Source organism: Pseudomonadota bacterium (genome assembly GCA_013285465.1).
Lineage (GTDB): Bacteria > Pseudomonadota > Alphaproteobacteria > Micavibrionales > CSBR16-224 > CSBR16-224.
Map to the genome: position 1 here is coordinate 1748317 of CP053449.1, position 114377 is coordinate 1862693.

General features: G+C 52.3%; 120 protein-coding genes and 1 tRNA gene (2 of these 121 only partly in view). 50 read left to right on the plus strand and 71 right to left on the minus strand.

The genetic code is table 11. From position 1 onward, the window contains the following. On the plus strand, positions 1-545 hold the 3' portion of the coding sequence (gene serB, locus HND56_08450; GenBank protein QKK05713.1) for a phosphoserine phosphatase SerB. Its footprint begins 328 nt before the window's first position; only the last 545 of its 873 coding nucleotides appear in the window; its start codon lies beyond the left edge, outside the window; the stop codon is at positions 543-545. Position 546: 1 nt separating this feature from the next. Here serB and HND56_08455 read toward each other — a convergent pair whose 3' ends face one another. From HND56_08455 to HND56_08480, 6 genes are all read right to left on the minus strand, one after another. Next, positions 547-942, minus strand: a complete 396-nt coding sequence (locus HND56_08455; GenBank protein QKK05714.1) for a response regulator — start codon at positions 940-942, stop codon at positions 547-549. A gap of 194 nt (positions 943-1136) precedes the next feature. Beyond that, the gene (locus HND56_08460) at positions 1137-1799 is read right to left on the minus strand and encodes a hypothetical protein (protein QKK05715.1); all 663 of its coding nucleotides are present in this window, start codon (positions 1797-1799) and stop codon (positions 1137-1139) included. Between the two features lie 64 nt (positions 1800-1863). After that, positions 1864-3225, minus strand: coding sequence for a histidine--tRNA ligase (locus tag HND56_08465; protein ID QKK05716.1), 1362 nt, complete (start codon positions 3223-3225; stop codon positions 1864-1866). Between the two features lie 14 nt (positions 3226-3239). Next, entirely contained in the window at positions 3240-4988 is a 1749-nt protein-coding gene (locus HND56_08470) for a cobaltochelatase subunit CobT (protein QKK05717.1), read from the minus strand. Further along, complete coding sequence (locus HND56_08475; protein ID QKK05718.1) at positions 4972-5958, minus strand: AAA domain-containing protein; 987 nt, start codon at positions 5956-5958, stop codon at positions 4972-4974. The genes HND56_08470 and HND56_08475 overlap by 17 nt, the downstream gene beginning before the upstream one ends. Continuing rightward, positions 5955-6575, minus strand: a complete 621-nt coding sequence (locus tag HND56_08480) for a J domain-containing protein (protein ID QKK05719.1) — start codon at positions 6573-6575, stop codon at positions 5955-5957. The genes HND56_08475 and HND56_08480 overlap by 4 nt, the downstream gene beginning before the upstream one ends. 47 nt (positions 6576-6622) lie before the next feature. Here HND56_08480 and HND56_08485 point away from each other — a divergent pair, with 47 nt between their 5' ends. After that, complete coding sequence (locus tag HND56_08485; GenBank protein QKK05720.1) at positions 6623-6907, plus strand: BolA family transcriptional regulator; 285 nt, start codon at positions 6623-6625, stop codon at positions 6905-6907. 127 nt (positions 6908-7034) lie between these two features. Further along, positions 7035-7391 (plus strand): ribbon-helix-helix domain-containing protein, encoded by a 357-nt coding sequence (locus tag HND56_08490; protein ID QKK05721.1) that lies wholly within the window; start codon positions 7035-7037, stop codon positions 7389-7391. Between the two features lie 3 nt (positions 7392-7394). Here HND56_08490 and HND56_08495 read toward each other — a convergent pair whose 3' ends face one another. Beyond that, positions 7395-8288: a uracil-DNA glycosylase gene (locus HND56_08495; GenBank protein QKK05722.1), complete on the minus strand. Its 894-nt coding sequence runs from the start codon at positions 8286-8288 to the stop codon at positions 7395-7397. A 433-nt stretch (positions 8289-8721) separates the two neighbouring features. After that, positions 8722-9495 (minus strand): hydroxyacylglutathione hydrolase, encoded by a 774-nt coding sequence (gene gloB, locus HND56_08500; protein ID QKK05723.1) that lies wholly within the window; start codon positions 9493-9495, stop codon positions 8722-8724. Between the two features lie 26 nt (positions 9496-9521). On the opposite strand from gloB, the gene bcp reads away from it, so the two are divergent. After that, on the plus strand, positions 9522-9998 hold the full coding sequence (gene bcp, locus HND56_08505) for a thioredoxin-dependent thiol peroxidase (GenBank protein QKK05724.1): 477 nt from the start codon (positions 9522-9524) through the stop codon (positions 9996-9998). A gap of 5 nt (positions 9999-10003) precedes the next feature. Here the strand turns inward: bcp and HND56_08510 are convergent, their stop codons facing one another. Next, a complete protein-coding gene (locus HND56_08510; protein ID QKK05725.1) occupies positions 10004-10768 on the minus strand; it encodes a hypothetical protein in 765 nt (254 codons plus the stop codon). A 221-nt stretch (positions 10769-10989) separates the two neighbouring features. Here HND56_08510 and rplU point away from each other — a divergent pair, with 221 nt between their 5' ends. The 3 genes from rplU (at position 10990) to obgE (ending at position 12738) form a co-directional block, all read left to right on the plus strand. Then, positions 10990-11304, plus strand: coding sequence for a 50S ribosomal protein L21 (gene rplU / locus HND56_08515; protein QKK05726.1), 315 nt, complete (start codon positions 10990-10992; stop codon positions 11302-11304). Between the two features lie 33 nt (positions 11305-11337). Next, positions 11338-11598 (plus strand): 50S ribosomal protein L27, encoded by a 261-nt coding sequence (gene rpmA / locus HND56_08520; GenBank protein QKK05727.1) that lies wholly within the window; start codon positions 11338-11340, stop codon positions 11596-11598. A 75-nt stretch (positions 11599-11673) separates the two neighbouring features. Beyond that, a complete protein-coding gene (gene obgE / locus HND56_08525) occupies positions 11674-12738 on the plus strand; it encodes a GTPase ObgE (protein ID QKK05728.1) in 1065 nt (354 codons plus the stop codon). 7 nt (positions 12739-12745) lie between these two features. Here obgE and recQ read toward each other — a convergent pair whose 3' ends face one another. Together recQ and mnmC are read right to left on the minus strand one after the other, a co-directional pair. Further along, positions 12746-14575, minus strand: a complete 1830-nt coding sequence (gene recQ / locus HND56_08530; GenBank protein ID QKK05729.1) for a DNA helicase RecQ — start codon at positions 14573-14575, stop codon at positions 12746-12748. Between the two features lie 89 nt (positions 14576-14664). Continuing rightward, the gene (gene mnmC / locus HND56_08535; GenBank protein QKK05730.1) at positions 14665-16617 is read right to left on the minus strand and encodes a bifunctional tRNA (5-methylaminomethyl-2-thiouridine)(34)-methyltransferase MnmD/FAD-dependent 5-carboxymethylaminomethyl-2-thiouridine(34) oxidoreductase MnmC; all 1953 of its coding nucleotides are present in this window, start codon (positions 16615-16617) and stop codon (positions 14665-14667) included. A 76-nt stretch (positions 16618-16693) separates the two neighbouring features. On the opposite strand from mnmC, the gene HND56_08540 reads away from it, so the two are divergent. Both HND56_08540 and HND56_08545 read left to right on the plus strand, forming a co-directional pair. After that, positions 16694-17179, plus strand: coding sequence for a low molecular weight phosphotyrosine protein phosphatase (locus tag HND56_08540; GenBank protein QKK05731.1), 486 nt, complete (start codon positions 16694-16696; stop codon positions 17177-17179). 8 nt (positions 17180-17187) lie between these two features. After that, entirely contained in the window at positions 17188-18057 is an 870-nt protein-coding gene (locus HND56_08545; GenBank protein ID QKK05732.1) for a phosphotransferase, read from the plus strand. Positions 18058-18064: 7 nt separating this feature from the next. Here the strand turns inward: HND56_08545 and HND56_08550 are convergent, their stop codons facing one another. The 13 genes from HND56_08550 to HND56_08610 form a co-directional block, all read right to left on the minus strand. Then, the gene (locus HND56_08550) at positions 18065-19225 is read right to left on the minus strand and encodes a D-alanyl-D-alanine carboxypeptidase (protein QKK05733.1); all 1161 of its coding nucleotides are present in this window, start codon (positions 19223-19225) and stop codon (positions 18065-18067) included. 34 nt (positions 19226-19259) lie between these two features. Then, positions 19260-20417: a septal ring lytic transglycosylase RlpA family protein gene (locus HND56_08555; protein QKK05734.1), complete on the minus strand. Its 1158-nt coding sequence runs from the start codon at positions 20415-20417 to the stop codon at positions 19260-19262. A gap of 25 nt (positions 20418-20442) precedes the next feature. Beyond that, positions 20443-21417, minus strand: coding sequence for a lytic murein transglycosylase (locus HND56_08560; GenBank protein ID QKK05735.1), 975 nt, complete (start codon positions 21415-21417; stop codon positions 20443-20445). 10 nt (positions 21418-21427) lie between these two features. Next, complete coding sequence (gene tolB, locus HND56_08565) at positions 21428-22765, minus strand: Tol-Pal system protein TolB (GenBank protein QKK05736.1); 1338 nt, start codon at positions 22763-22765, stop codon at positions 21428-21430. 36 nt (positions 22766-22801) lie between these two features. Further along, a complete protein-coding gene (locus HND56_08570; protein ID QKK05737.1) occupies positions 22802-23662 on the minus strand; it encodes an energy transducer TonB in 861 nt (286 codons plus the stop codon). Between the two features lie 93 nt (positions 23663-23755). Further along, on the minus strand, positions 23756-24130 hold the full coding sequence (locus HND56_08575; GenBank protein QKK06603.1) for a protein TolR: 375 nt from the start codon (positions 24128-24130) through the stop codon (positions 23756-23758). Between the two features lie 126 nt (positions 24131-24256). Beyond that, positions 24257-25060, minus strand: coding sequence for a hypothetical protein (locus HND56_08580; protein ID QKK05738.1), 804 nt, complete (start codon positions 25058-25060; stop codon positions 24257-24259). A gap of 71 nt (positions 25061-25131) precedes the next feature. Further along, the gene (rodA, locus tag HND56_08585; GenBank protein ID QKK06604.1) at positions 25132-26190 is read right to left on the minus strand and encodes a rod shape-determining protein RodA; all 1059 of its coding nucleotides are present in this window, start codon (positions 26188-26190) and stop codon (positions 25132-25134) included. 71 nt (positions 26191-26261) lie between these two features. Beyond that, positions 26262-28085 (minus strand): penicillin-binding protein 2, encoded by a 1824-nt coding sequence (gene mrdA / locus HND56_08590; GenBank protein QKK05739.1) that lies wholly within the window; start codon positions 28083-28085, stop codon positions 26262-26264. Between the two features lie 42 nt (positions 28086-28127). Beyond that, a complete protein-coding gene (locus HND56_08595) occupies positions 28128-28712 on the minus strand; it encodes a hypothetical protein (GenBank protein QKK05740.1) in 585 nt (194 codons plus the stop codon). 18 nt (positions 28713-28730) lie between these two features. After that, positions 28731-29612: a rod shape-determining protein MreC gene (gene mreC, locus HND56_08600; GenBank protein ID QKK05741.1), complete on the minus strand. Its 882-nt coding sequence runs from the start codon at positions 29610-29612 to the stop codon at positions 28731-28733. A 180-nt stretch (positions 29613-29792) separates the two neighbouring features. Beyond that, positions 29793-30833, minus strand: a complete 1041-nt coding sequence (locus HND56_08605; protein QKK05742.1) for a rod shape-determining protein — start codon at positions 30831-30833, stop codon at positions 29793-29795. A 45-nt stretch (positions 30834-30878) separates the two neighbouring features. Then, positions 30879-31016, minus strand: coding sequence for a 50S ribosomal protein L36 (locus HND56_08610; protein ID QKK05743.1), 138 nt, complete (start codon positions 31014-31016; stop codon positions 30879-30881). 209 nt (positions 31017-31225) lie between these two features. Here HND56_08610 and HND56_08615 point away from each other — a divergent pair, with 209 nt between their 5' ends. Continuing rightward, positions 31226-32311: a hypothetical protein gene (locus tag HND56_08615; protein ID QKK05744.1), complete on the plus strand. Its 1086-nt coding sequence runs from the start codon at positions 31226-31228 to the stop codon at positions 32309-32311. 128 nt (positions 32312-32439) lie between these two features. Continuing rightward, a complete protein-coding gene (locus tag HND56_08620; GenBank protein ID QKK05745.1) occupies positions 32440-33048 on the plus strand; it encodes a hypothetical protein in 609 nt (202 codons plus the stop codon). Positions 33049-33052: 4 nt separating this feature from the next. Here HND56_08620 and cysQ read toward each other — a convergent pair whose 3' ends face one another. From cysQ to HND56_08635, 3 genes are all read right to left on the minus strand, one after another. Next, positions 33053-33859 (minus strand): 3'(2'),5'-bisphosphate nucleotidase CysQ, encoded by an 807-nt coding sequence (gene cysQ / locus HND56_08625; GenBank protein ID QKK06605.1) that lies wholly within the window; start codon positions 33857-33859, stop codon positions 33053-33055. A 69-nt stretch (positions 33860-33928) separates the two neighbouring features. Further along, positions 33929-34915 (minus strand): hypothetical protein, encoded by a 987-nt coding sequence (locus tag HND56_08630; protein ID QKK05746.1) that lies wholly within the window; start codon positions 34913-34915, stop codon positions 33929-33931. 7 nt (positions 34916-34922) lie between these two features. Then, on the minus strand, positions 34923-35435 hold the full coding sequence (locus HND56_08635) for a hypothetical protein (GenBank protein ID QKK05747.1): 513 nt from the start codon (positions 35433-35435) through the stop codon (positions 34923-34925). A gap of 45 nt (positions 35436-35480) precedes the next feature. Between HND56_08635 and dusA the strand changes: the two genes are divergently transcribed. From dusA to HND56_08660, 5 genes are all read left to right on the plus strand, one after another. Next, positions 35481-36530, plus strand: a complete 1050-nt coding sequence (gene dusA / locus HND56_08640) for a tRNA dihydrouridine(20/20a) synthase DusA (protein QKK05748.1) — start codon at positions 35481-35483, stop codon at positions 36528-36530. 129 nt (positions 36531-36659) lie between these two features. Continuing rightward, entirely contained in the window at positions 36660-37244 is a 585-nt protein-coding gene (locus HND56_08645; protein QKK05749.1) for a hypothetical protein, read from the plus strand. Positions 37245-37248: 4 nt separating this feature from the next. Beyond that, on the plus strand, positions 37249-37776 hold the full coding sequence (locus tag HND56_08650; protein ID QKK05750.1) for a hypothetical protein: 528 nt from the start codon (positions 37249-37251) through the stop codon (positions 37774-37776). A gap of 89 nt (positions 37777-37865) precedes the next feature. Then, positions 37866-38018: a hypothetical protein gene (locus HND56_08655; GenBank protein QKK05751.1), complete on the plus strand. Its 153-nt coding sequence runs from the start codon at positions 37866-37868 to the stop codon at positions 38016-38018. Between the two features lie 248 nt (positions 38019-38266). Beyond that, positions 38267-38419 carry a hypothetical protein gene (locus HND56_08660; GenBank protein ID QKK05752.1) on the plus strand — a complete coding sequence of 51 codons (153 nt, stop codon included), beginning with the start codon at positions 38267-38269 and terminating at the stop codon, positions 38417-38419. 63 nt (positions 38420-38482) lie between these two features. Here HND56_08660 and HND56_08665 read toward each other — a convergent pair whose 3' ends face one another. Further along, entirely contained in the window at positions 38483-38683 is a 201-nt protein-coding gene (locus HND56_08665; protein ID QKK05753.1) for a DUF1192 domain-containing protein, read from the minus strand. Positions 38684-38774: 91 nt separating this feature from the next. On the opposite strand from HND56_08665, the gene HND56_08670 reads away from it, so the two are divergent. The 8 genes from HND56_08670 to HND56_08705 all read left to right on the plus strand — a co-directional run bounded on the left by HND56_08670 (position 38775) and on the right by HND56_08705 (position 45341). After that, positions 38775-39746: an NAD(P)H-quinone oxidoreductase gene (locus tag HND56_08670; GenBank protein QKK06606.1), complete on the plus strand. Its 972-nt coding sequence runs from the start codon at positions 38775-38777 to the stop codon at positions 39744-39746. Between the two features lie 131 nt (positions 39747-39877). After that, complete coding sequence (locus HND56_08675; protein QKK05754.1) at positions 39878-40522, plus strand: GGDEF domain-containing protein; 645 nt, start codon at positions 39878-39880, stop codon at positions 40520-40522. 212 nt (positions 40523-40734) lie between these two features. Next, positions 40735-41475, plus strand: coding sequence for a hypothetical protein (locus HND56_08680; protein QKK05755.1), 741 nt, complete (start codon positions 40735-40737; stop codon positions 41473-41475). A gap of 33 nt (positions 41476-41508) precedes the next feature. Next, a complete protein-coding gene (locus tag HND56_08685) occupies positions 41509-42264 on the plus strand; it encodes a hypothetical protein (protein QKK05756.1) in 756 nt (251 codons plus the stop codon). Positions 42265-42291: 27 nt separating this feature from the next. Further along, complete coding sequence (locus HND56_08690; protein QKK05757.1) at positions 42292-43047, plus strand: hypothetical protein; 756 nt, start codon at positions 42292-42294, stop codon at positions 43045-43047. Between the two features lie 18 nt (positions 43048-43065). Beyond that, positions 43066-43776 carry a hypothetical protein gene (locus tag HND56_08695; GenBank protein ID QKK05758.1) on the plus strand — a complete coding sequence of 237 codons (711 nt, stop codon included), beginning with the start codon at positions 43066-43068 and terminating at the stop codon, positions 43774-43776. 11 nt (positions 43777-43787) lie between these two features. Next, the gene (locus HND56_08700) at positions 43788-44525 is read left to right on the plus strand and encodes a hypothetical protein (protein QKK05759.1); all 738 of its coding nucleotides are present in this window, start codon (positions 43788-43790) and stop codon (positions 44523-44525) included. A 21-nt stretch (positions 44526-44546) separates the two neighbouring features. Then, complete coding sequence (locus tag HND56_08705) at positions 44547-45341, plus strand: hypothetical protein (protein ID QKK05760.1); 795 nt, start codon at positions 44547-44549, stop codon at positions 45339-45341. A 6-nt stretch (positions 45342-45347) separates the two neighbouring features. Here HND56_08705 and HND56_08710 read toward each other — a convergent pair whose 3' ends face one another. The 4 genes from HND56_08710 to HND56_08725 all read right to left on the minus strand — a co-directional run bounded on the left by HND56_08710 (position 45348) and on the right by HND56_08725 (position 48757). Beyond that, positions 45348-45557, minus strand: a complete 210-nt coding sequence (locus HND56_08710) for a hypothetical protein (GenBank protein ID QKK05761.1) — start codon at positions 45555-45557, stop codon at positions 45348-45350. After that, positions 45557-47368, minus strand: coding sequence for an aspartate--tRNA ligase (gene aspS / locus HND56_08715; GenBank protein QKK05762.1), 1812 nt, complete (start codon positions 47366-47368; stop codon positions 45557-45559). Before aspS ends, HND56_08710 begins: the two co-directional genes overlap by 1 nt. A 61-nt stretch (positions 47369-47429) precedes the next feature. Continuing rightward, complete coding sequence (locus HND56_08720) at positions 47430-48101, minus strand: uracil-DNA glycosylase (GenBank protein QKK05763.1); 672 nt, start codon at positions 48099-48101, stop codon at positions 47430-47432. A gap of 56 nt (positions 48102-48157) precedes the next feature. Then, the gene (locus HND56_08725) at positions 48158-48757 is read right to left on the minus strand and encodes an NYN domain-containing protein (GenBank protein ID QKK05764.1); all 600 of its coding nucleotides are present in this window, start codon (positions 48755-48757) and stop codon (positions 48158-48160) included. Positions 48758-49225: 468 nt separating this feature from the next. On the opposite strand from HND56_08725, the gene HND56_08730 reads away from it, so the two are divergent. The 5 genes from HND56_08730 to lepB all read left to right on the plus strand — a co-directional run bounded on the left by HND56_08730 (position 49226) and on the right by lepB (position 54079). Continuing rightward, on the plus strand, positions 49226-49639 hold the full coding sequence (locus HND56_08730; protein QKK05765.1) for a DNA-directed RNA polymerase subunit omega: 414 nt from the start codon (positions 49226-49228) through the stop codon (positions 49637-49639). A gap of 112 nt (positions 49640-49751) precedes the next feature. Next, a complete protein-coding gene (locus HND56_08735) occupies positions 49752-51923 on the plus strand; it encodes a bifunctional (p)ppGpp synthetase/guanosine-3',5'-bis(diphosphate) 3'-pyrophosphohydrolase (GenBank protein QKK05766.1) in 2172 nt (723 codons plus the stop codon). A gap of 35 nt (positions 51924-51958) precedes the next feature. Next, positions 51959-52594: a DUF2062 domain-containing protein gene (locus HND56_08740; protein ID QKK05767.1), complete on the plus strand. Its 636-nt coding sequence runs from the start codon at positions 51959-51961 to the stop codon at positions 52592-52594. Next, the gene (locus tag HND56_08745) at positions 52591-53004 is read left to right on the plus strand and encodes a holo-ACP synthase (protein ID QKK05768.1); all 414 of its coding nucleotides are present in this window, start codon (positions 52591-52593) and stop codon (positions 53002-53004) included. Before HND56_08740 ends, HND56_08745 begins: the two co-directional genes overlap by 4 nt. Before the next feature lie 34 nt (positions 53005-53038). Beyond that, a complete protein-coding gene (gene lepB / locus HND56_08750) occupies positions 53039-54079 on the plus strand; it encodes a signal peptidase I (GenBank protein ID QKK05769.1) in 1041 nt (346 codons plus the stop codon). Between the two features lie 11 nt (positions 54080-54090). Here the strand turns inward: lepB and HND56_08755 are convergent, their stop codons facing one another. After that, positions 54091-54690: a RecX family transcriptional regulator gene (locus tag HND56_08755; protein ID QKK05770.1), complete on the minus strand. Its 600-nt coding sequence runs from the start codon at positions 54688-54690 to the stop codon at positions 54091-54093. 105 nt (positions 54691-54795) lie between these two features. Here HND56_08755 and HND56_08760 point away from each other — a divergent pair, with 105 nt between their 5' ends. Further along, positions 54796-55770, plus strand: coding sequence for a molecular chaperone (locus tag HND56_08760; protein QKK05771.1), 975 nt, complete (start codon positions 54796-54798; stop codon positions 55768-55770). 3 nt (positions 55771-55773) lie between these two features. Here HND56_08760 and HND56_08765 read toward each other — a convergent pair whose 3' ends face one another. The 3 genes from HND56_08765 to HND56_08775 all read right to left on the minus strand — a co-directional run bounded on the left by HND56_08765 (position 55774) and on the right by HND56_08775 (position 60085). Then, positions 55774-56280, minus strand: a complete 507-nt coding sequence (locus HND56_08765) for a helix-turn-helix transcriptional regulator (GenBank protein ID QKK05772.1) — start codon at positions 56278-56280, stop codon at positions 55774-55776. A 114-nt stretch (positions 56281-56394) separates the two neighbouring features. After that, the gene (lnt, locus tag HND56_08770; GenBank protein ID QKK05773.1) at positions 56395-57978 is read right to left on the minus strand and encodes an apolipoprotein N-acyltransferase; all 1584 of its coding nucleotides are present in this window, start codon (positions 57976-57978) and stop codon (positions 56395-56397) included. Continuing rightward, complete coding sequence (locus HND56_08775) at positions 57938-60085, minus strand: DUF4131 domain-containing protein (protein QKK05774.1); 2148 nt, start codon at positions 60083-60085, stop codon at positions 57938-57940. Before HND56_08775 ends, lnt begins: the two co-directional genes overlap by 41 nt. A 92-nt stretch (positions 60086-60177) precedes the next feature. Between HND56_08775 and HND56_08780 the strand changes: the two genes are divergently transcribed. Then, the gene (locus tag HND56_08780) at positions 60178-61602 is read left to right on the plus strand and encodes a glutamate--tRNA ligase (GenBank protein ID QKK05775.1); all 1425 of its coding nucleotides are present in this window, start codon (positions 60178-60180) and stop codon (positions 61600-61602) included. Between the two features lie 15 nt (positions 61603-61617). Here HND56_08780 and HND56_08785 read toward each other — a convergent pair whose 3' ends face one another. From HND56_08785 to rbfA, 7 genes are all read right to left on the minus strand, one after another. Then, positions 61618-63315, minus strand: coding sequence for an AAA family ATPase (locus HND56_08785; GenBank protein QKK05776.1), 1698 nt, complete (start codon positions 63313-63315; stop codon positions 61618-61620). 106 nt (positions 63316-63421) lie between these two features. Next, complete coding sequence (locus HND56_08790) at positions 63422-64984, minus strand: hypothetical protein (GenBank protein ID QKK05777.1); 1563 nt, start codon at positions 64982-64984, stop codon at positions 63422-63424. 134 nt (positions 64985-65118) lie between these two features. Beyond that, positions 65119-65388, minus strand: a complete 270-nt coding sequence (gene rpsO, locus HND56_08795) for a 30S ribosomal protein S15 (protein QKK05778.1) — start codon at positions 65386-65388, stop codon at positions 65119-65121. 45 nt (positions 65389-65433) lie between these two features. Beyond that, complete coding sequence (gene truB / locus HND56_08800; GenBank protein QKK05779.1) at positions 65434-66372, minus strand: tRNA pseudouridine(55) synthase TruB; 939 nt, start codon at positions 66370-66372, stop codon at positions 65434-65436. Positions 66373-66383: 11 nt separating this feature from the next. Next, the gene (locus HND56_08805) at positions 66384-67421 is read right to left on the minus strand and encodes a hypothetical protein (GenBank protein ID QKK05780.1); all 1038 of its coding nucleotides are present in this window, start codon (positions 67419-67421) and stop codon (positions 66384-66386) included. A 13-nt stretch (positions 67422-67434) separates the two neighbouring features. Continuing rightward, positions 67435-68367, minus strand: a complete 933-nt coding sequence (locus HND56_08810; protein ID QKK05781.1) for a hypothetical protein — start codon at positions 68365-68367, stop codon at positions 67435-67437. A gap of 82 nt (positions 68368-68449) precedes the next feature. Continuing rightward, entirely contained in the window at positions 68450-68833 is a 384-nt protein-coding gene (rbfA, locus tag HND56_08815) for a 30S ribosome-binding factor RbfA (protein ID QKK05782.1), read from the minus strand. Between the two features lie 280 nt (positions 68834-69113). Here rbfA and HND56_08820 point away from each other — a divergent pair, with 280 nt between their 5' ends. Together HND56_08820 and HND56_08825 are read left to right on the plus strand one after the other, a co-directional pair. Next, positions 69114-69950, plus strand: coding sequence for a hypothetical protein (locus HND56_08820; GenBank protein QKK05783.1), 837 nt, complete (start codon positions 69114-69116; stop codon positions 69948-69950). 139 nt (positions 69951-70089) lie between these two features. Then, a complete protein-coding gene (locus HND56_08825; protein QKK05784.1) occupies positions 70090-70842 on the plus strand; it encodes a hypothetical protein in 753 nt (250 codons plus the stop codon). A 17-nt stretch (positions 70843-70859) separates the two neighbouring features. Here HND56_08825 and odhB read toward each other — a convergent pair whose 3' ends face one another. From odhB to HND56_08850, 5 genes are all read right to left on the minus strand, one after another. Continuing rightward, positions 70860-72065, minus strand: a complete 1206-nt coding sequence (odhB, locus tag HND56_08830; protein QKK05785.1) for a 2-oxoglutarate dehydrogenase complex dihydrolipoyllysine-residue succinyltransferase — start codon at positions 72063-72065, stop codon at positions 70860-70862. Between the two features lie 32 nt (positions 72066-72097). Then, positions 72098-75028 carry a 2-oxoglutarate dehydrogenase E1 component gene (locus HND56_08835; GenBank protein ID QKK05786.1) on the minus strand — a complete coding sequence of 977 codons (2931 nt, stop codon included), beginning with the start codon at positions 75026-75028 and terminating at the stop codon, positions 72098-72100. A 131-nt stretch (positions 75029-75159) separates the two neighbouring features. Then, entirely contained in the window at positions 75160-75879 is a 720-nt protein-coding gene (locus tag HND56_08840) for a response regulator (protein QKK06607.1), read from the minus strand. A 112-nt stretch (positions 75880-75991) separates the two neighbouring features. Continuing rightward, a complete protein-coding gene (locus tag HND56_08845; protein QKK05787.1) occupies positions 75992-76777 on the minus strand; it encodes an alkaline phytoceramidase in 786 nt (261 codons plus the stop codon). Positions 76778-76791: 14 nt separating this feature from the next. Then, positions 76792-78696, minus strand: a complete 1905-nt coding sequence (locus HND56_08850) for an autotransporter outer membrane beta-barrel domain-containing protein (GenBank protein QKK05788.1) — start codon at positions 78694-78696, stop codon at positions 76792-76794. 230 nt (positions 78697-78926) lie between these two features. Between HND56_08850 and HND56_08855 the strand changes: the two genes are divergently transcribed. Continuing rightward, on the plus strand, positions 78927-79826 hold the full coding sequence (locus HND56_08855; protein ID QKK05789.1) for a branched-chain amino acid aminotransferase: 900 nt from the start codon (positions 78927-78929) through the stop codon (positions 79824-79826). On the opposite strand, the gene HND56_08860 is transcribed toward HND56_08855, so the two are convergent. The 4 genes from HND56_08860 to HND56_08875 all read right to left on the minus strand — a co-directional run bounded on the left by HND56_08860 (position 79827) and on the right by HND56_08875 (position 85373). Further along, complete coding sequence (locus HND56_08860) at positions 79827-80795, minus strand: AAA family ATPase (GenBank protein QKK05790.1); 969 nt, start codon at positions 80793-80795, stop codon at positions 79827-79829. 79 nt (positions 80796-80874) lie between these two features. After that, on the minus strand, positions 80875-82956 hold the full coding sequence (locus HND56_08865; GenBank protein QKK05791.1) for a hypothetical protein: 2082 nt from the start codon (positions 82954-82956) through the stop codon (positions 80875-80877). Between the two features lie 120 nt (positions 82957-83076). After that, positions 83077-84465 (minus strand): methylenetetrahydrofolate--tRNA-(uracil(54)-C(5))-methyltransferase (FADH(2)-oxidizing) TrmFO, encoded by a 1389-nt coding sequence (gene trmFO, locus HND56_08870; GenBank protein QKK05792.1) that lies wholly within the window; start codon positions 84463-84465, stop codon positions 83077-83079. 65 nt (positions 84466-84530) lie between these two features. Beyond that, positions 84531-85373 carry a hypothetical protein gene (locus HND56_08875; protein ID QKK05793.1) on the minus strand — a complete coding sequence of 281 codons (843 nt, stop codon included), beginning with the start codon at positions 85371-85373 and terminating at the stop codon, positions 84531-84533. Between the two features lie 111 nt (positions 85374-85484). Between HND56_08875 and HND56_08880 the strand changes: the two genes are divergently transcribed. From HND56_08880 to HND56_08900, 5 genes are all read left to right on the plus strand, one after another. Next, the gene (locus HND56_08880) at positions 85485-86288 is read left to right on the plus strand and encodes a 23S rRNA (adenine(2030)-N(6))-methyltransferase RlmJ (protein ID QKK05794.1); all 804 of its coding nucleotides are present in this window, start codon (positions 85485-85487) and stop codon (positions 86286-86288) included. A 97-nt stretch (positions 86289-86385) separates the two neighbouring features. Then, a complete protein-coding gene (locus HND56_08885) occupies positions 86386-86925 on the plus strand; it encodes a peroxiredoxin (protein QKK05795.1) in 540 nt (179 codons plus the stop codon). Positions 86926-87052: 127 nt separating this feature from the next. Then, positions 87053-88597, plus strand: coding sequence for a YifB family Mg chelatase-like AAA ATPase (locus HND56_08890; protein ID QKK05796.1), 1545 nt, complete (start codon positions 87053-87055; stop codon positions 88595-88597). 169 nt (positions 88598-88766) lie between these two features. Then, on the plus strand, positions 88767-90851 hold the full coding sequence (locus HND56_08895; GenBank protein QKK05797.1) for a hypothetical protein: 2085 nt from the start codon (positions 88767-88769) through the stop codon (positions 90849-90851). Between the two features lie 25 nt (positions 90852-90876). Continuing rightward, positions 90877-91359 carry a hypothetical protein gene (locus HND56_08900; GenBank protein ID QKK05798.1) on the plus strand — a complete coding sequence of 161 codons (483 nt, stop codon included), beginning with the start codon at positions 90877-90879 and terminating at the stop codon, positions 91357-91359. A gap of 28 nt (positions 91360-91387) precedes the next feature. Here HND56_08900 and lptB read toward each other — a convergent pair whose 3' ends face one another. From lptB to HND56_08920, 4 genes are all read right to left on the minus strand, one after another. Next, complete coding sequence (lptB, locus tag HND56_08905) at positions 91388-92179, minus strand: LPS export ABC transporter ATP-binding protein (protein QKK05799.1); 792 nt, start codon at positions 92177-92179, stop codon at positions 91388-91390. Positions 92180-92252: 73 nt separating this feature from the next. Next, a complete protein-coding gene (locus HND56_08910) occupies positions 92253-93116 on the minus strand; it encodes a hypothetical protein (GenBank protein ID QKK05800.1) in 864 nt (287 codons plus the stop codon). A gap of 3 nt (positions 93117-93119) precedes the next feature. Then, entirely contained in the window at positions 93120-93917 is a 798-nt protein-coding gene (gene lptC, locus HND56_08915; protein QKK05801.1) for an LPS export ABC transporter periplasmic protein LptC, read from the minus strand. Beyond that, a complete protein-coding gene (locus tag HND56_08920) occupies positions 93914-94900 on the minus strand; it encodes a KpsF/GutQ family sugar-phosphate isomerase (protein ID QKK06608.1) in 987 nt (328 codons plus the stop codon). The genes lptC and HND56_08920 overlap by 4 nt, the downstream gene beginning before the upstream one ends. Positions 94901-95112: 212 nt before the next feature. Here HND56_08920 and HND56_08925 point away from each other — a divergent pair, with 212 nt between their 5' ends. Genes HND56_08925 through HND56_08935 form a run of 3 tightly spaced genes read left to right on the plus strand, consistent with a single transcriptional unit; the run spans position 95113 to position 97543 of the window. Beyond that, positions 95113-95880: a hypothetical protein gene (locus tag HND56_08925; protein QKK05802.1), complete on the plus strand. Its 768-nt coding sequence runs from the start codon at positions 95113-95115 to the stop codon at positions 95878-95880. A 57-nt stretch (positions 95881-95937) separates the two neighbouring features. Then, the gene (locus tag HND56_08930; GenBank protein ID QKK05803.1) at positions 95938-96846 is read left to right on the plus strand and encodes a hypothetical protein; all 909 of its coding nucleotides are present in this window, start codon (positions 95938-95940) and stop codon (positions 96844-96846) included. Continuing rightward, positions 96821-97543 carry a dephospho-CoA kinase gene (locus HND56_08935; GenBank protein ID QKK05804.1) on the plus strand — a complete coding sequence of 241 codons (723 nt, stop codon included), beginning with the start codon at positions 96821-96823 and terminating at the stop codon, positions 97541-97543. The genes HND56_08930 and HND56_08935 overlap by 26 nt, the downstream gene beginning before the upstream one ends. Here the strand turns inward: HND56_08935 and pgeF are convergent. Genes pgeF through rfaD form a run of 4 tightly spaced genes read right to left on the minus strand, consistent with a single transcriptional unit; the run spans position 97467 to position 101151 of the window. After that, positions 97467-98228, minus strand: coding sequence for a peptidoglycan editing factor PgeF (gene pgeF, locus HND56_08940; GenBank protein QKK05805.1), 762 nt, complete (start codon positions 98226-98228; stop codon positions 97467-97469). The genes HND56_08935 and pgeF overlap by 77 nt on opposite strands. Next, entirely contained in the window at positions 98225-99310 is a 1086-nt protein-coding gene (locus tag HND56_08945; GenBank protein QKK05806.1) for a class I SAM-dependent methyltransferase, read from the minus strand. Before HND56_08945 ends, pgeF begins: the two co-directional genes overlap by 4 nt. Continuing rightward, positions 99291-100127 carry a prolipoprotein diacylglyceryl transferase gene (locus tag HND56_08950; GenBank protein QKK05807.1) on the minus strand — a complete coding sequence of 279 codons (837 nt, stop codon included), beginning with the start codon at positions 100125-100127 and terminating at the stop codon, positions 99291-99293. The genes HND56_08945 and HND56_08950 overlap by 20 nt, the downstream gene beginning before the upstream one ends. Before the next feature lie 19 nt (positions 100128-100146). After that, positions 100147-101151, minus strand: a complete 1005-nt coding sequence (rfaD, locus tag HND56_08955) for an ADP-glyceromanno-heptose 6-epimerase (GenBank protein QKK05808.1) — start codon at positions 101149-101151, stop codon at positions 100147-100149. A gap of 154 nt (positions 101152-101305) precedes the next feature. Between rfaD and HND56_08960 the strand changes: the two genes are divergently transcribed. The 3 genes from HND56_08960 to HND56_08970 are packed head-to-tail and all read left to right on the plus strand — an operon-like array spanning position 101306 to position 103323. After that, on the plus strand, positions 101306-101821 hold the full coding sequence (locus HND56_08960) for a hypothetical protein (GenBank protein QKK05809.1): 516 nt from the start codon (positions 101306-101308) through the stop codon (positions 101819-101821). A gap of 25 nt (positions 101822-101846) precedes the next feature. Further along, complete coding sequence (locus HND56_08965) at positions 101847-102641, plus strand: pyrroline-5-carboxylate reductase (GenBank protein QKK05810.1); 795 nt, start codon at positions 101847-101849, stop codon at positions 102639-102641. A 19-nt stretch (positions 102642-102660) separates the two neighbouring features. Then, entirely contained in the window at positions 102661-103323 is a 663-nt protein-coding gene (locus HND56_08970) for a hypothetical protein (protein ID QKK05811.1), read from the plus strand. 203 nt (positions 103324-103526) lie between these two features. On the opposite strand, the gene HND56_08975 is transcribed toward HND56_08970, so the two are convergent. From HND56_08975 to HND56_08985, 3 genes are all read right to left on the minus strand, one after another. Beyond that, positions 103527-104294, minus strand: a complete 768-nt coding sequence (locus tag HND56_08975) for a hypothetical protein (protein QKK05812.1) — start codon at positions 104292-104294, stop codon at positions 103527-103529. A gap of 5 nt (positions 104295-104299) precedes the next feature. Continuing rightward, positions 104300-105082, minus strand: coding sequence for a hypothetical protein (locus tag HND56_08980; GenBank protein QKK05813.1), 783 nt, complete (start codon positions 105080-105082; stop codon positions 104300-104302). 105 nt (positions 105083-105187) lie between these two features. After that, entirely contained in the window at positions 105188-105703 is a 516-nt protein-coding gene (locus HND56_08985; protein QKK05814.1) for a hypothetical protein, read from the minus strand. Between the two features lie 102 nt (positions 105704-105805). Here HND56_08985 and HND56_08990 point away from each other — a divergent pair, with 102 nt between their 5' ends. Continuing rightward, entirely contained in the window at positions 105806-106009 is a 204-nt protein-coding gene (locus HND56_08990) for a hypothetical protein (protein QKK05815.1), read from the plus strand. 61 nt (positions 106010-106070) lie between these two features. Further along, complete coding sequence (locus HND56_08995) at positions 106071-106535, plus strand: hypothetical protein (GenBank protein QKK05816.1); 465 nt, start codon at positions 106071-106073, stop codon at positions 106533-106535. A gap of 6 nt (positions 106536-106541) precedes the next feature. Here HND56_08995 and HND56_09000 read toward each other — a convergent pair whose 3' ends face one another. The 8 genes from HND56_09000 to HND56_09035 form a co-directional block, all read right to left on the minus strand. Then, positions 106542-106778, minus strand: coding sequence for a hypothetical protein (locus HND56_09000; GenBank protein ID QKK05817.1), 237 nt, complete (start codon positions 106776-106778; stop codon positions 106542-106544). Between the two features lie 12 nt (positions 106779-106790). After that, positions 106791-107543: a hypothetical protein gene (locus tag HND56_09005; GenBank protein QKK05818.1), complete on the minus strand. Its 753-nt coding sequence runs from the start codon at positions 107541-107543 to the stop codon at positions 106791-106793. Positions 107544-107581: 38 nt separating this feature from the next. Further along, positions 107582-107655 (minus strand) — tRNA-Gly (locus HND56_09010). 64 nt (positions 107656-107719) lie between these two features. Beyond that, complete coding sequence (gene metC, locus HND56_09015; protein QKK05819.1) at positions 107720-108892, minus strand: cystathionine beta-lyase; 1173 nt, start codon at positions 108890-108892, stop codon at positions 107720-107722. Further along, entirely contained in the window at positions 108889-109716 is an 828-nt protein-coding gene (locus HND56_09020) for a sulfurtransferase (GenBank protein QKK05820.1), read from the minus strand. Before HND56_09020 ends, metC begins: the two co-directional genes overlap by 4 nt. A gap of 16 nt (positions 109717-109732) precedes the next feature. Then, complete coding sequence (locus HND56_09025; protein QKK05821.1) at positions 109733-110374, minus strand: NUDIX hydrolase; 642 nt, start codon at positions 110372-110374, stop codon at positions 109733-109735. Next, positions 110371-111204, minus strand: coding sequence for a phosphatidylcholine/phosphatidylserine synthase (locus tag HND56_09030; GenBank protein ID QKK05822.1), 834 nt, complete (start codon positions 111202-111204; stop codon positions 110371-110373). The genes HND56_09025 and HND56_09030 overlap by 4 nt, the downstream gene beginning before the upstream one ends. Position 111205: 1 nt before the next feature. Further along, a complete protein-coding gene (locus HND56_09035) occupies positions 111206-111964 on the minus strand; it encodes a phosphatidylserine decarboxylase (protein QKK06609.1) in 759 nt (252 codons plus the stop codon). Positions 111965-112117: 153 nt separating this feature from the next. Between HND56_09035 and HND56_09040 the strand changes: the two genes are divergently transcribed. From HND56_09040 to HND56_09050, 3 genes are all read left to right on the plus strand, one after another. After that, a complete protein-coding gene (locus tag HND56_09040) occupies positions 112118-112693 on the plus strand; it encodes a TIGR00730 family Rossman fold protein (GenBank protein QKK05823.1) in 576 nt (191 codons plus the stop codon). 86 nt (positions 112694-112779) lie between these two features. Then, a complete protein-coding gene (locus tag HND56_09045; GenBank protein ID QKK05824.1) occupies positions 112780-113799 on the plus strand; it encodes a GGDEF domain-containing protein in 1020 nt (339 codons plus the stop codon). Between the two features lie 125 nt (positions 113800-113924). Beyond that, positions 113925-114377: the 5' portion of a hypothetical protein gene (locus HND56_09050; GenBank protein QKK05825.1), read on the plus strand. Its footprint extends 672 nt past the window's final position; 453 of the gene's 1125 nt are visible here — the first part of the coding sequence; the start codon lies at positions 113925-113927; its stop codon lies off the right edge, out of view.

A 114377-nucleotide genomic window follows, 5' to 3' on the forward strand; every position in this document is an offset into this window, starting at 1 on the left:
CCGAACGCGCCATGCGCGGTGAAATCGATTTTGCCGCATCACTGACCGAACGGGTCGCTCTGCTGAAAGGGCTGCCTGCCGCCAAGCTTGATGAAACATTTGCTGCGCTGACAGACACGCCCGGTGCGGAAAAACTGGTCAAAACCATGCGAAAAAACGGTGCCAGATGCGTTTTGATTTCCGGCGGCTTTACCGTTTTTGCTGATAAAGTCGCCGCACGTCTCGGCTGTCATGCCGCACACAGTAATATTCTTGATATTGCCGATGGCGCTCTGACCGGGCAAGTGCTGCCGCCGATACTTGATAGCCTCCGCAAACGAAGTATTCTGGAAGATGAGCGCAACAGACTGAAAATCGGCAACAGCGATGTGCTGGCCGTCGGTGACGGCGCAAATGATATTCCGATGCTGGAAGCCGCCGGAATGGGAGTCGCCTTCCGCGCAAAACCGAAGGTAGAAGCGATCACACCATACCGCATAAGGTATGGCGACTTATCCTCCCTGCTTTATCTGCAAGGCTATACGGAAGCGGATATCGTGGCGTGAATTACGCCCTGAGCTTTTGCTCCATAATCTTCATAATATGCTTTTTCAAAAAGATCGGCATAACCGGCTTCAGCAAATAAGCATCAATCTGCAATTCAATTGCCTTTTTGACGAAATTTTCATCCGCATGGCTGGTCAGGAAAATTATCGGCACACTGCGCAGAGGCGTTTCAAGACGGCGCACCTGCTTTAAAAATTCAAAGCCGTTCACAGGGCGCATATTGATATCGCAGATGACAACATCAGGTTTTTCCCGTGTTAAAAACCGCAGCCCTTCAAAACCGTCATCAGCCGAAAAAACTTTTTGAAAACCAAAGCTTAGAAGATGCTTTTCAACCATAAACCGCACAAACTCGTTATCATCAATAACAAGTGCACGCATCAATGAAAAATCCATTCCCCCGTTAAGAAACATATCTTTACGCCCTTCCCACAATATACTCTTCTATTATTATTCATTAAAAATATCATATATTGCTTACGGAAAGCTTAAGCTTACATAAAAGATGTTTAAAATTTTATCTATTATACAAATGACAAAACCGCGCAGAACGGCACGGAGACAAGAGTCATAAAGAAGCGGAGATGGTTTTATTCCGTCAGCATAAAGGAAGACAGCAGGACATTCACCCCTTCCTGAAAGGCCTTATTCTCGGCGGAATAACGCACAAACAGTATCAAGGCATTGTTTTTATAGGTAAAAACATCCCGCGCATAAGCTGTAACACCGTTATAGCCGTGCTGGGTTTCTTCAACCAGGGCACGCAGTTTCATCCAGCGGATGCCGTTATCCTGTTCGACAAAATCGACATTGGCCTGAGAAAAGGCGGATTTCAACCGCTCGGAATCATTCTGCTCAATCGCATTTTTCAACAACACGAGCATCTCGTTCGGCGAAAACTCATCTCCCGCTATTTCCGGATCAAACACCATGCAATAAGCGTCAACCGTCACAGAATCGCCGGTTGTGAAATCTGATTCGCTGTAAATAATCTTTAAGGCACGGATATTGTCATGCCGTTCTTTCAACGGTGCCCCGACAAGAAATCTGGCAAAGATATTTTCTTCGCCCGGCCAGATCGGCAAAATTGACGGCGCGCCGGGGAAGACCATAGAAAAACTGCAGGCATTGTGTTCCAGGCGATACTCCCCCGCCACGGCCTTTGCCGGCATCAAGCCGACAGCCAAAAGAAACACAAACATAAAAAGCCCTGCAATACGCATCATCATCGTTTTTTCCAATATCTTTATCATTACTTTTAGCGTTTCCGGATTTTCTTCCTATCCCAAATCTATCATAAGAAACATAAAGAATAGTTTACACGTTTTTTTGTAAACGTAAAATTTTACCATCCTGCGGCTGCCATGTTGCAGGATTCGCGCTTTCCTGTGTGTGTTCCTGCATGTCTTTGACCTCATGTTCTTTTCCATCCGCAAAAGGCGGAAACCAGACATAGGGAATACCTTTCTTTTCAGCATAGGCCAGTTGCTTTTTCAACTTGGTCGGAGAATGATACAGCTCCGCCTTAAAACCGCGCTTGCGTAAAACAGCCGCTGTCTCATGCGCCAGATCATAAGAATCCTTATCCGGCTGAATAACCAGTATCTCTGTCGGTGAACAGCGTTGCGGCGATAATGCACCGCGATCCATCATCCGTGCAAACAGACGCGTCAGACCGATAGAAATACCGATGCCGGGCATATTTCTGTTGATAAAATTACCGGTCAGATCATCATAACGCCCGCCTGAACCGACAGAGCCGAAACCGGGATCATCCACCAGCACAGCCTCCAGAATGGTTCCGGTATAATAATCAAGCCCGCGCACAATCGACAAATCACCGATCACATCACCTTCCGGCAAATGGTCCAGCGCACCCAGAACAAAGGCCAGCTCCTCCAGCCCTTCCTGCATCACTTCATTTTCGATCCCCAGCGCCGTCACAGCCTCGGAGACGGCGTAACCGTCACCACGGATAGATGCCAGCGCCAGTGCCTTTTCAGCCGTTTGCGCCGTCAGACCGACATCATCAGCCAGCTGTCCGCAAACCGCCTCTGCCCCGATTTTTTCCAGCTTGTCCAGAATACGCGTAACATCCTGAATATGATCCGCGGTAATGCCGATACCTTGTAGATAACCTGTCAGAATTTTACGGTTGCTGATACGGATCTGGATTTTTTCCGGCAGATCAAGCCTGCTATAGACCGCATGCATCACCTCCGGCACTTCCGCATCGAAATGCAGTGGAAGATTATCGATATTAATGACATCAATATCGCATTGGTAGAATTCGCGGAAGCGGCCTTTTTGCGGACGCTCGCCGCGCCAGACGCGCTGCATCTGATAGCGTTTAAACGGAAAAGTCAGATCATTGAAATATTGCGCCGCATAGCGGGCAAAGGGTACCGTCAGGTCAAAATGCAGCGCCAGACGGGCATCGCTGTCATCATCATCATCCGCCTGCAACCGCGACAAAGTGTAAATTTCCTTATCCGCCGCGCCTTTTGCCATCAAGGCGTCCAGTTCCTCCACCGACGGCGTTTCAATATTGGCATAGCCGTAGCTTTCAAAAACCTCGCGGATCACATCCATCCATTGCTGTTCAATGGCGCGGAATTCCGGCAACCATTCCGGATAGCCGCTAATCGGTTTCGGTTTGTATTTTCCTTGTTTTGACATTTTTCTCCGCTTTTTCAGGCCAGCATTTCGATCATTTTATCAACCAGCGTTTCCGCGAGGTCATTCACATCGGTGATTTTGACAGCCTTCTGATAATAACGCGTCACATCATGGCCGATACCGATTGACAGCAATTCTATGTTCTTTTTGTTTTCAAGCCAATGAATAACTTTATGAAGATGTTCTTCCAGAAACTGGCCGTGATTGCAGGACAGCGTCGCATCATCAATCGGCGCACCGTCCGAAATGACAATCAGGATCTTGCGTTCCTCCGGCATTGTCCGTAAACGGTCATAGGCCCAAAGCAATGCTTCGCCGTCAATATTTTCCTTTAATAAGCCGTCCTGCAGCATCAGGCTGAGCGCGATACGGGCGCGCCGCCACGGCGTATCCGCCGCCTTATATATAATGTGCAGTAAATCATTCAGCCGCCCCGGTGCCGGCGGGCTGCCTGCCAGCTTCCATTTTTTCTGCGATTCGCCGCCCTTCCAGTGTTTGGTGGTAAAACCGAGGATTTCGGTACGAATGCCGCAACGCTCCAGTGTCCGTGCCAGAATTTCGGTACTGATTGCCGCCGTCATAATCGGACGTCCGCGCATGGAACCGGAATTATCAATCAACAAACTCACGACCGTATCGCGAAACGGCGCATCATGGCTTTGCTTATAACAGAGCGGATTTTCCGGGTTTGTGACGATTTCGCCCAGACGTTTATGATCCAGTAAACCGGTGTCATAACTGAACTGATATGCGTATTTTTGCCGTGCCAGAATGTAGCGCTGCAGCTTCGCGGCAAAACGGCCAATCATTTTCTGGGTGGAGGCCATCATTTCATCAAGATATTTGCGCAGTTCCACCAATTCTTCCTGCGTTGCAAGCTTACCGGCCTGCTCGACCGTATCGAATTCCGTCGTATAGATATTATAGCTGTAATCCGCCATCTCCAGCGCAAACTGGCGGGCATATTGCGGCAACTCCGCCATCTGTTGCTCCTGCGTCGGCTGGCTGCGTCCGCGCACCATCTCCTCCAGCAGCGCATTGGTCATCTGGCGCATATTCTGCGGATCGCTCTGCGCAGATTCCGCTTCGCCCAGCGCCGCCGTCGCCATCATTTTCTGCATGCTGTCTTCCTGCCCCGCCGCGCCGCCGCTCTCGTCCTGATCGCCGTCATCGGCAGATTCTTCATCCGTCAATGCGCCGTCCGCATCCGCACTATCCGAAGGCGGCAAAACATCACGCTCCGTTTCAAAACCAAGGTCTTTCAAAAGAGCAAGCCCCATCCGCGCATAGGCGGCCTGATCGGACAGCACGTCTTTCATCAGTTCCGCATGTTTTTCAATGCGCGCCGTATCAGCTGCGGGAAAGTCTTTGGAAAATTTGCGCCCTGTCAAAGACTGCCACAGGGAAAAATAGACGCTTTGCGCCGCTGACGGCGCTGCGCTGATTTCCTGTTCGATCGCATGCTGCATATTCACCGCCGCACCGCGCATCCGTGCCGCACCCAAAGCTTCGCAACGCGCATATTCCAGCAATGTCGCCGCCATCGCGGTTTCCGCATCGCGCGGAGACAGTTTTTTATGAAGTGACGGGTTGTGATAGCGGCGGCGGAATGCCTCGCGGTCAGCCGCACCACGCAGATCACCGCCGGTATTTTCGATTTCTTCAAGACCCGTCAGATCAATATCATCGTCCTCGGCAAGGGCGCGCATCGCAGCGGCAACGGCCGCTTCAAAAGCTTCTCTTTCCTCAGGCGTCGCGGTCATAGATAAGTTCCACTCCGAAACAACGCTGATAATATTCGGCCAGAACACGGTGTTCCATCGGGTCGGTACGGTTCATAAAGGTAATGCGGAACGCATGTGCCAGATCATCAAAAATCAGGTAATTTTCTGCCCAGTGCAGCACGGTACGCGGCGACATCACCACCGACAGATCACCGGCCTTAAAGCCCTGACGCGTCAGATGCGCCATCCGTACCATCAAGGTCGCGGTTTCGCGTTTGTCCTTGTCTTTGGCGAATTCCGGCAGCTTTGCCAGCAGAATCGCAATTTCCTGTTCTTCCGGCAGATAATTCAGCGCTGTCACAATATGCCAGCGATCCATCTGCCCCTGATTGATCGTCTGTGTGCCGTGATACAGCCCCGTCGTATCGCCCAGACCCACCGTATTGGCGGTCGCAAAAATACGGAAGGCCGGATGCGGCGTAATCACGCGGTTCTGCTCCAGCAGCGTCATGCGCCCATCCGCCTCCAGCAGACGCTGGATCACAAACATCACATCGGGACGCCCCGCATCATATTCATCAAAAACCAGCGCGACCGGATTTTGCAGCGCCCAGGGCAGCAATCCTTCCTGAAATTCCGTCACCTGCTTGCCGTCTTTCAGAACAATGGCATCACGCCCGACCAGTTCGGTCCGGCTGATATGGCTGTCCAGATTAATGCGGATGCACGGCCAGTTCAGCCTTGCCGCGACCTGCTCGATATGGGTTGATTTTCCTGTACCGTGATAGCCCTGAATCATCACACGGCGGTTATGCGTGAATCCTGCCAGCAGCGCCAATGTCGTGTTACGGTCAAAGACATAGCTGTCATCGATTTTCGGCACATAGGCATCATTCGCCGGAGACGAAAAAGCCGGCACCTGCATATTGCTTTCAATACCGAAAATCTGCTGAACCGATACGGTCGTATCCGGTGTTTCCAGTACAAACTGGTCCGCTTTAATTGTCATTCGTCTTCCCTCTCCAGTTCCTGGTATTTCTGATAGGCAATTTTTAAAACCGAATAGGCCATATTGAGTTTTTTCATCATCTCTTCGGCCTCCGGGTCGCTGCCGCCGCGTAAATCCGGATGATATTTTTTGACCAGACGTTTATATTCTGATTGAATCTCCGGCCATGTCAATGGCGGCGACAGCCCAAGAGCGGCCATCGCTTCGCTTTCCGGTGTCAGGAGTGTTTCACTATCCTGTGTTTGGCGTTTTTGCTCATGATAATTGATGCGCTCACCAAAGAAGTTCATATCCTCATAAATGCGGCGCTGCAGGCGTTCAAAATCCACGGGATGCGGCGCCATATCCCATGTCGGACGATCCCACAGATAAGTATTATACATCTGCCGTTCAATCTCTGCACGCGTCATGCCCTCAAAGAAATTCCAGTTTCTGTTGTAATTCGTGACATGTTCAAGGCAAAAGTGATAATATTCCTTCAAATCACGGGATTTTGGGGCACGGTATTCGCCGGGATTGGTGCAACCCGGCACATCGCAAGGACCCGGCTGCGGAGTGTATTTTTCCTTTTCCTTCGCCAGCAAGTCCAGAAAGTATTTTGACGGCCTAAACCCCATATCTGCCGCTTTCCAAAAGCAATTATTTTTAAAGGGTGAAGTGTAACATGGAACAGATGACAGACAAAATAAAACACAAAATCGAAGCCGCTTTTTCTCCGGATCTTTTGGAGATTCGCAACGACAGTGACAAACACCGCGGCCATGCCGGAGATGACGGCAGCGGCGAAAGTCACTTTCACCTTACAATTGTTTCCGGAATTTTTAAGGATAAATCGCGCATCGACCGACAGCGCATGGTCCATACATTATTGAAAACAGAGATAAAATCCGGAATCCACGCCCTTGCCCTTGTTCTGCGCACTCCCGAGGAACATAACCGCTCAATTTAAATATTTTTGAAAGAATATTGCGTCTTTTTTCCTGCTCTTGCGTTTTGCGAAAGAACACTCTAAAGTTGCGACCAGAGGAAATGCTCTGAATATGCTTTGTTTTTGAAACTTGATCAGAAAGACCGCAATGAGCAAGAATAACGGTAGCGGTAACACAACAAAAAAATGCGTCCCCAATTCCATGCTTCCGGAAGCCCTTTCGGCTGTGCAGGGAATCCGTATGGATGCACCTTCCTGTCGCAATATCCGCATTCACGGACGGCGCACCAGCATACGTCTGGACGACCATATGTGGGATGCACTCAACGAGATTGCAAATCTGGAAAAATGCACCGTACATGACATCTGCGCAAATGTGCATGATAAAAAAGAGGCTTCTTTCGGTTTCACCGCGGCTTTACGCGTTTTCCTGCTACATTATTACCGTACGATTACGCTCAAATGCGCGACCTGCCGCCTCCATATCCACAAAAAAGAAGGCTGATTTTCAGCCTTGCCGCTCCGCAAGACGTTTTTTAACCGCCAGCAAATCCTGCCAGGCCAGTTTTTTCTGCATCGGTGAGCGCAGCAGAAAGGCAGGATGAAAGATTGCCATTGCAGGAACAGCTTTCTCAAGCCCTTCACTTTTATAATCCGTCCAGCGTCCGCGCAGCCGCGTAATGCCCTGACTGGTTTCCAGCAGGGCCTTTGCTGCGACACCGCCGACAAACAGCAGAATATCGGGGTTTACAAGCTCGATATGCCGCCGCGTAAAAGGCAGGCAAACAGCGATTTCCGAGGCTGAAGGTGCGCGGTTCCCCGGCGGCCGCCAATTGACGATATTTGTGATATAGACCGTTTCACGGTCAAGCCCGATTGCTGCGAGCATCTTATCCAGCAATTTTCCGCTGACACCGACGAAAGGTTTTCCCAAGCGATCCTCATCCGCGCCGGGCGCTTCACCGACCAGCATAATTTTTGCCTGCGGATTGCCATCCGCAAAAACCGTATTGGTTGCCGTGCGTTTTAATGCGCAGCCTTCGAAACCGTTCAGCGCATCTTCCAGCTCTTTCAAACTATTTGCTTCACCGGCCAGTCTGCGGGCGTCAAGACTGGCTTCCGCCGTGCCGAGCGGTTGTGCCGCAGGCTCTGCTGCTACAGCGGGTGCTGCATCATAACCGGATATGGGAGACGGAGCGGTGTCTTGCACCGGTGCCGGACTCTGCAAGTCCTGCGGCGGCATTTCCGCCTCCTGCTCCCCTTGCAGAAATTTGGCGGCGGCCGGAAAATCTGCGCTGCGAAAATCGGACGGCATCTCCGCCACGGGATCAGTCACCCCGATCTCCTGATACCAGCGCAAAGCGGCAATCGCGTCTGTTTTTGTAAGCTGCTCTTGTGTCATCTGTCTTTTATAGCCGTATTTCCGCCGAAAAAACAGGCAAAAAAAAGCGGGGCGGTTCTGTTGCTAGGTCCGCCCCGAACCCCACCTACCTCAAGTCAATGAAGCAGGGATTAAAATGCTTGGTAGCTTAAGCTGCGATACGCAGATCAGCAACCTGACTGTTGTTGTCGTTTGCATTTATAAGTTTTTGACCGATAACGGCGGTACACCACCGGGTGAAAGCTAAAACCGTCTTTACTGCGCGCGTCGATCCTATTTCGGCCCCATCACAACGGTACATGCCTCATCTGCTAATGTATCGTTATGGTGGAGCCGCCGGGTACTGCCCCCGGGTCCGCAAGCGCCTATTCCACAGCGCGTTTATCACCATAGTCAGACAAGCTGACAATTCCATTATATCACAAATTCGGGAATTTCATCAAGAAAAGCGCGGTTATCCGCGAAAATTGTCTTTTCGTTTGCGAACCTCGGCAAAAACCTCTGCAGGATCCGCCTTTTCCATACCAACCGCTTTTTTCACTGCGGGATGGTCACAACGCAGAAACGGGTTGATCGATTTTTCAATCGCCAGCACGGAGGGGACCGTCGGTTCGTTCTTGCTGCGCATTTTTTCAATTTTTTTACGATAGCTTTTCAACAACGGATTGGATTTCTCGATCGTTTCGGCAAAAGCTGCGTTATCCAGCGTATATTCATGCGCACAATAAACATGTGTTTCATCCGGCAGATTGCGGATTTTTTTCAAAGAGTCCCACATCTGCTCAGGCGTGCCTTCAAACATCCGTCCGCAGCCCAGCGAAAACAGACTGTCGCCGCAGAATAGCGCATTCTGTTTCTCAAACCAGTAAATGACATGCCCCGTCGTATGTCCCGGCACTTCGATCACCTTCGCCCTGCACATGCCAAGACGTACGGCACTGCCATCCTTGACCGGAACATCAATATCGGGAATACGCGCGGTTTCGCTGGCAGGCGCGACAATTTCGCAATCGGGATAGCGTTGCAACAGCTTTTCATTACCGCCGGTATGGTCTTCATGGTGATGGGTGTTGAAAATACAATCGAGCTTTTTTCCCTTTGCCATCAGATAGGCAATGACCGGATCAGCGGAGGCAGGGTCGACCACCCCCGTCATCCCTGTTTCTTCGCAGGTGACGATGTATATATAATTGTCAGACAGGACTGGTAGCTGTATAATTTCCATCATAACCGCCATTTATAAAGGAGAATATGATGAGTGTCGACATAAATGATAACGCCCCGTCTTTTGATGCCTTGACCGATGGCGGCGGCAAATTGTCGCTCAAGGATTTGAAAGGGCAGGCTTTCGTACTGTATTTTTATCCGAAAGACAACACGCCCGGCTGCACCAAAGAATCTTGCGCTTTCCGTGACAATCTGCCCGCCTTTGAAAAAACCGGCTTGCGCATTATCGGCGTGTCCAAAGACAGTGTTGCCAAGCATGACAAGTTTAAAAGCAAATATGACCTGCCCTTCACCCTTCTCAGCGATGAAGACGGTAAAATCTGCGAATCTTACGGCACATGGGTCGAAAAATCCCTCTATGGCCGTAAATATATGGGGATCCAGCGCGCAACTTTTCTGATCGACGGCACCGGAAAAATCCGTCATATCTGGCGCAATGTCAAAGTAAAAGGCCATGTTGAAGAGGTACTGGCGACCGCGCAGGAGATGGAACTGGCCGCATAAAAGCCTTAAAATTTCGGCCGGTAAAACGGATGCATATAATCATGCGGGTCGCGCTGCTGTTCTGCAGGGCGATTGTCCGGCATCCATCCCGCATGCATCGACGTATCTGCAGGTGAAAATCCCAGTGCGATCTGATGAATATAGTTCAATGTCTGCGGCGCGGGCCGCCAGGAAATCAAGCCGACATAGCTTTGCACATTGGCGCTGAGCGCTGCGTAATCCTCCGCTTCCTTGATTTTGCGGCCGCTCATATTAAATTCATCACCACGCCCTTGGAAACGGTCAAGAAAAAATCCGATATCCGTGACGTTATATCCGTCATCCACGCCGATAATCGCCGCACGTTTTTGCTTTGTCGCCCATTCTTCACCCAGATTACCCTTTCGCGTAGGGTCGTGGCGAATATGCACTTTATTTAAAACAGGGTTGATCTCTTTCAGCGCTTCCCACAAACGGTCAATCCGTTCCGCATATTGCGGCAAGGTTACCATGCCCCGCTTTTTCCCCTCATCCAGCAATACCATGTAATTCTGCATTTCGCCGAATACCAGATCACCCGGGCAGTGGTACTGCCCTGTTATTTCAGGCATACCGAAACGCTCCGCCATATTCCGCACCGGAGAATCGGCCGCATAAAGATAATAGAAACCGCCTTGCAGCGACTGCAGGGAAACGGCAGGACAAGTTTTGCCGCGGCGCTGCGCCGGACGCGCCTCCCGCAGGAAAACATCCAGAAACGCCCGCACTTCTTGCACGATATCGGATCTCAAATTTTTACACCCTTATATTTTGACCAAATATAGTATTATGTTAATTTATACCATAAAAAACCGCCGGAATGCAAGTTTGTCCTTATTCTGCTGTTTTTCCGCAATTTCCTGCTTGACATTATGTTGCGTAAAGGTATATTGTCCACCTGTTTTAGGGATTCCGGGGCAGAATTAATCTGCGCCCGCGCATTTATAATGAAGAAGAAAGAAACGGTAACACCATGTTTGCAGTTTTGAAAACCGGCGGTAAGCAATACCGCGTACAAAAAGACGATGTCATCCGCGTTGAGCGCCTTGATGTAAACGAAGGCGACAAAATTAAACTGGATGAAATTCTGATGGTCGGTGAAGCCGGCAGCGCCAAAATCGGTACGCCGGTTGTAAAAGGTGCGTCTGTAACGGCTGAAGTTGTCGCACAAGCACGCGGCCCGAAAATCGTTGTCTTCAAAAAGAAACGTCGCCAGAACTACCGTCGCAAAAAAGGCCACAGACAAGATCTGACCCTTCTGCGCATCACAGAGATCAAAGCGGCTTAAAGTATTTAAAGAGTCTTCAAGGAGTAAAGAACCATGGCACATAAAAAGGCAGGCAGTAGCTCGAAAAACGGTCGCGATTCGGCAGGTCGTCGCCTTGGCGTAAAAAAATTCGGTGGCGAATTCGTCATTCCGGGTAACATCATCATTCGTCAGCGCGGTACGAAATATCATGCAGATAAAAATGTCGGTATGGGTAAAGACCACACGCTGTTCGCCCTTGTCGAAGGCCGCGTTCAATTTATCAAACGCGCCGGCAACAAAACTTTTGTCACGGTTCAGCCCGAGGCAGCATAAAGATTTGCGCAGAAATGTGCGAAAACAAGGGGAACGCTGCGTTCCCCTTTTTTACATGAGAACGGCAGTAGAAAAATGAAATTTCTCGATCAGGCAAAAATCTATCTGAAAAGCGGTGACGGCGGCGCAGGCTGCATGAGTTTCCGTCGCGAGAAATATATTGAATTCGGCGGCCCCGATGGCGGCAACGGCGGCAAGGGCGGCGATATCATTTTTGAGGCCGTCGACAATACCAATACATTGATTGATTTCCGTTACCAACAGCATTTCCGCGCCGAAACAGGTCATCACGGCGAAGGATCGAACCGCACGGGCGCGAAAGGCAAGGACTGCATTATCCGTGTACCGGTCGGCACCGTCATTCTGTCGGAAGATAAGGAACATGTTCTGGTCGATATGACCACCCCGGGGCAGCGCGTCTATCTTTTACGCGGCGGTGACGGCGGCTTCGGCAACGCCCATTATAAATCCTCAACCAATCAGGCACCGCGCAAATTCACACCCGGCTGGCCCGGACAAGAACTTGCCGTCTGGCTGCGCCTGAAACTGATTGCCGATGCCGGTCTGCTCGGCCTGCCGAATGCCGGAAAATCAACATTTTTGGCGACATGCTCCCGCGCAAAACCGAAAATTGCCGATTACCCCTTTACGACACTCACCCCCAATCTGGGCGTTGTCGGCGTGGATAACCGTGAATTCGTACTGGCCGATATTCCCGGCCTGATCAAAGGCGCACATGAAGGGCTCGGAATCGGTGACCGTTTCCTTGGCCATGTCGAACGTACCCGTGTGCTGCTGCATCTGATTGACTGCACAATGGACGATCCCGCCGAAGCCTATCAGACCATTCGTACGGAGCTGGAGCTCTATGGCGGCGGGCTGGCGCAAAAACCGGAAGTCATCGCCCTGTCAAAAGCCGATGCCCTCGGCCCCGAACTGGCGGAGGAACAACGCCGCGAAACGGAAGAAAAAATCGGACAGCCCGTCATGCTGATCTCTGCCGTCAGCGGCGATGGCGTCACGGAAGTACTCCGCGCCCTGATGCGCCACATTGACGGCACGATTGCCGCCGAAGAAGCTGAAAATGCGGAATTCCCCTCTGCGGAAGAAAGTGTCCCCTACGATCCGCTAAACGGCTGATATTCCTTCACACCGCCTGACGGATAACGCGCAGGAAAGCCTGTCCGTATTTCTCCAGCTTGCTTGCGCCGACGCCATGAACCATCGCCATATGTTCCATTGTATCGGGTTTGAGCAGCACCATATCCTGCAATGTTTTGTCATGAAAAATCACATAAGGCGGCACACCCTGCGTGCGGGCGAGCTCAGTACGCACGGCCTTCAAGGCGTTGAAAAGGACGATATCGGCCTCGTCCGTAAAGATTTGCGCCGCGGCGGTTTTGCGGAGGGCTTTGGCTTTTCTGCGCTTGTCGGCTTTACGCAGGCGTAGCTCCTTTTTCTCTTTTAAAAAATCCAGCCCTGTCTGTGTCAGCTGCAACCCGCCATATTGCGCATCGACTTTCAACAGGTTCAGCGCGATCAATTGGCGGAACACCGCCTGCCATTCGCTCACCGACAAATCACTGCCGATGCCATAGGTACTGATTTGATCATGGCCAAAGCGCAATATGCGCTCATCCTCTTTCCCCCGCAGAACATCCGTCACATAAGCCACACCGAAACGTTGATCGGTACGATAGACGGCAGAAAGCGCCTTTTGCGCAACGAGCGTTCCGTCAAACGTTTCCGGCGGATTAAGGCAGGTATCACAATTACCGCATGGGTCGCAGCTGTCCCCGAAATAATCAAGTATGACCTGACGGCGGCAACCCGCCGCCTCGCACAGCCCCAGCAATGCATTCAGTTTTTGATGTTCGATGCGTTTTTGCGCGTCGGAAGCACCTGATGTTTCAACAAAATTTCTCTGCATTGCGGCATCCTGCGCCCCATAGATCATCAGTGCGTTCGATGGCAACCCGTCCCGCCCGGCACGGCCTGTTTCCTGATAATAGGCCTCAATGTTTTTGGGGATGGTCATATGCGCGACAAAGCGTACATCGGGCTTATCGATCCCCATACCAAAGGCAATGGTGGCGACCATAATGATCTGCTCTTCTTGTAAAAATCTTTCCAGATTTTTTTCGCGTTCCTCCGCCGCCATGCCCGCATGATAAGGTAGAGCGATAAATCCTTCGTCGCACAGCCATGCAGCGGTTTCTTCCGTCAGCTTGCGTGACAGGCAATAAACAATACCGCTGTCATTGCTGTGATTTTCCTTGATAAAACGCAGCATTTGCGCGCGGGCATTATTTTTCTCGATAATGCTGTAGTGAATATTCGGCCTGTCAAAACCTGCGATAAAGCTGCGCCCCTCTTCCAGCTTCAGGCATTCAACAATGTCGCGACGGGTCGGTGCGTCAGCCGTGGCGGTCAAGGCGATCCGCGGTACTTGCGGATATTTCTCCGCCAGCACGGAGAGCTGTTTGTAATGCGGACGAAAATCATGCCCCCATTGTGACACGCAATGCGCCTCGTCAATCGCGAAGAGGGCAATAGGAAATTCCGCCAGCAGAGCCATAAAATCATCCATCAGCAGCCGTTCGGGCGCAACATAGACCAGATCAAGCTCCCCGCGCAAAATGGCGTTTTTGGTTTCAGAGATATTGCCCAGACTGATGGCGGAATTGATTGCCGCGGCACGAATTCCCAGTTGCTGCAAAGCATCGACCTGATTTTGCATGAGCGCGATCAATGGGGAAATAATAACCCCCACCCCCTGCCGCAGCAGAGAAGGAATTTGATAGCACAGGGACTTACCGCCGCCTGTCGGCATCAGGACAAAACCATGCCCGCCGCTTGTCACATGGTCGATCACCTCTGCCTGAGCGCCCCGAAAATGATCAAAACCGTAGGTCTTTTGCAAAATTTCCAACGCAGAATCGGAAGCAACGGTGTTATGAAGAAGTCTGTCCGGCATTTGGCTCATTCTTTTTTATTGGTCAGTCACCTAAAGACTACACTTTTGCACAGGAATAAAGAAACAAAAGATAAACTGTATCCTTTTCTTCAGCTCTGATTGCGTTTCAGCGCCCGCAATATAAAGCGCCCGGGATGGATGGCCGCAGCGACTTTCTCGGATACCGGCAGCGGATCGCCGCAGATTTGCGCGGCAATCATTTCCCCCGCCAGCGGCGCGGATGTCATACCATGTGACCCGAACGCGCCGCATAGATACAGCCCGTCATGCACTTCAGCCTTATCAAGATCAATCTGCTTTTCCGTCAGCTGCCCATAGGACAGCCCCGCATAATCTTCCAGCCATTGCGCCGCAACGGGGCATTTCCCGACGACCGGCAGATGGTCAGGAACGGATGTCCTTATCCCCGCACGCCCCTGTAAATCTTCCGGCGTCACCCCGTCAAAAAAAGCGGCGGGTAAAAAGCCACCCAACATCGTCAGGTTTTTCCGGTGTCCTTTTTCCGTGACGGGATGCGTTTCCGCCTTCGCCCGCAATTTTTCAAATGTCGCCCCCGTATAATGCACCCCCTCCACAGCCGGCGGGAAATAGCCATCCTGTGTGATAACGGCTTTCAATTTGCGAGAGGCCGCATTTTCCGGCAAATAGGAAATCTGTCCGCCGACATAGCGCAACGGCAGGAAATCCGTTTCGGAAAAACCTGTCAATGACGGCCCTGTTGCCAATACAAGATGTTCCGCCTCTGCCAGAATCTCACCCGCCGCATCCAGAACATGCCAAACCCCGTCCTGCCGCATAATTTTCTCCGCCGCTGCGCCGCTGCGCAATGTGACCTGCGCAGGAAAAGCCTCCAGCAATGATGTGCAGAATTCTCTTGGTGCGACCAGCCCCGCATCAGGATAGTAAAGGCCGCCGCTGGCAAGCGGAATACCGGCAATTTCGGTTGCCTGTTTGCGATCAACCGGGCGCAGCATCTCTTCCGGCAGTGCCGTGCTTTTCACCATGCCGGTATAACGTTTGGCCGCCGCCGCATCACCGCCGTCCAGCATTAGTACAGAACTGTTACGCCAAAGCTTTTCATTCTCAAGCCGCGCTAAAATCCGCGTGGTATGGCAGAAAGCATGGGTATAAAAATCTCCTGCCGCAGAGACCGCCGCCGTCAGGCGCGGATAGACAACGCCGACAGGATTGCCCGAGGCCGCATTGCCTGCCTCCCCCGCCTTTTCCAGCACTGTCACAGGCATCCCGCGTGCGGCCAGCGCATAGGCGCAGGATGCCCCCGCAATACCTGCCCCGATGACAATGGCGCTGCCGGTTGTTTGCGTTTTGGGTATATCCCGTTGATATGTGCCGGTCAGCATATCGCGTTTTTTGCCATAGCCGCGCGTTTTTTCCACATGGAATCCGGCCGCTTGCAGCCCGCGTTTTACCGTTCCTGCCGCCGTAAAAGTCGAAACGGTGCTGCCCTGCACCGACAGCCGCGCCATATGCCGGAATAGCTCCTCACGCCACATCGCCGGATTCTTGGCCGGCGCGAAACCGTCCAGATACCATGCATCAATCTGTGTTTTGATCTGCGGCAGCATCTCCGTAATATCCCCGAGACACAGCTGCAACTGTGCAGAACCGAAATCCAGACGATGGAAACCTTTGACCGCCGCAGGATACTGCGTCAGAAGTTCCTGTGATACTGCAGCATAATCCGGCCAGTAAGCATGTATTTCCTTCATATCCGTTTTCTGCACCGGATGTTTTTCAAAAGAGAGATAATAAAGCCGTGCCCCTTTTGAGGCTGTACGCCGCCATAAATCAAGAGTTAATAAAAAATTCAGCCCGCTACCGAAACCGCATTCGGCAATGCGGAACACATCCCCTGCCCGTAAACCCTTAAATCTTTCTTCCAGATTATTGTGCTGCAGGAAAACATAGGATGATTCCGCCACCCCGTCTTCGGGTTGGAAATACACATCATCAAAGGCCGGGCTGTAAAGCCGTCCGTCAGCCGCGTATGATAATATTGCAGGTTCTATTTTTACGTTCATAAATGAGATATTAATCTATAGGCATAAGAAAAACGAGACGCTATAATAACAACAACTGTAAAAAAACAGGCCATCCATGTATAAAGTTCTTTTTGTTTGCACTGGAAATATCTGCCGTTCTCCCACTGCGGAGGGCGTGTTCCGTGAGCTTGCCAGACGGGCAGGCATCACGGAAAAGCTGCAGATTGACTCCGCCGGAACCCATGGTTACCACGAAGGGGAACCGCCTGACAGCCGCTCCATCATCACGGCCAAACAAAACGGCATTGACCTTTCCGGACAAACCGCGCGGCGTCTGCGCCTTGACGACTTCACGGAGTTTGATCTGATTTTAGCCATGTCACAAAGCCATTATGATTTTATGGACCGTATCCGCCCCGAAGGCAGCAAAGCGGAGCTGGCACTCTTTTTGAATTTCCTGCCGGGCTTCGAACATCAGGATGTGCCCGACCCGTGGTTCGGACATGAAGACGGTTTCCAGCATGTTTTTGATCTGGTGCATAGCGGCTGCGAAGTGTTGCTGGAGCATGTCATGACTGCGCAATCCGGAAAACTGAGGTGACATCCGCCATGCCCACACTGCCTGACGAGCTTTATCAGGAACTTTGTAATGCGCTTGACGGTGAAGATAAAATCGTCACCATCTCACCGCTTTCCGCCGCCCATGATGCCTTCATCTACCGTCTGGCCTTGACAGACGGCAGCCGTTGCGTTGCCAAAATGTCCCCGCAAGGCGGCGATGATCTTGAAGTCTTTATGCTGAACTATATCCATGACAAAGGCGATTTGCCGATCCCCGATATTATCTATGCATCCGATACTTTGATCGTTATGAGCTATATTGCCGCGGACTGGCAGCGCAGCGCCAAAGCCGATGAACATGCCGCCGATCTTCTGGCCCATATGCATATGGTGGAGGCGGATTTCTACGGATTCGAACGTGATACGACCATCGGCTCACTCATCCAGCCGAATGACCGCTCCGATGACTGGATTAAATTTTTTATCGACCAGCGCCTGCTTTATATGGGGCGCGCTGCATTGGAAGAAGAAAAAATCAAAGCCGCCCAGATGAAAAAACTGGAGAAACTCTGCAATAAGATACCCGAAATTTTCGGTAAAACGGACATATCTACGCCGCGCCTGATCCATGGCGATTTATGGGATGGCAACATTCTCGCTGTCGAAGATAAAATCGCGGCCTTTATTGACCCGTCGATCTATTACGCCGATCCCGAGGTTGAACTCGCCTTCACGACCTTGTTCGACACATTCGGTAAAGCCTTTTTCCGCCGCTATAACGAGCATATTCCGATCCGTGCGGGCTTTTTTGAAGAGCGTTGCGATATCTACAACATCTATGCTCTGCTCGTACATGCACGGCTGTTCGGCATTTCCTATGCACGCCGCGCCGAGCATATTATGGACCGTTTTCTGTAAGAAAAAATCAGCGGTTTAAAAGCAGCTGTTTGGCCTTTGCCAAGGTCCGGGCAAACAGGCCGAGTTCCGCGACATCTTCGCCCGTCACCAGTTTGAACTCATGTGTTTCAAGCCCTGCAACCTCAACCTTCAGCGTTCCGACCGCAGTCCCTTTGGCAATCGGGGCCGCCAGCGGCGCCTCATAAGAAAGCGTTACATTCAGTTTGTCACGCTCGGTTTGTAAAACGGGAATAGTCACATAGACATCTTTTTCCGTCACCAGCGGCACTGTCTCTTTTGCGCCCAGCCAGACAGCGGCCTCATCCACCGTTTCCCCGGCCTTGATCAATGTCCGGTTTTCAAAACTGCGGAAGGCCCATTCCAGTAAACGCGCAGATTCATCCGCACGCTCCACTTCGCTTTTCAAGCCGTTCACAACAACAACGAGACGGCGTCCGTTGCGTACGGCCGACCCCATCAAACCAAATCCGGCATCCTCGGTATGACCCGTTTTAATGCCGTCCGCACCGATATTGCGGAACAATAGCGGGTTCCGGTTCGGCTGTTCAATGTCATTGTATTTGAAAGATTTTTCGGAAAAGTAATGATAGTATTCGGGAAAATCCGTCAACAAATGCCGCGCCAGCACAGCCAAATCGCGCGCTGTCGAATAATGATCAGGGTCGGGCCAGCCGCTGGCATTCACGAAATGACTGTTACTCATCCCCATTGCCTGTGCCTGTTGTGTCAGACTTTCCGCGAAGACATCCTCATTACCGGAAATACCTTCCGCCAGCACAATCGTCGCATCATTCCCTGACTGAATCACCACGCCGCGGATCAAATCTTCCACTTTGACGCGGTCGCCGACTTTGACAAACATTTTCGAGCCGCCTTTGCGCCAAGCTTTTTCGCTGACGGCCATCTTGTCATCAAGTTTCAAACGCCCCTCTTTCAGCGCCTGAAAAACCAGATAAATTGTCATGGTTTTACTCATTGACGAGGTCGGCATCCGTTTATCCGCATTTTTCTCCAGCAAGACCGTACCGGTCTCATGGTCGATAACAATCGCTTCTTCCGCCTTCGTGCTTTGCAGCGGCTGCGCGACAGCCGCCGTCACATATAAAGTGACAATCAGACAAAAGGAGAGGAATGGCGCGAAAAAAAAGCGCATTTTTTTCAGAAACATGAAGGGCAGCCTTTCAGGTCGTCAGTTCTTATCGTTATTTCTCGATCACGACACGCGTGTCGGTGTTCATCGTCTGCCGGACCTTTTGCTCAACTTGCCGTGCCGTGTCAACGCTTTGCAAAGGGCCGAGACGCACACGATAAAACCGTCTGGCGTTTACGTCAACCGTGCTGATTCTGACAGGTGCGATATGGGATAATTTTTTTCCGACATTTTCCGCTGTTGCGGCATCACCGAAAGCGCCGGCCTGCACATATATCCCCCCGACAGCCGTCGTCGTTCCAAGTGCGACAGGCGCTTGTGCCGCTGTGTTATTTTCCCATGACGGCGGCGTATTCAGATTTTGTCCGCGCGTATCATGGTGCTGTTGCGCCTCGATCTGGCGTTTGGTCAAGACGGGGCGCTGCAGGCTTTCCGGCAAATCGCCGCTATTACCGCTGCCCATCGGTTCATATTCAAGATCCATCCGCGCATCATTTACCAGTTTTGCCACAGGCTGAGGTTTCACAACAGGGCTGTAACGCCCCATAGACGCGACCTGATACCCTTCAACCTGCGTGTTCCTGATATGCGGCTGTACTGCCGGACGGCGCGGGGCACGTTGCGGCTGTGCCGATGCATATTGTACTGTCCGGACAGACTGGCCGTTTTTCGCCGCAGCGGCGGCATGCAGACTTTCCGACTTCAAAACTTCAACGCGGACGCGTGCTGTGCCTTTATTCACAAAACCGAGTTTTTGCGCCGCCCCTTTCGATACATCCAGAATACGCCCCCGCGCAAAAGGACCGCGATCATTGACGCGCAGAACCACTTTGCGGCCGTTTTCAAGATTGGTCACACGGATAATTGCCGGCATTTGCAGCGTCTTATGCGCGGCCGTCATCGCATATTGATCAAAAATTTCGCCATTGGCTGTACGCTTGCCGTGAAAACCCGGGCCGTACCATGAGGCTGTTCCCGTTTGCACCAGATTATAATCTTCGCGCGGACGGTACCATTTACCGCCGACCTTATAAGGAGAGCCGACTTTGAAATCACCCTGCGATCCTGTTCCTCCATGTCCGGCGACCAGACGTTTTGTGTAATGGCTTGCAAGCTCGATGGAAGAACATCCTGCCAATAAGGCACATACCGAAAGCACAGCGAATGTCTTGCCAAACATCTTACTCATGGTAGATAGGGTGCGGGCCATGGATGATCCCCCTTGATTGTGATTTTTAGTAGCTGAGTTTGTCAGACAAAAGACCGACGGCGGTAGCGAAATATGTGGATTTATTCCAGAGCATAATCACCTTATAATTATTATACACCAAATAGACGTCTTTGTCTGCAAGTTTAATGACGGAGCCTTTCATACCCGCGACTTGCGGCAGGTCTCGCCCGTCTTCGCGACGTACGCCAAGCGCCTGCCATTCCGCCAGAGTCAACTCTTTATCAAGACCGATTCTCTCATCAGGAAACTGCGGCAGCAGCGTCACGCGCCGCCCCCAGCGTTCGCCCGCGCGCCAGCCATGTTGCTTCAGATAATTGGCGGCAGAGGAGAAAACATCCTGATGCGTGTTCCAGATATCACGACGTCCATCCCCGTCACCGTCCACGGCAAAGTGGTTAAAACTGGACGGCATAAACTGGCTTTGCCCCATCGCGCCGGCCCATGAGCCTTTCATTGCTTTGGGGGCAATATGTCCTTCATCCAGAATTTTCAGCGCCTGCAGCAACTCGCCACGAAAAAACGCCCCGCGCCGTCCGTCATAGGCCAGCGTTGCCAAAGATTCCACAACATTGAAGCCGCCCGTATAATTGCCGTAGCTGGTTTCCATGCCCCAAAGCGCGGCAATGACCGCTGCAGGCACATCATAATCACGGCTGGCCTTCCCCAATGCCGCCGCATGGCGGCGCATCATCACACGCCCGGTCTGCACGCGCAGATTGGACAGCGTGTTCTTCTTATATTGGAGGAAAGTAATGGTATTTTCCGGCTGTTTTTTATCCAGTTCCAGCACACGAGGCAGCGGTTTTAGACCGTCATGCAGCGCGGCTTTTACGGTTTTTTCCGAGATGCCTTTATCAAGCGCCTCACGCCGCAATAGATTGAGCCATGTCTGGAAATCACCCCTCTGCCCCTCCGCAAAGGCGTAAGGCGCATAAAGCATCACGCTCAAAAATAGCAAGGCGGCGATACGGTAAAGCATGCTGTTTCCGTCAGGGGTTAATCGGCGACCATGCGGGGTCGGAACCGTCTTGCGGCGTTTCAAGAACGCGCTCGTTAAATCCGGTCAGATCAATCGTATAGACTTTTGCCGAGCGCTGCTCACCGCGGCGGCCTGTCGGACGCTCCTTGAAATAAGCCAGAATGCGGCCATTCGGAGACCATGTCGGCCCCTCAACATGGTGCGCTTCGGTAATCAGGCGCTCGCCGCTGCCATCCGGCTGAATCACACCGATATAGAACCGCCCGCGATGCATTTTCGTAAAGGCGATCAAATCGCCGCGCGGCGACCAGACAGGATTGGCATAACGCCCATCACCAAAAGTAATCCGCTGCACACCCGAACCGTTGGCATTCATCACATAAAGCTGCTGACTGCCGCCGCGGTCGGATTCAAACACAATCCGTTTGCCGTCGGGGGCATAGCTGGGGCTGGTATCAATCCCCATTGTTCTGGTCAGTTGCACGGCCTTGCGTGAACGTAAATTCATCGTATAGATATTACTGGTACCGTCCTTGGCAAGGCTCATAATCACGCTGCGTCCGTCAGGAGAAAAACGCGGCGCAAAGGTCATACCCGGGAAGTTCCCCAGCATTTCCTGCTTGCCCGTATCGATGTCATAAATATAAACGCGCGGGCGGTCATTGACGTAAGCCATATAGGTGATCTGCTGCTGCGACGGCGAAAAGCGCGGTGTCAGCACCAGATAGCGGCCATCTGTCAGATATTTATGATTGGCACCGTCCTGATCCATAATCGCCAGACGTTTGACACGGCGGTTGGCAGGACCGGTTTCCGAGATATAAACGATACGGGTATCGAAATAGCCGTCCTCACCCGTCAAGCGGTTATAAATCACATCGGAAATAATATGCGCGATGCGGCGCCAGTTATCCTGCGTCGTCATATAAGCGACACCGGCGATCTGCTTTTCCGAAAACACATCCCACAGGCGGAATTCCACACGGGAGCGCCCGTCGGATGCCTGGCTAACCATGCCTGACACCACTGCCTGTACGCGCGTCGCACGCCACCCGCCAAAATCGGGCCCCTGATTCAGCGCCGCCGAAGACTGCACTTTCAAAGCCGAAGGCGACACATCAAACAGACCTGTCCGCTCCAGATTCTGCTGGATAACACGGGCAATACCGCGTCCCATCTCCGCCTGATCCTGTTTTTCGCCATGCATCGGCGGGATCGCGATCGGAATGGTCTTGACCGTTCCGCTTGTCACGTCAATTTTCAACTGTGCCTGTGCGGGAGAAACGAAAAGAACCAAAGCGGCAAAGGCCAGAATGGCCACGGCAAAAATACGTGTCGTTCTAAACATTGTTTTTATACGTCCTGTTCCTTGAATGGCGAGAATCTAAAACATGTAGCGCGGGTCAAAGGTTACCACAATTTCTTTCCAAGTGTCATACTTTCTTTCCGGCAAATTCAGCGGCGTACAGTCCGGATGATGCACGGCACGCAAGGCGCTGTCTGCCGCCGCACGGAAGAAACCGTCACTGCGGTAACGGCGCTGGTCAACAATTTCGGCACGGCGGACACTGCGGTCGGGGTTCACCTGCAGATAGATATCAATCACCAGATTTTGCGCATCACGCGCCCCGATCGGAATATTCCAGCAGCGTTCCAGCTGACGGCGCAGCATATCAACCTCGCTGATTGTCAGGCTGTCGCCCAGGGGCAAGTTTTGTCCATTTGCTTTTTCTTCATCCTCAAGATTAAGACGTTTCAAAAAATCCTGACGGTCTTTCGGCGCTTCCGGCGCTTTGATAATCGGTTTTTGTTCCGTCTTCTCCTGATTTTCGGCAAGGTTTTTCAAGACCGAGCCAAAATCCTGCTCCGGTTGCGGCGTCGCTTTTTTCACCGGCTTCGGCGGTTCGGGCTTTTTCTTTGGCGGATCATCGCGCGGCTTGATCACAGGCTGTGGCGGCGGCTCGACCTCTTCCTGTTTTTTGACCGGTTTTGGATCCGGCGGCTTCGGCGGCGCGGTCAGCTCTGCGGTCTGGCGTTTGCTGGTCGCGGCTTTTGGCGGTTTTTTATCCGGTGCGGGCGGTTTGATTGCAGGTTTATGCTGATCTTTTTTCGCCTGATTGGCGGCATCTTTCGGTTCGGGCTTTTTCTGCGCCGCACGTCTGTCAGTCTGGGTACGGTCGGAAATGGTTTTGATCTCGATAAAGACAGGCGGTGCATCCGGCTGCACATGTTTTTTTGTCCACATCAGGCTGGCGCTCAACGAAAAGACGAGCAGCACAAAAATGTGTAGCAGAACCGACAGCGATATGATGCGGAGCCGCATCGCCGGGCCCTCCCTTTACTGTTGTGATTTCGCGATCAGCGCCACAGGCAGACCCGATTGCTGGATAATCGCCATGGTTGACAGAGCATGGCCATAGCTAAGTTTCTGATCCGCCCTGAGATAGACAAGCTGTTCCGGAGATTCCTGCGCGACATGGCGCAGATTATCCATGAGTTCCTGCTCCGTGACCTTATTCTTTCCGAAATAAATGTCACCTTTGGAATCAATCGTGACCTCGACAGGTGTGGAGTCATGTTTTTGCAGGGCCTTGGCTTTCGCATCAGGTAGATCGACCTTCACCCCCGCCGTCAGCAGCGGCGCGGTAATCATAAAAACCACCAGCAGTACCAGCATGACATCGACAAGCGGCGTCACATTGATATCAGACATTGCGCGATGCGCGCGGCGACGCCCATGTGCGGTTTTTGTACGTCCCTGAAGCTGGCTTCCCATGTTCGCTGTCTCCGTCTTGAAAGATAAGAAATGCGCCGATTTCCGCCGCTATGATAGCAGGTATTAAGCGCGCAGGCGATACAAATCCTCGTCCTGCATCACCTCCAGAAAGCTTTCCAGAAAGATGTCCGCCATTTTTACGGCTTTTTCCGGTGTATCGACCATATCCTGACGGAACTCCACAACCAGTGACGGGATCCCCCGTGAACGTGCCTGCGATTCCACCGTATTACTGTAATCGCGGCCGCCATGCAGCTTCAAAGAATAAGGCGCATTGTCGCCGATAGTCAGACCGGGATTGTTCTTTTGCAGCGCATGCAGCATCGGCGGTGCGGCGCGGTCTTCTTCCGTCCACAAAATGCCGATTTCCCACGGGCGTTTATGACCGTCCATTTCCGGTGTAAAACTGTGAATTGACAGCAGGAACGGCGCATCCCCCCTGTCAAGGAAACCCTGTAGACAATCGCCCAGCGCATATTGATAGGGTTTGTAAATTTCGTTAATCCGCGCTCGCAGCTCTTTCGCCGACATATCCTTATTACCCGGCACGGGGATATTGTCGCTGACCTCCGGCACGAAATCGAAACGGAACGGATCACGGTTTACATCCGCGACCAGCCGCGAATAATGCGCAATAAACGTCACCGCATCCAGTTTTTCACCGAGATATTGGCCGATCTCCTCGGTGCCGATATCATAAGTAATATGTTTCTGCCTGTCTTCATCACGGATGCCAAGCTGCCCCAGCTTGGCGGGAAAGCTCTGACCTGCGTGGTCACAAATAACAACAAAACGGCTGTCCGCATCCGGATTTTCTATCCGGAAAGGTGACGGGTCACCGTCCTGCAGCAGTTTGAATTCGCTCATTTTTCTAAAACCTTACATCAACTGCGTCAGTACAAATCCGAACGGCGGTTTCCGGCGGAGCGGCCTCCCCCTTAGACTTTGCGCGCAAGCTTAACGTCGCGGTGAATACCCACAGAGAGAATTAGCCCAAATCCGAACAACACCGCCAGCATCGCCGATCCCCCGTTCGAAATCATCGGAAGCGGCACGCCGACCACGGGAATCAAACCCGTTACCATGGCGATATTGATGAATACGTATAACGCAAAATTTACGGTAATTCCAGAGGCAATCAGGCGCCCGTATTGATTATGACTGGCGCGGGCAATCAGAAAACCATACAGGATTGTCAGTACAAAAATCGTGAACAAAACAGCTGCCCCGATCAAACCCCATTCTTCCGCCATCAATGTGAAAATAAAATCCGTCTGTTTTTCCGGCAAAAAGTTTAAATGGCTTTGCGTGCCTTTCAAAAAACCCTTGCCGCCGATGCCGCCTGACCCCAGCGCGATTTTCGATTGCAGAATGTGATACCCTGCCCCCAGCGGGTCACGTTCAGGGTCCAGAAATACCAGAATACGGTTTTTCTGGTAATCATGGAGGAAATGCCACATCACCGGCAAAGCCGCCAGCACGCCGGCAATCACAACACCAAACATCCAGTAACTAACCCCCGCCAGAAAAAAGATCGCCCCGGCAACCGCCGTAATCATCAACGCCGTTCCCAGATCCGGTTGCACCAGTACCAGCGCCGCAGGCAGCGCCACCAATGCCAGCGGACGCACAAGGAACAGCGGGTGTTTCACATCCTCAAGACTGGCGCCGTGAAAAAACCGCGCCAATGCCATCACCACCCCGATTTTCATGAATTCCGACGGCTGTAATTTGATCACGCCAAGATCAATCCAGCGCTGCGCCCCCATACCGATATGCCCCTTCACCTCCACCGCAATCAGCAGCAGAATGGAGGCAATATAAAACGGATAAGACAGACGCAGCCACCAGCGGATATCAATCAAAGCCGCAACCAGCATACCGCACAGCCCCGCCCCGAAACGAATGCCGTGCCGCATCGCCCAGGGTTCGGTATTACCGCCTGCCGCCGAATAAAGCGCCACCACACCGATCAGCCCTGTTATAATAATCAGCATAATCAGGCCAAAGCTGAAGCGCGGCAGCTTTGCCAGCAGTGTCAATTCCTCGTGTTTTTGAAATGTCGCGCTCAACTTGCCGGATCCCTTTCTTTGGTCTTCAGCATCAGATCACGCGCCAAGGGCGCTGCCGTTCCTGAACCGCTGACTCCGTGTTCCACGACCACCGCACAGACATAGCGCGGTTTTTTCAACGGCGCAAATGCCGTAAACAAAGCATGGTGACGCTGTTTCCACGGCAAGTCTTCATTTTTTACACCTTCCGCGCGCTGCTTGGCGGTAATCCGCCGCACCTGTGCCGTTCCGGTCTTGCCACCCATCTGGAAAGCTTTATCCTCGATACGCGACGCATGAGCTGTGCCTTTCTGATGATTGACAACATTTGCCATCCCTTTTTTGACCAGCTCGAGATGATGCGGCGAAATACCGAGGGATTTAAATTCCGGCTGCGGCATAACCTCCGTTCCCAGCGTGTGCAGCAAAGTCGGCTTGACGGCGCGCCCGCCATTGACGATCCGCGCAAGCATCACCGCAAGCTGCAGCGGCGTGGTCTGGATATATCCCTGCCCGATGGCGGAAACCACCGTTTCCCCCAACTGCCATTTTTTGCCGAAATGCCCCAATTTCCAGTTTTTATCGGGAACCAGCCCCGGCGTTTCCCCCGGCAATTCGATATTGTGTTTTTCTCCCAGACCGAGCCTGCGCGCCATCTCCGCGATTTTATCAATACCGACCTGCCGCGCAATATCGTAGAAATACACGTCACAGGACTGCGCCAGCGCCTGTATAATATCAACACTGCCGTGCCCCCCGCGGCTCCAGCAATGGAATTTATCCCGCCCGATCTCCATATATCCGGGGCAATGCACACGGTGATCCGCTTTCACAAGGCCGGATTTAAACGCCGCCAGCGCCGTCACCATTTTAAACGTCGATCCGGGAGGATACTGGCCGGAGACCGCCTTATTCGTCAGCGGCGCGGCAGGGCTGGATAACAGCTCCTCCCACTGTTCGGCGGAAATGCCGCGTGTGAAATTATTCGGGTCAAAGGACGGGGTGGAACACATCGCATAAATCTGCCCGTTTACAGCATCCATAATCACCGCACTGGCACTTTTTTCCTGTGCCAGACGCGACTGACAGTAGATCTGCAATTCCGCATCCAGTGTCAAGCCGACACGGTCACCGTCCTTGCCGGGAATGGAGGAAATTTCACGCACTTCACGCCCGACCGCATTGATCTCGATCCGGCTGGTTCCGGCCTTGCCGCGCAGCTCCTTATCAAAGTATTTTTCAATACCCGTTTTGCCGATGCGAAAACCGGGCAGCCCCATAATCGGCTCATCCGTGAGCTCCGCCGGTGCGACAAGTCCGACATAACCGATTAGATGCGCCGTTGCCTCGGCAAGCGGATAGGCACGCATCCGCCCTTCATCAATCGACACACCCGGCAAATCGGGCAGATTGACGGAGATACGCGCAACCTGCTCCCAGTTCAGACCGTCACGCAGCATAACCGGCATAAAAGCGCGCTTGCTTTTAATGTCACGCAGCACGCGTTCCTCGTCTTTTAAAGACAGCGGAATATATTCACGTACTTTGCGGAACGTTTCTTCCAGATCAGGAGATTGTTCGGGAATCAGAAAGGCGCGGAAATCCTGCTCATTGACGGCCAGCGGCACACCGAAACGATCCACGATCTGTCCGCGTCCGGCCTGCAGGTATTTCATGCTGATGCGGTTTTCATCCGCCAGTGTCGCAAAGTAATCCTGCCGCGACACCTGCAAATGCAGCAGACGCCCTGTCAGTATTCCGAAACCGGCAAGATGCAGCCCGCCTAAAATAAAGGCGCGCCGCGAAAAAGAGTTATAGCGTTCCAGATCGCCTTTGCTCATGGTTTTAAAAGCCCGAAATCTGTTTGATAGGCGTTATTGCCGTTATGCTGTTCTGGCATCCTGCTGGCGCTTTTGCAAGACAAACAGCAGATTCCTCAGTTTGTGAAACGCCACCACAATAAACGGAAACAGCAGAATGGTCAAAAGACAGTTGAGAACAACGGGCACAAGCGGAATCATATGCCATGAAAACAGGCTGAAAACCGCCCATTGCGCGAATAAGAACGCATAACACATCAGACCGAAAGCAAGCCAGAGCGTGAAAAATGACTGCCCCAGCAAAAAGCGTTGCTGCGTGCGCATCAGCCATTGCGCCCCCAGCAGCAGAAACGCCGTCCCCCCTGCCGGAAGGCCGACGATCAGGTCAAAACATATGCCCAGAAAAAAGACCGCCCAAAACGGTAAAATCGCAGGGTAAAAGATGCTCCAGTAAAACACCGCCGCAAACAGCAGTGCCGGCTGCATACCGGTAAAAGATGCATAGCCCGTCGGCAGCACATTCAGAAAAAACAGCACAGACATGCACAGATAAAAGATTGCGAAAGACACAAAATACGGCACCATCGGCGAGAACAGGCGTTCCGCCTCCGCATCATGCTGCTTGCGCTGTATAAAGATATTAACCATCTATCCGTCTTTTACTCTTCAGGGTTTCGTTTTCAAATGTCCGGTGGACAAAGCACTATCGGCGTTGAAATCAATCACACGGACATATTCCAGTTTATCCAGATCATCCAGCGGGCTGACCTCGATCATGCCGCCGTTTCTGGAAACGATTGTTCCGATCGGCAAATGCGGCGGCAACACACCGCCGTCACCCGATGTTACAATACGCGCACCTAATCCGGGGCGACTGTCCAACGGCAAATGCTGCAAGGCCATTTTATCGCCGTTGCGCCCTGTCAGAATAGCTTTATGCCGCGTGCCTTCAATCAACACGGGGGCACGGGCGTTCAGATCCGTCACCAGCAATACACGCGACGCGTTTTTGCCTGTTTCCACGACACGCCCGATCAAGCCCTTTTCTCCCATCACGGCCTGCCCTTCACGTACGCCGTCATTGCGTCCGACCGGTATCAATACGCTTTTGATAAAACTGCCGCCCGGATCAGCAACCACACGGGTGGTGATAAAGCTGTAATCGGGTTCAATCTTGAAATTCATCAGTGATTTCAGGCTGCGGTTTTCCGCCTCCAGACGCAGCGCCACATCATACCATTGCTGCAAGCGGCGGTTTTCTTCCGACAGGCGCATATTCTCCGCCCGCAAATCGCGGATACCCGCCACGGCATCAATACGTCCCGTGGCATTCTGGATCGGTTCGGAAATACCGGAGAAAACCGGTGCAAAAAAATCCGTCAGCGCCACACGCATTTTAACGACCGGCGCGTCATAGACGCGGTGCAGGAAGACCATGGAAACAGCCAAAAGAATGAAAAACAGCGGCACAAGCCGCAAACGCACGACCTGCAGGGAAACCGGAAATGCGACGGAAAGACTTCTGTTCTTTTTGCTTTTTTTGACCAAAGGATATGCTCCGCTTTTCTGTCAATTCCCATCTTAAAACAGTCACGGACGGGAAAGCAATAACATATTGATTCAATGCATAAAAAAATACGCTGCCTGTTTTCTATTCTAACACAGGCACCGTAAGTACCATCTTAATTTTCGCTGCAATTTTAGATATGTTGTTTGCGCTTATCGCCTTCAGTACATATCGACCAGAACGCCTTTGAGCATCTTCATCTCTTCCAGCGCCTGTCCGGTGCCCAAAGCAACGCAGGACAAAGGATCATCAGCAATTGAAACCGCCAGCCCCGTTGCATAACGCAACACGTAATCCAGATTGGCCAGCAATGCGCCGCCACCCGTCATCACGATGCCTTTATCAACGATATCCGCCGCCAGTTCCGGCGCGGTATGCTCCAACGCACCCTTGACGGCATCAATGATTGCGCCGACAGGTTCCGCAAGACTTTCAGCGATTTGCCGCTCGGTAATGACGATTTCTTTCGGCACGCCGTTCATCAGATCGCGGCCCTTGATTTCCATGCTGCGCCCTTCGCCGTCTTCCGGCGGACAGGCCGAGCCGATTTCCTTCTTGATACGTTCCGCCGTGCTTTCCCCGATCAACAGGTTATGCGTGCGGCGGATATAGGAGATAATCGCCTCATCCATTTTGTCGCCACCGACGCGAACGGAGCGTGCATAGACAATCCCTCCCAGCGAAATCACGGCAACTTCGGTCGTGCCGCCGCCGATATCCACCACCATGGAACCGGTCGGCTCCGTCACGGGCAATCCGGCACCGATGGCAGCCGCCATCGGCTCTTCAATCAGCTCAACACGGCGTGCACCGGCGCTTTCAGCGGATTCCTGAATGGCACGGCGTTCAACAGCCGTTGACCCCGACGGTACACAGATCACCATTTGCGGTGATGCAAAGCTGCGGCGGTTGTGGACTTTGCGGATAAATTGCTTGATCATTTCCTCGGCGATATCGAAATCGGCGATCACGCCGTCGCGCAAGGGACGAATAGCCATGATATTACCGGGCGTGCGGCCCAGCATACGCTTTGCCTCTTCCCCGACAGCCAATACCTGACGGCGGCCGTTGACCATGGAAATGGCCACGACGGAGGGCTCGTTCAGAACGATTCCCTGACCGCGGACATAGACAAGTGTATTGGCCGTGCCAAGGTCAATCGCCATATCCGCGGAAACAAGTCCAAGAAGTTTTGAAAGCATGGACGTCCGGCCCCTCTGGGGAAATGCGGTTGTTAAGGTTTTAAATTACTGTTTGGCTTTCATGCGCGGATTTTCGGAATTGATCACATAAAGGCGAACTTTTCCTTTTCCGTCGCGACGGCGTACAACGCGGTTTTTCTGGTCGCGTTTAGCCTGTTTGCCGATCGAGTTTGTCTTTTTCATTGTCGTCCTCGTCATCATTAAAAATATTGGAGCATCAAGAACGGCAAACTAATGTGTTTTCTGCCTTCTGTCAACTGAAATTACAGTAATTTCCATGCCTTTTCTCAAGCGTGACGCAAGGCAATAATTACCCGCTATGCTATTGCTACGCCGCTTTTGTTCTGAAACAATATGAAAGACCGTTCGACATTCTTACTGTAAGGACAAAAATGACGACCTCACGCGACCCGACAATGCCGCCGCCCTCACATGAGCCGCCGCCCCAGAAACCTGCTAGCCCCCGTGAGCCTTTAACGCATTCCGCAGGTCTCTGGTCAATTTTCATCATTTGTCTGCTGCTATTCCTAACATCCTTCTCCCGGGAGGGCGGAGCCAAGGATTTCATGCAAATGCAGGCGGGGCTGTTAACCCTGTTCTTCTTTCCTCCCGTACAAGAGCGGCTCTATAGAAATAAAGGCGGCCTGTTTCGCCATACGACACGTGTTCTAGTCTTTTTTCTTTCCTTCACACTCGCCGGATTTTTCCCATCTTTTCAGAAGGGTGTAAAGGAACAAGTAAAAAATACGCCGACAGCAACGACCGCCATCGCGGATAAAAAACATCTGCCCGCACCCCGCAGAAAGCGTTTTGCCCACCTTCCCATCAATCAGACACTCACTGATATGCTGGCAGAAAAAGGTACCGCCCGAACCTTTACATTTATGACAGACGAACTGACCCGCATAGCGCGCAGCCAGACCAATACGGAGGGCGCAGCACAAGCGCTTGCCATCGTTGAATGGGCGCGAGATTATCGCACTGATCCGAATAAAAGCCCTGTTATTGGCATGATGGGAGCCATCACCATGGAGCGTATCCTCGCCGGAATGGGCGATAAAGACCTGCCTCCCGCCATTCACAAGGAACAGTATATTACTGCCGAAGATTACTTTCTAACGCATTTGCTACTACGCGAGAATATTACACGCTGCCAAATTCCGCCTTCAGCAACACGGGATATGTCGGCACTTGCCGGAGGACAGTTTGTCATCACCTCCGCACTACTTTACAAACGCTTCAAAACACTATTCGACAGCCTCCCTCCGGACGAGAGGACGAAGATTATCACTAATTTACAAATAAATGCAGAACAGCGCAAAGACCGCGCCCCCGACACAGAATTCTGCCTGCATAGCCATACAGGAACAGCCGCCTTTATCCCTGATACAGACTGGCAAACTGCGCGGCAGAACATCCTGTCCGAGATCACAGAGAATTTGACAGGACAGACCGACATAGAAAAGGACAGCAAATGACCACACCTCCTTCGCACATAAAAATATACCGCCGATGCCTATTTTCTGCCCTTTGCACCGCTCTTTTGTTTTTCTGCGGCGGCACGGCTCATGCCATTGATGACAATATCCACCAAAAGCACCGCAAAATGGCAATATATCAGGCACTGGACAAAATGGACCGCGAGCAAGGTGCCGATGAAACGCAGATATTCGTCCTGAACAAAATCTCCGAACTCCTGGATCCGGCGGCCAATGCCGGAAAAGGCGATGATTTGCGCGCCATTTTCACCTGGCTGCAGGATTGGCATGATATGAACAGGCATCCGCTTTACGGGCTGGTTTTGTCAGAGCATTTTCTTACCATGCTGCAAAGTGATCTGGCCATCCATGATCTGCAGCATGAAGAACTGGTCAAAAAGATGCTGCAAAATTACTTTCTGGCCTTTGTGATTATCCGCGAGGAAATGGCACGCTGCGCGCATCCCTCGCAGGAATCCGCCGCAGGCAACAGCTTTGTCGCCTTTTTGTTGCGCTACAAGCTTTACAAAACATTGTACAATACGCTGGATGACACGCAGAAAAGGCTGATCTACAAATATGTGGAAAAAAATGAGCAAAAACTGCATAACCGTCCGCGGACCGACAAATATTGCCTTAAGCCCGGAGAAGACGCCGCAGAGTTTCTGCCGCAGGATGAGTGGGAAAAGAAACGCGCAGACCTGTTTCAGGAATTAAAGGAGGCGATGGGGCAGTAATATATCAGCTACCTTTTGCCGCAGCGGCGATACTGTCTTTCAGCGCATCCGAACAGGCCGCAAAAAACGGATTTAAAAACTGTTCTTCCGTCTTGCCGTAACGCAGCGGCGAACCGTCCAGCGCCAGTACATGCCCGCCGGCGGCACGCAAAATCGCATCCCCTGCCGCCGTATCCCATTCACAAGTCGGGGCAAGACGCGGATAAAGATCAGCCACACCTTCGGCAATCGCACAAAATTTCAAGGAACTGCTGCGCGCCGCCAATGCCGCCACCTTATAGCCGCTGACAAAACGCTGAATTGCTGCGGGATTACCGTGCCGGCGGCTTTCAATCACCGTCAATCCCTCTTCGGGCGGTTTCCGCACAGTCAGAGGCGTTTTATCCCGCGTCCCCGTTTCCTGCATAAAGACATGGTTGCGGCCTGCCGCCGCATAAAGAACATCCTTCATCGGCAGATAGATCACGCCCAGCACAGGGATAAAATTTTCCATCAGCGCAATGTTCACGGTAAATTCGCCGCCACCGCCGACAAATTCCTTGGTACCGTCCAGCGGATCAACGCACCAGTAAGTGCCGCCGGAAATATCGGGAATCGTTCCCGCCGCAACAGATTCCTCGCCCAGAAACGGAATCTGCGGTGCCAGCTCCGCCAGTTTTTTAACGATCATCTCTTCCGCCTTTTGATCGGCGATGGTCACGGGGCTGCCGTCCTGTTTTATTTCGGCGGTAAAATCACCTTCAAAAATCTGTTTTTCCACCGCACCCGCCGCACGCGCCAATGCACAAAGATCATCCAGAATCTCCGCCATCGGGTGAAGAGCCGTCTCCGCACCGTTATCTGTCATTTTTTTGCTTTCCATGAAATTACCCTGCCTGCCTCAGGCATCCTCGCGCTTGCTTAAAGCCGCATGCAAACCGCGCAACACAATCATCTGCCCGACAGGCCCCGGCATATAGCCGCCGTCATCCGCCGTACTGGCGGCAACAAGCCGTCCGGCCGCCTTGGCCACAGCCACTGCACGCCCCATCAGATCACCGAAACCGACATGTTCGAAGAAATCTTCGATCGGCTCCCGCAGCTCTTCCAGCATTTCGTGGTAATGGCTGTTATCCTGTTCGTCATTCACCGGATTCAGCGCCGTCCATTTACTGTCTTTTCCGGTCGCATGGCGGTTCACTTCGCCCTGCATGACTTTCACCAGATCATCATGCAGCTTTCTCTTGTCATCTTCCGTGACCGCAGCGTTTTTCTTTTGTTCCGCGATTCCCTCCAGCCCGTAAACCGCCGCCAATGCCGCCAGTGCCGCCAGTGAAATATCCACGCCCCAGCCTTCGCTGATGAAATCATCAATCAGGATGTCGCAAAACTCGCTTGCGGCGGTTTCAAAAATCGCGCAGGTAATCACCGTTTCCATCAATACCCGCAAACAGCGCGCGACCGTCATATCAATCGCGCCATGTTCATGCCATTCGGGGAAATCACTGATAATCAACCCGATCACAATTTCATGCACGTCATCCAGACCTTTATCCAGCTGGTTTTCCGCCTCACGCGCAATATGCCGCCCTTTTTCGGTGAAGAAATCCATTTCAACCATATCCGGCAGAAATTCGAGCAATTGCTCAATCTCGACCTGTTCCGGCTCCGTCTCCAGCAGATCGGCAATCCGGAAAAAGGTTTGCTCCATCACAATATCGGGTTCTTCATATTCAAACAGCGTTTCCGCCAGCATACCGCCATACAGCAAAATCGTATGCAGCGCTTTATCGCGGTCAATCTTTTCCCCTACATGCAAAATCTTTGCAATATGGCTATGCAATTTTTTTGCATGTTCCGTGCGTTCGGTCATTGTGGGTGTATCCATTATTCCTTCATTCTTTCGATTTTTCTTCCGCCGCCGTATCGCCCCAAAGCGCCGCGGCAGGTATCCAGCCTTCATAGCCTGAAACGCCTATACTGCACCATGCTTTCACACATTGGTCAAGCTTTACGATGACCCCCGGCTCCACCCGCAGTAGAATCCGCGCATCCTCCGCAGGTTTTGCACGCATTTCACGTGTTTTATCACGGATGATCGCTGTTTTCCTGCCGGAGAGCAGATTCATATGCACCCAGCCGGTTTCTCCGTCAAACAGCTCGATCTGCCGCCAGACATCAAATTCACGGATAATTTTCACCGGCATCGTCTCCCGCGTCAGAATCCACTTCACCGGATAGCGCGCACCGGGGCCGCTGCGCAGATTGGTCTTGGCATCGCGCAGACTGGCATAATAAGCCTCTGCACCTGTTAATTTGGCCGTGCAAGGCGTCACCGCGAAACCAAGCACCAGAATACTCGCCAGCACAGCCGCTCTAAAAACGGAAAAACGGGATTTTTTTGTCATATATATTGAATTATCCATGTTTTTCCTATATTAAACAGAACCATTATGGTGTTTCAACAAAAACAAATACCGCAAGGCAATCGCACGGGGGGCAAACAGCCTCTCGACCGGCGCATTGCCGTTGCCCCGATGATGGGCTGGACGGACCGGCATGACCGCTATTTCCTGCGTCTGATTTCCCCCCATGCATTATTATATACGGTGATGTTAACCTCCGGCGCTTTACTGCACGGCGATGCCGCGCGTTTTCTGCAATTTGACCCGGCGGAACATCCTGTTGCCCTGCAACTTGGCGGCAGCGACCCGCAGGAGCTGGCCAAAGCCGCAAAAATGGGCGAAGCCGCCGGTTATGACGAAATCAATCTTAATTGCGGCTGTCCCAGCGACCGTGTCCAGCGCGGTGCATTCGGCGCCTGCATGATGAAACAACCGGCTTTGGTCGCGGATTGCGTCGCCGCAATGCATGAGGCCGTTGATGTTCCCGTCACCGTCAAAACCCGTATCGGCGTCGATGAATATGACAGCTATGATTTTCTGTGTGATTTTATCGGCCAAATCTCGGAAAAAGGCGGCTGTGACGTCTTTATCATCCATGCCCGCAAAGCCTGGCTTAAAGGGCTGAACCCAAAACAAAACCGCACAGTACCGCCGCTGCGCTGGGATATCGTCCATCGTTTAAAGCAGGATTTCCCGCATCTGACAATCATTCTGAACGGCGGGATTGATAATCCGGATGATGTCCGTGAACAATTGCAACACAGTGACGGCGTGATGATCGGGCGCGAAGCCTATCAAAATCCTTATTTTCTGGCCACGCTGGAAGAAGGTGTTTTCGGCACGCCTGCCGAAACCCTGCGCAGCCGCCATGAAACCATCCGCGCCCTGCTGCCTTATATTGAAGACGAGCTGTCAAAAGGCGCGCAGCTTTATGATATAACCCGTCATATTCTCGGCCTTTTTCAAGGGCTGCCCGGCGCGAAGAAATGGCGCCGCATCCTGTCGGAAAAGGCTTTCCTCCCTTCCGCAGGACCGGAAGTCGTCCTTGAAGCCCTGTCCCATGTCGCTGAAATCGGCGACGAAAAAAGATATGCGTAAATTCTTCGCATTTTCAGGGTTTTCCTTTTGGTTTTTTTACTGCTATACTTTTGCTTGTCAAAGACGTCTTCTTGGAATGAAACTTAAACGATAATGGTCTGGAAGCAATTAGAAAAAGAGAACGTTTCCGTGGTATTGGACAGGCTTGGTACTGATCCGAACGCGATTGTGTTCTCAAAAGAATTCACGGAAATCGTCTGGGACGATCTTCCGTTCTATCCGCGTTTCGACCTTTACCGCCTTGTCAATTACGCGACAATGCCGTCTTTCAGCATGGAATATCTTAGTGACGGCAATGTTTTTATTCCGCTCGATGGCACAGCAAACCCGATTTATGCCATTAATGAAGAATCCCCGATTAAACTGACGGAAAAAAACGTCGTTGATTATCTGGAGTTTTTCTTTTCCCATGTGCGCGGCAGCGATGGCGATATCTATCTGATCAAAGACCCGGAAAAAATGCCGGGCATTGAGTCACTTGACCCCGCACAGCAAAAAAATGTTAAAAACAGCCATAAACCGCTGACAATCGAGGCCGGATCATTCCCCGGCCAATTCATTATACGCGGCACGCTGTTCTATAGCGGCTGCCTGATTTCGGCGACCGTTCGGGTTTCATCGGAAGGCAGACTGTCTTTCATTGAACGGGACCTTCTGCTCCGCGACATTGCATTCCCGCACAATGCCGTAAATTACTACTGGATGGGAGAATAAGAATATGTCGGCAAGCGACAACGATCCTTTCAAAAACCTTGATGAGATTCTTGCGCCGGACAGCACCCGCAGCTCCACGCCCGATCCGCAGATCATGATTGAGAAATCTCTGGAAGTTTTAAGCCAAAGCAGTATGTCTTTCCCGCTGGTCGAAATGATTACGGAACACAGCTTGAAAATACGCGTTATCACAACACCGCGTGAATTCAGCTATGTGCCCGAAACAAAAGATGTTTATGTCGGGATTACCGCCGTAAACCCCGCACAGCCCGCAAAGTTTATCCTGCTTCTGGCCGACGCGCTGCTGGAGGCAAAACTTGATATGGAAGGCTATTCACAGCCTGCCATTACCGAAACGCGCGAAAAATATGTGACTGAAACGGCAGAAAGAAAAGCCCGGAAAGTCGGGCATTTATGTGCCATCGCCTTTGATCTTGACCAAAAAGAGCAGTTTGCAGGTTACCGGTTTATTGACGAAATGCATAAACTGGGACATGATAAAGCTATGGATGTTTTCGTTTCGAGTCTTTAACGACTTGTTAACCGAATCAATCCTATAATGTGCTTACATAATCACATTATAATAAAAAGCCAACTGCCAAAGAGCAAAGGAGACGTACCATGAAATACTCACAATCGATCAAAGCGGTCGAAGACGTCATAAAACCTGCGATCATGCAAATTGCTGCAGATTACCACAGTGATGTGCGCAAAGCTCTTGGTGTGGCCCCGTCCCTCTCGGGACCGAGAACCGTTCACGGACTGACGCGTTAACAGGTTTTTAAGCACAGAGATAACAGATTTTTTGGAAGCCCGGTCATTTGACCGGGCTTTTCCTATAAAGACGCCTAATTATTTTCTTTAAAATCAACATTTTGAAGAAGAAAGAAAAATCTTAATCAATTTTCTTCGTATTTAACCGTTCTTTAACCATATTATTCATATAATAGTAAACATAAAATATAGCGATTAAGATTGAGCGCAACGATATTCAGAGTTTAAGGTGTGAAGGAGTAAGTCAAATGGGATATAAAGATCAACGCACGCAGGTTGAAAATGCCGTAAGACCGGGAATTGAAAAAAAGGCCGGTGCACATCACGATAATGCGCGCACAATTCTGGGCATCGCCAATCAGCGTTTCGAACGCCGCCCCGGTCAGCAACTGAAAAACTGACTTATCGCTTTTATCAAAGAATTCGCGGGCTGCGCATTTCATAATGCGCGCCCGTTTGTTTTATCAATCTCCCTTACCGCCAAAAACGGAATCCGCAAGCGCTTTTGAGGATTCCTTTTTCTTCATATCCGCTTCGGCGCGATTAATCTCAGCCTTGAGTTCCTCAATATATTCTTTCAACTCCCCCACCGACATTTTTTCCAGATTGCGCGGGAATTCGCTGCCCTCTTTCTTGCGTGGTGCCTCTTCCAGATCAAAAACCATGTTTCTTTCTCCGCATGTGTCATGTAGATTTGAGACAATCGTAAAACAACAGTGACGGGATTGCAAAATGGTTTCTGAGAACGGACAAAAAATGCAGGCAGTGGAATTCCTGAACCCGGGAGAAAACGCGGAAGCGCGCGTCACGCCGCAACCGGTTCCCGTACCGCAAACAGGCGAAGTTTTGATACGCGTGCATGCCGCCGGCATCAACCGTCCCGATCTCGCCCAGATGGCCGGACGCTATCCGCCGCCGCCGGGCGCGAGCACCATTCCCGGACTGGAAGTCGCAGGCGAGGTTGTCGCCGTCAACGGAGAGACGGCTGGCCTGTCTGAAGGCGATAAAGTCTGCGCCCTCGTCTCGGGCGGCGGCTATGCGGAATATTGTACGGCCCCTGCCCTGCAATGCCTGCCGCTGCCGGACGGTTATGACTTCATCCGTGCTGCAGCATTGCCGGAAAATTTCTTCACCGTCTGGGTTAATCTGTTTGAACACGGACGACTGCAAAAAGGCGAAAAACTGCTGGTACATGGCGGTTCTTCCGGCATCGGTACCGCTGCGGTGCAAATCGCCTCTGCCCTTGGTATCGACGTTGCCGTCACAGCAGGCAGCGACGAAAAATGCGCTGCCTGTCTGGAGCTGGGCGCAACAACCGCCATCAATTACAAAACAGATGATTTCGTTGAGGTACTCGGCGAAAACAGCATTGATGTCGTGCTGGATATGGTCGGCGGCGATTACGTGCCGCGGAATATAAAAATCCTGCGTGACCGCGGACGCCATGTCAGTATTGCCGGGCTACGCGGCTGGACAACGGAAATTTCCATTTTTGACATCATGCGCAAACGCCTTGTGCTGACAGGTTCAACCCTGCGCCCACGCAGCATTGCCGAGAAAAGTATTATTGCCAAAGCCTTACAGGAAAACGTCTGGCCGCTGCTTTCTACTGAAAAAATCGCGCCTGTTATTCACGCTGTTTACCCGCTGGACGATGTCAGCACCGCACTTTCCTTGCTGGAAAGCAGTGCGCATATCGGGAAAATCATTTTAAAAATAGATGCTTAGCTATAATTTATTGCCGCGCAGCATAAAATTGTGCTAGACTGTCCTTTAAGGCCCGAGGGGAAATGACGGCCTGACAATAGAACGGTCGGTATGTTTTAGTCATTTTGTTAAACGGCTTGAGGGATAAGGCCATGACGGATATGCTTGCACAGGATAACACCCAGCAACCTCCCAACCCACAGACAGCGGAAGCATGGTGGCGCACACAAAGCGCGACAATGTCGCTGTTAAAACACGCCTATAAGAAAATCGGCGATGCCGAGGCCGAGCTGGCACGCCGTGAAGAGCGTATCCAGACGCTGGAAAAAATGGCGCTGACCGATGAAATGACAGGGCTTTATAACCGCCGCGGCTTTATGGCCGAGTTTGAACGTGACATGAACCGTATGAAACGTCAGAACGAACAGGGCGGCTTGTTTGTTCTTTTCGATCTCAACAAATTCAAGGACATTAATGATACGCATGGCCATATCGCCGGCGATAAATGTCTGCAACTGGTTGGACGGACATTACTGAAGCTGATCAGAAACACTGATATGGCGGCCCGTTTCGGCGGCGATGAATTCGCCCTGTTTCTATCCAGCACCACGCCGGAACACGGCGCAGATAAGGCTGTTTTTGTCCGCGAAACACTCTGTTCCCTTGTGCAGCCGTGGAAAAATACGGATATTGCCGTTAAAACCGGTATGGGCACAGCCTATTGCCCTGTCGGCACGCCTTTTGAACAGGTTTATGAAGCCGCAGATAAAGCTTTATACGCCGATAAAGGCTGCTAAAAGCGACCCATCCCCTCTCTCTTCCTTGAAAAAATTTTCACCGGTCATGCAAAACGGTCATATGCCCTCTTCCTGCGGGCATTTATTTTGTATATCGAATTGACATATCACATAATATATTGTAATATCTCCCGATTGAAAAATACATATTTACGGCGAGTCTTGCGGCGTTTCTTCTTCGCAGACATCCGCGGTTTTTAAAGGGTGGTGATATGGGTATCAAAAAAATTATTACAAAACCTGCGCTTGGTTTTCACAAATTCTGGGATGAAGGCGTCCGCGTAACCGACGGAGTCGGCCCTTTCGTACTATCCGCCATCTTTGGCGTTGTTGCAGGATTTTCTTCCGGGCCGCTGCAGGATACGCTCCGTCCCATTGAAGACGTCCCTCTCGCCGGACAAGAACAGGCGTTGCAGCAATATGATGCCGTTCTCACAACGCTGGCAGAACAACATAATATGCTGACAGGACGCACACACAGCACACAGCCGGGCGCTTTATCCGAATTGCTGGGTGAAGCAACCGCCCCTTCCGAACAAACAGCCGATATAGATAATTTGCGCACGAGCTATAACAACCAGCTGGAAAAATTCATCACAGCCGTCGCGGTTGATGAACGTCTGAACGAAGCCGATATTCAAAATTTACTGACCCGTTTTGAAAGCGAGCACGGACAGATTAACGACGTCACAGAATTTGCAGCGCCGGATTATGATGATATCAGCGAATCCCGCGCCCTCACCGTCAGTATTCAGGATGAAAAAGAACGCGCCACGGCGGTCTTCAATAAAAGTAACGAGACCAATAGCAGCCTCGCGGGTGATCTCGGCAGCGGCGTCGGCGTTTTCCTCCTCCCCTGGCTTTTATATCTGGGCATCGGCGCAGGTCGCCGCCGTCTGGAAGACTGGGAAGCAGGTAAAAAAGCACCGCGAAAAAGCGGTTTTAACCATTAATCCGGCAAGACATGCGACAAGGACTTTAAAACGATGAGCATAAAACAAAAATTTGCAAAAACCCTCAAAGGCTATTCCTCAGGTTTTGGAGAGGTGGTTGGTGAAGGTCCTGAATTATTGCTGACCATGGGTATTCTCACCGGTATCCTCGGCGTCGGTATCGGTGGCTTTGGTGTCGGCGGCGTCATGGATGCCATGGACGATATTGATAATCGCCCGCAGATTGGTCAGGAAATCTCGATCCAGCAGCATCAGGCGGCACTGGCCAATCTGGCCGAACAGCGCAACGCACTCAATGAAATGGGCGGCTATACCCCCGCCGGTGTCAGCGCTTTGCAAAATCTCATCGACATTCCCGAAGATGCGCAGCAAAACCGCGCGACAATGGAACAGCAAAATCAAACATACCGTTCCCTGTTGAATGACTTTGTGACCTCCGTCCATCTCGATACGCGCCTGAATGAAGCCGATGTCAAAAGCCTTGCCGAACAGTTTGAAGCCACACATGGGCAGATTGAAGATGTCACCTCATTTGAACATGGCATTGATTACGCGGATATCATGGAATCACGCGCACGCACCGATGGCAGCACATACGGAACGGAGCTGAAAAAAGCACAAGCCGTCAATGATATGGCGGACGGTTTCAGCGCAAATAACTTCAGCACAGGCGGCGCATTGGGACTTTTCCTGTTTCCGTGGTTGCTTGCCATTGCGGGCGGGCTTGCCCATAAACCGCTTGACCGCTGGTCGAAAGAACAGCCGGTAAAAAAGGGATTTAATCACTAATATTGTATCAATTCGGGAGCCGCCCTCATGGGTCTTAAAAAATCATTCGCCAAAAAAGCCAACAGCTATCAGCGCAGCATGAAAAATTACCTGAGCGAAGCAGATATTCTCTTCGTGATCCCTCCCGCCATTCTCGGCGCGGCGCTCGGTTTTGGCAGCTCCTTCGCAATTGATACCCTAAAGCCTCTTGATAACCAGCCGCATATGGGGCAGGAAATCGCCGTACAGCAACATCAGGCCGCCTTGACGCAGCTTGAGCAGCAACATAAAGCCTTGCAGGATGCACAAAGCGCCGCCCATTTTACGCCACAGTCGCTGGGAGAAATCATCCCGCTCACGGAAGAAGATCAAAGCAATAAAGGCAGTGCGATTGAAATACAAAAACAATATGAAAGCATGCTGGATGCCTTCGTCACATCGGTACATGTGGATAAACGCCTGAATGAAGCCGATGCCAAAAGCCTGATGGAAGCTTTTGAAACCACGCATGGTGACATTGAAGAAGTGACCTCTTTCAAAGCCGGACTGGATTACAACGATCTGGACGAAGCACGCGCATGGGCGGGGGAGCCTTCTGAAGGTGTCAGCGAAAAAGAACTGGCGCAAAGCATCAATAAATATGCAGACCAGACTCATGAGCAGGGCACGTCTCTGATGATCGGCGGCGGCGCAGCGGTACTGCCGTTTCTGATCTCCATCCTGTTTGCCATGATGGGCGGCCCTTTGCGCCGCTGGGAAACGGAAACGCCAAAACCGACAAAGCCGGGTAAATACACGCATTAACCGAAAGATTTTGAAGAGATGACTATCAAACAAAATTTTGCAAAAAAAGCGCTCCGTTATGATGACGCACTGCATAACCCTTATAATGGCAAGACAGACAGGATGATCTCGCTCTTGATTGCAGGTGCATTCGGCTTGATAGGCGGCACCATTGCGACAGAAATGCAAAGCATGGATGACAGCATCAAACCCCATGCCGAAATTGCCATGACGGAATATACGGCGGCACTTGATGCACTCTCCGCCGCAAAAGGCGACTACAAGCCCGGTACACCGTCCCCTTTACAGGATTTGATCGGTAACAGTGAAGACGCCAACCGTCACCTACAAAACATCTCCGGTCAAAATCTGGAAACGCTTAGTAAAAAATTCGGCACCGCTTTGATCATCGATGAACGTCTGAATGAGCAGCAGGCACATGAACTTGCAGCAGCCTTCGAAAACCGCATTGGTGATTTTGAACGCTTCACAGGCTATGACCCCGATTTTTCCGATCTGGATGAGGCACGCAAGGTTGTAAAACAACACGCGACAATAGAAGCAACCGCGCTTGCGATTGATGAAAGCAGTCGCAAAGATTTACTGCGGAAAGATGTATTTTTTGGCGGCGGTGCCATCGGCATTCTGCTGGGCGCTTTTATGATGGCAGGCATTGCCACAAACCGCCGCCGGCTGGAAAGCTGGGCATCGGAAAAACCCTATAAAAAACAACCGCAATTCAAACATTAAGGTTTAAGAATATGAGTACGGAAAACAAACAGAAAAAACCGAATATCTTCGATGACCGCACTGTCGGCGAATACTTCACTGGAGAGAATCTGTTCTTTGGTGCTTTGTTCAGCGGTGTGATCGGTGTGTTTGGCGCGCTGGGCGGTATGGCTATCGATGAAAACCTCCCCCTCAGCGATGATGAACGACCCGGACAAATGCAGGCATTGGAACAATATAATGTCATGCTGACCGATCTGACAGCACAATATAACACGCTGCGGGAATTGCAGAATGACGGCTCAGGCATGCCCGCCACACTGAAAAACTATCAGGCCGCCAATACAGACAACCCGCTCAGTGAGCAGGAAATATCGACAAAACGTGACGCTTTTAACGCACTGGCACAATCTTTTGCGGTATCCACAACTATTGATGCACGCCTCAGCGAAGATGACACCCGCGATCTGGCCGAAGCTTTCGAAAAACGCGTTGGCAACTACAAAAGCCTGACAGGCCTTGCGAAACCTGACTTCGGTGATTTAGATCATTACCGCCCCGCATCATTAGCCGGTGTCAGTGACGAAACAAGACTGGCACAAGCAGTTGTCACAAACACGCGCAAAAACGTCGGATCTGTGACGATGGGCTATACCGGATTAGGCGGTCTTATGCTGTGGCCGCTGCTGCTGCTCGGCTTTATCGGCAAGGAATTTGTCACGGCCGAAAAAGGTCTCAATCTGCGCCGTCACTCAAAACTGCGGCACTAATTATTAATCAAGGTGAAAAAGATGGATCACGACACAGAGAGCAACGGCAAAAACCTTTTTGATAACAGGAAAATGAGTACCGGCGACAAAGTCGGTGCCTTAACTCTGATGACCGGCATTCTCAGCGGCGGGCTGTTCCTGATCGGTAGCGGCGCGGGGCTGATGATTGACGAGCTCGCCGTCCCGCCGAGCAATGACAACCGCGCAGGGCAGGAAATCGCCTTGCAGCAATATGACCGTATGTTCAATGTTCTGGCCGAACAGCGTCAAATCCTTGACCAGAAGAATATGGAGTTCGCCTCCCTCGCCGCCATCGATCAAACGCCGGATATGTTGCAGGATGTTGTCGGATTGAGTGATGAAGAAAAAGAACTCTACGGCGATGTCACACTCGCCAAACAGGAAATCGGGCAGGCCGAAGACCAGCTGCACAATCTGGCGGAAAAATTTGCCTATAGTGCGGTTGTTGATGAACGCCTGAATGAAAGCAATGTCCGCGACTTGTTCAACCGTTTTGAAAAAGATATCGGCACAATGGAAAGCGTTGCAGGGATTGAAGCGCCCGATTACGCCGATCTGGATCAAAGCCGCGCACGGATCGGGGCAAACGCCGATGACTATAAGGGCAACACCGCCGGCAAAGCACGCGCCATCAGCGATGACAGCAATACCATTAATGGCGATATTGCAACCGACATCGCCGGCCCACTGGGCGGCCTGCTGGGGATTGCCTTTATACTGTGGTTGGTCGGCGGGGAATATGCGGGGTCAAATTACCGCAAACGCGGGCGTAAACCGCAAAAATTCAATCACTGATAAAAATTAAAGCTCATTCATCGGCTTGCGCAGCACACTGCCGGCTGTCATGCCGAATCTTTGCTGAACGCCCTCAATCCACAATCCGGTAAACACGCCTTTTGGCGCGGCATAGCGCCATTTACAGCGAAAAGCCAGTAAAACGGCAGGTGTCACCGCAATCTGCGGTGACTGTTTACGCCTCGTTCGGCGCATTTTCGTCTTTCTGTTCGCCATCAGGCGGTCGCCTTCACTTTCGGTTTGGGCAGATCAAGCTTGATATGAATTTCTTTCAGCTGCGGCTCCGTTGCGGTCGCAGGAGCGCCCATCAACAGATCTTCCGCCTGCTGGTTCATCGGGAAGGCGATAACCTCGCGGATATTCGGCTCATCCGCCAGCAGCATCACAATACGGTCTACACCCGGGGCAAGGCCACCATGCGGCGGTGCGCCGAATTTCAAAGCAGACAGCATCCCGCCAAAGCGTTCTTCCAGCGCGGCCTTGTCGTATCCGGCAATCGCAAAAGCTTTTTCCATGATATCGGGGCGGTGGTTCCGGATGGCACCGGATGACAATTCAATGCCGTTACAGACGATGTCATACTGATAAGCTTTGACCTGTAACGGATCCCCGCCTTCCAACGCATCCAGCCCACCCTGCGGCATCGAGAACGGGTTATGGCTGAATTCGATTTTGTTGGTTTTATCGTCAAATTCAAACATCGGGTAATCGACAATCCAGCAGAATTTGAAGCAGTTTTCTTCAATAATCTCCATATCCTGCCCGATCTTCGTACGTGCCAGACCGGCCATATGTGCGGCTTTTGCTTCCTTGTCACAGACAAAGAAAATCGCATCACCGTCTTCCATACCGGCCAATTCGCGCAGAGCGGTCTGTGCGGCTTCGGGAACGAATTTTGCAATCGGCCCTTTTCCTTCATTGCCGTCAAACAGAATATAGCCAAGGCCGACTGCACCTTCGCCGCGCGCCCAGTCATTCAGCTTGTCAAAAAAGCTACGCGGACGATCGGAGACTTTCGGCGCACGAATGGCGCGGACAACCCCGCCCTTTTCAATCACGCCTTTAAAGGCACGGAATTCGACATCATCACGGGCAAAAATTTCCGTGACATCAATAATCACCAACGGGTTGCGCAAATCAGGTTTGTCATTGCCGTATTTCAGCATCGACTCGTCATAAGGAATGCGCGGGAACGGGTAAGGCGTCACGCTGCGCTTCGTACCTGTGAAATCGGCAAAGTCTTCAAACACGCCGTGCAGGACGGGTTCAATCGCGTTGAACACATCTTCCTGCGTCACGTAAGACATCTCCATATCCAGCTGATAAAATTCGCCGGGGCTACGGTCAGCACGGCTGTCTTCATCACGGAAACAAGGCGCAATCTGGAAGTAACGGTCAAAACCGGAGACCATCAACATCTGTTTGAATTGCTGCGGTGCCTGTGGCAAGGCATAGAATTTTCCCGGATGCAGACGGGACGGCACCAGAAAGTCGCGGGCACCCTCGGGCGAGCTTGCCGTCAGAATCGGGGTTTGAAATTCTTTAAAACCTTGCGCCCACATGCGCTCGCGCAGGGAACGGATCACCTCACAACGCAGCGCGATATTGCGCTGCATCGGCTCGCGGCGCAGATCCAGAAAACGGTAACGCAGGCGTACTTCCTCGCCATAGGGCTCATCGCTGTTGACCTGCAACGGCAGCTGCTCGGGCTCGGATTGTACGGTCGTTTCCTCGATCTTGACTTCGATTTTACCTGTCGGCAACCGGTCATTCACCGTTTCAGCCGTCCGCGCAACAACCGTACCCGTAATCGTCAAGACGGTTTCAAGGCGCAGATGCTCCACCGATTTGAAAACATCATTGTCCATATTGACAACACATTGCGTAATACCGTAATGGTCGCGCAGATCAATAAACAGCAAACCGCCGTGATCGCGTTTTCTGTGAATCCAGCCTGACAGCCTGACTTTTTCGCCCTGATGGCTGTCGCGGAGCTCACCGCAATGATGTGTCCGGAATTCGTGCATGTCATCCACCCTTAATTTTTATTAAACCGAATTTGATTTATGGCATAAGAACCGCCAGAATTCAAAGCTTTTCTGCACTCAGCAGCTCTTTTACCTTGCGGAAAATATCGTCAAACATCTCTTCCGTCAGCCGCCCCGTATTCACGTTGTAGCGGGAGCAGTGATAACTGTCGAGCAAGAGCGGTCCGCCCGGCAATTCATGCAAAGCGCCATGTCCGAATTTATATGCGCTCTGTTTCAGTCCGAGAATGCGCAAAAAGCTGTTATGGGCAATACCGCCCAGCGCCACCACCAGCTTCAAACGCGGCATGTCGGCGATTTCCTGCTGCAAAAAACTGCCGCAGGTTTTAATCTCCTCCCCTTCGGGCTTGTTCTGCGGCGGCACGCAGCGTACGGCATTGGTAATGCGGCAATCTTTCAGCACAATACCATCGTCTTTTTCCCGCTTATACACACCTGCGGCGAAGCCGAATTTTAATAAAGCGGCGTAAAGCGTATCGCCGGCATAATCGCCGGTAAAAGGACGTCCGGAAAAATTCGCACCTTTCAACCCCGGTGCCAGACCGACAATCAGCAAGGATGGATTATCCGCGCCAAAGGACGGCACAGGGGCATTGAATTTATCGGGAAACTGGCGCAGATTATCGGCGCGGAATGCGGCAAGCCGCGGACATAATCCGCAATCTTGTGCGACATAGTGGTGGAATTGTTGCTGTGCTGCGGCTGCGGACACGATTCTCTCCTGTTTTTACGGCTTTCGCAAACAGGATGCTGCCGCTCCTGAAATCGTCAGGCGGGAAGCGGCTGTGTATCCTGTGCGTCTTCAGAATAGAGAATTTTATCTTCCGCATCAATATAGTCACCGATCAAAGCCGGGATATCGGCAAGATCAATAAACTGGTCAGCCTGACGGCGCAATTCATCCGATGCCATGGACGGCGATGTCTGGATGGTACTGACCACCGTTACCCGTACGCCCTTGCGCTGAACAAATTTTACCAAACGGCGGAAGTCGCCGTCACCGGAGAACAGCACGACATGGTCAACATTCTCGGCCAGCTCGATCATATCCAGTGCCAGCTCAATATCGATATTGGTTTTGACTTTACGGCGGCCGTTCTGGTCAACAAATTCCTTCACGGGCTTTGTGACCATCGTATAACCGTTGTAATCCAGCCAATCGACCAGCGGACGGATCGGTGAATATTCCTGATCATCAAACATCGCCGTGTAATAAAAGGCGCGCACCAGACGCGATTCTTCTTTAAACCAGGACAGCAAAAGTTTGTAATCAATGTCAAATCCGAGCGCGCGCGTTGCGGCATAAAGATTCGCACCATCAATAAAAACCGCCACTTTCTCTTCGATATAAAAGGGATTTTTTGTCAATCTTCTTCTCCAGTTTTCTTATTTTTCTTGTTGTTCTTATTTCTTTTTTTTGCGTACAGAGATACTTTCCGGCAACGTCGAGCCGTAGATTTCACCTTTTCTCGTCAAGTTGTTAATCCCTCCCCAGGGCGGCAGTAATACCGGGGTGTTCGTCCATTAAAACAACCGGGCATTACTACGCGTATTTTGTGGAATTTCCGTGCCGTCTCCGACAATCACAGCCACTCTACAACTTTTACAACGCATCCGATTTGTATGCATTTCATTGACATTTGTCAAGATTATTTATGCTTATATTTTATCACATGAAATGCAAATAAAACCTTCGGCGGATGACTGAGAGAAAAAGCTGCGAATAAACACTTGCATCGGCACGGAAAATCGTATAGTTTCTGCACGCGAGAGGCTTTCCGCAAGGCCAGCCGCCGCAAGGATTTTAAAGACGACATTTAACAGAGGTTATGAAGAATGGCACGCGTTACCGTAGAAGACTGCATTTTAAAAGTTCCGAACCGTTTTGAGCTGGTTCTGCTCTCTTCGCAGCGCGCCCGCGAAATCGGCTCCGGCGCTGCACTGACAATCGATCGCGACAATGATAAAAACCCGGTCGTCGCATTGCGCGAGATTGCCGACGAAACTGTCGAGCTGCCCGAGCTGAAAGAAAGCATGATCAAAGGCCACCAGAAAGTCATCGAAGTCGAAGAAGACGAAGAAGATGTGATCGACCTGATGGAAGGCGAAATGAACGATATGGAGATGATCGCCGATGAAGAGGCGCTGGAAACAAGCGGCATGCACGAAGATACAGGCGAAGCCGTTGAAGATCTTGACGCCGAAACGGCAGATGCCGATACAGAGGCCGGCACGGATGAAGAAGAATAAAATCTTTTAAAATCCGATTTTCTTTTCAAAAAGCACCCGCCTAAGGCTATAATGTCCGGCGGGTGTTTTGCATTCCGGAAAAACAAAAAACTGAAAGAGACCGAGCGGCGGCATGATTCGTCAATACGAGCTTATCAATCGCGTAAAAGCCTATGATCCGGATATGGATGAAAATGCGCTGAACCGCGCTTATGTCTATGCAATGAAAATGCATGGCACGCAGACCCGCGCCTCCGGTGATCCTTATTTCTCGCACCCGCTGGAAGTTGCCGCCATTCTGACCGAACTCAAAATGGATACCGCCTCCGTCATCACGGCGCTGTTGCATGACACAGTCGAAGATACCGATGCCACAATCGAAGAAATCAGCAGCCTGTTCGGCGATGAAATCGGCAAGCTTGTCGATGGCGTCACAAAACTGAGCCAGATCGAGCTGCAGCGCCCTGAAGAAAAACAGGCCGAAAATTTCCGCAAACTGATCCTCGCGATGTCGGAGGATATTCGCGTCTTGCTGGTCAAGCTGGCCGACCGACTGCACAATATGCGCACTTTGCACCATATTTCCAAACCGGATAAACAGAAACGCATCGCACGCGAGACGCTGGAGATTTACGTGCCGCTGGCCGAGCGCATCGGTATCCATACATGGAAGGAAGAACTGGAAGATCTCGCCTTTACCTATCTGAATCCCGAAGCGCGCGAAAGTATCGCCAAACGCCTCGAGTTTCTGCGTTCAGAGGGGGAACAGGTCGTCGTCAAAATCATCGCAGAGCTGACAAAACAGTTGAAGGCCGCCAATATCGACGCCAAAATCACAGGGCGCGAAAAAACACCGCATTCCATCTGGCTGAAAATGCAGCGCAAGAATGTCTCCTTTGAGCAGCTCTCCGATATTATGGCCTTCCGCGTAATCGTGGATGATGTCTCCGCCTGTTATCATGTGCTGGGAATTATTCACGGGCTTTATCCCAGCGTACCGGGACGCTTTAAAGACTATATCTCCATTCCGAAAGCCAACGGCTATCACAGTCTGCACACCACCGTGATCGGGCCGGAAAACCAGCGTATTGAAATGCAGATCCGTACAGCGCAAATGCATGAAGAGGCCGAATTCGGCGTTGCCGCACACTGGGCTTATAAAAATACGGAAGGCAATGCCAAAAAAGGCGGCAAGCAATACCGCTGGCTGCGCGAATTGATGGATATTGTCGAACAGGCCGCGCGCCCCGAAGAATTTTTGCAACACACAAAACTGGAACTGTTTCAGGAGCAGGTCTATTGCTTTACCCCGCAAGGCGACCTGATTGAACTGCCCAAGGGCGCAACACCGGTTGACTTTGCCTATGCCGTTCACTCGCAAGTCGGCGATACCTGTGTCGGCGCAAAGGTCAACGGACGGATCGTGCCGCTGAACACGCAACTCCAAAACGGTGACCAGGTTGAAATCCGCACATCGGACAAACAGACCCCTTCCCCGAACTGGGAGCGCTTTGTCGTCACCGGAAAGGCGCATGCGCGCATCCGCCGCTTTGTCCGCATGCAGCAGGTCGAACAATATTCCAATCTCGGCAAAGCCATGCTGCAAAAAATCTGCCGGCAGGAAAACGTCGATTTTCAGGAGAAACCGTTCTCCTCCGTCGTGAAACAATTCAAGGCCGACTCAGTCGAGATGCTGTACACAGGTGTCGGCTCCGGCCATATCAACGGACGGGAGGTTTTCAAAGCCGCCTTCCCCGAACAGGCTGCCGCCAATTTAAAAAAGCTGAAACAGCCCAAGCTGGAAACATCAACAAAACCGAAAGCACAGAAAAAGCGTAAAGGCAAAGCCTCGCCGATGCCGATCAAGGGATTGATCCCCGGTATGGCACTGCATTTCGCACGCTGCTGTCACCCGCTGCCGGGCGATAAAATCGTCGGTATTGTTACCACAGGTAAAGGGGTGACCATCCACACTGTTGACTGCGAAAGTCTGGAATCCTTTGCCGACACACCGGAACGCTGGCTGGATGTTTCATGGGATGACGGCGAAGACACACCTGAAACCCATATCGGCCGCCTGTCGATTGTACTGGCCAATGAACCCGGAAGCCTCGGCACTCTCTCCACCGTGATCGGTCAAAAAAGCGCCAATATCACCAATTTAAAAATTATTAACCGGCAAACGGACTTCTGGGATATACTCGTCGACGTATTTGTCCATGATGCCGCACATCTGGAAGAAATTATCAAAGCGCTGCGGGCAACGCCCGAGATCGCCTCCGTCAAACGTACAAAAGGACGATAAATAGCGCCCGACAGACTTTAAGAAGATAAACCCGCATGTTTCAACGACGCAAAAAGAAATCATGGCTGTCAAAGTCCAGAGATGTTCTCTGGCCTAAAATGGGATGGGAACGTCTTGCCTCCTATTATCAACACCGTGTCGGACGGCTGCAGGGCACACCCTATATGATTGCTGCAGGCTTCGCCTCGGGTGCCGCCGTCTCTTTTACGCCGCTGATGGGCTTTCATTTCATCATTGCCATTGTGCTGGCCTTTGCCATCCGCGGCTCGCTGCTGGCGGCAATGTTCGGCACGGCTGTCGGCAATCCCTGGACATTTCCGCTGATCTGGTGGCTGATTTACAAGCTCGGCCATTTCATCATAGGAGAGAATCCCGCCCTGACCGGCAGCGGCGCCGGTCTTCCCCTGCATCAGATCCGCGATGCGCCCGCCGAATTTTTCTGGCCGGCTCTGGTCGGCTCCATCCCTTGCGCGATTATCGTCTGGTTTGTTGTCTTTTTTCCGTTGCGCCGTCTGGTAAAGGAATATCAGGCACGACGACGACGACGCCTTGCACGCCGTGCTGAAAAACGCGCCGCCAAAGCCGAAAAAGAAGCAGGGAAACTGGTTGCGGAAATCACACAGCATAAAAAAAACCGTCCCTCCGGAAGCAATAAAGGCGGCTCCGCATGATTATCGGCATCGGCACAGATATCATCCGCCTGTCCCGCATTGCGGAGGTCCATGACAAACAAGGACAGCGTTTTCTGGACCGCTGTTTTACCGCAGAAGAACAGGCACTGGCACAAAAGCGTCACGGCAAAGACGCACAAACCGCCTATTACGCAAAACGCTGGGCGGCCAAAGAAGCCTTGGCCAAGGCCTGCGGTACAGGGATCGGAGAAAGAGTCCGGTTTCAGGACATCAATATCAGTAATGACGCGGCAGGACGCCCGCATATCAGTGTCAGCGGCAGCACGGCGGATTACATCAAAACACTTTGTGAAGGCTGCCCGGCTGTGCTACATCTAAGTCTCAGCGACGAAAAAGATCTGGCGACTGCATTTGTCATCATTTCCGCCGGTCCGCCGCAAAATGGATGATGATTATGACGACAAGAAAGAACGGATAAGCACAATGCCGGAAACGAAAAAGAAACAAAAGACTGCCGCAGCCGCAAAAAAAACAACTGCGGCGAAAAAGAAAACCGCCCCGAAAAAGAAACCGGCAAAAGCAGCTAAAAAAACCGCCGCCAAAACGACGAAAAAGATTTTGCCGCCGCCGGTGACGGAGCAGGAATTGCGGGAGCGTGAAAAAGAAGCGCGCGCGGCAGAACTCGCCGCAGCCATTGAGGCGGATCAAGCCGTTCCGGAAGATGACGATACCGACGAGAAAGACGAACAGGAGATTAAAGAGGATTACGGCCTGCTTCCCGTTCTGGTCTTCGCCGCACTCATCGCCTTATGTTTCCGGATTTTTATTTTCCAGCCTTTCAATATTCCGTCGGGATCAATGTATCCGAACCTGCTGGTCGGTGACTATCTGTTTGTTTCCAAATATTCCTACGGTTACAGCCGCTATTCTTTCCCTGACTGGCTGTTTGTGGCCTTCAAAGGGCGCATTCTGGAGAAAGAACCGCAACGCGGCGATATTGTTGTTTTCCGCCAGCCTCACCAACTGAATGTCGATTATATCAAGCGTGTCATCGGTCTGCCCGGTGATAAAGTCCAGATGCGCGAAGGCCTGCTGTATATTAATGATGAAATCGTCCCGCGCGAATTCGTGGCCACCGAGGAACGCGGCGAAAACGGCTTGATCGATGTCTATTCCAAATATGAAGAAACGCTGCCGAACGGCGTCAAACATTACATCTACGAAAAGTCGGACTGGGAATTCTATGACGATACCAGAGAATATGAAGTCTCTGACGGTCACTATTTCGTCATGGGGGACAACCGTGACGGATCACTCGACAGCCGTGCAACCAACAAAGTCGGCCTCGTTCCCAAGGAAAACCTGATCGGTCAGGCGAAACTCCTCTTCTTCTCTACCGAGGGTGTCGGCAATGCCTGCCCGCTGGGCGACGGATTTTTCCGCTATCCCCGGAATTTGGGATGCCTGATATGGCACGGGCTGAAAAATATCCGTTACAGCCGGTTATTCCAGCGTCTCCATTAACGGCGATACAGCTAACGGATAAGATCGGCAATCTCTTCCGGCACATCATCCTGATCGAGAATGCTGCGCGCCGTGCCGTAGGAAAATCCGGCGCGCGCCAGACGCCCCAGATCTTTTTCACGGTAATCGGAACGGTCTGCCGCAGCGCGAAACGGGCCCAGCTTGCGCCGCCGCGCAAAACGCCATGCGGCAACATCTTCCGCATCTTCAACCGTCTCCGCATTCTCCAGAAGATTGCTATCCGTGGCCTTTAATGACTGCTGTGCCAATTCCGGATCGATGCCTTTTTCGTACATTTTCTGCAGAATCATCCGGGCCGATTTTCCTTTTGCGCGCAACGTGCGGGCAAGATTCAGCGCATAGCTTTCATCATTCAGAAATCCCGCCTGACAATATCTTTCGACCAGCGCATCAATCATTTCCTCCGCTTCTTCCAGCGGAGACTCGTGATATGCGCAGGAACGCTGTGCCCGCCGCATCAGCACCCGTTTCAAATTCACGGATGAGCTGGCATAACGGGCAAGGTAATAAGCCGCCACATTATCCAGATAACGCGGTGTGATTTTTTTCGGTTTTTTCTGTACCCTGCGGGGCTTTTTGTCTTCTTCCAAGTTCTTAAAATTCCTTGATTCTAGACCCGTTCCTTCATATAGTTCTTCATTCAGTAGAAATTTGCAAGGCAATGCAAAAACATAAAAAAATACGTAAGGCGGGCAATGGCCATCACGATCGGAAAAGGCGGAAAAGAGACCAGCGGCATCATTGATGATGACGTTGTCCAGCCTTTCAGTCTTGAATCAACCGGTTTGCGCGGACGTATGGTACGGCTGGGGCCATCCCTCAAGCAGATTATCGAGCTGCATGATTATCCCCTGCCCGTCTCCTATCTTCTCAGCGAAGCGGTCACGCTCAGCCTGCTGCTTGCCGCCATGCTGAAATATGACGGCATTTTTACACTGCAAATTCAGGCCGAGGGACCGATCCGCGCCATCATCACCGATGTGAACGCCAAAGGCCACATCCGCGCCTATGCCGCCTTTGACCCTGATGAAATTGCACAAATGGATCACACCAATCATCAGCAGGATCATAATTATTATCACTTGCTGGAAAGCGGCTACATGTCTTTCACCGTCGATCAGGGCGAAAATACCGAGCGTTATCAAGGAATTGTTAACCTGACAGGCAATAGCCTGATGGATGCGGTGCAGCATTATTTCGAGCAATCCGAGCAAATCAGAACCGCCATCCGCATGTCCATCCACCCGCAGGACGACCAGTGGCGTTCCGGTGCGGTCATGGTGCAGTACATCCCGGAAACACCGGAGCAAGAGGCGGATATTGACCGTCAAAGTGAGCGGCAGGAAGACTGGCAGCGTACGACAATCCTGATGCAGACCTGCCGTGACGAGGAATTGCTGGCACCCAATCTGCATTCAGCCGATGTTCTTTACCGCCTGTTCCATGAGGAAGGCGTACGCATCTATCCCCCCACCCCTATCAAACATGTCTGCCGCTGTTCACGCGAACGCGTCTCCAATGTTCTGCAAACCCTGTCCGCGGAAGAGCGGAAAGACGCACAGGATGAAAAAGGGGAAATCGATATTACCTGTGAATTCTGCGGGCGGCAGTATTTTTTCACCCGCAAGGATGTCGAAGCGCTGAATGAAGAAGCTGATCTGAAAAACTGATTATTACTTGTCGCTCTTGCGCGGGCGTCCGCGGCGTTCGACATAGCCGGTTTTATCACCGCCTGATTTCGCCATCGTCCGGATCATCTGCAAAAGCTGCTTACGCACATTTTCATCTTCAATGCTGTAATAAGCACGCACCAGCGTCATCGTCTCGCGCTTGACCATGATATTGTCTTCCGGCTCGAAAGCGGCCTGACCGTCAGAATCGGCCATCCCCTGCCGTGCAATTTCAGGGCGCGCACGACCGCGGCCTGTAAAACCGTCGATAAAATAATCAAAATCGACGTCCAGCACTTTGCAGAAATCAAATAACCGGCTAACGCTAATACGATTCGAGGCACGTTCATATTTCTGTACCTGCTGAAATGTCAGCCCAACGGCATCCGCCAGAGATTTTTGGCTCATACCCAGCAATAATCTGCGTGAACGAAGCTGCTGTCCAACATGTACGTCAACAGGATGTACGGGTTCACCTGCGGGTCGTCCTCTTGTTTTCCTTTTTGGCATGATCTTTATCTTTTTTAAATATTATCCAGAAAAATTATCTTAAATCTTCAGAGCTATTTTTATAGCATTGTTAATAAAGTAATGCAATCGTATTCACAGCGCCATTTCATGATGTTATATCCTCTTGCGTGATAGAAATGCCGCCAATATCAGAAAAAAAACAACAAAAACAAAAACCGTTTCGTGATGCCGCGCATAAAAACCGGGTGAAACAGCACGGGGCAAGGCAAGGTCAATCACCCCCGTCTCTCCAAGCGGCACGGCTTTCAAAACATGCCCGTAAGAGTCGATAACTGCGGAAATACCGGTATTGGCGGCACGTATAAGTGGCAACCCTTCCTCAATCGCCCGGGCACGTGAAAAGGCAAAATGCTGATACGGCCCGGGGGTATCCCCGTACCAGCCGTCATTGGTCACATTCAACAGCCATGCAGGCCGTTCTTGACCTGCCGCGGTCACACGACCCGGGAAAATGACCTCATAACAAATCAGCGGACTGAATGACGGAAGACCGAAATCAGACGCCATGTAAGGGCCGTCACCGGCTTGAAAATCCTCAAACCCCGACAATAAAGCCCCTAATGCCGCAACGGAAACAAATCTGCGAAACGGCACATATTCCCCGAACGGTACCAGATGTGATTTCGGATACTGGGCCTTCTCGCCCGTGCGGATATTCAACGCCATCAGACTATTGTAATAATGCTCCCTGCCCTGTTCATCCGGACGGCTGAAAATATTCCCTGTCAGCAGCACCGCATCGGCAGGCAACCCGTTCCGCAATGCCGTACCGACCGCGGGGAAGGCATCAATATCAGCCGTCAAGGCCGTTTCCGGCCAGATGATAATATCCGCAGGATTCTTTGCATTAGAGAGCGTCAAAAGCTTTTGAAAATTCTCCGCCTGTTTCTCCGCCATCCATTTTTCATGCTGCGGAATATTCGGTTGCACCACCCGCAGCATAACCTTGTCATGGAAGACGGTTTCACCCGCCTGCGCAAGACGCCACGCCCCCCACACCCACATCAGCAGCGGCAGCGCAACCGACACCGCCAATGCGGCACGGGCACGGCGCTTGCCGATTTTCAAAAATACAAAAACCGTCATCATGGCACTTGTCACCGTTAATGCGCCCAGACCGTAAACACCCGCCCATGACAAATTCTGCAGCACCGCCAAAGAATGCATCCATGCATATCCGGACAGATTCCACGGAAACCCCGTAAACAAAACCCCGCGCAGATATTCCGTGATGCACCACAGCGCCGCAAAGGCAAACACACCGCCAATGCGGCTGCTATATTTCAAGACCTGAAAAACGGCAAACCCCAAAAACCCCGTATAAACAGCTAAAACGGCAGGGATGCCAAACAGCGCCAAGGGAATAATCCACCACCATGCCGCCAGATCGACAAACAGCGCATGCGTCACCCAGAACAGCCCGCCCAGAAAGAATCCTGCCCCGAACAGCCAGCCGCGCAGGAAAGCCTGTTTGCGGCTAGCAGCATCTGTCAGTGTCAGATAAAAAAACGGCAATGTCCCCCATAACACGAAAAACAGACCCGCAGGCGGCATCGCCAAAGCTGTCACCAGCCCTACAGCAAAAATCAGCAGACAGCGCCGCAAAGGGGACATCTCCGCAATCACATCCGCCATATCAGCGAATTTTTGCTGTGCTGCTTTTTCTGTTTTTGTCATTTTCTCTCACAAAATGTTCCGGCGACCATAAACGTATTCCACCCTGCTGCGCAACGGTTTTTACACGCACATCCCCGTCTTTTACAAAGACCGTATGACTGCCGCTGCGCCATAAATCAAAACGGTCAATCACCGTCTCCGCACGGCATACATGCGGCACGGCATCCTGCGGCGCAATCAGAATATCCGGCGGCGCGGATTCCGCATCACAAAGCATCAAAAACGCCAGCGGGTTACGCACAATAATAATGAGCTTTCCATGCTTTTGCCAGCGGCAGCGCAGCCAGTCACATTGCAGATCCTCTCCCGCCTCCCCCTCTTCCGGCCAGACCGGCTGCGGCTGCCGCAAACCGGCATGACGCTGCCATTGTCCGGCTGTGAATTTTTCACGGCGCAGCGATGATAAGGCCAGTCTTCCGTCTTCAAGACGCAATCCCGCCAAATCGCCGCGGCCCGAAATATAAATATCGGGTTGCAGGCGCGGCGCAGTATAAACGGCCAGAAAAATACCTGCGGCAATCAGTGCAAATCCGCACAGCCGGAGTCTTGATTGCCAAAGACACAGCCATAAACCGCCCGCCACGATCAACAGCAAGGCAGAAAGAGACCATGACGGTGCGTAAATCAGCGCATTTCCGCCTTCCCCGATATCACGTGAAATCTCGTAAATCATATCAACGCCGATGCCCGTCAATTGCAGCGGCCAGTAATGCAGCCCCAGCGGCATCAAAATCAATGCCGCAATCCCTGCAGGCATAACCAGAAAAGCCGTCAAGGGCACAGCCAGCAAATTGGCAAACAGACTGACCAAACCTGCAACGCGGTGAAAATGAAAAAGGGAAAACGGCGCCGTCGCCAGCGAGGCAATCACTGTTGTCAAAATCGTACCGAAAAAATACAGCGCTGAACGATGCATGACGCTGGCCTGCCGGTACCAGCTTTTCCATTTTTCAGACAGTGCTTCATAGAAGGCGATCAAACAAACCACGGCGGCAAAAGACATCTGGAATCCCGCATTCAGAAGCGCATGCGGCGTCAGCAGCAAAATACCCGCCGCCGCCAAAGCCGCAAGCCGCATTGTCAGCCCCGTGCGGTCCAACATCACCGCCAGTAGCACAACCCCTGTCATCATCACCGCCCGCTGTGCCGAGACAGGCGCACCGACCAGACACAAATAAACGATGCTGCCGCACAGCGCAAAAGCCGCACTTATTTTCTTGATCGGCCAGTAAAGCGTCAACCGTTCCGACAAAGCCAGAACCGCACGCAAAGCAAAGAAAAGCAATCCGGCCACCAGACCGATATGCAAGCCGGAGATTGCCAGCAAATGCGACAGCCCTGCCGCGCGGATATTCTCCCATGTCTCTTTTGAAATGCCGTCACGCTCCCCTGCCAACAGCGCAGAGACCAGAGAGGCCGTCACCGTGTTTTCAGGAAAAGCCGCCGCAATGTCACGGCGCACGCTGCTGCGCAATTTTTCCCAAAACAGCGACCAGCCGTTTTTTCCGGCGGCCTGTTCCAGAGTCACAGGGCCCAACGCATAGCCCGTCCCGCCCAGCCCGTCAAAATACATCTGGCGACGGAAATTAAAGGCCCCCGGCATAACCGGCAACGGCGGCGGATTGACAATGGCAAGGACGGAAATACGCATCCCCGGCAGAATGTCACCGTCAAAGGCTTTTTTATAGATTTGCAGCCGCACCTTCTCCGGCGTTTTTTCCGGCGGGCGTTTTTCCAGCGCCACATCCGACAAAATAATCCGCCAGCCTTTATTCTCCGGCAGCGTATCCGCCTCCGCGACCGTGCCGCTGACCATCGCAGGACCGACACGTTTTTCCAGCATCGGCGTTTTCCGGTTTTGCGCCTGAAGTGCCGCAGCGGAAAATCCCAGCAATGTCACAAACAGGCACAGCACAACCGCCCGCAAAACGGGCTTTCCTGCCAGCAATAACAGCAACACCGCCAATATGGCGAGCGACAAAACAGACGCCCACAGCAGCGGCTCCTGCGGCAAGGCATAATAAACGCCCGCGCCGATTCCAATAAAAACCGGCAGCCACAGCGGCAGTCTTTCGCGCTCGGCGTTCAGAATTTCCGCCGCCTGCACAGAGGCATTCCGTAAAAAACGCTTTAATTGTTCCATCATCCATTTTATAAAGGAAAACAACGGCAAAGAACATAAGGAAAGAAATAGAAGCTATGAGTGTCATCACACGTTTTGCACCTTCCCCCACGGGCTATCTTCATATCGGCGGCGCACGCACCGCTTTATTCAACTGGCTCTACGCCCGCCGCCACGGCGGCACATTCCTGTTGCGTATTGAAGACACGGATCGCGAGCGTTCCACCGATGATGCCATTGAAAAAATCTATGAAGGCATGAAATGGCTGGGACTGGACTGGGATGGCGATGCGGTCTCGCAATTTGAACGCCGCGACCGTCATGTCGAAATCGCCGAACAGCTGATTGCCGAAGGAAAAGCCTATTACTGCTATTGCTCACCGGAAGAGCTGGACGAGATGCGCGAAAAAGCGCGCGCCGAAGGCCGCAGCACCGGCTATGACGGGCGCTGGCGCGACCGCGACCCGTCCGAAGCGCCGGAAGGCGTTGCTCCGGTTGTACGGATCAAAGCCCCGCAAACAGGCGAAACCGTTATTCAGGATGCCGTACAGGGCGAAGTACGCGTTGAAAACACACAGCTGGATGATATGGTGCTGCTGCGCAGCGACAAAACGCCGACCTATATGCTGTCCGTCGTTGTTGATGACCATGACATGAATATCACCCATATCATCCGCGGCAATGACCACCTGACCAACACCTTCCGCCAGATCATGATCTATGATGCGATGGGTTGGGAAAAGCCTGTTTTTGCGCATTTGCCGCTCATTCACGGCGCGGATGGTAAAAAACTGTCCAAGCGTCACGGCGCAACAGGCGTGGAATCATACCGCGATATGGGCTATCTGCCCGAAGCGGTGCGCAACTATCTTCTGCGCCTTGGCTGGAGCCACGGCGATGATGAAATCATCCCCACCGACAAAGCGATTGAATGGTTTGATCTGGAACATATCGGCCAATCCGCCGCGCGCTTTGATTTCGACAAGCTCGACAGCATCAACGCCCATTATATGGCGGAAAAACCTGCGGCAGAGCTTGCCGCATTACTGATACCGTTCCTGTCGGAAAAACTCGGACATGCCCCGACGGAACAGGCTGTGGCATGGATGACGGCAGGTATGGCTGATCTGGTAGAACGTGCGAAACGTCTGACCGATCTTGCCGATGAGGCACTGTTCTACGTGCAAAGCCGTCCGCTGCCGCTCAACGACAAGGCAAAAGACATTCTCGGCGATGCCGCCCGCGACCGCCTTGCCGGATTGAAGCAGAAACTCGCCGTACTGAATGAGGCGGAGTTCACCGCAGAGGAAGTCGAGGCCACAGTCAAAAACTTTGTCAAAGATAACGGATTGAAATTTCCTGAAATCGGTATGCCGCTGCGCGCAGCTTTGACAGGCACGGGAAGTTCACCTTCCATTACCCATGTCGCAGCCATTCTTGGAAAAGAAGAAACACTGGCGCGCCTTGATGATGCTGTCGAGCAGCGTCAGGCTGCCGCCTGACGCCGGACAGAGACTCTAAAACTGTGCGTGAAAACCGATCGGACGCTTCACTTCTTTCTGCTCGGTCGTCGCATGCATACGGCTGATATAGGCCTTGGCATCCGCTTTTGTCACGGTATTGCGCTCCTCATAGCTCATTGCCTCAACCGCCGCGATTGCATCATCATCGGCATCCGGCATCATGCGCAGCGCCATTTCCGTCGGCATTTTTTCAACGAAGTTGCGGACCACGCGAGCATTGGCAAATTGATCACCGACCGCCTCTTTATATTTCATGATCTCTTCAACCGCATAATCGCGCACATCTTCCGGGATAATCACATGATTGATCTTTGCAAAATGATCCATGATTTTTGACAGATCTTCCGCGCCATAAGGTTCCAGCACCAGCGCATTGTCAAAACGTCCGCGCAACCCTTTGTCCGAGCTCAGGAAACGTTCGATATCCTCGTCATAGCCCGCGACAACAATGGTAATATTTTCGCGCTGTTCCTCCATCACGGCAACCAATGCCTCGACGACACGGAAACCGAAATCGCGTTTTTCACCGTCACCCATTTCCGGCGTCAAATTATGCACCTCGTCGATAAAGAGCACGCCCCCCATCGCATCCGCCAAGAATTCTTTCATCGCATTTTCGGTCTGACCGATATGGGTCGCGACGACTTTTTCACGCGTCAAATGAACAAATTTACCGTTACTGCGTCCGATGGATGTCAGCATACGATTGTAATATTGCGCAAAGGTGGTCTTCCCGACCCCTGTCGGGCCGGAAATCCGCGTATGCAATGCCTCTTTCGGTGCATCTTCCGCACCATCCTTATGGCGGATACTGTCAAAGACAGCGCGCGCCGATATTGCCCGCATCATGTCCTTGGCCTGTTGCTGCCCGACAAAATTCTCGTTCAGATCCGCACGCACCGCTTTTGCGGTTTCTTTTTCTGTTTCCTGTACCATGGGCTTTCCATCATATCCTGTTTTGCCATTGCCTTTTTCTTTGGCATCCGATTTTTCGCCATTGAAAACGACAGGCAAATTTGACGTGCCGTTATTCTTTTTGGCTTCATTTTTGGTGCGACTGATTTCCAGTGCCCGGTCTTCAAAATCGGTATGTTTGTTTTCCACAAAGCTGATCAGCGGCTCAAGCGTATCTTTGCGGTGCCGTGCCAAAAACTTCAAATCCGGATCCGTGGCGGATTTTTCCGCATGGGAAATCACACTGATCAGCATGTTCAGTATGCTGCCGGTATCCGTGCCAAACGGCACCAACGGGCCGTCTTTCTGATACTCCATAAAGTCGGCATCTTTATAAAGCTCCCCCACTTCCGTCACAATCTCGCGCATAAAGTTTTTGACGTCACCGCCTTCTTCCAGAATGTCGCGGAAGGATTTTTTCATCAGCATATATGTCGTATCATAGGGCAGAACACGTTCGGCAATCACACCAGCCGCTGGGCTTGGCTGCCCGCGCATCGGTTTTTCACGGCCTTGCATACCGCGGTCCAGCAATTCGGAGACTGCCAGATTGACGAATTCCTCGTCCAGATCATCCATTTCATACAGGCGTTGCAGGAAATAAAGCGGATGCTCGTAATCTTCCCCCAGCTTCAATTCATCAATATCAACACCTTGCGGAATACTGTGGAGTTTCTCCAGATTTTGTTCACGAATAGCATCTTCCAGAATTTGTTCGGCAGGGTAAGTTGTCGTCATAGGGCCTTCCTCTTCTTTTATATTCTATCAACCCGTTTGCTACGGTTTCATTATAGAAAATAAAAGTTAAGAGATTATTACGACAAATAAGAAAGACGTTGAAAAATTAGAATCGCGGATAGGATCCGCCCTTGTTATTGCGGCGTTTAATGACGCGCAACGGGCGTTTACGCGTATTCATATGTGCGCCGTCAAATTGCGGCGGATTGGCGGTAAATTTAGCCAGTTTCTCATAGGCCGTGCGGATATGAGAATCATTTTGATGGTCCTTGAAATCCTTAAAAGACACATATTCCTTATCCTTGCCGTTGACAGTTGTCACACGCGTGACCTCGGCGGAGCGGAAATTGAAAATATGCGAAATCGTAAAGCTGTTCTGGCGGCTGCCCGGCAGACTTTCAAAATTCTGGACACGGCGGACGGTATCATCCCCTTCAATCTGCCAGCCATCACCCAGCACTTCCTGTTTGATCTTATCAAGGTGACGCCGCGTGGTGGAGTTGCGGGCGTATTTCATTGCCTTTTCATAGGTTCCGGCATCCCATTTATCACTTTTGGTAAACAGGGCGTGCAGCATTTCATGTGCACCGTCACCGGCAGCCTTAAGAATACCGCTTTCGACAATATCCTGCGGCCAGTCCTGACTTTTGTCCAAAAGTTCTTCCACCGTACGCCATTTATTGTGACGTATCATAAAGGAAAGCAAATAACCGTGCTGTCCCGTCACATCATCAATGCGGTCAATCAAGGCTTTGCGACGTTCAAATTCGCGTTCGCCTTCGCCGGAGCTGCGGTAATGTCCGGTCGTAATCATATCCGAATGAATATGCAGCGGTGTCACGACAGCACCGCGGCGGCGCAGCAGATCAAGCGCATAATCATTATTCTGGTCAATTGATGCCTGTACCAGATCGGGGTGGTCCAGCTTGTGATCCATTGCATCCAGCAAATAAAGCAGCTTTTTCGGCTGATCACGCAAGATCGCCTGCCGCGCCAGTTCCTGCGCATCCATTTTTTCCAGCCAGTCCGGTCCCAGCACTTTCAAGCCGTCAACATCGCTTTGCAGGGCGGCGGCAAAAATATCTGCCGTCTCGGCACCGTCCAGAATAGACGGAAATTTCTCTTTGACCCAGGCAACAGCCAAGGGCTTATCATAACGCAAACCGTCCATCATCATCTCGGCCACGGCGGCTTCGCGCTTATCGGTGTCAATCATCTCCAGAAGATGTTCCGCCATATCCGGACGCCCCTGCTGCAATGCTTCCATCAGACAGTTACCATCCACACGCGCACCGAATGTATAGAGCAGGTCAACCGCCGCGTCATTCTCGTAACGCACGGCATCACGCATAAAATAGCTGCTTTCTTTCTGGCGGGTCGCCCCCGCCTGCAAAAGCAGTTTCACCATATCGGGATTATTTTTATCCAACAGCGCGGCTTGCAGCGGGCCTGCATGCGCATTCACATCTTCACCGTCACATAGTAATTCCCAGACAGCCCAAAGACTTTTTTCCCGCACAGCCATTTCAAGCCGGAACGAGGTGTTGTGACCTTTCGCATTGCTCAATGCGTCCTTATCCGTTTCCGTCGGACGCGGAATTTCGACCGTCACCCGCTTACGGAGTTCGGTTTCGCGCTCACGTTTTTTGCTGTTACCAAACAGTCCCATTCTGTCTTTCGTTTATGTCATAAAGTTCCAAGATTGTTCACTTTACACGATGGTAAGGGGCTGAATCAAGGACAAAACAAAAACCGCCGTCCAGACCGGAGGCGGTTTTCATTTTTTCTATACAGAAGAAAAACTTAGCGACGCAGGCCAAGCTTTTTGATGATCTCCTGATAACGCGGCTCGTCTTTGCGCTTCAGGTAATCCAGCAGGCGGCGACGCTTGCTGACCATTCCCAGAAGACCGCGACGGCTATGCACGTCTTTTTTGTGTTCTTTCATATGTTCCGTCAGATTCGCAATGCGTTCGGACAAAATAGCGATTTGAACTTCGGGTGACCCCGTGTCATCTTTCGCGGTTGCATGAGTTTTAATCAACTCCTGCTTTTTTTCTGCTGTAATCGACATCTTCATTTCTCCTTATCAGGTTTATTTCGGTTTTTACAAAATGCCTTACAGGTTCAAGACCCGTACAGGCTTTAATTCGGCCCCTTCAAGCGATGCGAGTGCCAGCGGATTTCCGCCTGCCATCGCCAGGATAGGCCCCGCATATTGTCCGATCTCCACACCTATGGCTTTCAGACGTTCGCGGTCCTGAACCGTCAAAAGGCGCACCGTCTGTCCATGGGACATGCGTGACGCCTCGTCTTGTGTCAATGGCAGGGCCGGGATGTCGTCCAGCGCCGCTGCCACAGGCAAAAGCACCTGTTCAGGCGGTTTGTTATGCAATATTTCCTCGAGCTTTGCAAGCGAAATCGCGCTTTCTTCTGAAAAATTTCCAACACGCATCCGGCGCAGAACCGTCACATGACCGCAGGTTCCAAGGCGTTTTGCCATGTCGCGGGCAACGGCGCGTACATAGGTCCCTTTGCCGCAGCGCATCAAAAATTCCGCATGGTCTTTTTCCACCGCCAGACATTGCAAATCATAAACCGTGACCTCGCGCGGCTGAATCGCGGCGACATCACCGCGCCGCGCAATATCATAAGCGCGCTGTCCCTGAATTTTGATGGCGGAAAATTGCGGCGGCACTTGTGTGATGACACCGGTAAACTCCGGCAAAACGGCCTTAATCTCGGCTTCTGACGGGCGGTTATCGCTTTTTTCGATGACCTCGCCTGCGGCATCATCGGTATTGGTGGCCACGCCCCAGCGCACGGTAAAGCCGTAATCCTTATCCGCATCCTGCATATAAGGTACGGTTTTGGTCGCTTCCCCCAAGGCCACAGGCAAAACACCCGTTGCCATCGGATCCAGCGTTCCGGCATGACCGGCCTTGGCCGCTCCCGTTAAACGGCGCACCGCCGCGACAACTTTCGTCGCGCCCATATCCATGTCTTTGTCGATATTCAGCCAGCCATTCAGCGGCAGACCTTTGCGTTTTCGTCCCATGGGATGAAGCTTTACCCCATCCGGCGCTGTTTGTGCAAGTGTTTCACGTAGGAATAGAGAAGATTATTATCCGTGCGTATTGTCGGTTTCCGGCGCGGCAGTCTTTTCACCGCAGGCGATACCGCCTTAAAATCCTTATGCGGATGATTTTGCTGTTTCTGTCCGGATTTCCTGATTTTCTGAATGGCCTGCAAACTGCGGTAAAGCGGAATCGTGGCCATTCCTTCCGGCAAGTGCTCCATATAATTCCCTTTACCAAGCAGATCGCCAAGCAGGTAAATTTTTTGCGGGTTATTCAAATCCAGCCCGTCCTGATGAGTAGCTGTTCTCGTCTTTTCATCAAAATATTCCCCGGAACCGCAGGGAATTTTAATATCAGCCACACCGATATTTTTTGCATAGGTTTTCAGGCAACGGTCTTCATAGAAATTTCTGCGCCACGCATCATTGAAGAATTGCGTAAATCTCTGTGCCAGCAGTTCCGGCGTCTCCTCATTTACGCGCGGCGGATCAAACATATGTTCCAAAGCCGACAAATCAAGGTCTTGCGTAGCCGATTGCAATAGCCAATCCTCTTTCATCTCCTGTCGGCGCTTGGCGGAAACAGTTCGGCGTACGCTTTCTCCGACAGCAAAGGCATCCGCCTCGATAAATTTAATTTGCGTAATGTAATCTTCCGGTGCCTGCAACTGCGCCAAATTATCCGACAAGCTGGGGATCATACCATGAGAATCCTGCCAGGCATGGCGAATTTCATGCGCCAATGTTCCCACCAGCGTCAGATTATCCGAGGCTGCGTTCAAGGCGACGATCTTGTATCCCTGATAGTAATAACCGCCCGCCTTGGTCTGATGATCCATTTCGATGCGGATATTATTTTCATCCGCCCAGTTCAACAGCTCTTTTCCCAGCGGGCTTTTTGCCATTAAGCGGCGGATATCACGGATACGCGCCTTGTCTTTTTTACGGCGCGCCGGATCCTGCCCCGCCAGCACATCATCCACATTCTCGTGAAAGGCTTTGATCATGTCCGCTGCATTTTTTGTCATGTTCTTGTCTTTCTTACATTAGCCGCGGAATGGGTTTCAGTCCGGCATTCCCCTTGGCACGTGCCTTTTCCTCTGCCGCGTGAAGGGTCATAAAACGGTCAAGATTACGCTGCGACAAACCGCCGATAAACTGCTCATGCGTCAAAAGATCCAGCGGAATGTCCTTCAGATAATTATCCGTGCCGTCAAAATTACTGCCCAGTTTCAGGAACTTTTCCTTATCTTCAACATTCAACCCTTCATAAGGCGGCAATTGATGATCCTTGCTCGCACCATATTCCGTTTTTACTTTTGGAATACCGTCCCAGCTTTCCAGTCCGGCCAGTATCTCTCCGGCATAGATGCTGCCATCGTCATAAAGATTCTTACGTTCTCCCGTTGCGAAGAAACCGCAGAATCCGGCCCATAGTACTTCCTTGCCTTTCAGGTAATCCGGTGCAGATGCTTTTTGTTTCTCGGCAAGATCCATGCACATCTGACGGAAATGGCTCAGTTCGAATTCCGGATGCAATGCCTTCCACTCCGCACAGACCTGCATTTCATAGGCGGCGGCATCCGCTTCGATAAAGCGGAACTGTTTCAGATAAGTCCCCGCATCTTTATATAATGTGGCGCAGAAACCGTTTTCGCCCTGCCAGGCATGGCGCAGCTCATGCGCCAGCGCAATCATCATGCGGTCATCCGGCAGATGGGCATTCAGACAAACCGTTTTAGAGCCGGGCACGTAATAACCGCCCGCCCCTGCTTCTTCGCATTGGTAATCCAGCTTAATCTCAATGCCGTTTTTATCGGCCCATTCTATGATTTTTTGACCGGTCGCGGTTTCGGCCAGCATGTATTTGACTTTTTCAACCCGTGCAGCATCATAAACGCGGCGGTCTTCGGGTTGTGCCGCGAAGATGTCATCCGCATTTTCTTTCCATGATTTCAAAATTTCAGACGCCATAACCCTGCCTGCCGCATATATAAAACAATGCGATTATATTAACATAATACTGCGGCGAGGTCAATCCGTGATGACACGAAGATCAGGTACCCGTGCGGGTTTCATCTTCGTCATGTTTGGCAACATCATGGCGGACTTTCTCATCAGCCAGCAATTCATAAACATGTGCGGCTTTGAAAAAGCTTGTATCAGCAACAAAATTCAGGCGCGGCGTATAGCGCAATGTAATCTCGCGGCTAAGGTGTTTGCGAAAGTAAGAGGAAGCGCGGTTCAATGCTTTCATAAAGGCATCCATATCCACCACCTGTTCTCCCGGCGGTGGAACGATGTAAACCGATGCATTTTTGAGATCAGGACTAATCCGTACTTCCGAAATCGTCACGGCGTTCAGCCCTACCAAAGCCGGATCTGACATAAAGCAATCACGCAGTTCTGCCGACAGAATGTGGCGGATCTGTTCCCCCACGCGTAATTGTCTTTGATTTTGTGTCGAATAACCTGACATGAAAGCCTCCGCTTTATCATTCTTTTTTCCAATCATTGTCATAGCATTATATGAAAATAAGTCAAGCAAAAACCGCCGTTTCAACCTGACATAATCTATTGACAATGTTTTTGGGCGGGCGTATAAGGACAGCCTGCATGACGGCGAAACAGAATAAAAGCAACAATCAGCAATATTGCTGAACATGCAAAAAAGCATTGTTTATCAACACATTCATTTAAAACCCAATGGAGAATTCACCATGGCGAAAGCTAAAAAAGAACTGACAGCCGCTGAGCTTGAGAACCTGAAAGAAGTTCCTCTGGCCCTGACCCTGAAAGGGATTGCGGAAGGCTATACGAATATTTTCTACGATGCACCCGTGAATTTCGCAGCAAAAGTCGCACGTAAAACGGAAAATCTGACCAAACACATGATGACCGGCTTTGCCGCTGTCGTCACACTGCCGCTTGGAATCGTTGCCCGTAACGGATTGCGCAGCTTCCACGAGTCTCTGCCCGAAACGAAGAAGAAAAAAAGCGGTAAATACAGCGGATGGGGTAAATTCGGCGGCATCGTCGGTGCCGGCGTATCCTGGTATCTGGCAGGTACGGCGCTTTACGGACAGGGTCTGGCCATGGCAGGTGCCGCTGCCGTTGCAGGTAAAATCGGTATCGGCGTTGGTGCTGCGGTTGTATCCGGCCTGTTTGTTCCGGTTCTCGGCTTTACCGCCGGTGTTCTGGCAGCCGGTGCTGTTGCCGCCGTTGCAACAAAAGCTGTCTCGCTGGCACTTGCCGCGCCGCAAAATGTCGGCACGGGCTGGCGCCGTACGAAAAGCCGTTTCCAAGGCATCAAGCTGGATATTGACCAGCTGCAGCCTGAACTGACACGCGACTCTCTGCAGTCCCGCTACGAAAACCAGCGTTTTCAACGCGCGAGCTACGAAGTCGAGTATCTGCCGGAAGCCGGCCAGCGCAAAATCTACGAATCGCTGAAAGCAAAATTCGATGCTGCGAAAGCAGAAAAAACAGCAGATGCCACCGCTCCCGAGCAAACGGCAACAGCTGCTGCGAAAAAAGGACAAAAACATGGCCGTTAATATCTAACGCCTGTTTTTAAAAGACAAGAAAGCCCCGCCCGAAAAGCGGGGCTTTTTTATTATAACACCACATCCATATATTGACATATGTTAAATATTTCCGTATATTAATACCTCGACACAACCATAGGATAAAATAATGGCTGATCTCAGTTACCCTTTTCGTAAAGCCGCATGGTCTGCAGGGCGTGTTATCGTTCCGCACAGCCAAACAGGGGCTGTCCTGCGCCTTGGCACAATCGGCACCATCGTTGCCGCCGGTGTAATCGGCATAACGAATGTCGCACCTGACACAACACCCGTTGACGGACAGGATGCACGTATTACATCCTATGAACAACAAATTGACCAGCTTTCCGGTTTTTACGCCAATACCGTTGAAAAAACACGCGAAGCATGGCGCAGCAGCAGCATTGAGGGCAAAGAAGCAGCCCAGGTAGAGATGGATGCCGCACATGCAGAGTTCCAGAACACAGCCACGCAGGTTCTGGCGGGTATTTATACGGAAACGGGTATGTCAGAAGATGCCGCTGCCGATCTTTTGGATAAATTTGAAAACAGCATCGGCGATGTTTCCACCATTGAATTTAACGGGCAGAAATTTGCCGATATCGGTGATGCTGCTTTCCTGCGTGAAGCGCAGGCTGATTACACCTATCAGGGGGATGAGATGGATCGCGCGATGAAAATCTCGCAAAGCGCCGCAGCACAAAATGAAGGAGAGGCAAGCTTCAAATTCATGTCGCCGCTGTTCGGCCTTATGGGCGGCATGGTTTCCGTCCTGCTTATTTTGCTGGGCGAAATCACAACAAATGGCGGCATGTCGCGTCTAAGCAAACGTTTGAGCGGTCCACCGCCAAAGCCAAAAAAATCCAGCGGTTTTAATCACTAAACGGTTTTAAAAAAAGCTTACAGGTCAAGCAGCAAACGCTGCGGATCCTCGACGGCGTCCTTAACGCGGACAAGGAAGGACACCGCCTCGCGCCCGTCGATAATGCGGTGATCGTAAGACAGCGCAATATACATCATCGGGCGGATTTTTACCTCGCCCTTCACAGCCACCGGACGTTCCTGAATTGAATGCATCCCCAGAATACCCGATTGCGGCACGTTCAAAATCGGTGTGGACATCAGCGATCCGAAGACGCCGCCATTGGTAATGGTAAAGGTACCGCCTGTCAGGTCGCTCATCTCCAGCTTACCGTCACGGGCACGCGTTCCGAGATCCACAATTCCCGCCTCAACATCGGCAAAGGATTTTTTATCCGCATCACGCAGAACCGGAACCACAAGCCCCGTCGGCGTACTGACGGCAACCCCGATATCGTAATAGTTTTTATAGACAAGTTCATCACCGTCAATCGAGGCATTCACCGCCGGAAAATCTTTCAGCGCCTGAATACAGGCCTTGATGAAAAAGGACATAAAGCCCAGCTTGATGCCGTGGCGTTTTTCAAAACTGTCTTTATATTGCGCACGCAAGGCCATGCAATTCGTCATATCGATTTCGTTGAATGTCGTCAGCATTGCCGCCGTATTTTGCGCTTCTTTCAAACGCTCGGCGATACGCTGGCGCAGGCGCGTCATACGCACGCGCTCTTCGCGCGGGCCTTGATCGGCAACAACCGGAGCAGCAGCTTGCGGCGCGGCTTGCGGCGCAGCCTCCGCACCGCCTTCCATATAGGCCAGCACATCGCCCTTGGTCAGGCGACCGTCTTTACCCGTACCGGTAATTTTCGACGGATCAAGATTATTATCATCAACGATTTTACGTACCGCGGGGGACAGCGTTGCCGCAGCATCGTCATTGGCTGTCGGTTCTGCCGCGACTTTCTCCGCTTTCGGTGCGGCGGCTTTTTTCTCTGCCGGAGCAGCAGCGCCTGCGCCGATTTCACCCAAGACTGTGCCGACAGCGACATTTTCGCCTTCCTTGACCTTGATCTCCTTGATTACACCGGCGGCGGATGCATTCACTTCCAGCGTCACCTTGTCGGTTTCCAGCTCTACCAGCGGATCATCCACCTCGACATGATCGCCGACCTGTTTCAGCCATTGTGCGACGGTTGCCTCTGTCACAGATTCACCCAGCGTCGGAACAATAATCTCTGTCGCCATTTTCCTTACGTCCTTTTCTCTTCTTTCAAATCTTATTTCTTTTTCTTTAATGTCAGCGCTTCGTCAACAATCGCCGCCTGCTGTTCCAAATGATCTTTCAGCAATCCGGTCGCCGGAGAGGCCGCTTCTTTTCGTCCGACATATTGCGGGCGTTGCGCTTTATGTTTCAGTTTTGTCAGCACGCCTTCAATCCGGCGGTCGACAAATGTCCAGCCCCCCATATTCTGCGGTTCTTCCTGACACCACACAATATCGGCATTGGGATATTTTGCAAACTCTTCCGCCAGCGCATCATCCGGGAAGGGATAAAGCTGTTCCAGACGCAGGATGGTAATATCCTTGATCTTGCGTTTATCACGTTCTTCCGCCAAATCATAATAAATCTTACCCGAACAGATCACAACGCGGCGGATATCTTTATTCGCCGCCAGTTTTACATCCTCAAACAAGACGCGATGGAAAGTCTGGCCGTTCATCATCATATCAAGGGAAGAGATACATTCCTTTTTCCTGAGCAGCGATTTCGGCGTAAACACCACCAGCGGCTTGCGGAAATCCCGCTTCATCTGACGGCGCAGCACATGGAAGAAATTGGCGGGTGTCGTGCAATTGACAATTTGCCAGTTATCATCACCGCAAAGCTGCAGGAAACGCTCCATCCGTCCGGAAGAATGCTCCGGTCCCTGCCCTTCATAACCATGCGGTAGCAGCATGACCAGACCGGACATGCGCAGCCATTTTTCTTCGGCAGAGCAAATAAACTGGTCGATCATAATTTGTGCGCCGTTCACGAAATCTCCGAACTGCGCCTCCCACAAGACCAGCGCATTCGGCTCAGCCAGCGAATAGCCGTAATCGAAACCGAGGACCCCCGCTTCGGAAAGCGGACTGTTCCATGCCTTAAACGAGGCTTTCTGTCCTTCGATATTATTCAGCGGGATATAGCGGTCTTCCGTCTTCTGATCAATCAACACGGCATGGCGGTGCGAAAAGGTACCGCGTTCGCAATCCTGACCGGACAGGCGCACCGGGAAACCCTCCATACATAGCGCACCATAGGCCATTGCCTCCGCCGTTGCCCAGTCAAAACCCTCGCCGCTTTCGAACATCGCTTTTTTATCTTCCAGCTGGCGGGCGATTTTCTTATTCAGATTGAAATCATCCGGCACGGTTGTCAGCGCCTTCTTCAAAGGCTCCAGCATGGTTTCGGACAGAGAGGTCTTGCCACGGCGCGCGCCGTGTTCGGCACGTTTTAAGCCGCTCCAATGGCCTTCCAGCATATCCAGCGACGGTTTGTAATTCACCGCCTGCTGAAAATCGGTTTCAAGCTTGCGGTTAAAATCATCGTAAATCTCTTGCCCTTCGCCATCAGCCAAGACACCTTCCCGCTCCAACTGCGTCACATATTGTTCCCGCACTGTCGGCTGTTTTTTGATGCGCTCATACATCAGCGGCTGTGTGAATGCCGGCTCATCGCCTTCATTATGGCCGTAGCGGCGGTAGCAGATCAGATCAATAAACACATCACGTTTGAATTCCTGACGGTATTCAATCGCAATCCGCGCAACATGCACGACCGCTTCGGGGTCATCGCCATTGACATGGAAAACCGGTGCCTGAATCATCCCCGCCACATCCGTACAGTAAACGCCGGAGCGCGAGTCGGATGGCGAGGTTGTAAAACCGATCTGGTTATTAATGACAATATGCACCGTCCCGCCGATACCATAGCCGTTCAGCCCGGACATCATCAGCGTTTCCATGATAATCCCCTGCCCCGCGACGGCGGCATCACCATGCAGCAGCAGACCGATCACCTGCTCTTTCTCTTTGTCACGGCGTTGATCCTGCTTTGCCCGTACTTTACCGGCCACCAGCGGATTGACCGCCTCCAGATGCGACGGGTTCGCCGTCAGCGACAAATGCACGACATTACCGTCAAAATCGCGGTTGCTGGATGTGCCAAGATGGTATTTCACATCCCCCGACCCTTGCACCTCATGCGGCTTGGCGGAATGGCCCTGAAACTCGGAGAACACAGCCGTATAGGGCTTGCCCATAACATTGGCCAGCACGTTCAAACGGCCGCGATGCGCCATGCCCAGAACGATTTCTTTCACGCCCAGCTGCCCGCCGCGTTTCATAATCTGTTCAATCGCCGGAACCAGAGCCTCACCGCCATCAAGACCGAAACGCTTCGTGCCGGTATGTTTCACATGCAGAAACTTCTCGAAGCCTTCGGCGGCAGTCAGACGTTGCAAAATAGCCTTCTTACCCTTGACCGTAAAATCGGTCTGGTTGCGCTCGCCTTCAATACGTTCCTGAATCCATGACTTTTGTGCAGGATCCTGAATATGCATGAATTCGACACCGATACGGCCGCAATAAGTGCCTTTCAGCGTCGCGAGGATTTCCCGCAATGTTGCGGTTTCAAAACCCAGCACATTATTAATAAAAATCGGGCGGTCATAATCATCCTCGGTAAAACCGTAATTTTTCGGGTCCAGCTCCGGATGATATTTGGTTTCCTGCAAGCCCAGCGGATCCAGATCAGCCAGCAGATGACCGCGAATGCGGTAGGCGCGGATCAGTAACAGCGCATTCACGGAATCCAGTGTTGCACGACGCAGCTCATCGGTTGAAACCGGTGCAGCCGCCGTTTTCTGCGGCGCCGCTTTTGCCGCTTTCGCACCGCCCTTTGCTCCTGCTTCCGGCATACCGTCATCACCGTTTGCAGGCAGGACAACCGCCAGTTTCTCACTAGAGGGTGCCCAGCTCGCCCCGGTGATTTCCGCCAGAACATCGCGTTCGCTGTCACCGATATTTTTGAAAAAATCCGACCAGTCGGCACTAACCGAAGACGGATCGCGCAAAAAACGGGCATACAGCCCGGCAACATATTCGGCGTCCATGGAAGATAAAACGTGAAGAGGCGAAACGGCGGCGGAAGGGGATGCGGACATTGTTCTTTTTTCCTTGGTTTTCATCAATGCATATCCGTTTTCCATGATATGCGGAACGGAAGCAGATTCATAGAGCAAATCGGAATTTTTTGAAAGGGTTTTTTCAGCGGAAAACAGCAAAAAAACAGCGGTTATTCCGCATCCGCGTCAGGCCGCAGCACATAGCCCTGGCCGCGGATGGTGTGGAGGTAGCGGGGATTTTTTGAATCTTTTTCAAATTTGCGGCGCAGGCGCGTGACTTGCACGTCGATACTGCGGTCGGAGGCCGCCATCTCGCCCTTTGCGGCCAGTTCTTCGCGTGAGACGACCTGCCCGGGAACGCGTGCGAGGCAGAGCAAAAGACGGCGCTCGGTCTCCGTGAGCGGTATTATAATACCTTGGCCGGTATCGCGCAGCTCCTCCCGCGCGGTGTCAAATTCATATGCCCCCAGCTTGACGGGGCGGGTCTGTTCCGCTGCCATAGAAAAAGCCATCGTCCGGCGCAGAATTGCCTGAATACGCAGGATCAGTTCTTTCGGCTCGAAGGGTTTGGAGAGGTAATCATCGGCGCCCGCCTCCAGCCCTTTGATACGGGTTTCGGTTTCGCCCAGCGCCGTCAGCATAATCAGCGGCAGATCGCGGTGGGTTTTGCGGATTTTTTTGGCAAGGCTGATGCCGTCCTCGCCGGGCATCATAATATCGAGGATGGCGATATCGAAGAGGAAATATTTCAGTTTTTCCTGCGCATCCACGGCATCTTCCGCCGTGATAACGATGCAGTCCTGCTGCGTCAGATAGCGGTCGAGCAGTTTGCGCAGCCGCGCATCATCATCCACCACCAGAATATGCGGTTTTTCCGCTTCGGATTTTATAGGTTTTTGCTGTGCCACGACATTCCTTTCCGGCTTCCTTTCCGATAGGGCATGCGCCCGCTGTCATAGGAGTATTATAGACAAGACGCGGTATAAATCACCTGAAAGATTTTCATGTTCCGGTAATGTATTTGCGGCGCTGCGCATAGAGGACAAGGTAATAGGTGCCGAAGGCCGAGGACAGATGTTTCAATGTATGGCCGCTGACCGCATGGCCGAGCGCCGTGAAGATAGCCTGATCAAAATGTTCGAAAAATTTCGCCAGCGCATAGAACAGCATCAGCCACCACAGATATTTTGTGCCGCTGTATTTCGGCGGGAACAGCAGTAAAATCAGCGGTGCGGTTATCAGCGGGAAGAATTGCACCACGGCGTAGAAACGCAGATCCCCCCTGCCCGCCTGTTCGGTGATATGCCAGTACAGCGCCGCCGCCGCGCCCAGAACCAGCAGGAGAGGGAACAGGATTTTTCCCGCTTTTTTATGCACCCTTTCTCCGATCAGCATGGCGTAAATCGCCATAAAGCCGATGGTCATCGGCAGACGATCCCAAAACAATGTGCCGTTATCGGGGGCAAGGTGATAATATCCCGAGCCCAGCCCGACCAGAAAAATTCCGGCAAAAGCCGTGAACATCGCCTGTTTTTCAAAGGCACTGCGGAACCCCTCCGTATCACTCCTGCGGCGATAGACCGCCAGCATACCCAGCAGACCGGTCAGAAAATAGGGAAGGTTCGACAGGACGTCACCGAAATTGGCGATGCCCCACAGCCCCCGCTTATCCGCAAAGTCATGATAGGCCGGGTCTTGCGGCACGGGCGGCAGCATCAGCACCGCCGCGCCGCAGAGAACCGCCAGCACAATCAAAAGACGGGTTTTGACGTGATGTGATAATTTCATAGCCCGTCAGATATCTACCATTTCAAACCGGCATGCAAACGCACAACGCCTTCCGTGTCGTCACCGCCGGTAATCGGGTCGCCGTTTTCGTCTTCGTCATTGAACAGCAGCGTATTCTGGTAGAAATTTGCATCAAGCCCGACACCAAACGCATCCGAAATATGCAGGTAATCCATTTTCAGACCTGTTTTCTGGCGGCCTTCATCCAGGCCGACGGTCAGCTGCGGTGTAAACATGCCGGCAAATCTGTCGCTTTTGATGGATTTGACAATAATGCCGTCAACGCTCCAGCTTGTATAATCATTGCGTCCAAGCTGCACCGTTCCCTCAAGCGAGCCTGACAAACCCGCCTCATCATTAAACCAGCGGAAGCCCGTCCCCAGATCAAAAGCGCTGGGGTCATTATTGATTGCATCGCTCATCTCAAGCAGGAAATCGGCCTTCACGAAGGGGAAGAAAATATTGCCGTTAGAGGCATAATTATAACCGCCCTCCCCGCCGATGCGGAACTCGCTGGAATTGGAGGTATTGCTTGCCGTCACGACAGCCGCGGAATCGGTAAAGCCGTCGATATCACGATGCGATGCCGTATAGCCGAGCTTGCCCGCCAGCGTAAAGTCATCCACCTGTTTGGTCGCACGCGCGCGCAGGGATGCAAAATAGGTTGAGGCATCCGTATCGGCGCTGACCGGTACCGTTGATTTGGCACGCATCTGATCAATATTGCTAAACGTATATCCCAAAGCCCCATTCACCGTCAGCCAGTCATTGACCTGCCAGATGCCGTAAGGAGAAATCGTATAGGCGTTTTCATCATAATCGCCGTCGTTAAAGGAGGTATCAATACGAATGGAGGAATATGACAGGGCGAGACCCAGCAACTGATTGCTCCGCAGCTTGTAATCACCGCCTGCGGTGACCGTAAAGGCATCGCCGTTAAAGGCAGAGGCCGCGCGTTCATTATCAACTTTGGCAAATGAGGAATAAGCCCAGAGATTGACATTGCTGCCCGCAAAATTGGAACGGCGCGTTGTGCCTGTTTTGGCATCAGGAATAGCATCCTGAGTCTGGTTCATGCGTCCGCCGAATAATGTGACACCGTCACCGCGCGCCGTATCGAAATTCATATAGGGGCTCAACGCAACCAGACCGCTACGCAGATCATTTGTGCCTTCGGTATAGTTATAGCGGGAGGAACCCAGAACATCATCAGCTTTGGAGAACAAGGAGGAAACAGCGGCAGAAGAACCGGAAGAATACAACCCGCCGCCCATAAAATTACTGGCGTTATTTTGGCCTTCCACAGCATTCGACTGCATACCGCCAAGCATGCCGGTTCCTGTAATCACATCGACGTGATTTTGGATATTGTTCAGTGTTCCCGTTGTGTTCGCATTGGATGCCGCGGCATTCAGGGATGTGTTGCCCGTGCCGGAGCCGGTGCCGCCGGTTACCGTAACGCTGGCATTATTGAAGGTCCATACAAAACCGGCAATCGTATAATTCGCCGATATGGTGATGGTCCGCCCCATTGAATCCGTCCGTGTCATTGTATCGGTAAATGTTGCGTTAACGCCCCCGGTAATACGGCTACACGCATTTCCAGCCGTAATAGCAGTGCCCTGCAAATTGCAGCCATTATGATCTGTATTATTTGTACCCGCACCTGTGCCGACATTCGCTGCGGAATGAACGATGGCGGCTGCATCTTGCGAGAAAAGCGTGATGTCATCAAGCGCGGTTGAGGATGCCTGATACGGATTACCAACGGTACAGGCTCCCGCAGAGCTGTCATAAAAGACGACAAAGCCGGATCCGTTCCCGCCCCCCACACAATTGATGGTTGCCGCCTTTGCACTGCCGGGAAATGCTGTGACCGCCAACAACAGAAAGGCCAAAACACTGTACAAAACGTTCATTTTCACTCTCACCGGATGTTGCTCCCTTACAGTAATGCAGATATTTACAGGTTAAATCATTCTCGTGATAAGACATGACTTCCCGATAAATTGCAACCCGTTACATAGAACTTACATTGCATTATTCTTATCAATTCCTTCTTTTTATTGCCCTGCGGCAATGGTTCCTGATACGATGAGGCTTCCCGTCTGGGCGGGCAATATAACGATAAAAACAGGATATAAAGACAATGGCGGATCTGCCTTTTGACCAGCGCGAAGGCTGGATATGGTTTGACGGTGAATTCATCCCCTGGCAGGAGGCGAAGGTGCATATTATGTCGCACGGCTTTCACTATGCCAGCGCGGTATTTGAAGGCATCCGCGCCTATAACGGCCATATCTTTAAACTGCATGAACATAATGAGCGGCTGATCAATTCCGGTAAGGTGATGGATTTCAAAATCCCCTACAGTTCTGATGAGCTGGATGAAGCCTGCCGCGCCACCATAGAAAAGAACGGATTGAAAAACGCCTATCTGCGCCCGCTCGCCTGGCGCGGCACGGAGCAAATGGGCGTGACGGCGCAGAGATCAAAAATCCATACCATGATTGCGACATGGGAATGGCCGAGCTATTTCTCGCCCGAAGCGCGGGAGAAAGGCATTTCCCTGATTACCGCCCCGTGGAAACGCCCCTCCCCCGAATGTGCGCCTGTGCATACCAAGGCGATCGGGCTGTATATGATCTGCACCCTGTCCAAGCATTTTGCCGAGAATAACGGTTATAATGATGCCTTGATGCTGGATTACCGCGGACAGGTTGCCGAGGCGACAGGGGCGAATATCTTTCTGATGAAAGACGGCGAAATCCATACGCCGATTGCCGATTGCTTTTTGAACGGCATCACCCGCCGCACCATCATGGAGATTGCCGAAAGCCGCGGCTATCCCATCCATGAACGCGCGATCATGCCCGAAGAGCTGAAAGATTTTGACGAAGTGTTCCTGACAGGCACGGCGGCGGAAGTCACCGCCGTCGGCAAGATCAATGATTTGACTTATGAGGTCGGGCCGATTACGCGCCAACTGCGTGCCGATTATGAAGCGCTGGTCAATAGCGGCGCGGATGAGTGGATGCTGGCGGGGTGATTAACGGCGGAAAGGTTTGGCCGCTTTGCTTGCCGCTACGGGCGTTTGCGCCGGTTTTTCAAAACGTGTTTCGTAGGATTTGACGCATTTTTGCCAGTTGACGGGCTTGCCGTGGGAGGCTAGTTCGCCGAGGAAGGCGTCCAGCGCCTCCTGATTATGGACGGTGACTTTGCCGTCTTTGGCCTCGACTGCCAGCACGGCGTCTTTTTCCAGACCGTCACGCCAATAGAGCGATACTTCATCCGAATACGCGAAATATTCACCGACGCGGTCGGGGAACATGTTATTGCCCTTATCGAGAAAATCCTGTTTGGGGATGTAGCGGCGCTCCGTCTCGAAGCGTTTTTCGGCGCTTTGCCAGCGCACATCTTCGGGCGCATGGCAAATAACAGTGGCGATATGATAACCCGCTTTTTTGATATTCTCGTATAATGTCGGCGTGGCGGGGCTGGTGCCTGTGGTGCCGAAAACGATATTGCGGCCTTCGCTTGCCGCGCGGTTCATCACCGCATTTGACACATAGTTGGAGCCCCAGCGCCATTTCGTATAGGCGGCAACACGCATCACATCGGAGTTAGGGTCGGCTTTCAGCATGGATTTAAACCGCGTCATCTCCAGCAGCAGCTCATCCGGGTCAACATAAACGCCTTTGATATCGCCCTCGGCCAATTTGCGGCGCAGCAAGGTGGTTTTTCCCGAACCGGGGCCGCCTGCCGTGATATAGATTTTTTTGCCTTTTTTGCTGTTTCTTCCGCTGAAGGCAGCGGTGAGTTTTTTGGCCTGTTTTTGATAGAGGCGTTCGGCTTCGGATTTCAGATGCGTTTTTTCCGCATCGCTATAGCTTTCCTGTGATTCATCGCCCGCCGGTTCAATCCCCATGGACTGTTTTACAGCCGCATCAATGGCATAGGTTTTGTCGAGAAAGCCGTCGACGATCTCCGCCGGAACGATTGTCTTTTTTGCCGCCATAACTTTCCTCACAGAATAAAATCAAAGAGGAATTTTTAGCACAGTTTTTATAATATGTCAAATTGTAAACCCTGCTCTTTTACGGGCAGGTCGTGCCGTCCGTAAAGACGATCTGCCCTGTCGCGCCTGCGCCGATAATGTTGCACGTGCCGCCGTTTCTGACATTGCCCGTTGAGCCCGCGGCAATGCCGACAACATTTGTCAGTTGCACCGCAATCGGCGCAGTCAATGTATTGTTACTGATCAATACATTTGTGGAAGGAGAAATATCCATTGCTATTGCTGTTGCCGCCGGATTGAGGGTATTCACCGTAAAACTGTTGCCTGTGACAATGCCGTCAGGATTGAAGAAATACCATATGCCTCTTGCCTGTCCTACAAATGCCGGATTGGTATTGGTGACTGTGACGTTATTATTCAGCAAAGCTGCACTCATTGCCGCCAACCCTACTCCTGAAAAATCTCCTGTCGTGTTATTGGTGACATTCAGATTTAAACCCATGACCGTCGTATCCGTCTGGAAGATTGTTCTGACAACACTAAAGGAATTTGTTGCATTGATTGTCGGGCGCGTGCCCGGAACGACAAAGGCCGCCTTCCGTCCCGTCACGGTTCCTGTTGCCGTCAACACGGAGCCGCCCCCTGCCAGTATTTGTCCCTGCGGCATCAGGATATCCGTTCCCGCCGCCAGATTAATGGCACCTGCGCTGCCATCGACAATAACAAAACTGTCGACACCTGCGGCAGTCACGGCAGCGGGGACATCAGCGGTATTCGCATCAATCACGGAAACCGTCGTATAATTGCGTGTATTCTGCGGGTTGGCGATTGTGGCGTTTTCCAGCAATCCCGCCGCCGTTCCCGTCACGACATCGACATCACGGTGAATGCGGGTTGTCATACGGCGGTCAAGCGCCGAGAGCGGGCGGGTCTGCGTATCAGCTTTTTTCGCAAATGAGGATAGCGGTATGCGGAGCCGTGCCAGCGCAAAGCTTTGCCCGCCGCGCTGATGATCCCTCTGCGTCTCGATACCGAATGTAAGGCGTGCATCCTCGCCGATATGGGGCAGACCTGTTTTTGCCAGTTCCAGCCGTCCGCGCGGCCCTGCCACTTTCTCAAAGCCGGATGCATCAAAATAATAGCCGCCGCCATAGCCCCAGAGGCTCCAGCCGTTTTCAAACTCATGTCCCATACCCAATTCGGCATCAAAGCCGGGCAAAGCGCGCTCCCTGAAATTCTGCACCTGTATCTGCCCGCCATTGACGGTGCCAACGGGGGCGGCCTCCTGCGTTCCGGCTTCGGGAAGATAGACATTAATGCGTGCCTCGCGGGTGTCCGTCATGGCCTCGGCACCCAGCGTGACCTGATGGAAAATATTGTCATACCGCGTCCGGCGGATATCATAAAAACCGTAAACGCCGCCGATCCATTGATCGTTAAATTGTTTGCGCAAGCCGATGCCGAAATTGCCTTCCTGTGATGAGCGGTTGTCAAAACGGAAACGCAGATCGGCAAAAAGCAGTGAATCATCACTCTGCGCCAGCGGGATGACGGTTGCCGCTTCTCCCAAAATACGTTTGCCGAACCTGCCTTCCGTTTCGATATAAGGCTGCCATTTTTCCGCCGACAGTTTTTTCCTGACGACGGAACCATAGGCGGGGATGATGCGCTCCGCCCTGTTGCCCCAGGCTTTATCGCGGTGCCAGCGGGAATTGGCGGAAGCGGCAAATAAGTCTGCGGAGACTTTTTCAAGATCAATAACAATGCGGTTATTCTGTGCATCATCCTGTTTTTGCAGCATAAAGCCTGCTTTGATATGCAGATATTCATCAAATGCAAAAGTGATATTCCCGCTTTCGGCAGAGACATTCTCTGCCGTCAAAGGCAGGAAGGGCGGCACGGTTTTAAAGGAGGAAAGGTCAATATCCGGCAGCGTCACTGCAGGGATCCGCACGACAAGGCGGCGCGGATCATCCGCGATATGAAATTGAAAATCCGTATCTGTGTCGAGTTCGATCACGATGCGATAGACTTGATCCGCGGGCTGTCCGAAACGGATGTTTTTGATTTCCTGCGCAAACACCGTTTTTGGCAGCAAAAACAGCAGCGCCAGAAAGGCGGATATAAAAATCCTGTAACAAGTAATCGGCTTATAGAGCATCTGTTTTTTCTGATCGTTTCAAGAAAGCCAAACACAGGCACGGAATGCGCCTGATAGAACACTTGGCTCTATCATAATGAAAATATATGAAAAAATACTGAAGAGATTACGGAAAACCTATTAAGCGGCGGCGCGCATGGCGGCGGCAACGCGGGCGAGCCATTCATCAAAGGCTGTTAAGGCGCGTGCGGTGTAGAATTTTTTGCGGTCCAGCCCTTTTAATTTGCGCTTTTTGCCGTTCGGGGTTTCCTGCACGGGAACGGGCGGAAACAGGCCGAAATTGATATTCATCGGCTGGAAAGTGTCGCTTTCCGCGCCGCCTGTGATGTGATTTAAAAGCGCGCCCATTGCCGTTTCATGCGGCGGGGTCAGCACATCACGCCCCAGAATTTCGGCGGCGGCAAAACGCCCCGCCATCAACCCGACAGAGGCACTTTCGACATAACCTTCACAGCCTGTCATCTGCCCTGCGAAACGCAGGCGCGGCAGGGCTTTCAGGCGCAGGCTTTCATCCAGAAGTTTCGGGCTGTTGAGGAAGGTGTTGCGGTGGATGCCGCCCAGCCGTGCAAATTCGGCCTTTTCCAAGCCGGGAATGCTGCGGAAAACCTCGGTTTGCAGCCCGTATTTCAGCTTGGTCTGAAAGCCGACAATGTTATAAAGCGTGCCGAGTTTGTTATCCTGCCGCAGCTGGACAACGGCGTAAGGGCGTTCCTCACTATGCGGATTGGTCAAGCCGACGGGTTTCATCGGGCCAAAGCGCAGCGTTTCCGGGCCGCGTTCGGCCATGACTTCGATGGGCAGACAGCCTTCAAAATAAGGCGTGTCTTTTTCCCAATCCTTGAATTCGGTTTTTTCGCCTGTGACCAGCGCATCAATGAAAGCTTCATATTGTTCTTTATTCATCGGGCAGTTGATGTAATCCTTACCCGTACCGCCCGGCCCCGGTTTGTCGTAGCGGGACTGAAACCATGCTTTGCTCATATCAATGCTGTCTTTATAGACGATCGGCGCGATAGCATCGAAGAAGGCCAACGCGTCCTCCCCCGTTACGCTGCGGATGGCTTCGGACAAGGCCGGTGAGGTCAACGGCCCTGTGGCGATGATGACATGCTGCCAATCTTCGGGCGGCAAGCCGTCCAGCTCGCCGCGTTCAAGCGTAATGCGCGGATGTGCGGCAAGTGTTTCCGAGACTTCCTGAGAGAAGACGTCACGGTCAACCGCCAGCGCCGAACCTGCGGGAACGCGGGCATTATCGCCTGCGCGCATAATCAGCGAACCGGCGCGGCGCATTTCCTCATGCAAGAGGCCGACGGCGTTATGTTCGTGATCGTCGGAGCGGAAAGAGTTGGAGCAGACAAGCTCCGCACAGCCTTCGGTCTTATGCGCGGGGGTCATTTTCTCGGGCCGCATTTCATGCAGCACGACGGTGACGCCAGCCTCGGCAGCCTGCCATGCAGCCTCGCTGCCTGCCAGCCCTGCGCCGATGATATGGAGTGTTTTGTCTGTCATAATAATGACCTTATAATCGGGTTTTGCGGGGGCGTCAATGCGCTCTTATTATTATGAAGTTATTATTACTCTTTCTCCTGCGCGGTAGATGATTTTGCCAAATGTTCTTTGGCTTGTTCTAATAATTGCTTACTGTTGTCACCATTCCACTTGATTGCACGTTCCAGCGGCTCCAAAGCTTCTGCATAACGTTTTTGATAAAAAAGTGCGCGTCCATAGCCGGCAACATATCCCAGCCCGAAATCTGCCGCCTTATTCTCTGTGCGTTCCTTCCATTGCAGATATGCCTGTTCACCCCTTTTATACGTTTCCTCGGCGCGTTGGTAATCCTTGACGCTTTCAAGAAACGCCGCCTTTTTCAAATAAAGACGCGGATGATTTGGGTATGAGGCAATCATCTGATCATAAACCGTTATTTGCGCTTTAATTGCAGCCAGTTGCGGCAGAGCATCCACCCAACGGGGATGTTCATATTTTTCGCTATCGAGAGCATAGTAATCCTCGCACAAGCTCGGTACATAGCGACCTTCCTGATCTATATTCGCCAGAATGATATACCGCTTTCCCGCATCGTAAGAAACGCCTTGCCTGCCATCCCTTAAATGACGAATTTCAATTTCTTTACCAATTTTTCCTTTATAAGTTTCCAAAACCTCAAAAGCTGTAATGGCTGGATCTATGCCTAAACCAACAAAGAAAAACGCTCCAATTTCCGGCTCATACTTCTTATATAATTCCATATTAATTTTCTTTTGCGCCTCATCGCTTCTGACGGATAAAACCCGCCCTTCAAAAATGACAGGGTACGCCTCCACCATATCAAGAGGCTCACGGCATAGCGGCACAGCATAAGATGCGGAGGGCAACATAAGCATGCATAAAAATGCTACAATGATAATTCTTTTCATTTCCCCTCCCGTTTGTAAAAACTTCCCTTACAGCTTCGGCAATCGGATGGTTGATGTCAACGCAGTTAAGTCCTTACTTGCCTTTTAGGTTACTTAGGTTATGCTCCGCGCATGAGTTTGAGCTATCAGCATATTTATCATGCGGGGAATCCTGCCGACATCCATAAGCATTTATGGCTGATGGCGGTGCTGCGTTATATGACTAGGAAGGACAAGCCGCTGTTCTGGGCGGATACGCATGCGGGGCGCGGGCTTTATGATTTATCCTCGAAAGAGGCCGCCAAAACCGCCGAGGCGGCGGCGGGGATTCAAAAGCTGCTGGCGGCGAAGATCGACCATGTGCTGTGGCAGGATTACGTTGCGCAAATTAAAAAATATAATCCGCGCGGCGGTTTAGGGTCGTACCCCGGCTCGGCCATACTTGCGGCGATGCTGCTGCGGCGGGATGACCGCCTCTCCTGTTTCGAGCTGCATCCGCAGGAATTTACGCATCTGCAAAATTCTTTGAAAAAATACCGCCACAGCCATGCCGAAAAACAGGACGGGCTGCGCGGGTTGGGTGCCTATATGCCGCCGCCGCAAAAACGCGGCGGGGCGTTGATTGACCCCAGCTACGAGATCAAAACAGATTACGAAGCCGTGCCGCAAGCGCTGGCGCGTAATTTAAAGAAATTTCCGCAAGGCGTGTTTATGGTCTGGTATCCGCTGCTGCCTGCCGGACGGCATGAGATTTTGAAGGAGCAATGCGCCGCGCTGGAGGCGGAAGTGTTGATTGATGAATGGATTTACGCCGACCCTGCCGCTCCCGACCATAAGGGCATGTACGGTTCCGGCATGGTGATTATCAATCCGCCTTATACCGTGCCGGAAACGATGGGCGCGCTGAAAGAGATTATTCTGCCGCTGTTACGCTAGGCCTTGATATTTGCGTCTATCTGACAATAATAGGGGCGTGTTTCGCGGAGATGCGCGGGACAAAGATTCGCATTTATTTTTTAGAGGAGAAAAGACTATGCTGACCATCGGTGACAAACTTCCCGAATTCAATCTGAAAGCCGTTGTTTCCAACGATCTGAGCGATGCTTTTATCGATGTCAAAAACGACACCTATAAAGGCAAATGGCTGGTGCTGTTCGCATGGCCGAAAGATTTTACCTTCGTCTGCCCGACCGAAATTTCCGATTTTGGCCGTCTGAACGGCGAATTCGCTGACCGTGATGCACAGGTTCTGGGCATGAGCACGGATTCCGAATTCGTTCATCTGGCATGGCGCAAAGACCACCCTGATCTGAATAACCTGCCCTTCCCGATGCTGGCGGATATCAAGCGCGAGCTGTCCGAAGGTCTCGGCATCCTGCACAAAGACGCAGGCGTCTGCAACCGCGCAACCTTTATCATTGATCCCGAAGGCATTATCCGCCACGTATCGGTGAATGACCTCAGCGTCGGCCGCAACACGCAGGAAGTTCTGCGTATTCTGGATGCGTTGCAAACGGATGAGCTGTGCCCCTGCAACTGGAACAAAGGCGATGACACGCTGAAAGCGGCGTAAGTTTTTCGCAGACATATCTTTTAAAAGGGCATCCTTCCGCAGGATGCCCTTTTTCCTTGCCAAAATGCGCGGCTTGCCTTTATTCTTGTCGCCATTGTTACGATAAATTTTCAGCGGAGGAAAACGCATGGTTGCGCGGATCAAAACCGTCGCATTTCAGGGCATTGACGTCATGGATATTGATGTGCAGGTGCAGCTTTCCTCCGGCCTGCCCAGCTTCCAGATTGTCGGGCTGCCTGATAAAGCCGTGGCCGAAAGCCGCGAGCGCGTCCGTGCCGCTTTGCATGCCATCGGGCTGTCTTTGCCGCCAAAGCGTTTGACCGTCAACCTGTCCCCCGCCGATGTTTTGAAGGAAGGCAGTCATTTTGATCTGCCGATTGCGCTTGGCGTATTGGCGGCGATGGGGGTTTTCCCGTCAGACGAGCTTGACCATTATGTTGCGCTGGGCGAATTGGCGCTGGACGGTGCCTTGACGCCTGTGACGGGTATTCTGCCTGCCGCCATTCATGCCGCATCGCTGGAGCGCGGCGTGATCTGCCCCGAAAGCTGCGGCGCGGAAGCCGCCTGGGCGGGGGAAGAGGTCAATGTGCTGGCCCCGCATAATCTGGTCGCACTGATCAATCATATCAAAGGCACGCAGGTACTGCCTGCGCCGAAAGCCGTGCTGGAAAGCCGCGAAAAAGACGCCTATGCGCCCGATCTGAAAGATGTGCGCGGACAGGAAAGCGCCAAACGCGCCCTCGAAATCGCAGCGGCGGGCGGTCATAATATTCTGATGTGCGGCCCGCCGGGATCAGGGAAATCCATGCTGGCGGCAAGGCTGCCCGGTATTTTGCCTGATCTGATGCCCGAGGAGGCTTTGGAACTGTCAATGATCCACAGTGTTGCGGGGGAGCTGAAAAACGGCGCCCTGAAACGCACCCGTCCGTTCCGCGATCCGCATCATTCCGCCTCCCTGCCCTCGATGGTCGGCGGCGGTCACCGTGCCAAACCGGGGGAAATTTCGCTGGCGCATCACGGCGTGCTGTTTCTGGACGAGCTGCCGGAATTCGCCCGCGCGACGCTGGAGGCGCTGCGCCAGCCTTTGGAAACAGGGCAGACGCTGGTTTCCCGTGTCAATTACCATGTCACCTTTCCCGCCGATTTCCAGCTGGTCGCCGCAATGAACCCCTGCCGCTGCGGGCATCTGGCGGATGCCGCGCTGGCTTGCAGCCGCGCCCCGAAATGCGGGGAGGATTATCAGAACAAGCTCTCCGGCCCTTTGCTGGACCGGATTGATATTTATATTGATGTGCCCGCCGTCGATATCCGTGATCTGACCAATGCCGCACCTGCGGAAAGCAGTGAGACTGTTGCGGCGCGTGTTCTGGCGGCGCGGGAATTTTTCGCAGCACGACTGGACAGGCTGGGCATCAAAAATCCGAAATTCCGCAAAAATGCCGATATGGACGGTGATGCGCTGGAGGAAACCGCCGCGCTGGATGCCGAAGGCAAAAAACTGCTGGCCGATATTGCCGAGAGGTTGAAACTCTCCGCCCGCGGTTATTACCGTATTTTGCGGGTAGCGCGGACGCTGGCTGATCTGGAAAGAAGCGAAACCGTCAAAACCAAACATATCGCCGAAGCCGCCAATTACCGCCTGATGCGCCCGGGGCAGACGCTGGCGGCGTAAAGAACGCCGTATTGATGATGCCGGCGCGGCGGCGCTTCCACCCCCTCATGTCGCTTAACGGTTGAAGTTTCGCGGCAATTGCGCCATTATGGAATGAGGGAGCGGCAATTCCGTCCGCTTTCTGCATCAAGCGCATTCACGCCCAATCTCTGCTTTTTTCAAGGTATCCATGGCCACAGCCGATAACAGCCGCGACCGGATGGAACAAAATACCGCCCCGCGCCCCGCGGCGGTAAAGGGCGGATTGCACATTCCCGGAACGGATTTTTACATTGATCCCGCAGCGCCGCTGCCGGAATTCTCGAAGCCCCATGCGCCCGCCTATAGCGCCTTTCAGGCGGAAGGCAATAAAAAATTTGTCGCATTACTGACCGGAAAATCCGTTGTTCCGCGTTTCCGGCAGCTTTCGACGGTCAAGACGTTCTTTTCGCCCAGCCTGCAGCAATTTCACGGCGGCGGGGCGGTTTTATGGCCGGAGGATAATATTTATTATTATGCCTGCGTCTTTGACAAGCCGCGCGGCAAGCGCATCATGGACAGCCCCAAAGACGATTTGAATCTGGATATCAGTTACGAAGCAGCGGGAAAACCGCTTTTGACGAAATTCATCGAACCCGCCATCCAGCTATTGGCCGAATTGCACAAACATGACATCAGTCACGGCGCGATCAACCTGACCAATATTTACGCCCGTCCCGATTTTTCCACCACCGGCGTGTTGTTCGGCGAATTCCTCAGCGCACCGCATTCTTATGAACAGAATGTGATTTTTGAGCCTGTCGGACGCTCGCTGGCCGATCCGCTGGGACGCGGGCCCGCCAAAGACAAACATGATCTTTATGCGCTGGGGGCCTGTGCTGCGCTGCTGGCGCTGGGCAAAAACCCGTTCAAAGGTGCGAAAAACGGCGAAATTATCGCCCGTAAAATCGAACAGGGCTCCTATGGTGCGCTGGTCGGACGGGAACGTATGCCGCCGGGGCTGGCGGAATTCCTGCGCGCTGTTTTAAACGATGATCTTTCCGCCCGCTGGGGGCTGGAAGACGCGCTGAAATGGATGGAAGGCAGCCGCATGACGGTCAAGCCCGCCCGTGCAACCGCAAAAGCCGCGCGGTCATTCCAGTTCGGCGAGCATAATTACAGCTATCTGCGCAGCCTTGTGACCGCCATGGCCAAAACCCCGAATATGACGGCGCAGGTTTTAAAAGACAAGAAACTGCTGCAATGGCTGCAGCGCCATATTTCCGACAAAAGCACCATCGCCAATTTCGAGCGCCATTTCGGATCGGATAAAAATCCGGGAGAAAATTACGACAGTCCGTCTCTGATGGTCGCGCATGCAACCATCGCGCTCGACCCCGACGCCCCCATCCGTTACAAGGGTCTGTCCGTCATGCCTGACGGTTTCGGAAACGCGCTGGCACATGCCGTATTGCATGGCGAAGATAACGCGCCCTATCTCGAAATTCTGCAATACCAGCTTTATAATTACTGGTTTGAAATGCAGCATATCCATCTGCCGGACTCCGCTGCGCTGGTGCTGGAGATCGAAAAAGCCCGCAATTTCATGAAACAGAAAATGGTCGGGCGCGGCTTTGAACGCGGGCTTTATATGCTGTGCAAAGATATGCATTGTCTGAGCCCGACTGTCAGAAAATTCTTTATCCGCGATGCGGCGGGATTGCTGGCCGCCTTTGAGCAAATGGCGGAAGACGGCAAGCTCCCCGCCATTGACGGCTTTTTCGACCGCCATATTATCGCCTTTCTTGCCGTGCATGAGCCGCAGGTGATCGAGCCGTTCCTCAGCCTGATTTCCTCGAATAATGCCGGACGGCGCCTGACAGGCTTGATGCATTGCTTTGCCGCCATCCAGCGCAAATTTGACGGCGGCCCCGCCCCGCAGCTGATCGGCTGGTTTATCCGCAATATCCGCCCCGCTTTGGAGCGTATCCATGACCGCCGCCTGCGCCAGAAACTGTTTGAACAATTGCAAAAAATGCAGGACACGCAAAGCTTTGATACGCTGCTGAACGTGATTGATAATCCGGGCGTTATTAACGCAGACCGCAAAAGCTTTTTTGCCGCACGCACGGAATTCACCGTTCTGCAAAATGAACGCATGCATCTGCAAAAGCTGCTTGCGCACCGGCATACGCTTGGCAGCGACAAGGGACGGCAAACCGCTATGCTTGTCTCTCTGGGTTTATCATCGCTGATGATTTTGCTGTCGGTTTTATCCTATTACCACATTATTTAACGCAACAAACACACGGAAAACCATCATGGCCCGCACACAAAAAAAACATGGGAAAGCAAATGCGCTGCAAGTTCTGGTCGCGCTGCTGATGCTGGTCATGCTGGGCATTGCTTTCGCCGGCGCCGCACTTTTCCTGTTCCTTTGCATGATCCCGACCTATATCGCGCTGTTTATTGACCGTCAGCTGCCGCGGACACTGGGCTTAACCGTCGGCGCGGCCAATCTGGCCGGAACCGTGCCGAATTTTTTGGAAGTTCTGAAGTTGAATAATAATCCCGGCAATGCGCTGAGTTTTGCGCTGCAACCTTCAACACTGGCCATGGCCTATGCGGGTGCCGGGATCGGCTGGCTGATCCATCTGGCCGTGACGCGTTTTGTCGCGCTGGTGATTGTCAGCAAGGCGGAGATGCGCATCCAGAAACTGGCAAAGCGCGAGCAGGTTCTGATCGAACGCTGGGGGCCGGAAATCAAACAGCAATATGGCGGCACAGGCGGCGGCGAAGATTAAATGCAGCCCATATTGAAATCTGCGTGTTTTAGAGGGTGAATTTCTCGCCCAGATAAACCCGCCGCACATCCTTATGATTAACGATGTCTTCCGGCGCGCCCTGCATCAGCACCTTGCCGTCATGCAGAATATAGGCGCGGTCGACAATATCCAGCGTATCACGGACATTATGATCGGTAATCAGCACGCCGATACCGCGGGTTTTCAGATGTTTGACCAGTTCACGGATATCGCTGACGGCAATCGGGTCGATCCCGGCCAGCGGCTCATCCAGCAGGATAAATTTCGGACGCGAGGCCAGTGCCCGCGCAATCTCGACACGGCGGCGCTCCCCGCCCGACAGTGCCGTTGCAGGGGTCTGGCGCAAATGGGTAATGGAAAATTCCGCCAGCAGCGATTCCAGTATCTGTTCGCGGCGCTCCGCATCTTTTTCCGTGACCTGAATGATGGAGCGGATATTATTTTCAACGCTGAGACCGCGGAAAATTGATGTTTCCTGCGGCAGATAGCCGATCCCCAGCCTTGCGCGGCGGTACATCGGCAGATGGGTGATATCCTGCCCGTCCAGCTTGACCGTGCCGCCATCGGCATTGATCAGCCCCGTGACAATATAAAAGCTGGTGGTTTTACCTGCACCGTTCGGACCGAGAAGACCAACGGCTTCGCCTTGACGGACTTTCAGGCTGACATCATGCAGAATACGGCGTTTGCGGTAATATTTGACAATATGCGAGACTTCAAGCCCCTCATTTTTATGCACAAGCCGCGGCGCTTTGGGCTTGCGCATATCGGTCACATTTGAATCGCCGTTATTTGTCATTATTTTGATATCCGGTTTATCACACACCGTGCCGTTTTAACCGCTTTTGCGGCAAACAGTCTTCCATTATACACTAATTTTTGCCTGATGAGGGATAAAAAACGCCATGCACCCGCCCGTCGCCGCCGCTGCCGCCTGCAATCAGCTGGCTGACGCCTGTCTTCATATCCATCTGCGCCTTGTCGCCATGCAGTACATTCTGCCCCTGCTCGATGCTGATACCGCCCGTCATGACCGCGATATCGCTGGCCGCGCTGTAAACGGCGGCCTTGCCGCGGATTTTTTCACGCGGGGTCGACAACACAACATTACCGCGGGCGCGGACTTCTTTCAGCGCCAGCTTATCCGTATCGCCTTTGGCCTTGCCGAACTGCGCCGTCAGATTTTCCGCATCCAGTACATGCTGGCCGCGCACAACGCGCGCGCCGCCATTCGCCGTGAAAGTTTGCGCTTCACGGTCATATTCCAGCATATTTTGTGCGGTGATGACTTCCCCCGGCGTGACGATTTTTAAGTTATCGCCGATCAGCGTCGCCTTGCCGCCCGTCACATCATAAACGCCTGTTGTGCCATAAGCCGTATAAGGCGGTGATTCAACGCGGATATTGCCTTCCATTTCAATGCGGGAGATATTGCCCATGCCGCCTGCTGCACCCGTACCGTAATAGGCATACATCCGGTCTGCAAAGACGGCGGTATCCCCCTGACGAACCTCGACCGCGCCGCGTGCAATATAACGGCTGTGGCTTCTGTCCCATTCCAGCGCATGTTCTGCGGAAATCGTCAGAGGCTGTTGCCCGTCGGTCTGTGCATCCGTTGCGGTTGCTGCCGTTTCAGGCACTGTTTCCGCGCGGGCAGCCGTGCCGTAGCACAACCATGTACCAAATACGGCAATTACCAGACAGGAAAAAACGGTGCGGCGTAAAGGGGAAAGCATTTTCTAAGGTGCCTCCTTTAAAAACAGGTTTCTGGTTTGCAGGAACAGGGTCATTTTCGCCGGACCTGCAAAAATCACTTTATCATCTGCGGGTACAAAATCCATGCCCTGCGCTTCAATCGCGCCGGCGGGGCCGTGGCCTGCGACTTTTGTATCGGCGCGGACTTCATGGGTTTTTAAATCCATATGCAGGCCTTCGGTCAGCAATTCATAGCCGATATCATGGAAAAAGCGTACATGGTCTTCCAGAAACAGTTCCTGCTCTTTCTGCATATAGACACCGCGGCGGCTTTGCACGGCGATCCAGCCGCCATCCGTCAGCGTCAGATCCGCCATCGGGTCGGCCAGATGCACGACATCGGGGCTGTCGGGGCTGCGTGATGCTTCGGCAGCGGTAATCGTATAAGGCTGGCGTTTGTCATCCAGCCCGCCGTAACGCGCACCGATCATGGCAATTTTACTTTGCGCCGCAGCCGCCGGCATGACGCCTTCGGGCAGAACATCTGCCGGATTCCGCACGGGACCGATCACTTGCTCTGCGGCTTTGCTTTTCTCTTCCGCAGCTGCCTGACGTTCATGCTGCCGCGCCAGACTGACCGTACTGTGCCTGTCTTCGGTAAAGTTATAGACCAGAAGGCCGCAAAGCGCGACCACGGCCAGAAGAAGAATGATTTTTACACTGCGTACCGTCGCCGTATGGCGACGTCCGGCGCGATATTGCAAATCTTCCGTTGCAGCATCGGGAGCCGCATACAGCCAATCGCGGTTTTGATGTCCGTTTTCAGCTGTTTGTCCGCTCAAGAGAAGCCTGCTCTTAAACAATCATGAAGGTGGAGAATGCCGACGGGCTTACCGTCTTCCTGCACAACAAACAGGCAGGTAATGCGGCGGAAGCTTTGCGTGACATCATTCATAATGCCCATCGCCTCACCGACCAGCGTTTCCGGACGGATGATTTTCGGCGTTGCCGTCATGATGTCACCGGCTGTTTTGTTGAGGATATCGTCGCTGATATGGCGGCGGATATCACCATCGGTAATGATACCGGCCAGCAGACCGTCCGCATCAACAAGGCCGATAGCGCCGAAGCCTTTTTCCGTCATCACGGTAAAGGTTTCTTTCAAAGGCGCATCAAGGCTGATCAGCGGCACAGCATCGCCCTTATGCATGATTTCCGAGGCGCGCATCAATTGCTGCCCCAGCTTGCCGCCGGGATGGTAAACCTGAAAATCAGTCGCGGTAAAGCCTTTGCTTTCCAGCAGCGCAATCGCCAGCGCGTCACCGATTGCCAGCGACATGGTGGTCGAGGTCGTCGGCGCCAGACCGTTCGGACAGGCTTCGGGCAGTGCCGGAAGCTCCAGTACGATATCCGCGCTTTCGCCCAGCGTTGATCCCGGACGGCTCGTCACGCCGATCAGCGGAATGGCAAAACGGCGGGTATATTCGATCAGATCATTCATTTCGCGGCTTTCGCCGGAATTGGACAGGGCCAGAACGACATCACCGCGTACGATCATCCCCATATCGCCGTGACTGGCTTCACCGGGATGCACAAAAAAGGCAGGTGTTCCCGTCGAGGCCATTGTTGCCGCGATTTTACGGGCGATATGGCCGCTTTTACCCATACCCGTCACAATCACACGACCTTCGATTGCCGCGATCAGATCAACGGCGCGGGAGAACTCTTCGTCGCTCCAGATTTTATCGGCAAGGTTTTGCAAAGCATCGGCTTCCATCGCCAGCACGCGCGCGGCGGAACGGTTACTGGCGGAGACAGCCGCCATGTTTTCTTCTTTACTTTCCGTTACTTGCGCCAATGTTGACACTGTATCTTGCGGAGCCATGATGTATCCTCTCATATCGCGTTTTTTATGTGTTATTTTCTAAAGGATTTTTGCGTTATCGTCAAGTTTTCTGAAAAACACATCTTTACAACATCCCGCACGCCGTGCATGATAATTGCACTCCCGGAGTCATACAGGAACAGGCAATATTCATGCGCAAGAAATTATATTTACGGCAGTCCTGCCCGAAGGATCTGCAGAAAATTCTCGATTTTTACGATAATAACAAACATCCCTTTATCGCCGGACGCGACCGCGAAACCATGGAAGAGCGTGTCGATGCAGGGGCTGTGACCATGCTGCAGGATGACAACGGCGATATTCAGGCCATTTCCATCGCCTATCCCGTCACCGCCAAGGATGAGAACGGCGATGAGGCCCATAAATGGACGGAAATCGGATCAACCCATGTGCTGATGTCCAATATGGGGCTGTTTGATGTGATGGTCGGTGCACAGCTTCTGAACGCGTTTTTGCTGGAGCCGCCGGAAGACCGTTTTGTCATCGAAATCGACCCGACAAATCTGCATTCCAAACATGTCTTTAAAAAACTGGGCTGTGCCGATTACGACAACCCGCCGGAAGATATGGTCAAGGGCGTGAACGGCATTTTAGCGCCCGAAGATGCCAATAAAGGCGTTGACTGGCTGTATGCCGATCACGAAATGATGCCCGCACTGGCCAAAAAATTTCTGGACCGGATTGATAATCCCGTCATCACCAATAAGGCCACGGGCGAGGAATATGAGCTGGATGTTAGTGAGTCACCGCTGGGTAAACACTTTGTTGCCACGCTTGAAAAACTGGCCAAAAAAGATTACGGTCAAGGCAACGCGCCGGCCAATGACAAAGACAAAAAACAGGATGCAGATCCCGGCACAAAAAAAGCAAGAAACAACCTGTTCCACGGCCCGAAATAATCTTTCTGCTGCCGGACAGAGCTAAAAACCAGAGAAGACCCAAGGAAAATCCGGCGCATGTCCGATAGTCGTAAGAAAACACCCGCGAAACCGAAAAAAGCCGCACAGAAAAAAAGTAAAACGGCCAAAAAGACCTCTGCGGCAAAAGCGTCCAAATCTCCGGCTGCGACAGAAGAGGAAAATCTTCCTTTCTACCGTAAACATATCGCGATCATCGAAGGGGTCGGCTATATCCTGCTGGCAATTTTGATGTTCAGCGTGCCGCAGCTGATGATCCGCCACCCGAACAGTCTGGCCGGACAAATTCTTGTGGCCGCTCCCTATCCCGAGAACCATCCAAGTCAGCCGCTTTTCGGCGAAACCGTCATATTGATGACCAAACATACCCGCCGCATGGCGCACGGCTTTATCGTCAACCGTCCGCTGGAGAGCATGTCGGCGCGCGCCTTGTACAAAAAACTGGATATTCCCGCACCGGGGCGTTCCGCCAGCCTGTGGATCACGCCCGCCTATGCCGATGAAGACGCGGAGGATGCACCGAAAGAGGGCCGCAGCTATTTGAGCGACACGATGGAGCGTATGAGCTTTCCCGTCTATTGGGGCGGCCCGGTTGACGAAGATGAAGGGCATCTGCTGTTCCTTGACAAGGAATACAGCAAAAGCAAAATTACCCGTATCCCCAATACAAATGTCAGTTTTACCGACAAAATGAAAGTGATGAATAATGTGCTGGCCGCTTATGAGGAAGATGACGTCACCCCTTATAAAATCACTTTCGGACACGCGCAATGGGGACCGGGGCAGCTTGACAAAGAATTGAAAGACGGCCGCTGGCAGGTTGTGCCGTATGAACAGGAGATCGTTTTTTCAGATAACCCGAAAGGTTTGTGGAATGAATTGCAAAAACGCTTGGCAAAAAGCACTGAAACAGGTCAAGAAGATGGTCAAGAAAACACCGGCAAATAACACGGCCTTCGTGATCGGTATTACCGGTTCGATCGGCATGGGGAAAAGCACGGTTTCAAAAATGTTTGAACACCATGATATCCCTGTCAATAACGCCGATGATGATGTGCATAAAGCCATGGGACCGGGCGGCCCCGCCGTCGAGGCCGTCGGCAAACTGGTACCCGCCGCGCTGGCCAAGGATGAGAAAGGCCGCGACTATATCGACCGTAAGATCCTGTCCGCACATGTTTTTGCCGATCCTGATGACTTATCCATGCTGAACGAACTTGAAAAAATTCTGCACCCGATTGTCGGGAAATTGCGGGAGGAATTCGTCGCGGAACAATCCGCCGCAGGGCATAAAATTGTCATTTGCGACATTCCGCTGCTGTTTGAAAACGGGCTGGAAAAAGAGATGGATTTGACATTATGTGTCAGCGCCCCCGCCGATGTGCAGAAACAGCGCGTGCTGGCGCGTCCCAATATGACAGAGGACAAGCTGAACAGCGTGCTTGACCGCCAGATGCCGGATGCGGAAAAGCGCAAAAAGGCCGATATCGTGCTGGATACCTCGCTGTCGCTTGAAAAAACGCGGGAGCAGGTGGAGACACTGGTTCAGGATATTCTGGACGGTAAAATCACGAAAGCGCAATCGCGGAAATCTGACGCCCGCAATTCCCGTGGCCGTGGCGCAACATATGGCGCCGATAGCTGAAGAATTTTTCCGGCTGCGCGCAGGTATCTTCCCCCGCATCGCTGATTTGCGTCACACCCGCCGCCGCTGTCTGGCGCAGCACATAACCTGCCAGATCAAACAGGAAATGGTCGGGTTTCCCCGCGATCTTCTGAAATAAGGCCTCATTCTCCGCGCTTTGCCGTAAAAAGCGGTTATAGTAATCGCGGTCAATTTCATAGCTTTCCTGACGGATGGACGGGCCGATCACGGCTTTGATTTTTGCAATATCCGCCCCCTGCTGCCGCATCACCTGAACGGTTTTTGTCACAATGCCGCCAAAGGCGCTGGGCCAGCCCGCATGTGCCGCGCCGATCACGCCGTTATCGGTATCGGCCAGCAGCACCGGCACGCAATCCGCCGTCAAGACGCCCAATGCCAGATGCGGCGTTGTTGTCACCAGCGCATCGGCGGCGGGCGCTTCGGGCAATGCCTCCGTCACAACGGCAACATCCGTGCCATGTACCTGATGCATGGTTTGCAAAACGGGCGCCGCCGTTGATAAACGCGTCAGAACGCGGGCGCGGTTTTCCGTGACATTGTCCCGCGCATCCTCCTGCGCATAGGAGCAATTCAGCGAGGCATAATCCCCCGTACTGACCCCGCCCGTGATGCCGAAAAATCCATGCGGCGCATCTGCGAGAATTTTATCTTCAATCACAATCATGCCGAAAGCCCCATTACCTTAAATAATCTGCCCATTTCAGATGCGGCGGTCAAGCGCTGTACCGCAAGGATCAGCTCTTTCGCCTGTTCCGGCCTGGCCTGTTTGCGCAGATTTCCGGCATATTCTTCAATCCCGATGCCGCGCAGGAAATCTCCTTGCGTGATGATATCTGTGGCATAGACCCCTGCCGCCTGCACCGCCTTGCGCAGCACTGCGAAATTGACATGGGCGGTGATATCGCGCTCCCCCGGATCCCAGAGCGGGTCGGCATGCTGATGCGCACTGAGGGCCTGCAGCGTATCACCGATGGCCCATTCATCATCATGCCCGTAATCAATCACAAGGCACATCCCGCGCTGCGCCTTGATTTTGGCGGCAAGCTTTCCCATGATCGCCTCCGCCGCCGGACAATATTCAAATACTGCGCCGTCCTTGACGCGTTTGGGCAAGTCCATTTCCGGTTTTTCCGGCAGCAATGTAAAGGCAAAGCCCTTGTTTTTTCCGGTTGTGATACCGCGTTCGCGCCATTCCCCTTTTTCCATGACGAATTGGCGGATCGGCAATGCATCAAAGAATTCATTGGCCATCACGATCAACGGTCTGTCCTGCGGCAAATCATCAATACTGTCATGCCAGCTGATTTTTCCCTCCAGATGCGCCAGTGTTTCGCGCTGCCGTTCCTTTAAGACCGGACTGATTTCCACCAGATGCACCTCTGCCTGTGCGCAAAAATCCGGCGCGGCCTTTTCCGCGATGCGCCAGATATCGGCGGTCAGACTGCCGCGCCCCGGCCCCAGCTCGACCAGTGCGGGTTTTTCCGGTGCGCCCATTTCCTGCCAGTTTTCCAGCAGAAATGTGCCGATAATCTCGCCAAAGACCTGACTGATTTCAGGGGCGGTGGTGAAATCCCCGCGCGTTCCGAAAGGGTCACGCGTCATGTAATAGCCGTAGTCGGGATGCGCCAGACACAGCGCCATATAATCGGCAACGGAGACCGGCCCCTCTGCCGCGATTTTTGCGCGTAGCAGCGCCCCCAGCCCTGCATCCTTCTTGTTTTGACTGTCAGGATGATGCCGTGCCATGTTCCACCGTTTTTTGTTTTGCCGCATAACGGATCAGCCAGATGCCGCCCGCAATCATCGGCAGAGAGAGAATTTGCCCCATCGAGAAATATTCGGCGAACAGGCCGAGTTGCACATCGGGTTCCCGCACCCATTCGATGCAGAAACGCGCAGAGCCATACCATGCGAGGAACACGCCTGCCAATATTCCCGGGCGTTTCCAGACATGGAAAAACCGCGCCAGCACATAGAGCAGTAAAAACAGTACCAGCCCTTCCAGCCCCGCTTCGTAAAGCTGGCTGGGATGACGCGGAAACGGGTCGCCATAGGGAAAGACGATTCCCCAGGGCATCGCCGTCACCCGTCCGAATAATTCGCCATTGGCAAAATTGGCCAGCCGTCCGAAGAACAATCCGATCGGCACGACGCAGGCCACCAGATCAGCCAGCTGCAGCAGCGGAATTTTAGCCTGACGCGCATAGAGAAACAGCACGGCAATCACCCCTGCCATACCGCCATGGAAAGACATGCCGCCCTCCCACAAATAGAAAATCTGCAGCGGGTTTTCGATGTAAAAGCTGAAATTGTAAAACAGCACATAACCAAGACGACCGCCGAGCACGACCCCTGCAACGATCCAGGGCAGCATATCTTCAATATCCTGCCGGTTCGGACGCCAGTCTTTGCCGAAACGTCCCGCCAGCCATGAGCCGTAGCCCCAGCCGCCGAGAAAACCCGCCAGATAGGCCAGCGCATACCAGCGGATATGCAGAATACCGAAAATGCTGAACGCAATCGGGTCAATATCGGGGAACGGGATGCCTGCGACGCCCTGCATGGTTTTGCCTTTCCGCTACTTACCAGTAACGATCTTCTTTTGCGAGATGGGTTTGCACATAGTCGCGCACACCGTCTTCCAGCGATGTGAAATCAGCCATATAACCGGCGGCGCGCAGTTTCGCCATATTCGCCTCGGTGAAATACTGGTATTGCGCCCGCAAATCTTCAGGCATGTCGATATAGCTGATATCCGGCTCGCGCCCCAGCGCGGTAAACAGCGCCGTTGCCAGATCGGCAAAGCTGCGCGCCTTGCCCGTGCCGACATTGAACAAGCCGTTTTTATCGGCATTTTCAAAGAACCAGAGCATGACATCAACGCAATCCTTCACATAGACGAAATCACGCATCTGGCCACCATCGCCGTAATCGGGGCGGTGGGATTTGAACAAGGTCGCGCCGCCGCCTGCCGCCAGCGGTTCGTAGAGTTTGCAGACGACGCTCATCATATCGCCTTTGTGATATTCATTCGGGCCGTAGACATTGAAAAACTTTAAACCGACAAATTGCGGCGGCTTCGGTTCGATCTGTTTTAAGCGTTCATCTTGCGTCATACGCGCAACATAGCGGTCAAAGGCATGTTTGCTCCAGCCATAGGCGTTCAGCGGCTGCAAACCCGCCAATTTGTCAATTTCCTCGACATCGGTAAAGCCGTGACTGCCATCGCCATAAGTCGCTGCGGAGGAGGCGTAAATCAAACGCACATTATTGTCGGCGCAGTAATGCCACAATTTACGTGTCAGGATAAAATTGGATTTGACGATCAGATCGGCATCGCGCTCGGTTGTGGCGGAAATTGCGCCAAGATGAAAGATGGCATCAACTTTGCCTTTATGTTCCTCGAGCCAGTCAAACAGATCAGCCGGAAAGACAAAATCATAAATTTCGCGTTTGGCGATATTTTTCCATTTATCGCCTTCGCCGAGGTGATCCGCGATCACAATGCGCCGTCCGGGAAATTTTTCTTCCAATTTTGCAACCAGACAGGAACCGATAAAACCTGCGCCGCCTGTGACAATAATCATGTGTTTTTCCTTGTTTTTTCTGTTTTGTCTTCCATTTCTGCGTTCCTCTGTTATACCGTCAATGCCCCGCTTGATAAACAAAAAACTTGCCAAGAATACGTTAAATATGCTATGAGATTCCTAATGAATAAAAACAATAAAGGCAGATAAACGCATGACGAATGCTCCTTTTGAGTTTGCTTATAGCGGCGACAGTCTCAATCCTCTGGATCTTCTTGAAGAGCTGGCGCATGGCCGTCACTGGCTGTCCGAGCGGGTGAATGAAAACCTGATGTATATTCAGGCCGCCGGAAAAAATTCCCAGTACAAGCTGCAAATGGAATGGGATGACGAGTTTAACGCGTTGCAGCTCTCCGTACCGCTGGAAGATGTGCGTTTGAAAGATGAATATCTGCCCGCCGCCGCCGAAATTTTCATGAAAATCAATGACACAATGTGGATGGGGCATTTTGATTTGTCCTCCGGTGAAAACCGCCCGACATTCCGCCATACTTCCATGCTGCATACCGTTCCCTCGCCGATTGCGGTCGAGATGATCGCCGATATTACCGAGATTGCGATTACGGAATGCGACCGTTTTTACATGACCTTCAAAATGCTGGCCTCGGGCGATATCCGTTCGCAGGAAGCTTTCTCTATCGCCATGTTCCGCACCGCGGGCGAAGCATAAGCACAAAAATTAAGGTTACAGACTGATGAAACTGATTCTGGTCGGATTCGGCAAGATGGGACAAGCCTTGTTTCAAGGCTGGCGCAAGCAAAGCCCCGCGCCGGATTGTCTGATTATTGACCCTTTTGCCGAAAATGCGCCTGATGGCGCAACACTTTACAAAAACGCCGAAGATATTCCCGCAGATTATCAGGCCGATGTCATTGTTTTTGCCGTGAAGCCGCAGGTGATGGGCGAGATTGTGCCCGCATATCGCCGCTTTACCTCCGATACGACGCTGTTTATCTCCATTGCCGCCGGAAAGACGCTGGCGACGCTGGAAAGCCTGCTTTCCCCCTCCAGCGCCATTATCCGCGTCATGCCCAACACCCCTGCCGCCGCCGGAAAGGGCATTAGCGTTGCCTGCGGCAATAACTATGTGCGCGATGGCGAAAAGCAGGTTGCGCTGGATTTGATGGCGGCTGTCGGGCAAGCGCTGTGGACGGATGATGAAGGGCTGATGAATGCCGTGACCGCGGTTTCAGGCAGCGGCCCTGCCTATATCTTTCTGTTGATCGAATGCCTTGCCAAAGCCGGCGAAAATTCCGGCCTGCCTGCCGATATGGCGATGGCCTTGGCGCGGGAAACCGTGATCGGCAGCGCCGCCCTCGCCGCTGATGCCGCCGACACCCCCGCCGCAACATTGCGCGAAAATGTTACCAGCCCCGGCGGCACTACCGCCGCCGCGCTTGGCGTTTTGATGGCTCAGGACAACGGCTTACAGCAATTGATGGACAAAGCCGTTGCCGCCGCCACCGCGCGTGGGAAAGAGCTGGAATAATTTAACAGGCCTAAAAAGTATGAAAAAAATAGCCTTGATTGCCAACGTTGTCGCCAACGTATTTTTCTTCTTAGCAGGCATAGGAATACTTGCCTATGCATTACATGAATTCTCCACATTAACTGAATGGAAGGTCACGACCCTATTCGCGTATTCAATTATCATGTTTTTATTGGCTTTTCGTAGTAGCTTATCAGGTTTTTCCGTATTTGGCCTAAAAGCAGAACTCCGCGAAAAAATTAATGAAGCTGACGCTGTGTTGAATGACCTTAGAAATCTAGCGAAGCTAGTATTAAGCCCAACAATCACAACAGTAGCCAGTTTAGGACGATGGGGCGCGGGGTTTTCGCACAAAGAAAAGTACGACATTAAAATCCGCGCTGAAGAAGTTATGCAATCACTACATATGTCTGACAAAGAGATCGATGACGTTCTTTTAGAGTTGCATCGGTATAATCTGTTCGACCTCATGGCAGCAGCTAAAGCCCCCGCTCTGGAATTAATTAAGAAAAAAACTGCCGACAAGAGAAAAGAACATGAAAAACGCTTCAAAGGGACAATCACTGATAACGAGGGACACAATAAGTCATGTGAAACACTACGCTTTTACGGTGCACAACAGCAGAGATTCTCTGAGCATTTACGCGGATACGATGAAGTGTTTAATTATACCAAACACTAGTGCGTGAAATTCAAGCCTGTCCGATACTCACAGACGCAGAGAAAGCACAGCTTTGTGAAGACACTACTGCACTAGTTGATCTGAAATATTACTGCCAACATAAAGATTTTCGAGAGCCTAATGCACTCCCTTCATCAGTAAAAGAATAATCTCTGACTTTATTGCAAAATACTATAAATCGTATTAAACACTAAAAAACACACTTATCTTTTTTGCAGATAACGGCGGATCAACGCCGATTTTTGGGCGCCGGAATGGGCGATATGGGCGGACATGGCTTTGCTATTGGCGGGGTCGATGATTTTATATTCCTTGGCAAAGACCATCGGGGAGACAACCGTATAGCCATCGGGGTCGCTGCTGTTTTCATACAGCACGGTTCCCGGTTTGACCTGCAGGGGCTTGCCTTTGACCTCCAAAACGGTTTCCTGCGGCACAACGACATAGCGTTGCGGTTTGTCATCGCGCTGCAAATGCGCTTTGTCATTAAACAGCCCCTTTAACGCATCATCGGCATAGGCCGCATTGGTGCGGAAGCTGACATGGAAATCAATATCGCGGATATAGGTCGGTGCGCCATCCGGAAAAGTGACCAGAAAGGCAGGCTGTTTTGCCAGCGCATGGACGGGTTTATGGTTTTTGCCTTTCGGATAGACGGCAAATGCCTCGCCCTCTTTCAGGCGGTGGACTTCGGTGCCGAAAGGCAGCGGCATGGCGTGGCGGTTATCCAGCGCGACGGCCTCGAATTCTTCTTTAAAATCCTCATCCTCGTAGAACAGATTCTGGCCGCCCCTCTCGACCTGCCAGCCATCCGTATCGGCGACCATTTCGACCTCCATGCCGAAATTGCCGGGGGCAAGGCATTCTTCGCCTTTTTTGACGGGACGGGCTTTTACGACAGGCACTTGGCGGCACAGCCCTGCGCCCGCCTTTTCTTCCAATTCATGAAATATCTGCTGTAATTTCATCATGTCCCTCACCTCCACGGCTGGAATGCGCGGTTCCGCGCATAATCGGGGCTATCGAGGAAGTTTTTCAAGACGCTGCGGTATTGTGCTTCCAATTCCTCTTTATCAAAATCATCATTAAAATCGAGACCAGCCATCAAAGGACGCTCACCATGCCGTATCAGCTGGTTAAAATCAGCAAGAATTGTCGGCTGCTGCTCCAGACCGTAATCCATCAGATCCTTGCCTTCTTCCAGCTTGTATTCGTAATGGGAACTGCCGTCGCCGCCCATGACAAAATAATTGAACATGTCTTTTGCCGCGTGTAAGCGTGAAAATATGACATTGTTCTGATTTTGCCAGACATGACCGAGCTCATGCACAAAGAAGAACTCATCAACGGTGCTTTTTTGTGTAAAATCCTCCGCATATTCCGCCTGCGGCACAATCACCATACTGCCTTTTGTCGCCAGCCCCATCTTCATCATATCCAGATAGAAATCGCCGAAAGCGGAAGCGTGGATTTTGACCTTGCTGTAATCAATGGAATCATCATAGCCCATCTGCTGCAGCATTTTGGTTTCATTGTCATGCAGCGGGCGTCCGTCCAGAACATAGGGCAGCGATGCCTCCGCCGCCCACAGACCTGTAAAGGCCAGCGTCAGGGTGCGCGCGGCCTTCACAAAAATATTGGCTTTGCGGCTGAACAGAGTTTTATACCACGGGCGGCGGGTTTTGGCAGAAGGCATCTTCGCCGCAGCATGTTCTGCTGCGCCGCCCTCCTGCTCATCTTTCTCAGGATATTCCGTCATTCCCTAAAACCGCCTGCTCTGCCCATGTCAAAAACAAACATTATCCTATCACAATATTTTACATATCGCAATGGGATTGTAAGAAAAAAAGCCTGCGGGATTGTATTATTTCGGACGACGCAGATAACGGCGCAGGGCGTTCTGGCGATGGCCGCGTGCCGCGACCCGCTGCGTCTTTTCACCGCGAAGGAAATCTTCGCACATTTGGGCGATTTCCGGCATGTCGCGCTCACGCGCGTAATCCAGTGCCGTTTTGCCCTCGCGGTTCGGAATATCGGGGCGTGCGCCGTGATCCAGCAGCAGTTTGACCAGCTCCGGCTTTACCGGTTCGAAAATCTGCCACAGATGATGCGTCAGCGGTGTGCCGTAATAGGTCGAAGAGATATTGGGGTCGGCATTGTTTTGCAGCAGCACGCGCATGGTTTCCACCCCGCCCGAAACCGTGCTCGCCGCCAAGGCGGTATAGCCCATCATTTCATCAACGATGATATCGGGATTGGCACCGTTCAGCAGCGCGCAGGCAGCCATCAGCGCGGCTTCGCTATCATTGCCGTTGCCAAGGGTGATATTCACCGCATAGCGTAAATCCGTATCGGGGTCTCCGAATCTGAAACTGCCCATTGCGCCGTTTTCCTTTGATAAAATAAGGCGTATCATTAACATATTTGCAAAAGCGCCTGCAAGAATTTTGTCTTCCTTTATGAAAGCTGATATATTTCCCGCATGGCAAAGAAACGCTCCCCCAGTCACTATTCGACGCAAAAAAACAAGAAAGTTTATATCCAGCTGCGTGACGGTACGGAGTTTGTTGACCGTTTTCTGGATAAAAAAGGCAGCTGGCTGCATTTGCAGGAGCGCGGCAAAATTCCGATTAAAGACATTGCCGTTTTCACTCATGCCCGTATCGACAAACCCGTGCAAGATTGACATAATTTTGTAATTTTGCTATAGTCACCCGCTTATCGTAACATCTGCGGCGGAACCGGACATGCCCTATATCAAGGCTCATATTGTTGTCAAAGAACAGGACGAAAGACTAACCATCCGCGAGGGCGGTTTTTATATGAATGCCGAGAATGTCTATAACATCCACCGCTATGATTATCATCCCGTTTTGGGCAAAGACACGCCGCGTACCTGCGTTGAGCTGACCCCGCATAAGGGCGGAGAAAAGCGTTTTGTAATCTTCAATGCGCCACTGGAAAAAGTCGAGGATATGCTGCTGAACAGTCACAAAGCCGTGCGCCAATCAAAAAACCCGCGCGTGAAACATCTTTATAACGATATGAACAATATTATGGATGCCACGCTGATTACGATGTCGCAGAAGGAATTTGACGGCTATTACAAAGCCCGCCTTGCGGCAAAGGCAAGTGCCGAAGCACGGCACAGAGAGCGTCAGGCTGAAATCATGCGGCGCATTCTGCGCGACTATCGCGATCACCGCCGCTGATCAATATTAACAGTAATACCGCCGGTGATACGGATCATCATAGCCGTCATCCTGATAGTCCCGGCGGATTGTCGCGCCGAGGCTATCGAGCTTTTGCTTGAAATAGCCCGTCGGGTTTTCTTCAACCGTCACCGTGAATTTCTTGGCATCGCTGGATGCGACCTTTGAAAAATGTTCGGACAGGGATTTGATCCGCGGGAAACTCGCCTTATTGCCGGTAATGATAAAATTTGTGCCTGACATAGAGCTGCTCCGTTAACGTCCGAGGACACCTTTCATCAGATCCTGCGCCTTATCCAGACGCTGGTCCATATCGCTTTCGGGGATTGTGCCTGCCGCGCCGTCAAGTACGCTGCGTGCGCCTTTAAAGAAAGTATCGCCCAGCCCTTTTTCGCTGACGACCCTTATCGCGCCGCGTGCCAGCCTGTCCATGACTTGCGTAAAGACTTGTTCCGCCGTGACGGGTTTGGACTCCGTTCCCAGATTTTTTAAGACAATATCCGGCATTTTTGCACTGCCCTGCCCGCTGATTTTGGCAACAGCCGCCAGCGGCGTGACGGAAATATTCGTCAGCTGCAGCCGGTCGATCGCAATATCTTTGCCGCCTGAGGAGGATGACGCGCCTGATTGTCCCGCTTTCATATTATCCTGCAACGCGCCCAGATTGGTGCCGCCCTTCCGTACTTCGTAACGGATATCGACACCGTCAACCACGATCTCGCCCAGCGCCAGTACCGCGCCCGTCAGGTCACGCGCCGTCATACTGATCGTATCCGCATGCAAAAAATACGGGGATTGGAAAGCGCCCGGCGGGTTATCGACCTGAATGCCTTTCACCGTCACTTTTTTCTCGGCAATGGACACATCCAGCGCCGCCAGCGTGACTTTTGTGCCAAGCGCATGGCTTGCGACTTTCTCGACCATCGGTTTCAGCATTGTGCCCATATAGAAATAAACACCGCCGCCGATCGCTGCGAGAATCAAAATAAATGCGAGAAATTTTTTCATGAAAACGGCTCCTGTTTTGGGAAGAATCTGTGGAAAAATGGAGCGGGTGATGGGAATCGAACCCACGTAACTAGCTTGGAAGGCTAGGGCTTTACCATTAAGCTACACCCGCATCAATGCTGTAATCAGGACATATTTATAGCAACCCCGCGTAAAATTGCAAGCCTTTTACAGCCTTAGGCGGCAAGACGCTTCAGGCCGCTTTCCAGATCAGCCTGGAGATCCTCGACATCTTCCAGACCGGGATGGATACGCAGCAAAAATCCTTCCCCTTCCCAGGGTTTGGTAATGCGGGCCGCATTCAGCTGTTCGGGGAACAGCAGCGATTCATAACCGCCCCAGCTGAAACCCATTTTGAAAATATCCATACCGTCCAGCATTGCCGCGATTTTCGTACGGTCGGTTTCTTTCAGTACAATCGCAAAAACGCCGGACGTGCCTTTGAAGTATTTTTTCCAGTTTTCATGGCCGGGCGATTCCGGCAATGCCGGATGCAGAACTTTTTTCACCGCATCATGGCCGGACAGCCATCTGGCCAGTACAAGGCCGCTTTCGCGGTGGCGGTCCATCCGTACATCCAGTGTACGCAGACCGCGCAGGCCGAGATAAAGTTCTTCCGATCCCGCACAATTTCCCAGCTGGCGGATCGTATCGCGCACCGGTTTAAAGGTTTTTTCATTGCAGGAAATCACGCCCAGCATCATATCGGAATGGCCGGAAATATATTTTGTCGCCGACATGATGGAAATATCAATCCCCAGTTCCAGCGGCGTCAAATGCAGCGGCGTTCCCCAGCTGTTATCGATAATGGTGATCAGATCATGCTTTTTGGTGACAGCGACAAAAGCGCCGATATCCTGCACCTCATAGCTTAAGGAACCCGGAGATTCCAGATAGAGGATTTTGGTATTCTTTTTCACCTGTTTCTCAATATTGGCGCCGATCATCGGATCGTAATATTCGACCTCGATGCCGAAACGCGCCATCGTGCGGTTACAGAAATCACGGGCAAAACCGTAAAAATTATCCGGCAGCAGAATATGATCGCCTGCCGCGACAAAGGTCATAATCGCGCCGTTGATTGCCGCCAGCCCTGATGAGGTGACGACACAGCCTGCCGCACCGTCCAATGTGGCAATCGCCTGTTCAAACGCCGTTGAAGAGGGTGTGCTTTCGCGGCCATAGCGGTAGGGTGCTTCAAAACAGTTCAGGAAATGATCGTAAGTATCGATCACAAAGGTCGAGGCACGGTGCACCGGCGTGTTAACAACGCCGTCATAACGCAACGGCTGCGATCCCAAATGCGCCAAAAGTGTTTTGGCGTGTTTATCTGTCGGTTTTTCCGTCATCCTGTCGTGGCTCCCCTTGTTGTCGCGCCCTTTTCCTTGGGCAAATGAGCGCATGCGCCCCACTCTGTCCACGACCCGTCATACACCGCCACATCCTTGCGTCCCATCCGGAACAGTAAAAAAGCCAAAACACATGCCGTAACACCACTGCCGCAAGTGGCGACAACATTTTTTACATTTAACACGCCCGCATCGGCAAAGGCTTTGCGGCAGTCATCCAGCGGCAGAAAACATCCGTCTTCCGCAAAAAATGATAAAAACGGCAAATTTACCGAACCCGGAATGCGTCCGTGCTCAACAAAGCGCAGATTATCACGCGCATCAATGAGAACCGTATCCGTTGCTTGCAGACAGCTTTCGACCTTTGCCGCATCGCAGACCAGTTCGGGGCGAAAACCGGCTTTATATTCCGCATATTCAGGAGCCGCCGGACCAACACCGACCGTGCGTCCCTCACGCAGCCATTTCATCAATCCGCCATCGAGAATCTGCACATTTTCATGGCCAAAAGCCCGCAACATCCACCAGACGCGGCAGGCCGCCATGCCGGTGTTCATCTGTGCATAGACAATAACGTGATCCGTCTCCGTGATACCGAGCGCACCGAGTTTTTCCGCGAACAGCGCCGCATCCGGCATCATATGCGCATAATCCGCAGCAGGGTCGGCAATATCATCAATATCGAAAGCCACGGCATTACCGATTCTAAGATGTGCGGTTTCAGGCTGTGCGCCGCCGGGGAGGCTATAGGTGCCGTCCAGCAGCTTGACCTCCGGGTTATCCAGAATTGCCGCCAGTTCTTCCGTCGTGATCAACGCGTCCATCGATATCTCCTGTTTTTTAGCTCCATTTTTTCCGGAGCCGCGCATGGTGGCGCAAGAACCAGTTCAATAAAATCAGAGCATTGGAATTGTGCACTTGATCTTCATCAAGAAGCGCAGCAATTTCATCGGGTTTTACGGTGAAGGTTTCGATCTCCTCCCCCTCTTCGGCGAGGCCGTGATAGCGCTCTTCCGGGATTTTCGCGATACGCGCACAATAAAAATAACATTCCTCATCCGTTGACCCCGCACTGGGGAAAGAATGGCCGATATATTCCAAATCGACAATCTCTGCGCCGGTTTCCTCAAAGCTTTCGCGCCGCGCCGCCTGTTCGGGCGTTTCATCATCATCCACACAGCCCGCCGCGCATTCGATCATAAAAGGATCATCTTCGTTGCGCAAAACAGCGCCCAGCCGGAATTGGCGGCTAAGCAGAACGCTGTCCGATTCCGGATGGTAGAGCAGTACCACAGAGGCCTCCGACATCCGGCACATTTCGCGATTCATCACCGGCAGCCACTCATCTGCATCCGGATTCATTGTGCGGTGCGTAAAGCTGTAACGGTCAATCTTGCGGTAACCGTCATGCAGGCGTTCGCGCCCGCTGATGTGCACATCGCTGTTTCGCAGTTCCTCGATCTCGGATTGGGGCAGTGTCATATATCCGTTTTCCCTTCCTCTTTTCCGTCTGCAACGGCTGCTGCGGCTTTTTGCTGCTTGCGGTAGGACATCCAGACCGCCAGAGGTATCGTCGCGCCATAGGCGATTCCCATTGCCGCCAATGTCGGCCAGGGCGCATTAATCAGCCCCGCCACCAAAAGGCCGAATGCCCCCAGCGCCGGAATAACCAGTTTAGGCGGCAGGCGGATCTGTTTGGTCGAAAAGGTCGGCACATGGCTGACCATCAGCCAGGCAAATAGCAGCATCCACGCGCCGACGACTTCGGGATGCTGCATCATACCGATTTCTCCCGCAGCGGGCTTGTCCATCTGGAAATGAATAATCAGCGGCAACAGCGACATCCCCGCCCCTGTCGGCGACGGCACGCCGCAGAAAAAGCTGTGATTGGCTTCAGGGTTTTCTTTGCCCGCCGCATTAAAACGGGCAAGACGCAGTGCTACCGCAATGGCAAAGACCAGCGCAATCGTCCAGCCGAAACGTCCGGCAAAATGCAGTGACCATGAATGCAGCACCATCGCCGGCGCCACACCGAAACACAGGAAATCCGACAGCGAGTCGAGCTCCGCCCCCAGCGCGCTTTGCGCTTTCAAAAGCCGCGCCGCCGCGCCGTCAAAAGCGTCAAGAAAAGCCGCAATGACAATGGCCAGCACCGCCGCCTCGAAACGTCCGGCAATCGCGAACTGCATGGCCGACATACCGGCACAAAGTGCGGCAATCGTAATCATATTGGGAACAAGGCGGTGGAATGACGTCATCTTTGCGCCTCTCACGCCTTTTTCCTGAGCCGTTTTGCGCTTGCGGACAACCATCTTACCGCACCTCCCCCTCGCGGGCCTTTTCGTTGGACTGCAAATCGGCAAGCACCGTTTCGCCGCCGATCATGCGCTGGCCGACTGTCACCAGAGGCATAGAACGGGGCGGCAGATAGATATCCATGCGGCTGCCGAAACGGATGATGCCGAAACGCTCGCCTGCTTTATAGGTCGTGCCCTTTTTGGCATCACAAAGAATACGCCGCGCCACAAGCCCTGCAATCTGTACAAAAGCAATAGAGCTGTCCTTGGCGGCCAGTTTCATGACCACCGTGGCGCGTTCATTTTCCAGGCTGGCTTTATCCAGCGCGGCATTCAGGAATTTGCCCGGATGATACAGAACCTGTGTCACCTCGCCATCGGCGGGAACGCGGTTCACATGCACATCAAACACATTCAGGAAAACACTGATCCGTGTCAGGGTCTTTGCTTTGAACAGCGGATCATCTTCATAGCCGTCGCTGTCGATCTCCGCCGGAAGCTCGGCCTTGCCGATTGCCTGTACAATACCGTCCGCAGGGCTGATAACCAGACCTTCGCGCGCCGGCGTGACCCGTACGGGATCGCGAAAGAAATAGACGCACCACAGCGTCAGCACCAGCCCGGCAAAGCCGAGGAATTCGGATAATAACGCCAACAGCACCGATACGATCGCAAAGCCCGCAATAAACGGCCATCCCGCCGGATGAACCGGCACGACAAGCGTTTTTGTTGCCTGACAGATAACGGATTTTACCGCCTTTAACCAGTCAGGCAGGGAATCCCGCTTATCCTGCGGTTTTGTCGCTGTTTCTTCTTCTTTTTCGTCTTTTTCGTCTGTTTTGCTACGCAAAGCCTTGACCCCCGCGCCTAATTCATGCCATTTTGTTTCGCTTGAAACGAGAACAATACTTACTCAATCACGGTTAAAATGGCAATAAGAAAACAACAAAATCGCACCGTTTGCGTTTATTGCGGTGCCTCCTCCAATGTGAGCGACATCTATAAAGACGCAGCTTATGAATGTGGAAAAATGCTGGCGCAGAACGGTATCGATGTCGTCTATGGCGGCGGCCGCGTCGGGCTGATGGGCATTGTCGCAGATGCGGCGCTGGAACATGGCGGCAATGTCATCGGCATTATTCCCGGACATCTGCAGAAAAAAGAACCCAAACACATGCATCTGACGGAGCTGATTATCGTGGAAAGCATGCATGACCGCAAAGCACTGATGGAACAGCGTTCGGACGGTTTTCTGGTGCTGCCCGGCGGTTTCGGGACAATGGATGAGACCTTTGAAATCCTGACATGGAAAATGATCGGACTGCATAACAAGGATGTTGTGCTGCTGAACACCACGGGATATTGGGATCCTTTTATCGCTCTGGCCGATAAAATTATCAGCGAAGGCTTTGCGCAGGAAAAAGACCGCGGCTTTATCACCATGAATTCGATGGATGCCGTCATCTCCCATTACGGAAAGGCGTCCTTTTTGTTGGAGAAATAATCTGAATGGTATAGTATGATTCTGTACGTATATACTGTATGTACACAAAGCGGTAATAATGAATAAAACACATTGATTTAAAACCTATGGAAGAAAAATCACCGACAAAGATTCACGATCCCGGCGCCGCCGCATGGGAAAGGGTCAGCAAAGAAGGGCTGCGCCCCTCGCCCGAGATGTTTGAGCTGTGGTACCGCTATTATGACGGTGATCCGGAAATCTGCAGTGCGATTGACCGTCATGAAGAGAAGATTGACGAAGCTTTCTGCATGGGTGTCCATAAGAAATTCATTGCGCGCGTCTCCGTTGACGATGCCATGCGCAAGATCAATGACAATCTGCAAAAAGCCCTGATCGAAGTCTCCGAAGCCGTTGGCGGCATGCAGAATGCCACAACCGATTACGGCTCATCCCTTTCTGATATGACGGATCATATGAAAGAGGCGAATAGCATTGAGGATCTGGAAAAAGTCATCCTGTCGCTGGCCGAAGATACAAAGAAAATGGTGGAATATAACAAGTCGCTGGAACAGCAGCTTGATACCTCCTCCAATCAGGTCAATGCCCTGAAAGAAAATCTCGATACCGTCCGCCACGAAGCCATGACCGACGGGTTAACGGGGCTGTCGAACCGCCGCGCTTTCGATATCTATCTGAAAGAAGCTGTGATGCGGGCGGAAGAAGAAGGCAAGTCACTGGTATTGATGATGCTGGATATCGACCATTTCAAACCCTTTAACGACAATTTCGGCCACCAGATCGGGGATCAGGTGCTGCGCCTTGTTGCGCGTTGTCTGATTGACGGCGTCAAAGGCCGTGACCGCGCCGCGCGCTATGGCGGTGAGGAATTTGCGATTATTCTGCCGGAAACACCGCTGAAAGCCGGTATTGTCGTGGGTGATGCCCTGCGCAAATCGGTTGAAAGCCGCGAAGTGGTCAACCGGACAAGTAATCAAAATCTGGGTAAAATCACGCTTTCCGTCGGTGTTGCCGAATTGCAGCCCGGTGAAACGGTCGAGTCTCTGATTTCCCGGGCTGATGCGGCGCTTTATACCGCCAAACAAAACGGCCGTAATCAGGTCGCTGCCGCCTATCCCGAGAAGTAATCGCGCCGCCCTGTTCGAATAATGGGGAATTGCGCTGTTTTCTTTGCGTAAGGGGATTGAAGAAAAGTGATTTTTTTGCTTTTATGCTAATGGAACAGTTTTTATTTTTGGAAATGAGGAAAACCATGTCAGTCAAAAACCAGCCTTTGTTCGTAAAATTGATGGCGTGCTCCGTTGCCGCCCTGATCGGTGTCAGCGCGATGCCGGGCGATGCCGTTGCCGGATTTAAATGGCAGGGCCCCGCCAAATCCGAGGCGACCGTCTTCCCGGATGAAAAAACCTATATGGAGCCGGAAATCCGCTGGCACGGCGAAGGCAATAACGCCGCACCGACGGCGGAGCTGATGGATGATGCGACAATGGTTGACGAAGCCCTGCCTGCCCCCGTGACGTCCGAAACACTCGGCAGCCTGAGCGGCATGGAAAGCTATCCCGAAGATTCAACGCAAAATAACGGCGACCTGATTTCGCAAATTGTGAGTGACGCACCGCAAACATCCGCCACGGCACCTGCCGCTGCACCTGTCCTGTTCGTCGAGAATGCTGAAATGGCGCAGGGTTTCGGCAGCGATATTCCG

Bases quoted from the DNA above. Each gene is read 5' to 3' on its own strand.
- recQ (QKK05729.1), bottom strand. From the start codon at position 14,575: ATGCCGGACAGACTTCTTCATAACACCGTTGCTTCCGATTCTGCGTTG.
- HND56_08705 (QKK05760.1), top strand. From the start codon at position 44,547: ATGGATCACGACACAGAGAGCAACGGCAAAAACCTTTTTGATAACAGG.
- HND56_08660 (QKK05752.1), top strand. From the start codon at position 38,267: ATGGGATATAAAGATCAACGCACGCAGGTTGAAAATGCCGTAAGACCG.
- HND56_08455 (QKK05714.1), bottom strand. From the start codon at position 942: ATGGATTTTTCATTGATGCGTGCACTTGTTATTGATGATAACGAGTTT.
- HND56_08730 (QKK05765.1), top strand. From the start codon at position 49,226: ATGGCACGCGTTACCGTAGAAGACTGCATTTTAAAAGTTCCGAACCGT.
- bcp (QKK05724.1), top strand. From the start codon at position 9,522: ATGAGTGTCGACATAAATGATAACGCCCCGTCTTTTGATGCCTTGACC.
- HND56_08760 (QKK05771.1), top strand. From the start codon at position 54,796: ATGGCCATCACGATCGGAAAAGGCGGAAAAGAGACCAGCGGCATCATT.
- HND56_08965 (QKK05810.1), top strand. From the start codon at position 101,847: ATGAAACTGATTCTGGTCGGATTCGGCAAGATGGGACAAGCCTTGTTT.
- HND56_08885 (QKK05795.1), top strand. From the start codon at position 86,386: ATGCTGACCATCGGTGACAAACTTCCCGAATTCAATCTGAAAGCCGTT.
- HND56_09040 (QKK05823.1), top strand. From the start codon at position 112,118: ATGGCAATAAGAAAACAACAAAATCGCACCGTTTGCGTTTATTGCGGT.
- lnt (QKK05773.1), bottom strand. From the start codon at position 57,978: ATGACAAAAACAGAAAAAGCAGCACAGCAAAAATTCGCTGATATGGCG.
- rfaD (QKK05808.1), bottom strand. From the start codon at position 101,151: ATGATTATTGTCACAGGCGGCGCAGGTTTTATCGGTTCCTGTCTGGTT.
- HND56_08790 (QKK05777.1), bottom strand. From the start codon at position 64,984: ATGGGACTGTTTGGTAACAGCAAAAAACGTGAGCGCGAAACCGAACTC.
- HND56_08910 (QKK05800.1), bottom strand. From the start codon at position 93,116: ATGCTTTCCCCTTTACGCCGCACCGTTTTTTCCTGTCTGGTAATTGCC.
- HND56_08490 (QKK05721.1), top strand. From the start codon at position 7,035: ATGAGCAAGAATAACGGTAGCGGTAACACAACAAAAAAATGCGTCCCC.
- rpmA (QKK05727.1), top strand. From the start codon at position 11,338: ATGGCACATAAAAAGGCAGGCAGTAGCTCGAAAAACGGTCGCGATTCG.
- HND56_08465 (QKK05716.1), bottom strand. From the start codon at position 3,225: ATGTCAAAACAAGGAAAATACAAACCGAAACCGATTAGCGGCTATCCG.
- HND56_08985 (QKK05814.1), bottom strand. From the start codon at position 105,703: ATGGGCAGTTTCAGATTCGGAGACCCCGATACGGATTTACGCTATGCG.
- HND56_08695 (QKK05758.1), top strand. From the start codon at position 43,066: ATGACTATCAAACAAAATTTTGCAAAAAAAGCGCTCCGTTATGATGAC.
- HND56_08665 (QKK05753.1), bottom strand. From the start codon at position 38,683: ATGGTTTTTGATCTGGAAGAGGCACCACGCAAGAAAGAGGGCAGCGAA.
- HND56_08850 (QKK05788.1), bottom strand. From the start codon at position 78,696: ATGAACGTTTTGTACAGTGTTTTGGCCTTTCTGTTGTTGGCGGTCACA.
- HND56_08970 (QKK05811.1), top strand. From the start codon at position 102,661: ATGAAAAAAATAGCCTTGATTGCCAACGTTGTCGCCAACGTATTTTTC.
- HND56_09030 (QKK05822.1), bottom strand. From the start codon at position 111,204: ATGGTTGTCCGCAAGCGCAAAACGGCTCAGGAAAAAGGCGTGAGAGGC.
- HND56_08575 (QKK06603.1), bottom strand. From the start codon at position 24,130: ATGTCTGATATCAATGTGACGCCGCTTGTCGATGTCATGCTGGTACTG.
- HND56_08835 (QKK05786.1), bottom strand. From the start codon at position 75,028: ATGTCCGCATCCCCTTCCGCCGCCGTTTCGCCTCTTCACGTTTTATCT.
- HND56_08780 (QKK05775.1), top strand. From the start codon at position 60,178: ATGAGTGTCATCACACGTTTTGCACCTTCCCCCACGGGCTATCTTCAT.
- cysQ (QKK06605.1), bottom strand. From the start codon at position 33,859: ATGGCGGAGATTCTGGATGATCTTTGTGCATTGGCGCGTGCGGCGGGT.
- trmFO (QKK05792.1), bottom strand. From the start codon at position 84,465: ATGACAGACAAAACACTCCATATCATCGGCGCAGGGCTGGCAGGCAGC.
- HND56_09020 (QKK05820.1), bottom strand. From the start codon at position 109,716: ATGGACGCGTTGATCACGACGGAAGAACTGGCGGCAATTCTGGATAAC.
- tolB (QKK05736.1), bottom strand. From the start codon at position 22,765: ATGTTTAGAACGACACGTATTTTTGCCGTGGCCATTCTGGCCTTTGCC.
- odhB (QKK05785.1), bottom strand. From the start codon at position 72,065: ATGGCGACAGAGATTATTGTTCCGACGCTGGGTGAATCTGTGACAGAG.
- lepB (QKK05769.1), top strand. From the start codon at position 53,039: ATGCCGGAAACGAAAAAGAAACAAAAGACTGCCGCAGCCGCAAAAAAA.
- HND56_08880 (QKK05794.1), top strand. From the start codon at position 85,485: ATGAGTTTGAGCTATCAGCATATTTATCATGCGGGGAATCCTGCCGAC.
- HND56_08545 (QKK05732.1), top strand. From the start codon at position 17,188: ATGCCCACACTGCCTGACGAGCTTTATCAGGAACTTTGTAATGCGCTT.
- rpsO (QKK05778.1), bottom strand. From the start codon at position 65,388: ATGTCGATTACAGCAGAAAAAAAGCAGGAGTTGATTAAAACTCATGCA.
- HND56_08890 (QKK05796.1), top strand. From the start codon at position 87,053: ATGGTTGCGCGGATCAAAACCGTCGCATTTCAGGGCATTGACGTCATG.
- HND56_09005 (QKK05818.1), bottom strand. From the start codon at position 107,543: ATGAAAAAATTTCTCGCATTTATTTTGATTCTCGCAGCGATCGGCGGC.
- HND56_08570 (QKK05737.1), bottom strand. From the start codon at position 23,662: ATGTGGACAAAAAAACATGTGCAGCCGGATGCACCGCCTGTCTTTATC.
- aspS (QKK05762.1), bottom strand. From the start codon at position 47,368: ATGCACGAATTCCGGACACATCATTGCGGTGAGCTCCGCGACAGCCAT.
- HND56_08855 (QKK05789.1), top strand. From the start codon at position 78,927: ATGGCGGATCTGCCTTTTGACCAGCGCGAAGGCTGGATATGGTTTGAC.
- rodA (QKK06604.1), bottom strand. From the start codon at position 26,190: ATGCTGATTATTATAACAGGGCTGATCGGTGTGGTGGCGCTTTATTCG.
- HND56_08555 (QKK05734.1), bottom strand. From the start codon at position 20,417: ATGGCCCGCACCCTATCTACCATGAGTAAGATGTTTGGCAAGACATTC.
- HND56_08810 (QKK05781.1), bottom strand. From the start codon at position 68,367: ATGGCGTCTGAAATTTTGAAATCATGGAAAGAAAATGCGGATGACATC.
- HND56_08920 (QKK06608.1), bottom strand. From the start codon at position 94,900: ATGGCGGCTGTCTCCGCCAGTAACCGTTCCGCCGCGCGCGTGCTGGCG.
- HND56_08480 (QKK05719.1), bottom strand. From the start codon at position 6,575: ATGGGGTTTAGGCCGTCAAAATACTTTCTGGACTTGCTGGCGAAGGAA.
- HND56_08900 (QKK05798.1), top strand. From the start codon at position 90,877: ATGGCCCGCACACAAAAAAAACATGGGAAAGCAAATGCGCTGCAAGTT.
- dusA (QKK05748.1), top strand. From the start codon at position 35,481: ATGGTGTTTCAACAAAAACAAATACCGCAAGGCAATCGCACGGGGGGC.
- HND56_08995 (QKK05816.1), top strand. From the start codon at position 106,071: ATGCCCTATATCAAGGCTCATATTGTTGTCAAAGAACAGGACGAAAGA.
- HND56_08745 (QKK05768.1), top strand. From the start codon at position 52,591: ATGATTATCGGCATCGGCACAGATATCATCCGCCTGTCCCGCATTGCG.
- HND56_08860 (QKK05790.1), bottom strand. From the start codon at position 80,795: ATGGCGGCAAAAAAGACAATCGTTCCGGCGGAGATCGTCGACGGCTTT.
- HND56_09025 (QKK05821.1), bottom strand. From the start codon at position 110,374: ATGACACTGCCCCAATCCGAGATCGAGGAACTGCGAAACAGCGATGTG.
- HND56_08945 (QKK05806.1), bottom strand. From the start codon at position 99,310: ATGGCACGGCATCATCCTGACAGTCAAAACAAGAAGGATGCAGGGCTG.
- HND56_08925 (QKK05802.1), top strand. From the start codon at position 95,113: ATGCGCAAGAAATTATATTTACGGCAGTCCTGCCCGAAGGATCTGCAG.
- HND56_08740 (QKK05767.1), top strand. From the start codon at position 51,959: ATGTTTCAACGACGCAAAAAGAAATCATGGCTGTCAAAGTCCAGAGAT.
- HND56_08975 (QKK05812.1), bottom strand. From the start codon at position 104,294: ATGATGAAATTACAGCAGATATTTCATGAATTGGAAGAAAAGGCGGGC.
- HND56_08680 (QKK05755.1), top strand. From the start codon at position 40,735: ATGGGTATCAAAAAAATTATTACAAAACCTGCGCTTGGTTTTCACAAA.
- HND56_08605 (QKK05742.1), bottom strand. From the start codon at position 30,833: ATGCTTTCAAAACTTCTTGGACTTGTTTCCGCGGATATGGCGATTGAC.
- HND56_08540 (QKK05731.1), top strand. From the start codon at position 16,694: ATGTATAAAGTTCTTTTTGTTTGCACTGGAAATATCTGCCGTTCTCCC.
- HND56_08675 (QKK05754.1), top strand. From the start codon at position 39,878: ATGACGGATATGCTTGCACAGGATAACACCCAGCAACCTCCCAACCCA.
- HND56_08685 (QKK05756.1), top strand. From the start codon at position 41,509: ATGAGCATAAAACAAAAATTTGCAAAAACCCTCAAAGGCTATTCCTCA.
- lptB (QKK05799.1), bottom strand. From the start codon at position 92,179: ATGACAAATAACGGCGATTCAAATGTGACCGATATGCGCAAGCCCAAA.
- obgE (QKK05728.1), top strand. From the start codon at position 11,674: ATGAAATTTCTCGATCAGGCAAAAATCTATCTGAAAAGCGGTGACGGC.
- truB (QKK05779.1), bottom strand. From the start codon at position 66,372: ATGGGACGAAAACGCAAAGGTCTGCCGCTGAATGGCTGGCTGAATATC.
- HND56_08595 (QKK05740.1), bottom strand. From the start codon at position 28,712: ATGGTTAATATCTTTATACAGCGCAAGCAGCATGATGCGGAGGCGGAA.
- HND56_08980 (QKK05813.1), bottom strand. From the start codon at position 105,082: ATGACGGAATATCCTGAGAAAGATGAGCAGGAGGGCGGCGCAGCAGAA.
- HND56_09000 (QKK05817.1), bottom strand. From the start codon at position 106,778: ATGTCAGGCACAAATTTTATCATTACCGGCAATAAGGCGAGTTTCCCG.
- HND56_08875 (QKK05793.1), bottom strand. From the start codon at position 85,373: ATGAAAAGAATTATCATTGTAGCATTTTTATGCATGCTTATGTTGCCC.
- HND56_08475 (QKK05718.1), bottom strand. From the start codon at position 5,958: ATGACAATTAAAGCGGACCAGTTTGTACTGGAAACACCGGATACGACC.
- HND56_08820 (QKK05783.1), top strand. From the start codon at position 69,114: ATGGCGAAAGCTAAAAAAGAACTGACAGCCGCTGAGCTTGAGAACCTG.
- pgeF (QKK05805.1), bottom strand. From the start codon at position 98,228: ATGATTGTGATTGAAGATAAAATTCTCGCAGATGCGCCGCATGGATTT.
- HND56_08610 (QKK05743.1), bottom strand. From the start codon at position 31,016: ATGAAAAAGACAAACTCGATCGGCAAACAGGCTAAACGCGACCAGAAA.
- HND56_08690 (QKK05757.1), top strand. From the start codon at position 42,292: ATGGGTCTTAAAAAATCATTCGCCAAAAAAGCCAACAGCTATCAGCGC.
- HND56_08785 (QKK05776.1), bottom strand. From the start codon at position 63,315: ATGACGACAACTTACCCTGCCGAACAAATTCTGGAAGATGCTATTCGT.
- HND56_08655 (QKK05751.1), top strand. From the start codon at position 37,866: ATGAAATACTCACAATCGATCAAAGCGGTCGAAGACGTCATAAAACCT.
- HND56_08960 (QKK05809.1), top strand. From the start codon at position 101,306: ATGACGAATGCTCCTTTTGAGTTTGCTTATAGCGGCGACAGTCTCAAT.
- HND56_08950 (QKK05807.1), bottom strand. From the start codon at position 100,127: ATGCAGGGCGTCGCAGGCATCCCGTTCCCCGATATTGACCCGATTGCG.
- HND56_08700 (QKK05759.1), top strand. From the start codon at position 43,788: ATGAGTACGGAAAACAAACAGAAAAAACCGAATATCTTCGATGACCGC.
- HND56_08670 (QKK06606.1), top strand. From the start codon at position 38,775: ATGCAGGCAGTGGAATTCCTGAACCCGGGAGAAAACGCGGAAGCGCGC.
- HND56_08615 (QKK05744.1), top strand. From the start codon at position 31,226: ATGACGACCTCACGCGACCCGACAATGCCGCCGCCCTCACATGAGCCG.
- HND56_08560 (QKK05735.1), bottom strand. From the start codon at position 21,417: ATGCTTTACCGTATCGCCGCCTTGCTATTTTTGAGCGTGATGCTTTAT.
- HND56_08550 (QKK05733.1), bottom strand. From the start codon at position 19,225: ATGTTTCTGAAAAAAATGCGCTTTTTTTTCGCGCCATTCCTCTCCTTT.
- rplU (QKK05726.1), top strand. From the start codon at position 10,990: ATGTTTGCAGTTTTGAAAACCGGCGGTAAGCAATACCGCGTACAAAAA.
- mrdA (QKK05739.1), bottom strand. From the start codon at position 28,085: ATGAGCAAAGGCGATCTGGAACGCTATAACTCTTTTTCGCGGCGCGCC.
- HND56_08650 (QKK05750.1), top strand. From the start codon at position 37,249: ATGTCGGCAAGCGACAACGATCCTTTCAAAAACCTTGATGAGATTCTT.
- HND56_08735 (QKK05766.1), top strand. From the start codon at position 49,752: ATGATTCGTCAATACGAGCTTATCAATCGCGTAAAAGCCTATGATCCG.
- HND56_08460 (QKK05715.1), bottom strand. From the start codon at position 1,799: ATGATAAAGATATTGGAAAAAACGATGATGATGCGTATTGCAGGGCTT.
- HND56_08805 (QKK05780.1), bottom strand. From the start codon at position 67,421: ATGACAAAAAATGCAGCGGACATGATCAAAGCCTTTCACGAGAATGTG.
- HND56_08865 (QKK05791.1), bottom strand. From the start codon at position 82,956: ATGCTCTATAAGCCGATTACTTGTTACAGGATTTTTATATCCGCCTTT.
- mnmC (QKK05730.1), bottom strand. From the start codon at position 16,617: ATGAACGTAAAAATAGAACCTGCAATATTATCATACGCGGCTGACGGA.
- HND56_08990 (QKK05815.1), top strand. From the start codon at position 105,806: ATGGCAAAGAAACGCTCCCCCAGTCACTATTCGACGCAAAAAAACAAG.
- HND56_08710 (QKK05761.1), bottom strand. From the start codon at position 45,557: ATGGCGAACAGAAAGACGAAAATGCGCCGAACGAGGCGTAAACAGTCA.
- HND56_08635 (QKK05747.1), bottom strand. From the start codon at position 35,435: ATGACAAAAAAATCCCGTTTTTCCGTTTTTAGAGCGGCTGTGCTGGCG.
- HND56_08930 (QKK05803.1), top strand. From the start codon at position 95,938: ATGTCCGATAGTCGTAAGAAAACACCCGCGAAACCGAAAAAAGCCGCA.
- HND56_08580 (QKK05738.1), bottom strand. From the start codon at position 25,060: ATGAGCGAATTCAAACTGCTGCAGGACGGTGACCCGTCACCTTTCCGG.
- HND56_09045 (QKK05824.1), top strand. From the start codon at position 112,780: ATGGAAGAAAAATCACCGACAAAGATTCACGATCCCGGCGCCGCCGCA.
- HND56_08630 (QKK05746.1), bottom strand. From the start codon at position 34,915: ATGGATACACCCACAATGACCGAACGCACGGAACATGCAAAAAAATTG.
- metC (QKK05819.1), bottom strand. From the start codon at position 108,892: ATGACGGAAAAACCGACAGATAAACACGCCAAAACACTTTTGGCGCAT.
- HND56_08470 (QKK05717.1), bottom strand. From the start codon at position 4,988: ATGACCGCGACGCCTGAGGAAAGAGAAGCTTTTGAAGCGGCCGTTGCC.
- gloB (QKK05723.1), bottom strand. From the start codon at position 9,495: ATGATGGAAATTATACAGCTACCAGTCCTGTCTGACAATTATATATAC.
- HND56_08935 (QKK05804.1), top strand. From the start codon at position 96,821: ATGGTCAAGAAAACACCGGCAAATAACACGGCCTTCGTGATCGGTATT.
- HND56_08895 (QKK05797.1), top strand. From the start codon at position 88,767: ATGGCCACAGCCGATAACAGCCGCGACCGGATGGAACAAAATACCGCC.
- HND56_08765 (QKK05772.1), bottom strand. From the start codon at position 56,280: ATGCCAAAAAGGAAAACAAGAGGACGACCCGCAGGTGAACCCGTACAT.
- HND56_08495 (QKK05722.1), bottom strand. From the start codon at position 8,288: ATGACACAAGAGCAGCTTACAAAAACAGACGCGATTGCCGCTTTGCGC.
- HND56_08825 (QKK05784.1), top strand. From the start codon at position 70,090: ATGGCTGATCTCAGTTACCCTTTTCGTAAAGCCGCATGGTCTGCAGGG.
- HND56_08845 (QKK05787.1), bottom strand. From the start codon at position 76,777: ATGAAATTATCACATCACGTCAAAACCCGTCTTTTGATTGTGCTGGCG.
- HND56_08620 (QKK05745.1), top strand. From the start codon at position 32,440: ATGGCAATATATCAGGCACTGGACAAAATGGACCGCGAGCAAGGTGCC.
- HND56_08485 (QKK05720.1), top strand. From the start codon at position 6,623: ATGGAACAGATGACAGACAAAATAAAACACAAAATCGAAGCCGCTTTT.